At 64.0% G+C, this 112607-nt stretch carries 110 protein-coding genes and 1 tRNA gene (2 of these 111 running past the window's edge); 55 read left to right on the top strand and 56 right to left on the bottom strand.

Annotation, left to right across the window (positions count from 1 at the left end; all coding sequences use genetic code 11):
• On the top strand, positions 1-561 hold the 3' portion of the coding sequence (locus tag OE856_RS03155) for a hypothetical protein (protein ID WP_263714588.1). It extends 120 nt beyond the left edge of the window; only the last 561 of its 681 coding nucleotides appear in the window; the start codon falls outside the window, past its left edge; it ends in the stop codon at positions 559-561.
• A gap of 8 nt (positions 562-569) precedes the next feature.
• On the top strand, positions 570-1370 hold the full coding sequence (locus OE856_RS03160; RefSeq protein ID WP_263714589.1) for a sulfotransferase family protein: 801 nt from the start codon (positions 570-572) through the stop codon (positions 1368-1370).
• Here OE856_RS03160 and OE856_RS03165 read toward each other — a convergent pair.
• Entirely contained in the window at positions 1361-2155 is a 795-nt protein-coding gene (locus OE856_RS03165; protein ID WP_263714590.1) for an enoyl-CoA hydratase, read from the bottom strand. The two genes, OE856_RS03160 and OE856_RS03165, sit on opposite strands and share 10 nt — an antisense overlap.
• Positions 2156-2213: 58 nt before the next feature.
• Between OE856_RS03165 and OE856_RS03170 the strand changes: the two genes are divergently transcribed.
• From OE856_RS03170 to OE856_RS03195, 6 genes are all read left to right on the top strand, one after another.
• Complete coding sequence (locus tag OE856_RS03170; RefSeq protein WP_263714591.1) at positions 2214-2636, top strand: PaaI family thioesterase; 423 nt, start codon at positions 2214-2216, stop codon at positions 2634-2636.
• A 172-nt stretch (positions 2637-2808) separates the two neighbouring features.
• Positions 2809-3270: a 50S ribosomal protein L13 gene (gene rplM / locus OE856_RS03175; RefSeq protein WP_263714592.1), complete on the top strand. Its 462-nt coding sequence runs from the start codon at positions 2809-2811 to the stop codon at positions 3268-3270.
• A gap of 3 nt (positions 3271-3273) precedes the next feature.
• Positions 3274-3765 (top strand): 30S ribosomal protein S9, encoded by a 492-nt coding sequence (gene rpsI, locus OE856_RS03180; RefSeq protein WP_263714593.1) that lies wholly within the window; start codon positions 3274-3276, stop codon positions 3763-3765.
• 202 nt (positions 3766-3967) lie between these two features.
• On the top strand, positions 3968-4873 hold the full coding sequence (locus tag OE856_RS03185) for an ABC transporter permease (RefSeq protein ID WP_263714594.1): 906 nt from the start codon (positions 3968-3970) through the stop codon (positions 4871-4873).
• Entirely contained in the window at positions 4870-5676 is an 807-nt protein-coding gene (locus tag OE856_RS03190) for an ABC transporter permease (protein WP_263714595.1), read from the top strand. The genes OE856_RS03185 and OE856_RS03190 overlap by 4 nt, the downstream gene beginning before the upstream one ends.
• A complete protein-coding gene (locus OE856_RS03195) occupies positions 5673-6764 on the top strand; it encodes an ABC transporter ATP-binding protein (RefSeq protein ID WP_263714596.1) in 1092 nt (363 codons plus the stop codon). Before OE856_RS03190 ends, OE856_RS03195 begins: the two co-directional genes overlap by 4 nt.
• A 70-nt stretch (positions 6765-6834) precedes the next feature.
• Here OE856_RS03195 and OE856_RS03200 read toward each other — a convergent pair whose 3' ends face one another.
• From OE856_RS03200 to guaA, 7 genes are all read right to left on the bottom strand, one after another.
• The gene (locus OE856_RS03200; RefSeq protein WP_263714597.1) at positions 6835-7455 is read right to left on the bottom strand and encodes a TetR/AcrR family transcriptional regulator; all 621 of its coding nucleotides are present in this window, start codon (positions 7453-7455) and stop codon (positions 6835-6837) included.
• Positions 7448-8317 carry a polyphosphate kinase 2 gene (ppk2, locus tag OE856_RS03205; protein WP_263714598.1) on the bottom strand — a complete coding sequence of 290 codons (870 nt, stop codon included), beginning with the start codon at positions 8315-8317 and terminating at the stop codon, positions 7448-7450. The genes OE856_RS03200 and ppk2 overlap by 8 nt, the downstream gene beginning before the upstream one ends.
• 43 nt (positions 8318-8360) lie before the next feature.
• Positions 8361-9308: an alpha/beta fold hydrolase gene (locus OE856_RS03210; RefSeq protein WP_263714599.1), complete on the bottom strand. Its 948-nt coding sequence runs from the start codon at positions 9306-9308 to the stop codon at positions 8361-8363.
• Positions 9298-10221, bottom strand: coding sequence for a homoserine O-acetyltransferase MetA (metA, locus tag OE856_RS03215; RefSeq protein WP_263714600.1), 924 nt, complete (start codon positions 10219-10221; stop codon positions 9298-9300). The genes OE856_RS03210 and metA overlap by 11 nt, the downstream gene beginning before the upstream one ends.
• Before the next feature lie 45 nt (positions 10222-10266).
• Positions 10267-11130: an ATPase gene (locus OE856_RS03220; protein WP_263714601.1), complete on the bottom strand. Its 864-nt coding sequence runs from the start codon at positions 11128-11130 to the stop codon at positions 10267-10269.
• Between the two features lie 65 nt (positions 11131-11195).
• Positions 11196-12083: a DMT family transporter gene (locus OE856_RS03225; RefSeq protein ID WP_263714602.1), complete on the bottom strand. Its 888-nt coding sequence runs from the start codon at positions 12081-12083 to the stop codon at positions 11196-11198.
• A gap of 93 nt (positions 12084-12176) precedes the next feature.
• On the bottom strand, positions 12177-13742 hold the full coding sequence (guaA, locus tag OE856_RS03230; protein WP_263714603.1) for a glutamine-hydrolyzing GMP synthase: 1566 nt from the start codon (positions 13740-13742) through the stop codon (positions 12177-12179).
• Between the two features lie 172 nt (positions 13743-13914).
• Here guaA and OE856_RS03235 point away from each other — a divergent pair, with 172 nt between their 5' ends.
• Positions 13915-15471, top strand: a complete 1557-nt coding sequence (locus tag OE856_RS03235; protein ID WP_263714604.1) for a trimethylamine methyltransferase family protein — start codon at positions 13915-13917, stop codon at positions 15469-15471.
• Here OE856_RS03235 and OE856_RS03240 read toward each other — a convergent pair whose 3' ends face one another.
• Positions 15472-15768 carry a DUF6477 family protein gene (locus tag OE856_RS03240; RefSeq protein ID WP_263714605.1) on the bottom strand — a complete coding sequence of 99 codons (297 nt, stop codon included), beginning with the start codon at positions 15766-15768 and terminating at the stop codon, positions 15472-15474. It abuts the gene before it with no gap.
• A 251-nt stretch (positions 15769-16019) separates the two neighbouring features.
• Here OE856_RS03240 and OE856_RS03245 point away from each other — a divergent pair, with 251 nt between their 5' ends.
• On the top strand, positions 16020-17108 hold the full coding sequence (locus OE856_RS03245) for a DUF6456 domain-containing protein (protein ID WP_263714606.1): 1089 nt from the start codon (positions 16020-16022) through the stop codon (positions 17106-17108).
• Here the strand turns inward: OE856_RS03245 and OE856_RS03250 are convergent.
• Together OE856_RS03250 and OE856_RS03255 are read right to left on the bottom strand one after the other, a co-directional pair.
• Positions 17105-17806 (bottom strand): VIT1/CCC1 transporter family protein, encoded by a 702-nt coding sequence (locus OE856_RS03250; protein ID WP_263714607.1) that lies wholly within the window; start codon positions 17804-17806, stop codon positions 17105-17107. The genes OE856_RS03245 and OE856_RS03250 overlap by 4 nt on opposite strands.
• Before the next feature lie 103 nt (positions 17807-17909).
• On the bottom strand, positions 17910-18458 hold the full coding sequence (locus OE856_RS03255; protein WP_263714608.1) for a peroxiredoxin: 549 nt from the start codon (positions 18456-18458) through the stop codon (positions 17910-17912).
• Between the two features lie 193 nt (positions 18459-18651).
• Between OE856_RS03255 and lipA the strand changes: the two genes are divergently transcribed.
• Complete coding sequence (gene lipA, locus OE856_RS03260) at positions 18652-19602, top strand: lipoyl synthase (RefSeq protein WP_263714609.1); 951 nt, start codon at positions 18652-18654, stop codon at positions 19600-19602.
• 70 nt (positions 19603-19672) lie between these two features.
• Here lipA and OE856_RS03265 read toward each other — a convergent pair whose 3' ends face one another.
• On the bottom strand, positions 19673-20563 hold the full coding sequence (locus tag OE856_RS03265; protein ID WP_263714610.1) for a cytochrome c: 891 nt from the start codon (positions 20561-20563) through the stop codon (positions 19673-19675).
• A gap of 54 nt (positions 20564-20617) precedes the next feature.
• Positions 20618-21094: a c-type cytochrome gene (locus OE856_RS03270; protein ID WP_263714611.1), complete on the bottom strand. Its 477-nt coding sequence runs from the start codon at positions 21092-21094 to the stop codon at positions 20618-20620.
• 95 nt (positions 21095-21189) lie between these two features.
• Between OE856_RS03270 and OE856_RS03275 the strand changes: the two genes are divergently transcribed.
• Positions 21190-22047, top strand: a complete 858-nt coding sequence (locus tag OE856_RS03275) for a LysR family transcriptional regulator (RefSeq protein ID WP_263714612.1) — start codon at positions 21190-21192, stop codon at positions 22045-22047.
• Here the strand turns inward: OE856_RS03275 and OE856_RS03280 are convergent, their stop codons facing one another.
• Both OE856_RS03280 and hpt read right to left on the bottom strand, forming a co-directional pair.
• Entirely contained in the window at positions 22048-22230 is a 183-nt protein-coding gene (locus OE856_RS03280) for a hypothetical protein (protein ID WP_166499490.1), read from the bottom strand.
• Entirely contained in the window at positions 22227-22766 is a 540-nt protein-coding gene (hpt, locus tag OE856_RS03285; RefSeq protein ID WP_263714613.1) for a hypoxanthine phosphoribosyltransferase, read from the bottom strand. The genes OE856_RS03280 and hpt overlap by 4 nt, the downstream gene beginning before the upstream one ends.
• A 67-nt stretch (positions 22767-22833) precedes the next feature.
• Here hpt and OE856_RS03290 point away from each other — a divergent pair, with 67 nt between their 5' ends.
• Positions 22834-23280, top strand: coding sequence for a type II toxin-antitoxin system RatA family toxin (locus tag OE856_RS03290; protein ID WP_263714614.1), 447 nt, complete (start codon positions 22834-22836; stop codon positions 23278-23280).
• Positions 23281-23333: 53 nt separating this feature from the next.
• On the opposite strand, the gene OE856_RS03295 is transcribed toward OE856_RS03290, so the two are convergent.
• The 4 genes from OE856_RS03295 to OE856_RS03310 form a co-directional block, all read right to left on the bottom strand.
• Complete coding sequence (locus OE856_RS03295; RefSeq protein ID WP_263714615.1) at positions 23334-24512, bottom strand: ammonium transporter; 1179 nt, start codon at positions 24510-24512, stop codon at positions 23334-23336.
• A 144-nt stretch (positions 24513-24656) separates the two neighbouring features.
• Positions 24657-25148 carry a CinA family protein gene (locus OE856_RS03300; protein WP_263714616.1) on the bottom strand — a complete coding sequence of 164 codons (492 nt, stop codon included), beginning with the start codon at positions 25146-25148 and terminating at the stop codon, positions 24657-24659.
• A complete protein-coding gene (locus tag OE856_RS03305) occupies positions 25148-25636 on the bottom strand; it encodes a phosphatidylglycerophosphatase A (protein WP_263714617.1) in 489 nt (162 codons plus the stop codon). The genes OE856_RS03300 and OE856_RS03305 overlap by 1 nt, the downstream gene beginning before the upstream one ends.
• The gene (locus OE856_RS03310; protein ID WP_263714618.1) at positions 25633-26778 is read right to left on the bottom strand and encodes a bifunctional 2-C-methyl-D-erythritol 4-phosphate cytidylyltransferase/2-C-methyl-D-erythritol 2,4-cyclodiphosphate synthase; all 1146 of its coding nucleotides are present in this window, start codon (positions 26776-26778) and stop codon (positions 25633-25635) included. Before OE856_RS03310 ends, OE856_RS03305 begins: the two co-directional genes overlap by 4 nt.
• Before the next feature lie 190 nt (positions 26779-26968).
• Here OE856_RS03310 and dusB point away from each other — a divergent pair, with 190 nt between their 5' ends.
• The 9 genes from dusB to hflX all read left to right on the top strand — a co-directional run bounded on the left by dusB (position 26969) and on the right by hflX (position 38872).
• Positions 26969-27955, top strand: a complete 987-nt coding sequence (gene dusB / locus OE856_RS03315; RefSeq protein ID WP_263714619.1) for a tRNA dihydrouridine synthase DusB — start codon at positions 26969-26971, stop codon at positions 27953-27955.
• Positions 27952-29031, top strand: coding sequence for a two-component system sensor histidine kinase NtrB (locus OE856_RS03320; protein WP_263714620.1), 1080 nt, complete (start codon positions 27952-27954; stop codon positions 29029-29031). The genes dusB and OE856_RS03320 overlap by 4 nt, the downstream gene beginning before the upstream one ends.
• A gap of 38 nt (positions 29032-29069) precedes the next feature.
• A complete protein-coding gene (locus OE856_RS03325) occupies positions 29070-30452 on the top strand; it encodes a sigma-54 dependent transcriptional regulator (protein WP_263714621.1) in 1383 nt (460 codons plus the stop codon).
• 148 nt (positions 30453-30600) lie between these two features.
• Entirely contained in the window at positions 30601-32829 is a 2229-nt protein-coding gene (locus OE856_RS03330) for a PAS domain-containing sensor histidine kinase (protein WP_318527613.1), read from the top strand.
• Between the two features lie 18 nt (positions 32830-32847).
• The gene (locus tag OE856_RS03335) at positions 32848-34257 is read left to right on the top strand and encodes a sigma-54-dependent transcriptional regulator (RefSeq protein ID WP_263714623.1); all 1410 of its coding nucleotides are present in this window, start codon (positions 32848-32850) and stop codon (positions 34255-34257) included.
• A gap of 55 nt (positions 34258-34312) precedes the next feature.
• On the top strand, positions 34313-35689 hold the full coding sequence (gene trkA / locus OE856_RS03340; protein WP_263714624.1) for a Trk system potassium transporter TrkA: 1377 nt from the start codon (positions 34313-34315) through the stop codon (positions 35687-35689).
• Positions 35690-35698: 9 nt separating this feature from the next.
• Entirely contained in the window at positions 35699-37216 is a 1518-nt protein-coding gene (locus OE856_RS03345) for a TrkH family potassium uptake protein (RefSeq protein ID WP_263714625.1), read from the top strand.
• A 139-nt stretch (positions 37217-37355) separates the two neighbouring features.
• The gene (gene hfq, locus OE856_RS03350; protein WP_263714626.1) at positions 37356-37589 is read left to right on the top strand and encodes an RNA chaperone Hfq; all 234 of its coding nucleotides are present in this window, start codon (positions 37356-37358) and stop codon (positions 37587-37589) included.
• A 29-nt stretch (positions 37590-37618) separates the two neighbouring features.
• On the top strand, positions 37619-38872 hold the full coding sequence (gene hflX, locus OE856_RS03355; RefSeq protein WP_263714627.1) for a GTPase HflX: 1254 nt from the start codon (positions 37619-37621) through the stop codon (positions 38870-38872).
• Here the strand turns inward: hflX and OE856_RS03360 are convergent.
• The gene (locus OE856_RS03360; protein WP_263714628.1) at positions 38857-39498 is read right to left on the bottom strand and encodes a DUF1638 domain-containing protein; all 642 of its coding nucleotides are present in this window, start codon (positions 39496-39498) and stop codon (positions 38857-38859) included. The genes hflX and OE856_RS03360 overlap by 16 nt on opposite strands.
• A gap of 15 nt (positions 39499-39513) precedes the next feature.
• Complete coding sequence (locus tag OE856_RS03365; protein WP_263714629.1) at positions 39514-40215, bottom strand: corrinoid protein; 702 nt, start codon at positions 40213-40215, stop codon at positions 39514-39516.
• Between the two features lie 200 nt (positions 40216-40415).
• Between OE856_RS03365 and OE856_RS03370 the strand changes: the two genes are divergently transcribed.
• The gene (locus tag OE856_RS03370) at positions 40416-41498 is read left to right on the top strand and encodes a PA0069 family radical SAM protein (protein WP_263714630.1); all 1083 of its coding nucleotides are present in this window, start codon (positions 40416-40418) and stop codon (positions 41496-41498) included.
• 13 nt (positions 41499-41511) lie between these two features.
• On the opposite strand, the gene bmt is transcribed toward OE856_RS03370, so the two are convergent.
• From bmt to OE856_RS03385, 3 genes are all read right to left on the bottom strand, one after another.
• Positions 41512-42525 carry a betaine--homocysteine S-methyltransferase gene (bmt, locus tag OE856_RS03375; RefSeq protein WP_263714631.1) on the bottom strand — a complete coding sequence of 338 codons (1014 nt, stop codon included), beginning with the start codon at positions 42523-42525 and terminating at the stop codon, positions 41512-41514.
• A gap of 138 nt (positions 42526-42663) precedes the next feature.
• Positions 42664-44529: a phosphatidylglycerol lysyltransferase domain-containing protein gene (locus OE856_RS03380; RefSeq protein ID WP_263714632.1), complete on the bottom strand. Its 1866-nt coding sequence runs from the start codon at positions 44527-44529 to the stop codon at positions 42664-42666.
• A 140-nt stretch (positions 44530-44669) separates the two neighbouring features.
• Positions 44670-44981 (bottom strand): DUF1476 domain-containing protein, encoded by a 312-nt coding sequence (locus tag OE856_RS03385; RefSeq protein ID WP_263714633.1) that lies wholly within the window; start codon positions 44979-44981, stop codon positions 44670-44672.
• A gap of 203 nt (positions 44982-45184) precedes the next feature.
• Between OE856_RS03385 and purC the strand changes: the two genes are divergently transcribed.
• The 6 genes from purC (at position 45185) to OE856_RS03415 (ending at position 53136) form a co-directional block, all read left to right on the top strand.
• On the top strand, positions 45185-45943 hold the full coding sequence (purC, locus tag OE856_RS03390; RefSeq protein WP_263714634.1) for a phosphoribosylaminoimidazolesuccinocarboxamide synthase: 759 nt from the start codon (positions 45185-45187) through the stop codon (positions 45941-45943).
• Between the two features lie 13 nt (positions 45944-45956).
• Positions 45957-46196: a phosphoribosylformylglycinamidine synthase subunit PurS gene (gene purS, locus OE856_RS03395; protein WP_263714635.1), complete on the top strand. Its 240-nt coding sequence runs from the start codon at positions 45957-45959 to the stop codon at positions 46194-46196.
• Positions 46196-46870: a phosphoribosylformylglycinamidine synthase subunit PurQ gene (purQ, locus tag OE856_RS03400; RefSeq protein WP_263714636.1), complete on the top strand. Its 675-nt coding sequence runs from the start codon at positions 46196-46198 to the stop codon at positions 46868-46870. Before purS ends, purQ begins: the two co-directional genes overlap by 1 nt.
• A 43-nt stretch (positions 46871-46913) precedes the next feature.
• The gene (locus tag OE856_RS03405) at positions 46914-48680 is read left to right on the top strand and encodes a sensor histidine kinase (RefSeq protein ID WP_412174849.1); all 1767 of its coding nucleotides are present in this window, start codon (positions 46914-46916) and stop codon (positions 48678-48680) included.
• Positions 48681-48699: 19 nt separating this feature from the next.
• Positions 48700-50034, top strand: a complete 1335-nt coding sequence (locus tag OE856_RS03410) for a sigma-54-dependent transcriptional regulator (RefSeq protein ID WP_263714637.1) — start codon at positions 48700-48702, stop codon at positions 50032-50034.
• Between the two features lie 432 nt (positions 50035-50466).
• Entirely contained in the window at positions 50467-53136 is a 2670-nt protein-coding gene (locus OE856_RS03415) for an Rne/Rng family ribonuclease (RefSeq protein ID WP_263714638.1), read from the top strand.
• Positions 53137-53175: 39 nt separating this feature from the next.
• Here OE856_RS03415 and OE856_RS03420 read toward each other — a convergent pair whose 3' ends face one another.
• Positions 53176-53406: a sulfurtransferase TusA family protein gene (locus OE856_RS03420; protein ID WP_263714639.1), complete on the bottom strand. Its 231-nt coding sequence runs from the start codon at positions 53404-53406 to the stop codon at positions 53176-53178.
• Between the two features lie 119 nt (positions 53407-53525).
• On the opposite strand from OE856_RS03420, the gene OE856_RS03425 reads away from it, so the two are divergent.
• From OE856_RS03425 to OE856_RS03435, 3 genes are all read left to right on the top strand, one after another.
• Positions 53526-54272, top strand: a complete 747-nt coding sequence (locus OE856_RS03425; RefSeq protein ID WP_263714640.1) for a cytochrome c biogenesis CcdA family protein — start codon at positions 53526-53528, stop codon at positions 54270-54272.
• A gap of 65 nt (positions 54273-54337) precedes the next feature.
• On the top strand, positions 54338-55552 hold the full coding sequence (locus OE856_RS03430) for a hypothetical protein (RefSeq protein ID WP_263714641.1): 1215 nt from the start codon (positions 54338-54340) through the stop codon (positions 55550-55552).
• Positions 55549-56907 (top strand): cytochrome P450, encoded by a 1359-nt coding sequence (locus OE856_RS03435; protein WP_263714642.1) that lies wholly within the window; start codon positions 55549-55551, stop codon positions 56905-56907. The genes OE856_RS03430 and OE856_RS03435 overlap by 4 nt, the downstream gene beginning before the upstream one ends.
• Here the strand turns inward: OE856_RS03435 and OE856_RS03440 are convergent.
• Positions 56876-59344 (bottom strand): penicillin acylase family protein, encoded by a 2469-nt coding sequence (locus OE856_RS03440; protein ID WP_263714643.1) that lies wholly within the window; start codon positions 59342-59344, stop codon positions 56876-56878. The genes OE856_RS03435 and OE856_RS03440 overlap by 32 nt on opposite strands.
• A 79-nt stretch (positions 59345-59423) precedes the next feature.
• On the opposite strand from OE856_RS03440, the gene OE856_RS03445 reads away from it, so the two are divergent.
• Positions 59424-60296 carry an NAD(P)-dependent oxidoreductase gene (locus OE856_RS03445; protein ID WP_263714644.1) on the top strand — a complete coding sequence of 291 codons (873 nt, stop codon included), beginning with the start codon at positions 59424-59426 and terminating at the stop codon, positions 60294-60296.
• Between the two features lie 134 nt (positions 60297-60430).
• Here OE856_RS03445 and OE856_RS03450 read toward each other — a convergent pair whose 3' ends face one another.
• The 3 genes from OE856_RS03450 to hemB all read right to left on the bottom strand — a co-directional run bounded on the left by OE856_RS03450 (position 60431) and on the right by hemB (position 63033).
• A complete protein-coding gene (locus OE856_RS03450) occupies positions 60431-61165 on the bottom strand; it encodes a hypothetical protein (RefSeq protein WP_263714645.1) in 735 nt (244 codons plus the stop codon).
• 183 nt (positions 61166-61348) lie between these two features.
• On the bottom strand, positions 61349-61909 hold the full coding sequence (locus OE856_RS03455; protein WP_263714646.1) for a YSC84-related protein: 561 nt from the start codon (positions 61907-61909) through the stop codon (positions 61349-61351).
• Between the two features lie 122 nt (positions 61910-62031).
• Entirely contained in the window at positions 62032-63033 is a 1002-nt protein-coding gene (gene hemB / locus OE856_RS03460) for a porphobilinogen synthase (protein ID WP_263714647.1), read from the bottom strand.
• Between the two features lie 117 nt (positions 63034-63150).
• Between hemB and OE856_RS03465 the strand changes: the two genes are divergently transcribed.
• Both OE856_RS03465 and mfd read left to right on the top strand, forming a co-directional pair.
• Positions 63151-63678: a component of SufBCD complex gene (locus OE856_RS03465; RefSeq protein WP_263714648.1), complete on the top strand. Its 528-nt coding sequence runs from the start codon at positions 63151-63153 to the stop codon at positions 63676-63678.
• Between the two features lie 32 nt (positions 63679-63710).
• Positions 63711-67169: a transcription-repair coupling factor gene (gene mfd, locus OE856_RS03470; protein WP_263714649.1), complete on the top strand. Its 3459-nt coding sequence runs from the start codon at positions 63711-63713 to the stop codon at positions 67167-67169.
• A gap of 3 nt (positions 67170-67172) precedes the next feature.
• Here mfd and OE856_RS03475 read toward each other — a convergent pair whose 3' ends face one another.
• The 4 genes from OE856_RS03475 to OE856_RS03490 are packed head-to-tail and all read right to left on the bottom strand — an operon-like array spanning position 67173 to position 71289.
• Positions 67173-67826 (bottom strand): DsbA family protein, encoded by a 654-nt coding sequence (locus OE856_RS03475; protein ID WP_263714650.1) that lies wholly within the window; start codon positions 67824-67826, stop codon positions 67173-67175.
• A complete protein-coding gene (locus OE856_RS03480; RefSeq protein WP_263714651.1) occupies positions 67823-69334 on the bottom strand; it encodes a class I adenylate-forming enzyme family protein in 1512 nt (503 codons plus the stop codon). The genes OE856_RS03475 and OE856_RS03480 overlap by 4 nt, the downstream gene beginning before the upstream one ends.
• An 18-nt stretch (positions 69335-69352) precedes the next feature.
• The gene (locus OE856_RS03485; RefSeq protein ID WP_166499785.1) at positions 69353-69466 is read right to left on the bottom strand and encodes an entericidin, EcnA/B family; all 114 of its coding nucleotides are present in this window, start codon (positions 69464-69466) and stop codon (positions 69353-69355) included.
• Positions 69463-71289 (bottom strand): extracellular solute-binding protein, encoded by a 1827-nt coding sequence (locus tag OE856_RS03490; protein ID WP_412174850.1) that lies wholly within the window; start codon positions 71287-71289, stop codon positions 69463-69465. Before OE856_RS03490 ends, OE856_RS03485 begins: the two co-directional genes overlap by 4 nt.
• 336 nt (positions 71290-71625) lie before the next feature.
• On the opposite strand from OE856_RS03490, the gene OE856_RS03495 reads away from it, so the two are divergent.
• The gene (locus OE856_RS03495) at positions 71626-72399 is read left to right on the top strand and encodes a 3-hydroxybutyrate dehydrogenase (RefSeq protein WP_263714653.1); all 774 of its coding nucleotides are present in this window, start codon (positions 71626-71628) and stop codon (positions 72397-72399) included.
• Between the two features lie 9 nt (positions 72400-72408).
• Positions 72409-73446: a patatin-like phospholipase family protein gene (locus OE856_RS03500; RefSeq protein WP_263714654.1), complete on the top strand. Its 1038-nt coding sequence runs from the start codon at positions 72409-72411 to the stop codon at positions 73444-73446.
• Here the strand turns inward: OE856_RS03500 and OE856_RS03505 are convergent.
• The 4 genes from OE856_RS03505 to OE856_RS03520 all read right to left on the bottom strand — a co-directional run bounded on the left by OE856_RS03505 (position 73443) and on the right by OE856_RS03520 (position 76727).
• Entirely contained in the window at positions 73443-74048 is a 606-nt protein-coding gene (locus tag OE856_RS03505) for a LysE/ArgO family amino acid transporter (protein ID WP_263714655.1), read from the bottom strand. The genes OE856_RS03500 and OE856_RS03505 overlap by 4 nt on opposite strands.
• 6 nt (positions 74049-74054) lie before the next feature.
• On the bottom strand, positions 74055-74846 hold the full coding sequence (locus OE856_RS03510; RefSeq protein WP_263714656.1) for a DUF502 domain-containing protein: 792 nt from the start codon (positions 74844-74846) through the stop codon (positions 74055-74057).
• 85 nt (positions 74847-74931) lie between these two features.
• A complete protein-coding gene (locus OE856_RS03515; RefSeq protein WP_263714657.1) occupies positions 74932-75834 on the bottom strand; it encodes a pseudouridine-5'-phosphate glycosidase in 903 nt (300 codons plus the stop codon).
• Positions 75831-76727 (bottom strand): PfkB family carbohydrate kinase, encoded by an 897-nt coding sequence (locus OE856_RS03520; RefSeq protein WP_263714658.1) that lies wholly within the window; start codon positions 76725-76727, stop codon positions 75831-75833. The genes OE856_RS03515 and OE856_RS03520 overlap by 4 nt, the downstream gene beginning before the upstream one ends.
• Positions 76728-76946: 219 nt before the next feature.
• Between OE856_RS03520 and rpsB the strand changes: the two genes are divergently transcribed.
• Both rpsB and tsf read left to right on the top strand, forming a co-directional pair.
• On the top strand, positions 76947-77708 hold the full coding sequence (gene rpsB / locus OE856_RS03525) for a 30S ribosomal protein S2 (RefSeq protein ID WP_263714659.1): 762 nt from the start codon (positions 76947-76949) through the stop codon (positions 77706-77708).
• An 84-nt stretch (positions 77709-77792) separates the two neighbouring features.
• Positions 77793-78668, top strand: a complete 876-nt coding sequence (gene tsf / locus OE856_RS03530) for a translation elongation factor Ts (protein ID WP_263714660.1) — start codon at positions 77793-77795, stop codon at positions 78666-78668.
• A 362-nt stretch (positions 78669-79030) separates the two neighbouring features.
• On the opposite strand, the gene OE856_RS03535 is transcribed toward tsf, so the two are convergent.
• From OE856_RS03535 to OE856_RS03570, 8 genes are all read right to left on the bottom strand, one after another.
• Positions 79031-79789 carry a LuxR family transcriptional regulator gene (locus OE856_RS03535; RefSeq protein ID WP_263714661.1) on the bottom strand — a complete coding sequence of 253 codons (759 nt, stop codon included), beginning with the start codon at positions 79787-79789 and terminating at the stop codon, positions 79031-79033.
• 208 nt (positions 79790-79997) lie between these two features.
• Positions 79998-80690 carry a phosphate regulon transcriptional regulator PhoB gene (phoB, locus tag OE856_RS03540; protein WP_263714662.1) on the bottom strand — a complete coding sequence of 231 codons (693 nt, stop codon included), beginning with the start codon at positions 80688-80690 and terminating at the stop codon, positions 79998-80000.
• Positions 80687-81403, bottom strand: a complete 717-nt coding sequence (gene phoU, locus OE856_RS03545; protein WP_263714663.1) for a phosphate signaling complex protein PhoU — start codon at positions 81401-81403, stop codon at positions 80687-80689. Before phoU ends, phoB begins: the two co-directional genes overlap by 4 nt.
• A gap of 14 nt (positions 81404-81417) precedes the next feature.
• Positions 81418-82215, bottom strand: coding sequence for a phosphate ABC transporter ATP-binding protein PstB (gene pstB, locus OE856_RS03550; RefSeq protein WP_263714664.1), 798 nt, complete (start codon positions 82213-82215; stop codon positions 81418-81420).
• Positions 82216-82226: 11 nt separating this feature from the next.
• Positions 82227-83582 (bottom strand): phosphate ABC transporter permease PstA, encoded by a 1356-nt coding sequence (pstA, locus tag OE856_RS03555; RefSeq protein WP_263714665.1) that lies wholly within the window; start codon positions 83580-83582, stop codon positions 82227-82229.
• Positions 83579-85039 carry a phosphate ABC transporter permease subunit PstC gene (gene pstC, locus OE856_RS03560; protein ID WP_263714666.1) on the bottom strand — a complete coding sequence of 487 codons (1461 nt, stop codon included), beginning with the start codon at positions 85037-85039 and terminating at the stop codon, positions 83579-83581. The genes pstA and pstC overlap by 4 nt, the downstream gene beginning before the upstream one ends.
• Positions 85040-85126: 87 nt before the next feature.
• Positions 85127-86164: a substrate-binding domain-containing protein gene (locus OE856_RS03565; RefSeq protein ID WP_263714667.1), complete on the bottom strand. Its 1038-nt coding sequence runs from the start codon at positions 86162-86164 to the stop codon at positions 85127-85129.
• Between the two features lie 170 nt (positions 86165-86334).
• Positions 86335-87369 carry an ATP-binding protein gene (locus tag OE856_RS03570; RefSeq protein ID WP_263714668.1) on the bottom strand — a complete coding sequence of 345 codons (1035 nt, stop codon included), beginning with the start codon at positions 87367-87369 and terminating at the stop codon, positions 86335-86337.
• Between the two features lie 199 nt (positions 87370-87568).
• Here OE856_RS03570 and OE856_RS03575 point away from each other — a divergent pair, with 199 nt between their 5' ends.
• A complete protein-coding gene (locus OE856_RS03575) occupies positions 87569-87946 on the top strand; it encodes a hypothetical protein (protein WP_263714669.1) in 378 nt (125 codons plus the stop codon).
• Positions 87947-87954: 8 nt separating this feature from the next.
• On the opposite strand, the gene OE856_RS03580 is transcribed toward OE856_RS03575, so the two are convergent.
• The 3 genes from OE856_RS03580 to OE856_RS03590 are packed head-to-tail and all read right to left on the bottom strand — an operon-like array spanning position 87955 to position 90002.
• A complete protein-coding gene (locus OE856_RS03580) occupies positions 87955-88479 on the bottom strand; it encodes a gamma carbonic anhydrase family protein (RefSeq protein ID WP_263714670.1) in 525 nt (174 codons plus the stop codon).
• Positions 88476-89117: a guanylate kinase gene (gene gmk, locus OE856_RS03585; protein WP_263714671.1), complete on the bottom strand. Its 642-nt coding sequence runs from the start codon at positions 89115-89117 to the stop codon at positions 88476-88478. Before gmk ends, OE856_RS03580 begins: the two co-directional genes overlap by 4 nt.
• Positions 89118-89123: 6 nt before the next feature.
• On the bottom strand, positions 89124-90002 hold the full coding sequence (locus OE856_RS03590) for a YicC/YloC family endoribonuclease (protein WP_263714672.1): 879 nt from the start codon (positions 90000-90002) through the stop codon (positions 89124-89126).
• A gap of 151 nt (positions 90003-90153) precedes the next feature.
• Here OE856_RS03590 and OE856_RS03595 point away from each other — a divergent pair, with 151 nt between their 5' ends.
• The gene (locus OE856_RS03595) at positions 90154-90759 is read left to right on the top strand and encodes a PAS domain-containing protein (RefSeq protein ID WP_263714673.1); all 606 of its coding nucleotides are present in this window, start codon (positions 90154-90156) and stop codon (positions 90757-90759) included.
• A 6-nt stretch (positions 90760-90765) separates the two neighbouring features.
• Here OE856_RS03595 and OE856_RS03600 read toward each other — a convergent pair whose 3' ends face one another.
• Positions 90766-92133, bottom strand: a complete 1368-nt coding sequence (locus tag OE856_RS03600; protein ID WP_263714674.1) for a class II 3-deoxy-7-phosphoheptulonate synthase — start codon at positions 92131-92133, stop codon at positions 90766-90768.
• A 150-nt stretch (positions 92134-92283) separates the two neighbouring features.
• On the opposite strand from OE856_RS03600, the gene OE856_RS03605 reads away from it, so the two are divergent.
• The 7 genes from OE856_RS03605 (at position 92284) to OE856_RS03635 (ending at position 98974) form a co-directional block, all read left to right on the top strand.
• Positions 92284-93303: a GlxA family transcriptional regulator gene (locus OE856_RS03605; RefSeq protein ID WP_263714675.1), complete on the top strand. Its 1020-nt coding sequence runs from the start codon at positions 92284-92286 to the stop codon at positions 93301-93303.
• 107 nt (positions 93304-93410) lie between these two features.
• Positions 93411-94607, top strand: a complete 1197-nt coding sequence (locus OE856_RS03610; protein ID WP_263714676.1) for an ABC transporter substrate-binding protein — start codon at positions 93411-93413, stop codon at positions 94605-94607.
• 80 nt (positions 94608-94687) lie between these two features.
• The gene (locus OE856_RS03615) at positions 94688-95470 is read left to right on the top strand and encodes an ABC transporter ATP-binding protein (RefSeq protein ID WP_263714677.1); all 783 of its coding nucleotides are present in this window, start codon (positions 94688-94690) and stop codon (positions 95468-95470) included.
• Positions 95467-96291 (top strand): ABC transporter ATP-binding protein, encoded by an 825-nt coding sequence (locus tag OE856_RS03620; RefSeq protein WP_263714678.1) that lies wholly within the window; start codon positions 95467-95469, stop codon positions 96289-96291. The genes OE856_RS03615 and OE856_RS03620 overlap by 4 nt, the downstream gene beginning before the upstream one ends.
• A 3-nt stretch (positions 96292-96294) precedes the next feature.
• Positions 96295-96663 (top strand): hypothetical protein, encoded by a 369-nt coding sequence (locus tag OE856_RS03625; protein ID WP_263714679.1) that lies wholly within the window; start codon positions 96295-96297, stop codon positions 96661-96663.
• 5 nt (positions 96664-96668) lie between these two features.
• On the top strand, positions 96669-97679 hold the full coding sequence (locus OE856_RS03630; protein WP_263714680.1) for a branched-chain amino acid ABC transporter permease: 1011 nt from the start codon (positions 96669-96671) through the stop codon (positions 97677-97679).
• Positions 97676-98974, top strand: a complete 1299-nt coding sequence (locus OE856_RS03635) for a branched-chain amino acid ABC transporter permease (RefSeq protein ID WP_263714681.1) — start codon at positions 97676-97678, stop codon at positions 98972-98974. The genes OE856_RS03630 and OE856_RS03635 overlap by 4 nt, the downstream gene beginning before the upstream one ends.
• Before the next feature lie 102 nt (positions 98975-99076).
• On the opposite strand, the gene OE856_RS03640 is transcribed toward OE856_RS03635, so the two are convergent.
• Positions 99077-101284, bottom strand: coding sequence for a Hint domain-containing protein (locus OE856_RS03640; RefSeq protein ID WP_263714682.1), 2208 nt, complete (start codon positions 101282-101284; stop codon positions 99077-99079).
• Between the two features lie 620 nt (positions 101285-101904).
• Positions 101905-101989, bottom strand: a tRNA-Leu gene (locus OE856_RS03645).
• A gap of 110 nt (positions 101990-102099) precedes the next feature.
• On the opposite strand from OE856_RS03645, the gene OE856_RS03650 reads away from it, so the two are divergent.
• Both OE856_RS03650 and OE856_RS03655 read left to right on the top strand, forming a co-directional pair.
• The gene (locus OE856_RS03650; protein WP_263714683.1) at positions 102100-102678 is read left to right on the top strand and encodes a YqaA family protein; all 579 of its coding nucleotides are present in this window, start codon (positions 102100-102102) and stop codon (positions 102676-102678) included.
• Positions 102675-103133 carry a disulfide bond formation protein B gene (locus tag OE856_RS03655; RefSeq protein ID WP_263714684.1) on the top strand — a complete coding sequence of 153 codons (459 nt, stop codon included), beginning with the start codon at positions 102675-102677 and terminating at the stop codon, positions 103131-103133. The genes OE856_RS03650 and OE856_RS03655 overlap by 4 nt, the downstream gene beginning before the upstream one ends.
• On the opposite strand, the gene OE856_RS03660 is transcribed toward OE856_RS03655, so the two are convergent.
• Positions 103130-103393, bottom strand: a complete 264-nt coding sequence (locus OE856_RS03660) for an usg protein (protein WP_263714685.1) — start codon at positions 103391-103393, stop codon at positions 103130-103132. The genes OE856_RS03655 and OE856_RS03660 overlap by 4 nt on opposite strands.
• Positions 103394-103592: 199 nt before the next feature.
• Between OE856_RS03660 and gyrA the strand changes: the two genes are divergently transcribed.
• The 4 genes from gyrA to gluQRS all read left to right on the top strand — a co-directional run bounded on the left by gyrA (position 103593) and on the right by gluQRS (position 109092).
• Complete coding sequence (gyrA, locus tag OE856_RS03665; protein ID WP_263714686.1) at positions 103593-106319, top strand: DNA gyrase subunit A; 2727 nt, start codon at positions 103593-103595, stop codon at positions 106317-106319.
• A gap of 117 nt (positions 106320-106436) precedes the next feature.
• Complete coding sequence (locus OE856_RS03670; protein WP_263714687.1) at positions 106437-106838, top strand: DoxX family protein; 402 nt, start codon at positions 106437-106439, stop codon at positions 106836-106838.
• An 80-nt stretch (positions 106839-106918) separates the two neighbouring features.
• On the top strand, positions 106919-108256 hold the full coding sequence (gene trmFO, locus OE856_RS03675; protein WP_263714688.1) for a methylenetetrahydrofolate--tRNA-(uracil(54)-C(5))-methyltransferase (FADH(2)-oxidizing) TrmFO: 1338 nt from the start codon (positions 106919-106921) through the stop codon (positions 108254-108256).
• Positions 108253-109092: a tRNA glutamyl-Q(34) synthetase GluQRS gene (gluQRS, locus tag OE856_RS03680; protein WP_263714838.1), complete on the top strand. Its 840-nt coding sequence runs from the start codon at positions 108253-108255 to the stop codon at positions 109090-109092. The genes trmFO and gluQRS overlap by 4 nt, the downstream gene beginning before the upstream one ends.
• Positions 109093-109131: 39 nt before the next feature.
• Here gluQRS and hisI read toward each other — a convergent pair whose 3' ends face one another.
• A complete protein-coding gene (gene hisI, locus OE856_RS03685; protein ID WP_263714689.1) occupies positions 109132-109491 on the bottom strand; it encodes a phosphoribosyl-AMP cyclohydrolase in 360 nt (119 codons plus the stop codon).
• Between the two features lie 65 nt (positions 109492-109556).
• On the opposite strand from hisI, the gene OE856_RS03690 reads away from it, so the two are divergent.
• The gene (locus OE856_RS03690; protein ID WP_263714690.1) at positions 109557-110000 is read left to right on the top strand and encodes an iron-sulfur cluster assembly scaffold protein; all 444 of its coding nucleotides are present in this window, start codon (positions 109557-109559) and stop codon (positions 109998-110000) included.
• A gap of 158 nt (positions 110001-110158) precedes the next feature.
• Here OE856_RS03690 and OE856_RS03695 read toward each other — a convergent pair whose 3' ends face one another.
• The 3 genes from OE856_RS03695 to ligA form a co-directional block, all read right to left on the bottom strand.
• On the bottom strand, positions 110159-110281 hold the full coding sequence (locus OE856_RS03695; RefSeq protein WP_263714691.1) for a hypothetical protein: 123 nt from the start codon (positions 110279-110281) through the stop codon (positions 110159-110161).
• A gap of 96 nt (positions 110282-110377) precedes the next feature.
• On the bottom strand, positions 110378-112468 hold the full coding sequence (recG, locus tag OE856_RS03700; RefSeq protein WP_263714692.1) for an ATP-dependent DNA helicase RecG: 2091 nt from the start codon (positions 112466-112468) through the stop codon (positions 110378-110380).
• A protein-coding gene (gene ligA, locus OE856_RS03705; RefSeq protein ID WP_263714693.1) for an NAD-dependent DNA ligase LigA crosses the window boundary here: on the bottom strand, positions 112465-112607 show its final stretch. 1987 nt of this gene lie beyond the right edge of the window; 143 of the gene's 2130 nt are visible here — the last part of the coding sequence; its start codon lies off the right edge, out of view; the stop codon is at positions 112465-112467. Before ligA ends, recG begins: the two co-directional genes overlap by 4 nt.

Raw genomic sequence — 112607 nt, forward strand, 5'->3', positions numbered from 1 at the left:
CGCCGCCCGCTGCGGATCAGCCGCTGGGTCGGCCGCATCATGCGCGACAACATCGCCGCCGGACGCAAGGTGTTCGACGGGATTGAGGATTTTACCTTTTACTGTGACCTGATCTACAGCACCCCCAGCGAAACCTATGACGGCAACAGCGCCTTTCGCGAAATCCTGCGCGACTATCCCGGCACGGTGCTGCTGCTCAATACCCGCGACCGCGAAGCCTGGATTCGCTCGCGGCTGCGGCACGGCCATGGCAGCTTTGCGCAAAAGCACATGTCGGCGCGGGGGCTGGCCGATCTGGATGCTCTTGCGGATGCCTGGCGCGCGGAATGGGACGCCCATCATGCCGATGTGCGGGCGTTCATGGCGGACAAGCCGGAACAGCTGATCGTGTTCGACATCCAGCAGGACGATATCGCCGATCTGATCGAGCGCCTGCCGGGCTATGGGCTGCGCGCCGAGGACTGGCGCGATATCGGACGCTCGCGCGGTCGCAAGATGCATCCGCTCGTGGCCTGGACCAAACGCCAGATCGCTCATAATCGCCCCCGGAGCTATCGCTAGAGGCCCGTATGGATCTGCCGCTTTATCTCAACGATATCGATTCAGACGATCTCAAAACCCGCCTGCTGGCACCTTTTGCGCCGCGTTACCGGGTGCTGCGGCAGTTGCGGGCAGAGCCGCGCGACATGCGCATGCCGCTGCGCGACCTGGTGATGACGCCGGACCGGAAATTCCTGTTTCTACGCAATGCCAAGGCCGGGTGCACCTCGATCGCGCAGATCCTGTATTACTATGCCACCGGCGAGTTCTTTCCGCGCAGCATTCACCGCGCCCAAAAAGGGGTGTTGCTTTCGCGGTATCACTGGGCCGATATCAAACCCGTTCTGGCGTCGGGCCAGCCCTGTCTTTTCACCTTTGTCCGCGATCCCGAGGCACGGGCCTATTCGGCCTTTACCAACTTTTTCGTCGATCAAAAGAACATCGCCCGCCACAACCACATGCCCGCGATGACGGCCCTGGGTTTTGATCCAGGCAAGGGCGACAGCCGCAACTTTGACATCTATCTGGATTATCTCGAAGCCTGTCTCGAGGCCGACGCTTTGCGCACCAGCACCCATTTCAGGCCTCAGGTGATGAATATCTGTTTCGGCAAGCTGGCCTATGATTTCATCGGCAAACTGGAGAACATTGCCGAGGATCTGCCCCGCGTGTTCGAGATGGGCGGGGCGCCGGGCTTTCCGCCTTCCGAGGTCATGAACGCGCGGTTCAATCCCTCGAAGGCCAAGCGCCCGCCGCGGTTAAGCCCCCCGCAGCGTGCGCGAATCCGCAAGATATTCGAGGCGGATTATCAGGCCTTCGGTTACGACTGATCCCAGTCGGGCTGACGCTTGTCGAGAAAGGCGCTGATGCCTTCGTTGGTGTCGCGATACAGCATGTTCTGCACCATCACGTCACCGGCATAGGCATAGGCCTGATCCAGCGGCATTTGCAGCTGCTCATAGAACGCCTCTTTGCCGATCTTGACCGCCGCGCCCAGTTTCGAGGCCACGGTATCGGCCAGTTCGCGGCTGGCGTCTTGCAGCTGTTCGTGCGGCACGACGCGATTGACCAGGCCAAGGGCCTCGGCGCGTTCGGCGGGGATGAACTGGCCGGTGGTCAGCATTTCGAACGCCTGCTTGCGCGGGATGTTGCGCGACAGGGCGACCATGGGGGTGGAACAGAACAGCCCGATGTTTACGCCGTTCACGCCGAACTTGGTGCCCTGGGCCGCGACGGCCATGTCGCAGGACGCGACCAGCTGACAGCCGGCGGCGGTGGCGATGCCGTGGACCTCGGCGATGACCGGCTGGGGGATGCGTTGCAGCCCCATCATCACCGCGCCGCAGCGGTTGAAGAGATCGGCGAAATAGGCGCGGCCGCCATCCTCGGACTGGCGCCCGGCCTGCATTTCCTTGAGATCATGCCCGGCGCAGAACACCTTGCCCGCGCCACGCAGGATAACAGCGCGAATGGTCGTGTCTTCGCGCAGCTCGGCCAGCTGATCACTGAGCGCGGCCAGCATGGCATCGGACAGGGCGTTCAGCCGCTCGGGGCTGTTCAGCGTCAGTTCCGCAACGGCGCCACGGTCCTGACGCAAGAGGATGTTGTCGGTCATCTTGTCATTTCTCCTGTTTGCGGAAACTCTAGGCTGCAACACGACGAGGGGAAAGAGTATGCAGCTGAAAATGGATATCGCCGCGCTGGAAAAGTTTCTCGAGGCCGAGTTTCCGCAGGTAACGGGGCAGTTCACCATCGAGGATCTTGCGCCGATGCGGGTGCGGGTGCGGATGAACGTGCAGGATCAGCATCTGCGCCCCGGCGGCACCGTGTCGGGGCCCAGCATGTTTTCGCTGGCCGATTGCGCGATCTACCTGGCGACGCTGGCGATGATCGGGCCCAAGGGGCTGGCGGTGACGACCAATGCCTCGATCGATTTCATGCGCAAACCGGCCAGCGGGGCCGACATGGTCTGCGAGGCCAAGCTGCTGAAACTGGGGCGGGTTCTGGCCGTGGGCGACGCGCTGATCTGGTCTGTGGGTCAGGATCAGCCCGTGGCGCGCGCCAGCATGACCTATTCGATCCCGCCAGAGCGGTGAAAACGGTGTGAAATATGGGGTATATTAATACCTATTTCGCAACGTATTGAAAAAGCATGATAAATCCAGCATTGTGGCGCTTGACTGTGCGCGGGAAATGCTTAGAAACCACCCATCCCAGTTTCCGGGCGCGGTGACGTGCCCATGAACAACAGCCACAGGGCCAAACGATATGAAAACCTTTACCGCTACCCCGGCGGATATCGAGAAGAAATGGATCCTGATCGACGCCGAGGGCGTCGTTCTGGGCCGTCTCGCCTCGATCGTCGCCATGCGTCTGCGCGGCAAGCACAAGCCGTCCTTCACCCCCCACATGGACATGGGTGACAACGTCATCATCATCAACGCCGACAAGGTGCAGATGACCGGCAAGAAGCGCGACGACAAGAAATACTACTGGCACACTGGCCACCCGGGCGGCATCAAGCACCGCACCGCGCGCCAGATCCTGGAAGGCGCCCATCCCGAGCGCGTCGTCACCAAAGCCGTTCAGCGCATGCTGCCGGGCAACCGCCTGAGCCGCCAGCAGATGACCAACCTGCGCGTCTACGCCGGTGCCGAGCATCCGCATGAAGCCCAGCAGCCCGAAGTGCTCGACGTCAAGTCGATGAACTCGAAGAACACCCGGAGCTAACCCATGGCCGATCAAATCAAATCCCTCGACGAGCTGAATGCTGTCGCCGGCGGTGACGCGGCCGTACTGGCCGACATTGCCGAACCCCGTGAGCCCGTTCGCGACGAACTGGGCCGCTCTTATGCCACCGGCAAGCGTAAAGACGCCGTTGCCCGCGTGTGGATCAAGCCCGGCTCGGGCAAGGTCACCGTCAACGGCAAAGACCAGAGCGCCTATTTCGCCCGTCCGGTTCTGCAGATGATCCTGCGCCAGCCGTTCGAGATTGCTGGCGTCGAAGACCAGTTCGACGTGATGGCCACCGTCAAGGGCGGCGGTCTGTCGGGCCAGGCCGGTGCGGTCAAGCACGGCATCTCGAAGGCTCTGCAACTCTACGATCCGGCCCTGCGCTCGTCGCTCAAGGCTGCCGGCTTCCTGACCCGCGACTCGCGCGTGGTGGAACGTAAGAAATACGGCAAGCGCAAAGCCCGCCGTTCGTTCCAGTTCTCGAAGCGCTGATCTTACCCAACGTCATCGAAAAGGCCCGGTCATTGCGCCGGGCCTTTTTCTTTTGGGCATAGTGGCTTGTTGGCTGTTCTTCGACTTGTGGCCGCGCTGCATGAATCGGTGCGCCACGCGTGCTTTGCCCATTTTCCCCCCTTGAGCGGGCGCCCAATTCCCAGCATGATTACCCTCGGTTTTTGGGGGGTGGCCCTGTGAGATGAGTCGTCGACAGCGTTCTGGCCGCCTTGGGCGGAGCGAAGCCGCCAGCGGCCTGTTGCTGGTCAGCCCCACGGCGCTTTACGCGCTGCTTCTGCTTGCCGCGCCCTTGGCAACCATCTTGGCCTTCAGCTTCTGGAGCCAGGACTATCTGACCATCGACCGCAGTTTCACGCTCAAGAACTATCAAGAGGCCTTTGCCAGCCAGGCCAATGGCGACATGTCGCTGTATCTGGAGCTGATGTTCCGGTCGCTGCGGATCTCGGGGGCGGTGACGGTGGCCACGGTGCTGTTGGCCTTTCCGATGGCCTATTTCGTGTCTTTCCACGTCGCGCCCAGCCGCAAAAGCATGTGGATCTTCCTGATCACCATCCCGTTCTGGACGTCCTACCTGATCCGGGTGTTCCTGTGGAAGGTGATCCTGGGCTACAACGGTGTTTTCAATACCACGCTGCAAGGCGTTGGTATCATTGATGAACCCCTGACATTTATCCTGTATAACGCCAATGCGGTGGTGATCACGCTGGCCCATGCCTATGCGCCTTTCGCGATCCTGCCGATCTTTGTGGCGCTGGAAAAGATCGACCGGTCGCTGCTTGAGGCCAGCCGCGACCTGGGCGAGAACCACATTACCACCTTCCTGCGCGTGACGCTGCCACTGGCGATGCCCGGCGTGGTGGCGGCAGTGCTGATCGTGTTCATTCCGACAATCGGCGATTACGTCACGCCGCGGCTGGTGGGCGGACCCGGCGGTCAGATGATCGCGAACATGATTCAGACCCAGTTTCTCAAGCTGAACAACGCGCCCATGGGTGCGGCGCTGGCGGTGCTGGCGATGCTGATGGTGGGTGCGATCTCGGTGATATTCGTGATGCTCAACCGGCGGTTCCTTGGGGGGCAGAAATGAAGGGCGGCGGTCTGCGTATCTATGCGGTGCTCTATCTGGTGTTTCTCTATGCACCGATCGTTCTGCTGCCGATCTTTGCCTTCAATGACAGCACGATCATCGCCTTTCCGCTAAGCGGGTTTACGACCAAATGGTTTGGTGAACTGGCCGATATTCCGGCGCTGCACGGTGCGGTGCTGAACAGTCTGATGATCGCGATCACCACCTCACTGCTGGCGACAACGCTGGGCATCTGCGCGTCGCGCGCCTCGGCCCGTTATGCATTCCCTGGCAAAAAGCCGATCATGGGGTTCATCATGCTGCCGCTGGTGCTGCCCGAGATCATCGTCGCGGTGGCACTGTTGGTGGTGCTGTTGGCGCTGGGGCTGCCCTTGGGGGCGTGGACGGTGATCCTGGGGCATGTGCTGATCTGCACGCCGTTCTCGATCGCGATTCTGACCTCGGCCTTTGCCAATATGGATCGCTCGCTGGAAGAGGCGGCGGTGGATCTGGGCGAAACCCCGTGGAGCACGTTCCGCCTGATCACCCTGCCGCTGGTGATGCCGGGGATCATCTCGTCGCTGCTGATTTCATTCACCATCTCGCTGGATGAATTCATCATCGCGTTCTTCCTGACCGGCACCGAGCCGACGCTGCCGGTCTATCTGTGGAGCCAACTGCGCTTTCCGCAAAAGATCCCGGCCGTCATGGCGCTGGGGACGATCCTGGTGGCGCTGTCGGTGCTGCTGTTGACCATTGCTGAATACTATCGCCGACGCGGTGTGGCGCGTGCGGGCGGCAAGGATACTGGGGGCTTTCTGTGACCCGACCACCGATCATCGAACTGCGCGACGTGCAGAAATATTATGGTGAATACCACGCGCTGCGCGGGATCACCTGCGATATCCGCCAGGGCGAGTTCTTTTCGCTGCTGGGGCCGTCGGGCTGTGGCAAGACCACGCTGTTGCGCACGATCGCGGGGTTCGAGGATGTGTCCTCGGGCACGGTGGTGATCGATGGCAAGAACATGCAGGGCGTGCCCGCCAACCAGCGGCCCACCAACATGGTTTTCCAGTCCTACGCCATTTTCCCGCATCTTAGCGTCGAGCAGAACGTGGGCTTTGGCCTGCGCCGCGCCGGGCTGGATAAGGGTGAAATGGCGCGTCGCGTGGGCGAGGCGCTGGAGATGGTCGGGCTGGCCGGATACGGCAAACGCGCGGCGCATGCGCTGTCGGGCGGGCAACGTCAGCGCGTGGCGCTGGCGCGGGCGCTGATCCTCAAGCCCAAGGTGCTGTTGCTGGACGAGCCCCTTTCGGCGCTGGACAAGAAGCTGCGCGAAAACATGCAGGTCGAGCTGATCAAGCTGCAACGCCAGGTGGGCATCACCTTTATTCTGGTCACCCATGACCAGGAAGAGGCGCTGGTGATGTCCGACCGGATCGCGGTGATGTCCGAGGGCGGGATCGCGCAGATGGACGACCCCGAGACGCTGTATCGCCGGCCGAATTCGCGCTGGGTGGCCGATTTTATCGGGGTGATGAACTTTCTGCCGGCCAAGGTGGTGTCCGAGGCCGGTGACACGGTTGAGGTCGAGATCGCCGGGTTGGGCCGGGCCGAGCTGACGGCCAATCAGGCCATGGCCAGCGCCGGTGGGCATGAGGTCAGCGTGGGCCTGCGGCCCGAGACGCTGACGATTCAGTTCAATGGAAACCAGAGTGGCGAGCGCATCGCCGAGGGCGTGATCGAGGAAGTCGTCTATTATGGCGACATGACCTATTACGACGTGCGCCTCGACGGGGCCGCGGTGCCGGTGCGGATTTCGATGCGCAACCTTGTGGGGCGGCCGGTGCTGGAGATCGGCACCCGCGCCCGCGTGGCCTGGAGCGCGGGCGCGCTGGTTTTGTTCCGGTAGCCGGCGCTGGCGCGCCGGTGCGGGGCTCTGCCCCGGACCCCGGGATATTTGCCCGAAGAAGAAGGGGTGTTTAGGTGTCGGGCGGGATCAGGCCGAGGCCGCGCAGGTAGATGCCGATGCCGCTTTCCAGCAGGTCCTCTGGCGGGAAGGGCGCGCGTGTGCCAGGGGCGCCGCGGGCGTAGAGTTCAACCACGCCGTGGGACATGGCCCAGATATGGGCCGAGAACATCGAGGCGGGCGGGCGTTTTTCCGGCGGCAGGTATTGCAGCAGATCCTGGGCCGAGCGTTCGAGGATGCCGCTGGCGCGGGCGGCGACGCGGGCCAGATCGGGGTTGGCGTTGACCGAGACGCCGCTTTCGAACATCGCCATGTAGTGGCCGGGGTATTTGCGGGCGAAGGCCAGGTAGGCGCGGCCGGTGGCCTCGAAACTGGCCTTGGCCGAGGGCTGGCCTTTCTCGTAGGCGTATTCCATCACGTCAGCGAAGATTTCATAGCCCTGGCGCGCGGCTTCGGCGATAAGGTCGTCGCGGCCCTGAAAGTGGCGATAGACGGCGGCCGGGGTGACGCCTGCCTTTTTCGCGGCCTCGGAGAGGGTGAAGCCCTGGGGGCCTTTTTCCTCGATCAGAGCCAAGGCGGCATCGACCAGCGCCTGGCGCAGGTTGCCGTGGTGATAGCCGCGTTTCTTATGCATTCCAGATCTCGGGGCCGCCGGTGATCTTGGGGTCGGGGGTTTGAACGGCGTTCGGGTTCTTGTCGGGATAATCGACCTGCATCAGCACCTGCTGGATCGCGGCGATGCGGGCGCGGCGTTTGTCGTCGGAGCGGATGACCGTCCAAGGGGCGGTTTCCGAGTGCGAGCGGGTCAGCGTTTCCTGGATCGCGGCGGAATAGTCATCCCATTTCTTCAGGCCTTCAACGTCGATCCAGCTAAGTTTCCATTGCTTTAGCGGGTCTTTTTCACGTTGCAGAAAGCGGCGCAGCTGTTCGGCGCGCCCGACATTGAGCCAAAGCTTGACCAGGGTGATGCCTTCTTCGACCAGCATGTCTTCGAATTCGGGCAGTTGGCGAAAGAAATGGGCGCGTTGTTCGGGTGTGCAAAAGCCGAAGACATGTTCGACGACGCCGCGGTTATACCAGCTGCGGTCAAAGAGGGTGATTTCGCCGCCCGCGGGCAGCTGTTCGACATAACGTTGGAAATACCATTGCGTCGCCTCGCGGTCCGAGGGTTTTGGCAGGGCGACGACCCGCGCGACACGTGGATTAAGATTTTCACGGAACCGCTTGATCGTGCCGCCTTTTCCGGCGGCATCTCGGCCTTCAAACACCACGGCGACGCGCTTGCCGGTGTCCTTGACATGGGCTTGCAGTTTGACCAGCTCGACCTGCAGGGCCTGCATCATGTTGTCGTATTCGTCGCCATCCATGCGTTTGTCATAGGGGTAGCTGTCGGACAGCATATCCTTGTCCTTCCCCTCGGCGATGGCGGTACGCACGCTTTCGGGGGCCTCTTCGGCATGGAAACGGCTGATCGCGCCGTCAAAGGGAAGCGACATGTGAACCCTCCTTACATTGCGCCCAGTATGGCGATTGCGCGGCCTAGCGCAATCCGGCACGGGCAGCGGCGCGGTCGATGGCGTCGATAACGTCGGCGGGGGCAGAATGGTGGGGCATGTGGCCGATGCCGGGCAGGCGGGTCAGAACGGCGTTCGGCATATTGGCCGCCAGCTTTTCCGAATGGATCGAGAGGCCCACGGTTGTGTCGGCCGTGCCATGCACCAGCTCGGCCGGCAGGGTCAGCGAGGCATAGCGCGGCACCATATCGGTGATCTCGGCCAGCAGGGCGGCGCGTTGGCGGGCGTTGGCGCGCAGAGAGCTGCGGCGCAGCGTCATGCCGGGTCCGAAATATTCGGCATAGCCCTCAGGCGCGGCTTGCGGGGCAAAGACGCTTTCGACCTCGCGCATGACCTTTTCGCGGGGCACAAAGGCGGTCAGCAGCGGCACCACGACCTGGGCGCCCAGCGGGTGCGATGTGGTCTTGTAGAAGGTGCTGAGCCCCGATTCCCACGGGTGGGACGGTGTGGCCAACAGCACCAGCGCGGCCGTGTCATCGGGCGCCTGCAAGGCCCAGGCCAGCGCGACCGATCCGCCATAGCTTTGGCCCAGGACGATCGGGCGGGGCGCGCCAAGCTGGGCCGCAGCGGTGCGCATCAGGCGGGCCTGTTCGGCCAGGGTTTCGCTGTTGGGGGCCGGGTCGCTCCAGCCCAGGCCGGGGCGGTCGATGGCGATGACCCGGTAACGATCAGCCAGGCGCGGTATCAGGTCGAAGGTGAAATCGCGCACTGAGCCGGACGAGCCGTGGATCAGCACCAGGTCGGGGCCGCTGCCGCGCACCACCGCATGCAGGCGCACGCCATCCACCATCACGAACCGGCCTTCGGGCGGATAGGCAGCCATGGCGGCCTGTTCGCGCGCGTGGGCACGGTGATAGGTCAGGGCGGCGCCCGCTGCGGTCAGCGCGGCAAGGGTAGCGATGCTAAGTGCCAATTTCCGACAGTTCATATGGCGTGGACTGGTAAATTTCATTCAACCAGTTGCCATATAGAAGGTGCGCGTGACTTCTCCAGCGATTTTGCGGCGGCAGGGCCGGATTATCGTCGGGATAATAGTTCAGCGGCACGTTGATCGGCGTGCCATTGGCCACGTCGCGGTCGTATTCCTGCTTCAGCGTATCGCTGTCATATTCGAAATGGTTGAAGATATAGAGCGCGCGATGGGCGGCGTCTTCGACCAGGCAGGGGCCGACCTCGTCGCTGTCGAGCAGGATATCCAGCCCGGTGGCGGCGTCGATCTCGGGCTTTTTCATCTCGGTCCAGCGGCTGACGGGGATGACGCAATCGTCGGAAAACCCGCGCAGATAGGGCGAGGCCGGCGCCATGTTGCGGTGCCGGAAACAGCCAAAGGCCTTGTGATCGAGAATGTGTTTCTTGACCCCGTGGAAATAGTTGATCATCGCCATGCCACCCCAGCAGACGCCAAAGGTCGACTGCACATGGGTTTGCGTCCAGTCGAAAACCTGGGTCAGCTCTTGCCAATAGGTGACCTCTTCGAAGGGCAGGTGCTCGATCGGGGCGCCGGTGATGATCAGGCCATCCAGCTTTTCGCCGCTGTCTGCCACCTCGGCGAAGGGGCGATAAAACTCCTCCATATGCTCGGCAGCGGTGTTGCGGGTCTCGTGTTCCGACATGCGGATCAGCGTCAGCTCGATCTGCAAGGGCGTCGCGCCGATCAGCCGGGCGAACTGGGTCTCGGTCTGAATCTTTTTCGGCATCAGATTCAGCAGGCCGATATGCAGCGGGCGGATGTCCTGACGTGCGGCGCGGCCTTCTTCCATGACCATCACGCCCTCGCGCGTCAGCACGTCGAAGGCGGGAAGGGTGGAGGGCAGCTTGATGGGCATTGTCAGGGTATCCTGCGTTGGTGGAAGAACCGAGAGATAGGCGGTTTACCGCTGTTTCTCAAGGGCCTGGGCGATGAGCGCCTGGAAGTCATCGGGCGTGTGCACGCGGGCTACGTCATTGGCGCAGACCTTGATCCCCCAGTTTTTCGCCATGGCCTCATAGCGCGGCTGGCGATGGGCCAGGGCGCGGGCATAGGTCCATCGGACAAAGGCGTCGGGGTCGACCTGTTCGGGGCGACAGCCCTGTTCGGCCAGGTATTCGGCCCAGGCGGCATCCAGGAACTGGGGCTGGTAATACATCGGCTTGGGCGCGCGATCAAAACGGCGGATCAGCTCGGCGGTGTGGTCGTCCGATCCTTCGATCCAGACCATCAGCAGGTTGTCCGACAGGGCGCGCAGCACCGGGTCGTTCTCATCCGACGGGTCGACGACTTCGCAGATCGAGCCGCCGGTGTCGCAGATGAAATTGTCATAGCCGTAAAGATCGCCCGCACGGTTGATGAAATGCGGCGTGTCCAGCAGGGCCGCGATCTCGGCGGTGCGGTGCTGTTCCTGGCGCTTCATGTACTCGTCAAAGGGCAGGCCGCCCTGATCGGGGTTGCCGGGCTTGCCCAGATAGGTCGACAGCGGCGCGAGGTTCTGGAAGGTGATGTTCGACGCGATATAGACGCTGTCGCTTAGCAGCAGCTCGCGCAACAGCGGCACGCGCATGGCCTCGCGCTTGAAGTTGTCGGCGATGTGTTCGCCCATGTAGCGGGTGCCGATGCGGTAATCGACCGAATAGTGGAACCAGGTGCCGCTGGCGCGCAGCAGGTTCGACACATGGGTCTTGCCCAGCCCCGACATGCCAAACAACAGCACCCGCTTTTGCGGTGCCTCGTTCCAGTTTTTGGCCGATGAATACAGCATGTCCGATCCCCGAAATGGCTGGCGTTGTCCTATCCAGCGCGCCGCGCAGGGTCAATTGCTTTGGGTCAGGCGAGGCGCCGCGCCCGTGATTCGTGGCGGATATTCATCAGGTTGCCGCCAAAGATCAGCACGCCGCCCAGCAGCAGCGCCCATTCCAGCGGTTCATCATAGAGCGCCAGTCCGACAAGGGCGATCACCGGCAGGCGGACGAAATCCATCGGCATGACGATGCTGGCGGGGGCGACATGCAGGGCCTGGGTCAGGCAGAAATGCCCGGCCAGCCCGGCGCAGCCCACGATCACCACCCAATGCAGGATCGCGGTCGAGGGCCAAGTGAACTGCCCGTCGGCAAAGCCGCAGATCAGCCCGAACACCGCCTGCATGCCCGTCAGCCAGAACATGATGCAGGTGATGGTGGCGGTGCGGGTCAGGCGTTTGGTGAAAATCACCGACCCGGCGAACCCGATGGCACAAAGCGCGGCGGCGATGGTGCCGGGGTTGATCTGCGCGGGGTCGGGATGGGTGATGACCAGCACCCCGGCAAAGCCGATCAGCGCGGCGATCAGTTTCGTGCGGGTCAGGGTCTCGGCCAGCAGCAGCGGCGCCAGCAGCGTCACCCACAGCGGCGTGGTGAATTCCAGCGCGAACAGCTGCGCCAGAGGGATAAGCGGCAGGGCAAAGAACCACAGGTTCTGCCCGGTGAAATGGCAGATGTTGCGGGCCAGATGCAGGCCCAGCCGGTCGGTGCTGATCTGGCGCCATGTGCCGCGGCTGGCGGCCACGGTCAGTACGATCAACAGCCCCACCAGCGACCGCGTGGTCATCAGCTCGAACGTGTCCAGTTCGACCCGCACATGGCGTCCGGCCACGGCCATGGCCGAAAAGGACGCGATCGTTCCCGCCATCCAAAGGGCGGCCAAGAGGATGGCGGGCAGGGGGCGGGTGGCGCTCATGGGGATCCTTGCGGGGTTTCAGGCAGACTATGCGATGCCCGAAAAAAAGAAAGACCCGCCGGGCGGGTCTGACTTAAGGTTATTTCGGGTGGCCTATTCCAGCTCGATCGTGCCGGGCGGTTTCGAGGTGCAGTCGTAGAACACGCGGTTCACGCCCTTGACCTCGTTGATGATGCGCGTGGCGGTTTCGCCCAGGAATTCGTGGGTGAACGGGTAGTAATCGGCGGTCATCCCGTCAACGGATGTCACCGCCCGCAGCGCTACGGCATAGTCATAGGTGCGTCCGTCGCCCATGACACCCACGGTGCGCATCGGCAGGATGGCGGCGAAGGCCTGCCAGATCTCGTCGTAAAGGCCGTGTTTGCGGATCTGGTCGATATAGACGGCATCGGCCTTGCGCAGGATTTCCAGCTTGTCGCGGGTGATCTCGCCCGGGCAGCGGATGGCCAGGCCCGGCCCCGGGAAGGGGTGGCGGCCGATGAACGATGCCGGCAGGCCCAGCTCGTGACCCAGCGCGCGGACCTCGTCCTTGAACAGCTCGCGCAGCGGTTCGACCAGTTTCAGGCCCATCTTTTCAGGCAGGCCGCCGACGTTGTGGTGCGATTTGATCGTCACCGACGGGCCGCCCGAGAACGAGACAGATTCGATCACGTCGGGATAGAGCGTGCCTTGGGCGAGGAATTCGGCGCCCTCGATGCCATCGGCGTATTTCTGGAACACGTCGATGAACAGCTTGCCGATGGTCTTGCGTTTGACCTCGGGGTCGCTGACGCCTTCGAGCGCGCCCAGGAACAGGTCGCTTTCGTCGGCGTGGATCAGGTTGAGGTTATAGTTGTCGCGGAACATGGCGACGACCTGTTCGGCCTCATTGAGGCGCAGCAGGCCATGATCGACAAAGACACAGGTCAGCTGATCGCCGATCGCCTCGTGCAGCAGGATGCCGGTGACCGACGAATCGACGCCGCCCGACAGGGCGCAGATAACCTGTCTGTCGCCCACCTGTTCGCGGATCTTGGCGATCATTTCCTCGCGGTAGGCGCCCATCGTCCAGTCGCCGGTGAACCCGGCCAGACGGATGAAGTTCTCATAGAGCGTGGCGCCGTTCGGGGTGTGGTGCACCTCGGGGTGGAACTGCACCGCGAAGAAGTTGCGCTCGAGGTCCGCCGTGATGGCGTAGGGCGCGCCGGGCGAGGTGCCGTAGACCCGGAACCCGGGGGCAATCTCGGCCACGTGGTCGCCGTGGCTCATCCAGACCTGCTCGCGGCCCTCAAGGAACCAGCCGCGCAGGAAATCGGGGTGCTGGTCGGCGGCAGTGACATAGGCGCGGCCAAACTCGGCCGTGGCATGTTCGCCGGCCTCAACGCGGCCGCCCAGGTCATGCATCATCACCTGCTGGCCATAGCAGATGCCCAGAATCGGCACGCCCATCTCATAGGCCGCTTTCGGCGGTCGCGGGCTGCCCTCGCGCATCACCGAATCCGGCCCGCCGGAAAAGATGATCGCCTTGGGGGCAAACTCTTTCAGCGAGGCGTCGGTGACGTTCTGGTAGGGGTGGATTTCGCAATAGACATTCAGCTCTCGCAGACGGCGCGCAATCAGCTGCGTCACCTGGCTGCCGAAGTCGATGATCAGAAGGCGGTCGTGGGATGCGGTGCTCATGACCGCCTCGTAGTTCAGCCCTGCCGCGCTTGCAAGAGGAACAACGCCGCAAGGCCGCCTGAAATCGATGAAACGCCATGTCGCAGATGAACATCGCTGCGCCGCAAATGGCGTGCCGTCGGGGCGGGCGCTGACCGATACTTGGGGCAGAACAGGACACCAGAGGTGCGCGATGGATCAAAGCGGGATTGCAGAGCGGGGGCGGCGTGGCCGCTCGGGCGGAGGCGCGGCGGCACGTCGGGCGGCGCGGACGGGCGGTGGCGTCGAGGCCGAACGCTTTATCACCCGCAATGTGCCGAATTTCGAGATCCTGAACGCCGAGGCGATCGAGATCATCGAGGCCAATGCCGAGACCGTTCTGGAAGAGATCGGCGTGGTCTTTGCTGACAACGCCCCCGCGCTGGAGCTGTGGCGCCAGGCCGGTGCCGATGTGCGGGGCGACCGCGTGCACATTCCGCGCGGGCTGGCGCGCCAGCTCTGCGCCACCGCGCCCGCAAGTTTCACCCAGCATGCCCGCAACCCTGAGCGCAACGTCGAGATCGGCGGGCGCAACCTGGTGCTGGCCCCGGTCTATGGCCCGCCCTTCGTGCGCGACCTGGCCGGCGGGCGTCGTTATGCCACGATCGAGGATTTCCGCAATTTCGTGAAACTCGGTCACATGTCGAAATGGCTGCATCATTCGGGCGGCACGGTGTGCGAGCCGACCGATGTTGCCGTGAACAAGCGCCATCTCGACATGCTCTTTGCCCATATGACACTCACGGACAAGCCGTTTATGGGCTCGGTCACGGAGCCCTCGCGCGCCCAGGATTCGGTCGATATGTGCCGCATCCTGTTCGGCGAGGGCTTCGTGAACGACAACGCGGTGATGACTTCGCTGATCAACATCAATTCACCACTCACGTTCGACGCCACGATGATGGGGGCATTAGAGGTGTATGCGCGCTCCGGACAAGCGTGCATCATCTCTCCGTTCATCGTGGGTGGGGCGATGGCGCCTGTGTCGGTTGCTGGTACGCTGACACAGGTGCTGGCCGAGGTGCTGGCGGGCGTGGCGTATAGCCAGCTCGTCCGCCCCGGCGCGCCCGTCATTTTCGGGGCGTTCGTCACCTCGATCGACATGAATTCGGGGGCGCCCACTTTCGGCACGCCCGAGGCCAGCCTGATCCTGTATGGGGCGGGTCAGCTGGCGCGGCGGTTGGGGCTGCCGTTCCGGTCGGGCGGGGGCTTGTGCGGGTCGAAACTGCCCGATGCACAGGCCGCCTATGAAACCGCCCACACGCTGAATGCGGCGCTGTTGGGTGGCGTCAATTTCATGCTGCATGCCTGTGGCTGGCTCGAGGGCGGGCTGGTCGCCAGCTATGAGAAATACGTGCTGGATGCCGATCAACTGGGCGTGTTGCACCGCCTGGCGCAGGGCGTGCCCGTTGATGAGGGCGCGCAGGCGATGGACGCGCTGCGCGAGGTCGGGCCGGGCGGGCACTTCCTGGGCTGCGCCCATACCCAGGCGCATTTCAAGACCGCGTTCTGGCGCTCTCAGGTTCTGGATTACAAACCGTTCGAGACCTGGGACGAAGAGGGCGCGCGCGACAGCCAGGCGCTGGCCGCCGCACGGGTGACGCGGATGCTGGCCGATTATGAGGCCCCCGCGCTTGATCCGGCCATTCACGAGGCGCTGAGAGATTTCGTCGCCCGCAAGAAGGCCGAACAGCCCGACGCCTTTGTCTGATCAGTGCTGTGGGCGCGGGCCCTGCGGCAGCAGGCGCGCCTCGGCCATCATCGCAATCAGAATATCGATGTGACGCGCAATCGAATAGCTGGCGTCGCCCGCCTGGCGGGTGGCTTCCAGCTGTTCTTCTTGCGCGATCAGCTCTGAGAGAACCTGCGGCGGCGCGGGCAGGCGCGGTGCGCCCATCAGGCGCTTGAGGTCACGCTCGCGCCGGTAGTCAGACAGCCCGAACCGCGCGGCGCGGATCAGCAGGCGGGGGCGGCGCAGGGCTTTCATCAGGGCGATGGGGTCGGTCATGTGCAGTCTCCTTGACTCGAAATCTGCCAGACCATCGCGCAACTTTAGCGGGTGTTGCGTCATGCCCCGTTTCTGCGTTCGCCCGGTTACCAAGACGTTTATCTTTTATGTTCAATTGTTGGGAAACGTTGAAATGTTAACGACTTGGTAAGAAACACAACCATAGCGTGCATATCGGGATCAATGGTGAATCTGGTCACGCTAAGGGGGCACATGTGATTCAGGATATCTCAACACACTCACCTGCGGGGATGCAGGCCCTTCCGGATTGGGTGCCGGAAAAGGTGGCCTGCTATCTGGCGCATACGGTTGCGGGGCGTTCGATCCGGGCGCTGGCCCGGGAACGGGGATGTCACGCCTCGACCGTCATGCGCAGCGTGCGCCAGTTAGAGGCGCGGCGCGACGATCCGCTGGTGGACGGGGCCTTGCAGGGGCTGGGCCAATCCCTCGCAGAGAATTCAACCAGAAAGGATTACAGCCAGATGACAGCTCTCATGCGTAATGCCGCGCAGCCGGCGGACGAGGTAACGATCAACCGCGAGGCGCGCCGCATTCTGCGCCGCCTGGGCGAGACGGGCGCCTTTATGGCCATCGCCGCCGACCTCGAGCGCGCGGTGGTTCTCAAGGAAAACAAGAGCGGCGAAACCACCCGCATCGCCGTGGTGTCGCGTGGCGTGGCCGAGGCCTTTGCGCTGAAAGACTGGATCACCTGTCGCAGCACCGGCCGGGTGATGACCTATGCGATCACCCAGGCGGGGCGGATGGCGCTGAAACGCCTGTTGGCGGTAGAGCGGGGCGAGGCCGACGGGTTTGCCGAGGCTGCCAGCCCCTTTGCCGAACAGCATCGCGACTGGGGCCAGCGCGCGGTGATGGGCGAGGGCGGCGTGACCCAGCAGCGCTATAACATTGCCGAGTCGCCGCTGGCGGGCCTGGCCCGGCGCAAGGACAAGAGCGGCCAGCCCTTCCTGACCCCCGACCTGGTGGCCGCGGGTGAAAGGCTGCGCGAGGATTTCGAGTTGGCCCAGATGGGGCCTCGTGTGACGCAGAACTGGGATAAGTTCCTGACCGGCACCGATCGTGGCGGGTTTTCCGGCCATGGTCCCGCCGAGGGTCCGCGCGGTGCGCGCGAACGGGTGGCGGCGGCGCTGCGCGATCTGGGGCCGGGCCTGGGCGATGTGGCGCTGCGCTGCTGTTGTTTCCTGGAAGGGATGGAGGCGGCGGAAAAGCGCATGGGCTGGTCGGCGCGCTCTGGCAAGATCGTGCTGCGCATCGCGCTGCAACGGCTGCGCCGGCATTACGACGAACAGGCGCGCCTGCCGGGGGCAAACATGATCGGCTAGGCCCCGACCAGTAGCCCGACCACAAAGGCCACGGCGGCGCAGATGCCGCCCACCAGCACGGTTTCACCGACCGAGCGGACCAGCCTTTCGCCCGTGGCCAGCCCCCGCATCAGCCCCAACAGGATCAGCGCCGACAGGGTCGACAGGACCGACAGGCGCAGGTTCGAGGGCGCGTCGGGCGCGATCAGATAGGGTAGCAGCGGCAGCGCCCCGAAGACGACAAAGGCGCCAAAGGTGATCAGCCCGCTCAACGCGGGGTGGTCATCCGAGGCGGCGCTGCCGGGCTGGCTGTCCAGCAGGGCATGGGCGGCGGCCTGCGAGTTGGACATCAGCGCGCGGGCGGCGGTTTGGGCCTCGGGCAGGTCCAGCCCGCGCAGGCCGAAATGCTGGGTCAGTTCCTCGAATGCGACGTCGGGGTCGGCGGTGATCTGGTCCACAACGGCGCGCTTGCGCCGGGCGAACATCTTGTCCTGCGACCGCGACGACAGGAAATCGCCCAGCCCCATCGACACCGCGTCGGAAAACAGGTTCGCCAGCCCGAACAGGATGACCGCGATGCCTCCGATCTGCGCCACGCCATCGGCATTTGCCCCGGCAAAGCCCGCGACGATGGCGAATGTGGTGACGATGCCGTCATTGCCGCCATAGACGATCTGTTTGAGGTGGTCCTGAATGCGGCCCAGCGGCGATTTTGCCATGTCCTTGCCCTTTTGAGGTGACGCGATGATACGCAGCCCGGTGCGAATGCAAAAGGGGTGACCCGGCGCGCCGGATCACCCCTCTGCCTGGTTTCAGGATGGATCAGGCGACCTTGGCGGCGTTCTGTTCCTTCAGCCAGGCCAGAACGGTCTCGGGCGACGAGACGCCATAGGGGTCGGATTCGTGGTTGTCCGACAGGCCCGGCTCTTCGAACCAGCCCTCGATCACGCCGTCATTGACCACGGCGGCATAGCGCCACGAGCGCAGGCCAAAGCCCAGGTTGTCTTTGCGAACCAGCATGCCCATGCGGCGGCTGAACTCGCCCGAGCCATCGGGGATGACCTTGACGTTTTTCAGGCCCTGGTCGATCGCCCATTTGTTCATGACAAAGCTGTCATTGACCGACATGCAATAGATCTCGTCGACGCCTTCGGCCTGGAAATCGGCAAAGCCGTTCTCGAAACCGGGCAGCTGGTAGGTCGAGCAGGTGGGGGTGAACGCGCCGGGCAGCGAGAACAGAACCACACGCTTGCCGGCGAAATAGTCGGCGGTGGTCACGTCTTGCCAGCGATAGGGGTTCGGGCCCTCGATGCTGTCGTCACGAACGCGGGTGTGAAAGGTCACGTCGGGCAGGCGATAGCCAGTTTTCATGGGGACAATCCTCTTTTCGAATTCTACATACGACATCGTGTGCCGCGGAGATGGTCACGAGTTAGAATGATTCCAGATTGGTCTCAACAGCTTTTCTCGCGGGTGCGGCAATTCATGGCAGCCATGCAATTTCCGAAGTTACATTTCGTTGCAAATCCGGGTATTGATAACGCAAGGAAGAGGAACCCCCAGAATGCGCGATCTCAAGATCCCCGACCAGCGCCACCCTGAAAAGGCGCATCGCCCTGACAATGCCCAGCCCAAGAAACCCGCCTGGATTCGCGTCCGCGCGCCCGGCGGCAAGGGCTATGCCGAAACCCACAAGATCATGCGCGAGCACAATCTTTCGACCGTCTGCGAAGAGGCCGGCTGCCCCAATGTCGGCGAATGCTGGAGCCAGGGCCACGCCACCATGATGATCATGGGCGAGATCTGCACCCGCGGCTGCACCTTCTGCAACGTCGCCACCGGCCGCCCCGATGCGCTGGACGTCTTTGAGCCGGGCCGGGTTGCTGACGCCGTCAAGAAACTGGGCCTCAAACATGTGGTCATCACCAGCGTCGACCGCGACGATGTCGACGACGGCGGCGCCGAACATTTCGCCCAGACCATCCGTGCCGTGCGCCGTCAGGCCCCCGATACCACGATCGAGATCCTGACCCCCGACTTCCTCAAATGCGCCCCCGAGGCGCTCGAGGTTGTCGTCGCGGCCAAGCCCGACGTGTTCAACCACAACCTTGAAACCGTCCCCGGCCTTTACCCCGAGGTCCGCCCCGGCGCGCGCTATTTCCACAGCCTGCGCCTGTTGCAGCGGGTCAAGGAACTTGATCCGGCCATGTTCACCAAATCGGGCATCATGGTCGGCCTTGGCGAAGACCGCCAGGCCGTCACCCAGGTGATGGACGACATGCGCGCCGCCGATATCGATTTCCTGACCATCGGCCAGTATCTGCAGCCCACGCCCAAGCACCACGCCGTCGACCGGTTCGTCACCCCCGACGAGTTCAAATCCTATGAAAAAGCCGCCTATGGCAAAGGCTTCCTCATGGTCTCGGCCACGCCGCTGACGCGCTCCAGCTACCACGCCGGCGACGATTTCGCCCGCCTGCGCGAGGCGCGACTGAAAAAACTGGGCGCGCTCTGACGCGCCCTTTTCTTCTTCGTTAAAATATCCCGGGGTCCGGGGCAGCGCCCCGGGTCTCGCAACCCGTCGATCAGCTCTCGGGCAATGCCTTGAGATAGGCCGCAATGGCCGCGCGATCTTCGGCGGTCAGCTTGGCCATGTTGTCCACCACCGATGCCATATGGCCGCCGACACTGTCGAATTCAGGGGTAAACCCGGTTTCCAGGTAATAGGCGATGTCGCGGGCGCTCCAGTTCAGTTGGGCGGGCGCGATGCCGGGCACCTTGCCCTTGCCGTCGGCTGTGGGGGCGCCGCTTAGCCAGGCCTCGCGGATGATGCCGCCCAGCGCGTTGCGCGGGGTGTGGCATTCGCCGCAATGGCCCAGCGCCTCGACCAGATAGCGGCCGCGCGATACCTCGGCTGTCATGTCGCCATTCATCACCCAGCCCGGTTTCGCGAACAAAAATTTCCAACCGCCCAGGCTGCGCCGGATGTTGAACGGAAAGCCCACCTCATGCGGCTGGCTGGGCGTCGCAACGGTGGGCAGGCCGTCCATGAAGGCCTTGAGATCGGCGATATCCTGCGGCTCGGCCCGCATATACGACGTGTAGGGGAAGGCGGGGTAGTAATGTGCGCCCTCGGGCGAGATGCCGCGCATCACCGCATTGGCGAATTCCGGCATGGTCCAGCCGCCGATGCCATGGGTCGCATCGGGCGAGATATTGGGCGCGAGAAAGGTGCCAAAGGGGCTGGCAAAGCGCTGACCGCCGCCCAGCAGCAGCTTGTCGTCGCCGGTGGCCTCGGGCGCGGCGTGGCACGACGCGCAGCCAGAGGCCCAGAACACCTGCTCGCCCCGCACGGCATCACCCGGCGCCAGCGCGGCCAGCACCTGCGGGTCAAGCGGCCGCGGGCGGGTGACCATCCAGAATACGGCCAGACCGATCAGGGCCAAACCGGCGATCGAGATCACAAGGCGTTTCATGGCGCACCTTTGCATTGGGGCGGCAAGGTCGCCGCCGCCCCTTGGCTGGTCAGCTTATTCCGGTGCGCGATAAGCTTCGTGGCAGGCGGTGCAGGCCTTGCCAACCGGGCCGATTGCGGCCTGCAGAGCGGCCAGATCGGTGCCAGCGGCGGCATTCAGCGCGTCGATTGCGTCGCTGTTGGCCTTGGCTTTTTCCATAACGTCGGGGAAGTTGTCCCACAGTTTGGGCAGGGTGCGGGTGTTGTCTGCCGACATGTTGTCCGACCCCGGCACGAAATAGGAACCCGCATTCAGGCTGTTCAGCGCATCAAGATCGCGCGCGGCGGTTGCGGCGGCCTCGGCGTCATAGGCAACCTCGCCCTTGGCCATGGCGCCCAGGATGCCCAGATTGGCGGCATAAAGGGTCATCTGGGCCTTGCGTGCCTTGATGGCGTTCTGCACGACGGTGTTTTCGTGGCCGGCGGCCCAGGCGCCACCAGCGGTGATGGCGGCGGCGGTAGCGGCAAGGATCACCTTGGAAACAAGCGACATGATTACTCTCCCTGTCGGAATTGTGATGTGTGAATGAGTCTAGTTTCATGCGATCAGAATGAAAGTCGAAATTTCTGCAACCGGGCCGTGAATATATGCACAGCGACAATTGGGATGATCTTCGCTTTGTTCTGGCGGTGGCCGAAACCGGCACCGTCAGCGGTGCGGCGCGGCAGTTGGGGGTGAACCATGCCACCGTTCTGCGGCGGGTGGCGGCGTTCGAGGACCGCCACGGCGCGCCGGTGTTCGAGCGCACGGCCCAGGGCTATGTAATCCGGGCCGATCGGCTGCGGGTGATCGAGGCCGCGCGCGAGGTCAAGCTGGCGGTCGAGGCTGTTGGCCGGCGGATTCGCGGCATGTCCGAACCCTTGATGGGCGAGGTGCGGGTAACCTCGACCGATACATTCTGTCACGCGGTGCTGCCGCCGGTCATGGGCCGGGTGCTGCGGCGCGAGCAAGGGTGTCACCTGACGCTGTTGTGCACCAATGCGCAGCTTGACCTATCGCGGCTGCATGCCGATCTGACGGTGCGCCCGGCGCAGGAACTGGCCGATGGTCTAAGCGGAGATATCGTCGGGCATCTGGGCTTTGCGGTCTATGCGACACCCGGCGCGGACGATCGCTGGTTGGGGCTGACCGGCGGGCCGGGGCGCACGCGGATCGGGCAGTGGCAGCGCGATCAGCTGGGCGGAGATGACCCGGTCGCCTGCGCCGACAGCTTTCTGGTGTTGCGCGAATTGCTGGCCCAGGGGCTGGGACGCGGGGTTCTACCTTGCGTGCTGGCGGATGGTGATGCGCGGCTGGAACGGGTGGGCGAAGTCGATTCCGGCGCTGCGGTGCCGATCTGGGTGGCCTGTCACAGCGACATGATAGCGGTGCCCCGCATCGCGCGGGCGCGCGGGTTGCTGGCCGAGGAACTGGCCCGCGACAGCGCCCGCCTGCTGGGGCAGTGATCACCGGTTGATCCGCCCCTTGGGTGCACCGTCAATCGTCAGCCATTCTGGCCAGCCGATGAACAGCTCGACCCCCAACAGGATCAGGCACAGCCCAATCGCGCCCAACACCAGTTTCACCCGCCGCTCGCCCGGCGGGCGATGCGCCCATTTCGCCATGCGCAGAAACGGGCGGATGTTCATTCGGTGAAGCGCACGTTGCCGATAAAGGGCAGGTTGCGGTTTCGCTGGGCATAGTCGATGCCATAGCCCACGACGAATTCGTCGGGAATTTCAAACCCGGTCCATTTCGCCTTGATCGGCACCTCGCGCCGCGCGGGTTTGTCCAGCAGGGCGCAGACCTCCAGCCGCCGGGGCGCGCGCCCGTTCAGCATGTGCAGCACATGTTTCAGTGTGAACCCGGTGTCGACGATATCCTCGACCACCAGCACGTCACGGCCCTCGATCTCGCCGCGCAAGTCCTTGAGGATGCGCACCTCGCGCGAGCTTTCGGTCGAATTGCCATAGCTGGACGCCTCGAGGAAATCGACCTCGACCGGCAGGTCCAGCTCGCGCACCAGATCGGCGATGAACACGAACGATCCGCGCAACAGCCCGACCACGACCAGCTTGTCGGTATCGGCATAGAAATCGTGGATTTCGGTTGCCAGGGCCTCGATCCGGGCGGCGATCTGCTTGGCCGAGATCATTTCGTCGATCACATAGGGCTTGTTTGTCATAGGCTTCCCTTGATTTCCCGGCCCGCTTGGCCGAAACCTGCGCGCAGCATAACAACATCCAAGGCCGATGCCGACCCATTCCGAAACCAAGACCCTGCCTTATAGCGCCGATCAGATGTATGATCTGGTGGCCGATGTGGCGTCTTATCCAAAGTTCCTGCCCTGGACGGCGGCCGCGCGGGTGCGGTCGCGCAAGCCGGTGGCCGATGGCGAGGTGATGGAGGCCGATCTGGTCATCAGTTTCAAGGTGTTCCGCGAACGGTTCGGCAGCCGCGTCACCCTGCGCCCGGGCGAAAAGCGCATCGACACCGATTACCTGGATGGCCCGTTCAAGCACCTGCATTCCACCTGGGAATTCCGCGACCTGCCGCAGGGCGGTTGCGAGGTGAAGTTCTGGGTCGATTTCGAGTTCCGCAGCAGGGTTCTGCAAGGGGTGATCGGCGCCGTGTTCAACGAGGCCATGCACCGCATCGTGCGGGCGTTCGAGGCGCGTGCAAAAGAGCTTTATGGCTGAAACGAAAAACCCCCGCCACCGGGGCGGGGGGTCGTGTTCGGATGGCGATCGCCTTACGACGCGTGGTCGTAGGCGCGTTCGCCGTGGACGGCCAGGTCCAGGCCGTTGACCTCGGTTTCGGCATCGACGCGCAGCGGGGTGATCATTGCGGTCAGCTTGATCAGCACAAAGGTCACGACCACGGTGAATACGCCCACCACGGCCAGCCCGCCCAGTTGCGCGGCCCAGCTGCCGGCGCCGAAGACGGCGATCATGATCGTGCCAAAGATGCCGCCCACGCCGTGCACGGCGAATACGTCCAGCGTGTCGTCGATTTTCAGCTTGTTGCGGATCAGGCCCACGGCCTCTTGGCACATCACGCCGGCGATGGCGCCGATGATCAGGGCCTCGATGGGGCCGACGAAGCCGCTGGCCGGGGTGATCGAGGCCAGGCCCGCGATGGTGCCGGTCACGATGCCCACAAGCGAGGCCTTGCCGTATTTCACGCGTTCATAAAGCGCCCAGGTCAGCGAGGCGGCTGCGGCCGAAAGATGGGTCACGGTGATGGCCATGGCGGCGCCGCCATCGGCCGCAAGCTGCGAGCCGCCGTTGAAGCCGAACCAGCCGACCCACAGCATCGCTGCGCCGATCATCACGAAACCGGGCGAATGCGGCGGCGTGTGGCGGTCGCGGCGCGGGCCCAGGAAGAACGCGATCATCAGCGCGGCCAGGCCAGCGGTTTCATGCACCACGATGCCGCCGGCAAAGTCACGCACGCCGGTTTCGCCAAAGATGCCGCCATCGGACAGCATGCCGCCGCCCCAGATCCAGTGGGTCACCGGCGCGTAGCACAGCAGCATCCACAGGCCGGAAAAGATCATCACAAAGCCAAAGCCCACGCGCTCGACATAGGCGCCGACGATCAGGGCGGGGGTGATGATGGCAAAGGTCATCTGGAAGGCAAAGAACAGCACTTCGGGCAGGTTGCCCGACAGGGTGTCGGCATCGATGCCGTTCAGCATCGCCTTGCCCAGGCCGCCCCAAAGCGCGTTGCCCTCGCCAAAGGCGATCGAATAGCCGCCAAAGAACCACAGCACGCTCATCAGGCAGGCGATGGCATAGCAGTGCATGAAAACGCTCAGCACGTTGCGGGCCTTGACCAGGCCACCATAGAACAATGCCAGACCCGGCAGCGTCATGAATAGAACCAGGGCCGTGGCCACGATAATCCAGGCGGTATCTGCGCCGTTCATGTTTTCCCTTCCTTTCCCGTTTTGATCGGTTTTCAGGCAGAAACGGCGGAACTGCCCTTAAAGGAAGCCCAAAGCCGACCAAAAGCAGGGCGAATTGCAAACAGCCTGCGAATGGGGCGCAATGTCGGCGGGTGTGATGAATATTTAGGCGGTTTGGGAAGTTTCGCCCAGCGCGGCGGTCAAAAGCGCCAGAGCGTGCGCGACGGTGGCGCGGCGCACATTGGCGCGACCCAGCGCGCCGAAGTCGATGGTCTCGGTCCGGGTGGGGCGGCCAGCCTGCGCCAGCCCGAAACAGACGCGGCCCTCGGGCTTGTGATCCGATCCGCCGGGGCCGGCGATGCCAGTGACCGACACGGCCAGCGTGGCGTTTGAGCGGGTCAGCGCGCCCTCGGCCATTTCTCGGGCGATCTCTTCCGACACCGCGCCATGGGCGGTCAGGGTGTCGGGGCGGATGCCCAGCATTTCGATCTTGGCGGCGTTGGAATAGGTGACAAAGCCGCGGTCGAACACGTCGGACGACCCCGCGATATCGGTGATCGCGCCCGCGATCAGCCCGCCGGTGCAGCTTTCGGCGGTGGCGATGGTGGCGCCGGCCGCGCGGGCAAGGGTCAGCAGGGTCTCGGCGAGCGCGGCCATTACATCAGCCACAGATGCGCGACAGCGGCCAACAGGATGACCAGCAGCGCCGCCATGACGCCCGCGAAGACGTCATCCAGCATCACGCCCCAGGGGGTGTGCTTGGCGTCGGCCCAGCTGACCGGGAAGGGTTTCCAGATGTCGAACAGGCGAAAGCCCAGAAAGGCCGCGATCCAGCCGGGGTAAAGCGCCATGAGGTCGGCCCCCATCATCGCTGCGCCATAGGCCACCGGCATCAAGGCGATCCATTGGCCCGCGACCTCGTCGATGACGATCTCGGACGGGTCATGGTCATCCTTGCCGGCGGTTTCGCGCGCGGTGGCCCACCAGCCGATGAAAAACACGGCGATCGTGGCCAGCGCCAGCAGTTGCCATCCGCCCAGCACCAGCACCCCATATGCCGCCGGCAGCGCGGCCAGCGAGCCCCAGGTGCCGGGGGCGGGTTTCAAAAGGCCTGCGCCAAAGAATGTCGCGATGATCCGGGTCATGATTTCACCAGTGTTGCGGTGGCCAGCGCGGCGATGCCTTCCTCGCGGCCGGTAAAGCCCAGACGCTCGGACGTGGTGGCCTTGACGCTGATGCGGGTGGCGTCGATGCCGATGATCTCGGCCAGGGCGGCGCGCATGGCGGCGGCGTGTGGCCCGATCTTGGGGCGCTCGCAGATCAGCGTGACGTCGCAATGGGTGATGGCAAAGCCGTGCTCGGCCGCAAGCAGCGCGGCGTGGCGCAGGAAGATATGGCTTTCAGCACCTTTCCACTGCATGTCCGAGGGCGGAAAGTGCTGGCCGATATCGCCCATGGCCAGCGCGCCATAGATGGCGTCGGTCAGGGCGTGCATGCCGACATCGGCGTCGGAATGACCCATCAGCGCATGGTCATGCGGCACGTGCACCCCGCACAGCATCACATGGTCGCCCTCGCCAAAGCGGTGCACGTCGAACCCGTTGCCGGTGCGAATGTCCATGGGCTGATCCTTTAGTATGCGCGCGGCCCGGGCAAAGTCGCCGGGATGGGTGATTTTCAGGTTGGTCTCATCGCCTTCGACGATGGCGACGTCAAGCCCGGCGGCCAGGGCCACCTCGACATCATCGGCGGCACCGCCCGGGTGGGCGGCATGGGCGGCGCGGATGGCGCCCAGGTGAAAACCCTGCGGGGTTTGGGCGCGAAACAGGCCCTCGCGCGGTTGCGACGCGGTGACGGCGCCGTCTTGCCCGCGCCACAGCGCGTCGGTGACGGGCAGGGCAGGGGCTGCACCCGGATGGGTGGCCAGCGCGTCCAGCACCCGGTCGATCAGATCGGGGGCGACCAGCGGGCGCGCGCCATCATGGATCAGCACCGCCTCGGTGCCCGGCGCCACGGCCGCCAGCCCGGCGCGCACCGACCCGTCGCGGCTGTCGGCGCCGCTCACGCGGGTGACGCGCGGCGCCAGCTGGCCCAGCGCCTTGAGATAAAGCGCCGCGTCGCCCGTGTTTGCCACCACCACAACCTCGTCGATCCGCGGATGATCGAGAAAGGCGCCGACCGTGCGGGCCAGCACGGCCTGACCGCGAAGATCCTGGTATTGCTTGGGAATATCGCCTCCGGCCCGGATACCACGACCGGCGGCAACGATGATGGCGGCAATGCGCATGAGGGCTCCTTGATTGGGTGAGTCCTGTGTAGGCCGTGCCGCGAAAGGGGGCAATGGCCGTGATTGTCGCAAAAAAATGCACAAAAAATAGGCAAAAGATGTTTTTGGCCGCGCCCAAAGCGGCCCGCGCGATTGCCTTTTGAGGGGGGCAGGCTTACCTCGGAGAGGAAATCGCACAAGGAATAGGCAGTTGACCATTCGGGTGGCAAATCTGACGCTTGATCCGCCGGTGTTTCTTGCACCGCTTGCGGGGATCACCGATCTGCCGTTCCGCAACCTGGTGTCGTCGTTCGGCGCAGGGCTGGTGGTCAGCGAGATGGTTGCCAGCCAGGAAATGGTGCAGGCCAAGCCCGGCGTGCGCGAACGTGCAGAGCTGGGGTTCGACAGTGCCAACACCGCCGTGCAACTGGCCGGGCGCGAGGCCCATTGGATGGCCGAAGCCGCGCGGATGGTTCAGGACAACGGTGCGCGGATCATCGACATCAATATGGGCTGTCCTGCCAAGAAGGTGGTGAACGGCTATTCGGGTTCGGCCTTGCTGCGTGATCTCGATCATGCTCTGACGCTGATCGAGGCGGTGGTGGGTGCCGTCTCGGTGCCGGTGACGCTGAAAACCCGGTTGGGTTGGGATGACGACCTGCTGAACGCGCCCGATCTGGCCCGCCGCGCGCAGGATGCGGGGATTCGCATGATCACCATTCACGGGCGCACGCGCTGTCAGTTCTACAAGGGCCGCGCCGACTGGGCCGCGATCCGCGCCGTGCGTGAGGCGGTCGATATTCCGGTCGTGGCCAATGGCGACATCACCGACAGCGCCGCCGCGGCTCAGGCGCTGCGGGCCTCGGGCGCAGATGGGGTGATGGTGGGGCGTGGTGCGCAGGGGCGGCCCTGGTTGCTGGCGCAGATCGCGCATGATCTGTTCGACACCGCGGCCCCAAAGATACCGCAAGGGGCCGATCTGGTGGCCATGGTTGCCGCCCATTATGAGGCGATGCTGTCGTTTTACGGGGCCGATCTTGGTCTGCGCGTCGCGCGCAAGCATCTGGGCTGGTACATGGATCAGGCCGGCGCGCCCGCCGATCTGCGCCGCCGGGTGCTGACCGCGCGCGACCCGGCCGAGGTGCTGCGGCTGTTGCCTGACGCGCTGGCGGCCCGACGCGAAAGCCGCGCTGCATGAGCGCGCCCGAGAGCGATATGATCTGGTCGGCCCTGCCGGTGGCCGGGTTCATCCTTGACCGCAACAACTGTGTCGAACGCATGAACCCCGCGGCCGAGCAGTTTCTTAGCGCCTCGCTGCGCTCGGTCCAGGGCGCGCCGGTATGGGAGAGCATCTCGATTGCCGCCCTGCTGGACGAGGCCTTTGCGCGCGTGCGCGAAAGCCAGAGCGAGGTGGTGATCAACGATGTCGAGGTCTCGGCCGCCAACCGGCCGCCGATTCAGTGCAACATCCAGATCGCGCCCCTGGGCGAGGCCGAGGGCACGGCGCTGATGCTGATCTCGCCGCGCGATATCGCCGAGCGGCTGGGCCGGGCGCAAAGTTCGAAGACGGCGGCGAAATCGGCGATCGGCATGGCCGAGATGCTGGCCCATGAGATCAAGAACCCGCTGGCGGGGATCACCGGCGCGGCGCAGCTTCTGTCGATGAACCTGACGCCCGAGGATCAGGAACTGACCGATCTGATCGTGGCCGAAAGCCGCCGGATCGTGAAGCTGCTGGAGCAGGTCGAGCAATTCGGCAATCTGCGACCGCCCCAGGCGCGTGCGTTGAACATTCACGATGTTCTGGACCGGGCGCGCAAATCGGCGGCGGTCAGCTTTGCCTCGGGTATTCGGGTGGTGTCTGAATATGACCCGTCGCTGCCGCAGACGCTGGCCGATGGCGACCAGTTGTTGCAGGTGTTTTTGAACCTGCTCAAGAACGCCGCCGAGGCGATCCATCGCGCCGACAAGCCCGGCACGATCCGCATCCGCACCTTTTACGATCAGGCGCTGCGCCGCCGCCTTGCCGATGGCACCGGCGTGCCCGTGCCCTTGCAGGTCGAGGTGGTCGATGACGGCCCCGGCCTGCCCGAGGAAATCGCCAGCGACATCTTCGACCCGTTCGTGTCGGGGCGCGAGAACGGCACCGGGCTGGGGCTGGCGCTGGTGTCCAAGATCGTGTCCGACCATGACGGGCTGATCGCGGTGGAATCCGTGCCGGGGCGCACGGTGTTCCGGATCTCGCTGCCGGTGGCGCCCAGGGGGGACGGATAGGCCATGCCCATGAATGCTAACAGACCGGAGATTTTCTGATGGATGGAACGGTACTGGTTGCAGATGACGACCGCACGATCCGCACGGTTCTGACACAGGCCCTGACGCGGGCCGGGTGCAAGGTGCATGCCACCTCGTCGCTGACCACGCTGATGCGCTGGGTCGAAGAGGGCAAGGGCGATCTGGTGATCTCGGACGTGGTCATGCCCGACGGCAACGGGTTGGAGATGCTGCCCAAGATCAGCAAGGAACGCCCCGGCCTGCCGGTGATCGTGATCTCGGCGCAGAACACGATCATGACCGCCATTCAGGCGGCCGAGGCCGATGCCTATGATTACCTGCCCAAACCCTTTGACCTGCCCGACCTGATGAAACGCGCCGCGCGGGCGCTCGAGACCAAGCGCCGCGCCACCACCACCGCGCCCAAACCCAGCGTCGAACCTATCGGCGCCGACCCCAGCGACGACCTGCCGCTGGTGGGGCGCACGCCGCAGATGCAGGCGCTGTACCGGTTGGTTGCGCGGGTGATGAATACCGATCTGGCGGTTCTGATCACCGGCGAAAGCGGCACGGGCAAGTCGCTGATCGCGCGGGCGATCCATGACTTTTCCGACCGGCGCACCCTGCCGTTCGTTACCGCGCTGGCGGCTGATCTGACCGGGATGGACGGCCCGGACGAGCTGGTCGCGCGGGCGCGGGGCGGGTCGATCCTGTTTGACGAGGTGTCCGACCTGGATGCCGCCGCGCAGGCGCGGATCGTGCGTCTGCTGGACGGGCTGGGGCCCAACGCGCCGCGCATCATGGCCACCTCGCAGACCGATCTGATGACGCGGATGGAGGCGGGCGAATTCCGGCAGGATCTGTTCTATCGCCTGGGTGGCGTGCAGATCGGCGTGCCGTCGCTGCGCGAGCGGGTCGATGACATTCCGCTGCTGGCCGATCATTTCCTGGCCCGCGCCGAGCGTGACGGCATGGCGCTGCGCCGTTTTGCCCCCGAGGCGCTGGACCTGATCCGCGGCTATAGCTGGCCGGGCAATGTGCGCCAGCTGGAAAACACCATTCGCCGTCTGGTCGTGACCTCGCCCGAAGAGGTGATCGCCCGCGCCGAGGTCGAGGCCGTGCTGGGCAATCAGCCCGCGATCGAACCGATGGCGGGCAGCGGCGAGGCGGACAAGCTGTCGGCCTCGGTCGGCCGGCACCTGCGCCGCTACTTCGACCTGCATGGCGGAGTTCTGCCGCCGCCGGGGCTTTATGGGCGGATTCTCAAAGAGGTCGAACTGCCCCTGATCGAGATCGCGCTGGACGCTACGGGCGGCAATCAGGCGAAATGCGCCGATCTTTTGGGGATCAATCGCAATACGCTGCGTAAGAAAATCACCGATCTGGATATTCACGTGACACGCCGCCGCAAGTTGATGTAAAACCGCAACAGATAAGTGGCCCGAATGTCGCAAGGCATGGGCCGAAAACAGGGCGGTTGCCGCATATGCGGTGTGTCAAATGGTGAGGCTGGCGGTGCGAAGCCCCGCGTCTAGCGCTACTTGGGAACGGCTGTCGCGGATGCGGCGGATGCGTCGTGTGCAGAACGCGGCCACGCTGGGGCTGGTGTTTCTGGGGCCGCTCTTGGCCTTTGTGACCTTCCTGATGCTGGGGCCGCTGGACCAGGGCGCAAGCTCGACCTGGCTGCGCTCGGTGCTGCTGGCCGACACGATCTATATCCTCGTGGTGGCGGCGCTGGTCATGTATCGCATCGCGCGCATGGTGGCGGCGCGGCGGCGGCATTCGGCGGGGTCGCGACTGCACCTGCGGCTGACGGGCGTGTTTGCCTTCGTGGCGCTGATTCCAACCATCCTGGTGGCCGTTTTCGCCGTTTTAACCGTGAATAACGGGCTTGAGGGCTGGTTTTCGGACCGAGTTCGCCAGGTCGTCGGCGCCTCGCTTAGCGCGGCCGAGACCTATGAGCGCGAACATCGCGACGACTTGGTGGCCGATGCCGAGGCCGTGGCCGGCTATCTTGACCGGGCGCGCGATGCGACGTTCTTTATGACCGATGGCGAGTTGCGCCAGCATCTGACGGCGGTGCAGGGTCAGGTTCAGCGCGGGTTGAAAGAGGCCTATATCATCGACGCCGGCACCGAGATCCGCGCCCGTGGCGAACGGTCGTACTTGTTCGACTATGAACCCCCCAGCGCCGATGATGTGATGCGCGCCAATGACGGCGAACTGGTGCTGATCGAGGATTGGGACAACAACGAATACCGCGCTCTGATCAAGCTGAACGCCTATGTCGACCGGTTCCTGTTCATCTCGCGCGAGGTGGATGGCAACATTCTGAACCTGCTGGATGACACGCAGGAAACCGCGCAGTTCTACCAACAGCTCGAATCCGATCGCGGGCGGCTGCTGTTCGAGTTCGGCATTCTCTATATCGGCTTTGCGCTGATCCTGATCCTGGCCGCGATCTGGCTGGGCATGTGGTTCGCTGAACGCCTGTCGCGCCCGGTGGGCCGTCTGGCCGGCGCGGCCCAGCGTGTTGGCGCGGGCGATCTGGATGTGCGCGTGGTCGAGGAAAAGGGCGACGACGAGATTGCAATGCTGGGGCGGCTCTTTAACCAGATGACCCGGCAGCTCAAGGGGCAGCGCGACGCGCTGGTCGAGAACACGCGCCAGATCGAGCGCCGCCGCCGGCTGTTCGATTCCGTGCTGTCCTCGGTGACGGCGGGGGTGATCGGGCTGGATGCGCAGGGGCATGTGGAATTCCTGAACCGCTCGGCCATCCGCCTGTTGGATGTGGACGAGGAAACCGGCCATGACCTGCCGCTGTGCGCTGTGGTGCCTGAATATGCGGGGCTGTTCGACAAGCTGCGCGAAAAGGGATCGGAATCCGCGCAGGACGAGGTCAAGCTGCTGCGGCGGGGCAAGCTGGAAAACCTGCTGGTGCGCATGGCCGTGCGCCGCCGCACAGATGGTCAGCTCGAGGGCTATGTGGTGGCCTTTGACGATGTGACCGATCTGGTGACCGCACAGCGCATGGCGGCCTGGGGCGACGTGGCGCGGCGCATCGCGCATGAGATCAAGAACCCGCTGACGCCGATCCAGTTGTCGGCCGAGCGGATCAAGCGCAAGTTCCGCAATGATCTTGAGGCCGAGAAAGCCGCCGACCTGGAGCAGCTGACCGAGGTTATCGTGCGGCAAACCAATGACTTGCGGCGCATTGTTGATGAGTTCTCGAAATTCGCCCGTATGCCCGAGCCCGACCGCCGGCAGGTCGACCTGGCGGCGCTGGTGCGCGATGCGGTGCTGTTGCAGGAAAGCGGCCAGCCCGATGTGCGCTTTGTACGCGATCTGCCCGAGGGCTCGGTGCTGGCGGAGCTGGACGCGACCATGATCAGCCAGGCCCTGACGAACCTGATCAAGAATGCTGGCGAAGCTATTGAAACACTGTCTGAAAACGGGCTTCCGGATGGGTTTGTTCCCGAGATCCGCATCGCCATGAGCCACGAGGACGGGCGCGCGCTAATCTCCATTGCCGATAATGGCATCGGCTTGCCCGAAGACCGCGCCCGCCTGTTCGAGCCCTATGTCACGACGCGTGAAAAGGGCACCGGGCTGGGCCTGCCTATCGTCAAGAAGATCATCGAGGAACATGGCGGCACGCTGGCCCTGCTGGACGCGCCCCTGTTCGACGGCAACGCGCATCATGGCGCGATGGCCGAAATTCATTTGCCGGTTTTCCACGCCTTGGACGAAGGCGCGGGGAACGGTGTTCAAGATGCTGCCGAAAAGGCAGCCGAGTAGAGCATAAGAGGTACTGGTATGGGCGATATCCTGATCACCGATGACGAGCGCGACATCCGCGAACTGATTTCGGACATCCTTAAGGACGAGGGTTATTCCACGCGTCTGGCGGCCAATTCCGACGAGTGTATGAAGGCCATCAACGAGGAACCCCCGGCGCTGATGATCCTGGATATCTGGCTGAAAGACAGCCGAATGGACGGCATCGACATCCTGTCGACGGTCAAGCGCGACAATCCCGATATTCCGATCGTCATCATCTCGGGGCATGGCAATATCGAGATCGCGGTCGCGGCGATCAAGCAGGGCGCCTATGACTTTATCGAAAAGCCGTTCAACATCGACCAGCTGCTGGTGGTGATCCGCCGCGCGATGGAAACCTCGCGCCTGCGCCGCGAAAACCAGGAGCTCAAGCGCCGCGATGTGACCTCGTCCGACATGGTCGGGTCGAGCGCCGCGTTCAAGGCGCTGAAATCGCAGCTGGACAAGGTGACAAAATCGAACGGCCGGGTGATGCTGACCGGCCCAGCGGGCAGCGGCAAAGAGGTCGCCGCGCGTTACATCCACGCCCATTCCAACCGGTCGGCCGCGCCGTTTGTCACGGTCAATTCGGCCTCGATCGAGCCCGAGCGCATGGAAGAGGTGCTGTTCGGCCGCGAAACCGCCGAACGCGGGGTCGAGCCGGGCCTGCTGGAACAGGCCCATGGCGGGGTTCTGTATTTCGACGAGGTGGCCGACATGCCGCTGGGCACGCAGTCAAAGATCTTGCGCGTGCTGGTCGATCAGCAGTTCCAGCGCGTCGGCGGCACATCGAATGTGCGGGTCGACCTGCGGGTGATATCTTCGACCAACCGCGATTTGCAGACCGAGATCGAAGTCGGCAATTTCCGCCAGGAACTGTATCACCGGCTGAACGTGGTGCCGATCGGGGTGCCGGCGCTGGACGAGCGGCGCGAGGATATCCCCGAGCTGGCGCTGCATTTCATCGCCGAGTTCAACCGCGGGCAGGGGCTGCCGCAGCGCGATCTCAGCGACGAGGCGCAGGCCCTGCTGCAAACCATGCAATGGCCGGGCAATGTGCGGCAGCTTAAGAACGTGATCGAACGGGTGCTGATCCTGGGCGACGGCACCGGCCCGATCGAGGCACGCGAGCTGCCCGGCCCGGTCGATGCGCCGGTGGAAGACGGGCGGCTGGTGCTGTCGGGGGCGCTGGCGACGCTGCCCCTGCGCGAGGCGCGCGAGCTGTTCGAGCGCGAATATCTGCTGACCCAGATCAACCGGTTTGGCGGCAATATCAGCCGCACCGCGAATTTCGTCGGCATGGAGCGTTCGGCCCTGCACCGCAAGCTGAAATCGCTGGGTGTGGTGACCAGCACCAAGGCCGGCGCGCGCGTCGCCCATGTGGAAAGCGAGGCCGAGGCTGATTGACCGCCCCGGCGGCATCTGCCAAGGATGAGGCAATTTTTGCAGCCGGGGACCGGGAATGAAGGTCATCATCTGTGGCGCGGGTCAGGTCGGTTGGCAGATTGCGCGCCATCTTGCCAATGAAAAGAACGACGTGACCATCGTCGACAGCAATGCCGACCTGGTGCGCCGGGCGACGGATACGCTGGATGTGCAGGGGGTGGCGGGGTTCGCGTCCTATCCCGATATTCTTGAACGCGCCGGGGCGCGTGACGCCGACATGGTGATTGCCGCAACCTATTCGGACGAGGTCAACATGGTGACCTGCCAGGTGGCGCATTCGATCTTTGCGGTGCCGCGCAAGATCGCGCGGCTGAGGGCGCAAAGCTATCTGACGGCGATCTATTCCGACCTCTACCGCCGCGATCACATGCCGATCGACGTGGTGATCAGCCCCGAACTGGAGGTGGCCGAGGCCGCGTTACAGCGGCTGGACGTGCCGGCGGCCTTTGACACCGAAAGCTTTCTGGAAGGCCAGGCACAGCTATTGGGTATCCTGCTTGATCCCGACTGCCCGGTTACCAACACGCCACTGCGGCAGCTGACCGATCTGTTCTCGACCCTGCGCGCCACAGTGGTGGGGGTGCGCCGTGAGGGCACGCTGTTTGCGCCCGAGCCGCGCGATCAGTTGTTTGCCGGCGATCAGGTCTATGTCATCTCGCATATCGACGACGTGAACCGCACGTTGGAAATCTTTGGCAAGCCCACGCGCAAGCAGGAACGGGTGGTCATCATCGGGGGCGGCAATGTCGGCCTGGTGGTGGCGCAGGCGCTGGAAAAGCGCGCCGACCGGGTGCGTGCCAAGGTGATTGAAAAGAACCGCGCCAATGCCGAGCGCGCCGCCGACGCGCTGGAACGCACGATCGTGCTGCATGGCGATGGCATGGACATGGCGCTGCTGGCCGAGGCCTCGATCGACCGGGCCGATGCGGTTCTGGCGGTGACCGATGACGACAAGACCAACCTGCTGGCGGCTGTGCGGGCAAAGGCCGCGGGTTGTCACATGGCGATCAGCCTGGTGAACGATCCGTCGCTGGTGCCGATGATGGGGCCCTTGGATATCGACGCGCATATCAACCCCCGCGCCACCACGGTCAGCTCGATCCTGCGGCATATCCGGCATGGCCGGGTGCGCGGCGTCTATTCGGTGGGCGATGCCGAGGGCGAGGTGATCGAGGCGCAGGTTCTGTCGACCTCGCCGATCGCCGGCCGGCTGATCCGCGATATCGAGTTTCCGCAAGGGGTGCTGGTGGGGGCCGTGCAGAAAAGCGGCAAGATCCTGCGGCCCACGGGCGGCACCCGTATCGACGAGGGCGATGTGGTGGTGATGTTCTGCCTGTCGGCCGATGTTCCCGAAGTCGAGCGCCTGTTGCAGGTCTCGATCGATTTCTTCTGATCCCGGCTGATGCGCGCCCTGCTCAATGTTCCACTGATGGTCATCCTTACGGGGGTGGGGGCGCTGGCGATGCTGTTGCCGGCGGTGCATGCGCTGCTGATCAACGATCACTCGACGGGGCGGGCGTTCTTTTACTCGTTCATCCTGTTCAGCCTGCTGAACGCGATGATCGCGATTGCCACCTATCACGGCCGGTCGCGCAACCTGGCGCGCAGCCATCTGACGGCGCTGCCGGCGACCTTTGCCGGGCTGCCGCTGCTCTTGGCGGTGCCGGTGGTGCTGGCGGTGCCCGATACCAGCTTTCTCAACGCCTATTTCGAGATGGTCTCCAGCCTGACCACCACCGGGGCCACCGTGTTCGAACTGCCCGAGCGGCTGCCGCCCTCGGTGCATCTGTGGCGCGCGCTGGTGGGCTGGATGGGCGGTTTCTTTGTCTGGGTGACGGCGATCGCGATTCTGGCGCCGCTGAACCTGGGCGGGTTCGAGGTGCTGTCGACCGACACGATCGGGCGCGGCGCGCGCAGTGATGAACATAACGTGCGCACGGTCGATCCGCGCGAGCGCCTGATGCGTTACGCGCTGGAGCTGCTGCCGGTCTATACCGGGCTGACCGCGCTGTTGTGGCTGTTGCTGATCATCGCCGGCGATCCGGGGCTGGTGGCTATCACACATGCGATGTCGACCCTGGCCACCAGCGGCATTTCCGCCGTCGGCGGGATGGAGGGCGCGGCCTCGGGCGTGGTGGGCGAGATGTGCATCTTTGTCTTCTTTATCTTCGCCCTGTCGCGCCAGACATTTGCCCGCGACACCCTGGCACGCCGCGTGGGCAAGATCCGCCGCGACCCCGAATTCCTGGCCGGGATGATCTGCGTGGTGAGCGTGCCGGCATTCTTGTTCCTGCGGCACTGGATCGGCGCGATCGAGGTGGGCGACGAACAAGAGGTCGTCAGCGCGCTGGGGGCGCTGTGGGGGGCGGTGTTCTCGGTGTTGTCCTTCCTGACGACCACGGGCTTTGCCTCGCTTGACTGGGATCAGGCGCATGCCTGGTCGGGCCTGCCGACGCCGGGGCTGATCCTGCTGGGGCTGGCGCTGATCGGCGGCGGGGTGGCGACCACGGCGGGAGGGGTCAAGCTGTTGCGGGTTTACGCGCTTTATAAACATGGCCTGCGCGAGATGGACAAGCTGGTGCACCCGTCTTCGGTCGGTGGCTCGGGCGCCATCGCGCGCCATATCCGCCGGCAGGGCGCGCATGTGGCCTGGGTATTCTTCATGCTGTTCGCGCTGTCGATCGCCCTGGTCATGAGCGCGCTGGCGCTGACCGGGCTGAGTTTCGAGGATTGCACCATCCTGACCGTTGCCGCGCTGTCTACGACCGGGCCTTTGGCCGATGTCGCGGGCGAGGCCCCGGTGCAATATGCCACGCTGTCCGAGGCGGCAAAGATGATCCTGGCAGGGGCGATGGTGTTGGGACGGTTGGAAACTTTGGCCATCATCGCGCTGATGAACCCGGAATTCTGGCGCCAGTGATGGCACCGAAACATCACATCGGGAACATGCCTGATATTTGGGCTGGAAACTCGCGCGGCGGCGCTCCATACTCCGGCCATCAACGCGTATGATTGCCCCTCCTTTTTGGGGCCAAACATGAAAAAAGGCAAGAAAAACAATGGCTGCCGACAAACAGAACCTTCAGGACGCCTTTCTTAACCACGTCCGTAAAACCAAGGTTCCGGTCACGATTTTCCTGATCAACGGGGTGAAACTCCAGGGTGTCATCACCTGGTTCGACAATTTTTGCGTGCTGCTGCGCCGGGATGGCCAGTCGCAGCTTGTCTACAAGCATGCGATTTCGACCATCATGCCGGCCCAGCCCGTCAATCTTTATGATGGCGAGGACTGATCACGTCTGACGTAGATCTTGCCCCCGGCGTGACCCGCGCCTGGGTGCTGCATCCCGATATTACCTCTGACCGCGCGCGCCGACCGGCGAAACCCGCGCTGGCCGAGGCCGTCGCGCTGGCCGCGGCGCTGCCCGCGATCGAGGTCGTGGGTTCTCAAATTGTGCCCCTGCCCAAGCTGCGGGCGGGCTGGCTGTTTGGCTCTGGCAAGATCGAAGAGCTGAAAGAGCGGTTCAAGGCCGCCGAGGTCGAACTGGTGCTGATCGACGGGTCGGTCACGCCGGTGCAACAGCGCAACCTGGAAAAGGCTTGGGGCGTCAAGCTGCTGGACCGGACCGGGCTGATCCTTGAGATCTTTGCCGACCGCGCCCGCACCCGCGAGGGTGTGTTGCAGGTTGATCTTGCGGCGCTCAGCTATCAGCGCACCCGCCTGGTGCGGGCCTGGACCCACCTGGAACGTCAGCGCGGCGGGCTGGGTTTTGTGGGTGGCCCCGGTGAGACCCAGATCGAGGCCGACCGTCGCGCCATCGACGAACAGATCACCCGGCTGCGGCGGCAGTTGGCCAAGGTGGTCAAGACCCGCGAACTGCACCGCGCCTCGCGCGACAAGGTGCCGTTTCCGGTCGTGGCGCTGGTGGGCTATACCAACGCGGGCAAGTCGACGCTGTTCAACCGGCTGACCGGGGCGGATGTGTTCGCCAAGGACATGCTGTTCGCCACGCTCGACCCGACGATGCGCGCGGTCGAACTGCCTTCGGGGCGCAAGGTGATCCTGTCGGATACGGTGGGGTTCATCTCCAGCCTGCCGACCCAGCTGGTGGCCGCGTTCCGCGCCACGCTGGAAGAGGTGCTGTCGGCCGACCTGATCCTGCATGTGCGCGACGTGGCCCATCCGGATACTGACGCGCAGGCCCGCGATGTCGAGACCATCCTGCGCGAGCTGGGTGTGGGCCGCGATACAAGGCAGTTCGAGGTCTGGAACAAGATCGACCTGCTGGATGCCGATCACCGCGAGGCGATGCAGGCCAAGGCGGGCCGAGAGGACGAGATCTTTGCCATCTCGGCGATCACCGGCGAGGGCCTGGACGAGCTGTTGGCGGCGGTGTCAGGGACGCTGGACGAGGAAAGGTTCACGCGTGAGCTGATCCTGTCTTATGCCGATGGGCGCAAACGCGCCTGGCTGTATGAACAGGGTGTCGTCACCGATGAGCGCCAGGACGAGGACGGCTATCACCTGAATGTCACGATGACCGCACGGCAGGAAAAGCGTTACCGCGAGCTGTGATCAGTAAGGGCGCTGCCCAGGTCGCCATAGCCGGTCAGACGGCGTTCATACTCTAACCCCAGCCGCGCGGCGCAGTCGCGGGCGCGGCTGTCCAGGTCGGGGTCATCGGTCTGGGCCAGGTAAACCAGCCGGTCGTAATAGCGGAAATAGCTGGGCAGCAGCTCGGGATACCGATCAAGGCCCAGCGGTTTCCAGACAAAGCTGTCGAATTGCTTGACCAGGAAATCGGTCAGGTAGAACGCCGTGCCCTCGCCATGCTCGGCAAAGCTGTCGACGCCCTCGAAAAACGCATAGCAATGCGGGCCCGGCATCATCTCGACGCCCAGCCGTTCGCAGGCCGCCTGCAACAGGCCGCCGGTGCCGCAATCGGCATAGACGACAAAGATCTGGTCAAAGTCGTCGCGGTGCCGCAGCACGGCCTGTTCGACGGCGGGGGTGATCTTTTCGGGTGTGTTGTGCAGGATCGCGGGCAGGCAGGTCAGGCTGAGGTGATCCCAGCCATTGGCCCGGATCAGCGCCAGAATCTCATGCGCCAGCGCCCCGCAGGCCAAAAGCAGCACCCGCGCCTTTTGCGGCGCGGGCAGCTTCAGCCCCTCGTGGGTCAGCTTGGTGTCATCGAGATCCATGGCGCGGCGCGGGCCTTAGCCCGCGACCTGGTTGTGCTTGCGCGCCATGAATTCCTTGGCGGTTTCCACGGCAACGGCGGCGTCACGGCAATAGGCATCGGCGCCGATGGCGCGGCCGAATTCCTCGTTCAAGGGGGCGCCGCCGACCAGAACGACATAATCGTCGCGCAGGCCGTCTGCCTTCAGCTGGTCGATCACCACTTTCATATAGGGCATGGTCGTGGTCAGAAGGGCGGACATGCCAAGGATATCGGCGTCGAATTCCTTGATCGCGGCGATGTAGTCATCGACCGACCTGTTGATGCCGATGTTCAGCACCTCGAACCCGGCGCCTTCCATCATCATCGTCACCAAGTTCTGGCCGATGTCGTGGATGTCGCCCTTGACGGTGCCGATGACCATCTTGCCCATGCGGGGCGCGCCGGTTTCGGCCAAGAGTGGCTTGAGAATGGCCATGCCGCCCTTCATCGCGCCGGCGGCCAGCAGAACCTCGGGCACGAACAGGATGCCGTCGCGGAAATCGCGGCCGACCACGGTCATGCCGCCGACCAGCGCCGTGGTCAGGACGTCGTAGGGCGCCCAGCCGCGTTCAAGCAGAATGTTGACGCCTTCTTCGACCTCTTCCTTCATGCCGTCATAGAGGTCGTCCTGCATCTGCTGCACCAGCTCGTCATCGTCGAGCTCGGAGAGGATGATATCGTCGTCTTCATCAGCCATGGTCATGCGCTCCTGCTGTGGCCGTCGTCATTTACTTGGTGCGGCCAAAATCTGTCGTCTGATAGCCCGATTGCGACACGGGCCGCGCCGCTTCCGACCAAGCGCCGCATTTTGGCGGGTCTGGCGATTTGCGACTGGTGTTCTCGGGATGAATGTTCTATTAATGTTCTTCTTTCCCGCACGTTCCTCCGAGGCCGATCATGGAGACCGATCCCCGCATTCCGACCGAGCGCCGCAAGGGCAGGGCGGCCGCCACCAACCTGACTGGCCGGTTCGAACCCTATGCCCGCGTCGCGGTCGACGATGGCTGGGCGCCCGATGACGATCTGCCACCCCTGCGCACCGACGTGCGGATCGAGAGGCCGCGCAGCGTCATCACCCGTAACACCTCGCCCGACATTCCGTTCGACCGTTCCATCAACCCGTATCGCGGCTGCGAACACGGCTGTATCTACTGTTTCGCGCGTCCGACCCACGCCTATCTGGGTCTGTCGCCGGGGCTGGATTTCGAAACCCGCCTGATCGCGCGGCCCGAGGCGCCCGTGGTTCTGGCGCGCGAGCTGTCGCGCCCCGGATACCGGCCCTCGGTGCTGGCGATCGGCACCAATACCGACCCCTATCAGCCGATCGAGCGCGACCACCGCATCATGCGCGGCATTCTCGAGGTGCTGCGCGATTTTCGCCACCCGGTCGCGATTGTCACCAAGGGCACGCTGATTGAGCGCGACCTGGATATCCTGTCCGAGATGGCCGCAGCCAACCTGGTGCGCGTCGGCATATCTGTCACCACGCTTGACCCGGTTCTGGCGCGCAAGATGGAGCCACGCGTGCCCGCGCCCGAGCGGCGTCTGCGCACGATACAGCTCTTGTCTGGCGCGGGGGTGGCGGTGCGGGTGATGGTGGCCCCGATTATCCCGGCCCTGACCGATCACGAGCTGGAAACCATCCTGCGCGGCGCCCGACATGCCGGCGCCAGCGCCGCCAGCTGGGTCATGCTGCGCCTGCCGCTTGAGGTGGCGCCGCTGTTTCGCGACTGGTTGGCCGAGAATTTCCCCGATCGCGCGGCCCGCGTCATGGGCCATGTGCGCGATATGCATGGCGGGCGCGATTACCAGTCTGACTGGGGCCGCCGGATGCGTGGTGACGGGGCTTATGCACGGCTGATCGACGCGCGCTTTCGCAACGCGGCGGCGCGGCTGGGGCTGGATCGCGACCTTGGCCCGCTGGATTGCGGGCAGTTCGGCGTTCCGCCGCGCCCGGGGGATCAGCTGAGCCTGTTCTGACATTGGGTTCGCCTTATCCCCGGCGGCGGCGGCGTGCGCGTGCCGGCGCGCCGGCATCGTCGCCGGTGCCATCCGAGGCCGAGGAATAGCCGCCAAGCCGCGCGGCGATCTGTTCCAGCGTCGGGCGCGGGCCGGGGTCGCGGGTTTCCAGCGCGGCACGCATGGCGCGCAGGTGCTCGGGCGTGGTGCCGCAGCAGCCGCCGATGATCGTCGCCCCGCAGGCGCGGGCCAGCACGGCGTAATCGGCCATCAGCTCGGGCGTGCCGTTATAGTGGATATGGCCGTCGACATATTGCGGGATGCCGGCGTTGCCCTTGGCGATCAGCGGGAATTCGCTGCCGGTTGCGGCAAAGCCCAGCACCGTGCGCAGCAGGTCGGATGCGCCGACGCCGCAATTGGCGCCGAAGGCCAGCGGCGGGTAGGGCAGTTTCTCGACCATTTCGGCCATGGCGGCCGAGGTCACGCCCATCATGGTGCGCCCGGCGGTGTCAAAGCTCATGGTGCCGCACCAGGGCATATCGGCCAGTTTGAACGCCTCGGCGGCGGCCTTGAATTCCTCGGGGGCGCTGATGGTTTCGACCCACAGCACATCGGCGCCGCCGGCCTTGAGGCCTTCGGCCTGTTCATGGAACATCTCGACCGCACCGGCATAAGACAGGGTGCCCATCGGCTGCATGATCTCGCCGGTCGGCCCGACAGAGCCCGCGACCACAACCGGGCGATCGGCCTTGTCGGCCACTTCGCGGCCCAGCTCGGCGGCGACGCGGTTCAGCTCAGTCACGCGGTCCTGGGCGTTGTGCAGTTTCAGGCGCGAGGCATTGCCGCCGAACGAGTTCGTCAGGAACAGATCAGACCCCGCCTCGACTGCGCCGCGGTAGAGCGCGCGGATATTGTCGGGTTGGTCCACGTTCCACAGTTCCGGCGCATCGCCCGAGCTGAGACCCATGTTGAACAGGGTCGTGCCGGTCGCACCATCGGCAAGCAGCCAGTCGCGGGTTTCCAAAAGGCGGGACAGGGCGTTGCTCATGCGGTGCATCCTCTTTGCGCAAAGGGCGACAGCGGCCCGGGACGGCCGCGATTTGGGCGCACAGGTGCCATGTCAGGGCGCCAAGTGCAAATTCTTAATCGTCATAATGATCTTGAGTGCCGCACATGTGAGCGCGGCTCAGGCCGCGGGGCGCAGGATCTCGCGGCCGATCTCGGCGCCGGCGACAGACAGCGACAGCGGCGACGGCCCGGCGATGTAGAGCGTTTCCCAGTTCGGGGCAAAGGCGGCCTTGAACCGGCGCAGTCCGGCCGAGTGGGCGGGCGTGATGCGGGCGCGCAGCCGCTCAAGTCGCGGATCGGGCAGCGGGCCGTCAAAGGGCACGGCGGCTAGCGACAGGCGTGCAACGCCCTGCGCGGCGGCATCGGTCAGGGCCTGGATGATCAGCGCATACATGGTACCGTCAGGCGCGTCAGAGCTTTGGCGCATCAGGTCCAGCGTCCATTCCCGCGTGCCGGTGTGAAAGCTGGCAAATGCGACCATCCGGCCCTGGTCGCGGGCGATGATCACATGCTGGCGGCTCAGGTGGTCGGGGCAGAAGAGCCCCATGGAAAAGCCGCGCTCGCCGCCGTTCGAACCGGCCCATTCCCGATTGATCCGGGCCATCTCCTCTAGCGGCAGCGCCCCGCCCGAGCGAATGTCCAGCTCTTGCGCCTTGCGCAGCTTGCGCCGCAGCTGGCGATGTGCGGGGGTGTTCAGGTCAAAGGTTGTCGGGGTCAGCCAGGCCTCTTGCGCGATGGGCAGCACGGTCATGCCGGCGCGGCGGGCATGGGCGGCGGTGCGGGCGCCGCATTTGTAGATGCAGGCCGACAGGCGTGCGGCGCGGGCGCGTTCGCGCAGCCGCGCGATGGCATCGGAGGGGCAGCCCGCAACCGGATCGCCCAGTGAGACCAGGCTTTGGCCCAGCCGGGCGGTCACCAGGTGCGGGGCACCCTCGGGGCAGGTCAACAGGCGCTTGTTGCCTTGGAACAGCAGCTGCGCCTCGGCGCGCGGGGCGGACTGAACGGCCTTGCGCTGCGAGGGGGCCAGATCGTCGGGGGCCAGGAACTGCGGTCGGGCGGGCTGATCGGTGATCGGGCCGCGCAGCCAGATCAGGGCGGCGATACAGGCGGGCAGGGCGTAATAGACCACCCGCCAGGCCAGCACGGCGGCCAGGATGATCGCGCCGTCGGAGTGGGGCATCAGCGCCAGCAGGGTCATCTCGAACGGGCCGACGCCACCGGGCGTGCCGCTGAGCAGCCCCGCCCCCAGCGCCAGCAGAAAGGCGGGCAGGAAGGCCATCAGGGTTACCGCATGGGCGTCGGGCAGCAGCACATATAGTGCCAGCGCCGCGGCCAGCGTGTCGATCGCGGTCAGCACCAGGATCACCCCCATGGCGCGCAGGCTGGGCAGATGGATGGCCCGGCCCATGACGCGCAGGCGCGGCGCCCAGAGCGAAACGGCAATGGCCGCAGCCGACAGCGCCAACGCGCCGAGGGCCAGAGGTTTCATCCAGGGCGAGGGTGCGGGCAGGGCGATCAGAACCAGCCCGGTAAAGACGGCCCACCCGCCCAGGAATGACGCGGTGACCAGCCCGGTCAGCCGCGCGGCCCCGCCGGCGCCAAGGCCGGGCAGCAGCCGCCAGCGTACCAATGTGCCGGTCACGACACCAAAGCCCAGGGTCTGGCTGATGGCGATGGCCGAGGCGCCGCTGATCCGCGCCGCGGGGTCGGGCAGGCCGGTGCCCATCAGCCCGTGCAGCAGCCCGTCATAGCGCCCGACCGCCAAGAAGCTGAGCGCGGTGGCGGCGATGGCGGCCAGCCATTGCGGCAGGGTCACCTCGGCCGCAGCGGCCAGGATGGCCGAGAATTCGATACCTTCCAGCCGGTCGCGCAGCAGCACGACGATCAGCGCCGCCAGGGCAAATGGCAGCAACTGGCGCAGCCAGGGCACGCGCCGCTGGGGCGACGTGCCGGCATGCACGCAACTGGGGGTGTCTTTTTTCATCCGTCCTCCGCAACAGGGTGTCAGGCTAACCCGATGCTCAGACCAATTTCTTAACGGATAAAATTATCCGCTTTTTTCCGGTCTTCAGATAAGAAAAACGCGCCCCGTCAGAGGCGCGTTCGGGTCGAATGATCCTGGGATCACTCTTCCATCATCTGGGCCTTGGCCACGCGCAGCAGCTCGGCCATCTGGGTGCGGATGGTGGCCTCGTCGGCCTTGTCACCCAGGTCGCCCGAAACCTTGCGGAACACGTCCTCGTGGCCGGCTTCTTCGAAATCGGCGTGGATCACTTCCTTGGCATAGGCTTCGGCCTCTTCGCCGGTCTTGCCCATCAGCTCGGCAGCCCACAGGCCCAGAAGCTTGTTGGCGCGTGCCTGTGCCTTGAAGTTCATCTCTTCGTCATGCGCGAATTTGTTCTCAAACGCGTGTTCACGTTCGTCGAAGGTGGTCATCGGCCTTGGTCCTCCAGAATCTAATCGGTTCGGTTTTACGGGATGATCCGCGCCCTGCCTAGGGGTCGTGGGCGCTATCATTACGCGAAAGCGATGTTTTTCCCCCATGACGCGCCCCGCCTTGCCCTGATCGGTGCCATAGCATAAGAGAGGCGCAAACAAGGCCGGGGCAACCCCCGACAGCCCAAGGATTCGGAGTTTCCATGGCACGGCGCAAGAAAATCTACGAAGGCAAGGCCAAGATTCTGTATGAAGGCCCGCAGCCGGGCACCCTGGTACAGTACTTCAAGGACGACGCCACCGCGTTCAACGCCGAGAAAAAGGCCACGATCGAGGGCAAGGGTGTGCTGAACAACCGCCTGAGCGAGTTCTTCATGACCGGCCTCAACCAGATCGGCGTGCCGACCCATTTCATCGAGCGTATCAACATGCGCGAGCAGCTGATCCGCGCGGTTGAGATCATTCCGCTTGAGGTGATCGTGCGCAACTATGCGGCCGGGTCGATGGCGAAACGGCTGGGCATGGAAGAGGGCCAGCAGCTGCCGCGCCCGATCATCGAGTTTTCCTACAAGGACGATGCCCTGGGCGACCCGCTGGTGCCCGAGGAATACATCATCGCCTTCGGCTGGGCCTCGCAGCAGGATCTGGACGACATCGTGGCGCTGGCGCTGCGGGTCAATGATTTCATGGCGGGCGTCATGTATGGCGTCGGCATCAAGCTGATCGACTTCAAGATCGAGATCGGCCGCATCTATGACGGCGATTTCATGCGCCTTGTGGTCGCCGATGAGATCAGCCCCGACAGCTGCCGCCTGTGGGACATCAAGACCGGGCAAAAGCTGGACAAGGACGTGTTCCGCCGCGACCTGGGCAACCTGACCGACGCCTATACCGAGGTGGCCCGCCGCCTGGGCGTGATGCCGGCCAATGTCACCAACACCAAACCGACCCTGATCAACTAAGAGGACCGCCCCGATGAAAGCCCGCGTTCATGTCATGCTGAAAAACGGTGTTCTGGATCCGCAGGGCGAGGCCGTGCGCCACGCGCTTGGCACGCTTGGCTTTGACGGGGTCGAGGGCGTACGCCAGGGCAAGGTGATCGAGCTGGACCTGGCCGAGACCGACGCCGCCCGTGCTGAGGCCACCGTCAAGGACATGTGCGAAAAGCTGCTCGCGAACACGGTGATCGAAAGCTACTCGGTGGAGATCGCCTGATGCGCGCGGCCGTCATCCAGTTTCCCGGCTCGAACTGCGACCGCGACATGGTGGTCGCGCTGAACGCGGTGGCCGGCAACGAGAAAACCCAGCTGGTCTGGCACAAGGAAACCAGCCTGCCCGAGGGGCTGGACCTGGTTGCGATCCCCGGCGGGTTCTCGTTCGGCGATTACCTGCGCTGCGGCGCCATCGCGGCGCGCTCGCCGATTGCCCGCGCGCTGGTCCAGTTCGCCGAGCGCGGCGGCTATGTGCTGGGCGTGTGCAACGGGTTCCAGGTGCTGACCGAAACCGGCCTGCTGCCCGGCGCTCTGATGCGCAATGCCAACCTGAAATACATCTGCAAGCCGGTGCCGCTGGTGGTGCAGACCACCGACAGCGATTTTACCCGCGCCTATGAGGCCGGGCAGACCGTCACCGTGCCGATTGCCCACCATGATGGCAATTACAACGCCGATGCCGGCACGCTGGCCCGTCTGAACGGTGACGATCGCGTGGCCTTCCGCTATGGCGACAATCCCAATGGGTCGGCCGAGGATATCGCCGGTGTTCTCAGCGCAAACCGCCGGGTTCTGGGCATGATGCCGCACCCCGAGCGCGCGTCCGAGCCCGCCCATGGCGGCACCGATGGTGCGGCGCTGTTCAAGTCGCTGGCCGGGGCGATGGCGCTGGCCTGATCACGTGCTTGCCGGTCGCCGCAGGCGGGCATAGATTTGAGCCATGACCGGTGAAACCCCGCCCGAACGCGACTCGTTGCCCCTGCAGGCCAGGACTGGCTGGCGCATGCGCGCCACGCTGTTCATGTTCCTGGCCGTGGCGGCGGGCGTCACCTGGATCACCAACGACTGGCTGACCACCCGCTTTACCGAGGCCACGCGCAACCGCGCCGAGGTGCGGCTGGCGCTTTATACCGGCAACGTGGTCAGCGAATTGCAGCGCGCCTCGGTCGTGCCGCACCTGCTGTCGCGCGACCCGACGCTGATCGGGGCGCTGAACTCGAATGATTTCTCGCAAAGCTCGCAGCGGCTGATTTCCTATGTGGATGAGATCGGCGCGGCCTCGCTGATCCTGCTGGATGAATCGGGACGCGTGGTGGCGGCCAGCGACCGGTCACGCATCGGGGCCAGCATGCGGGGCAGCCAGGCCTTTCTGAACGCGCTGCGTGCCAATGACACGGTTTTCACCAGTGAAACGAACGAGCAGGGCACGTTCGAGTTCGCCTATTCGCGCAAGATCACCAGCGAGCGCCAATCGGTCGGCGTAATCATCGTCGGCGTCGATCTGGCCAAGCTGGAACGCAGCTGGGCAGGCATTTCCGATGCGGTTGTCGTCACCAACAGCGAGGGCGTGATCATCCTGGCGACCGAGCCGCGCTGGCGTGGCCTGCCGCTGGAACAGGCGCTGGCGGTGCAATCGGCGCCCTCGGCCATTCAGCGCGCGCTGAAGGCCACCACCGACTGGGCCGCGCTGCCGCCCGACGCCTATGTCTCGGGCGAGGCGGTGATGCGGAATGAGGCGCGGATTCCGTTCCGGGGATGGAAGCTGATCAGCTTTACCACCTATGCCTCGATCCGCGAGCGCGTGAACGGGGTGCTGGCGCTGGAAATCATGGGCTTTGCCATCCTGCTGGCGCTGGGGTTCTATTTCACCTCACGGCGCGCCCAGCTGCAAAGCGTTCTGTTCCAGCGAGAGTCGGCAGAACTTCGCGCACTCAACGTGCAGCTACAGCGGGAAATCGCCGAACGCGAAAAGGCCGAAAAGAACCTGGAAGTGGCCGAACAGACGCTGGCGCAAAGCTCGAAACTGGCGGCGTTGGGCGAGATGTCTGCGGCCGTCAGCCACGAGCTGAACCAGCCGCTGGCGGCGATGAAAACCTACCTGGCGGGGGCGCGGCTGTTGCTGCAACGCAAGCGCGGTGAAGAGGCGCTGGCCTCGTTCCAGCGGATCGACGATCTGATCGAGCGGATGGGCGCGATCACGCGGCAGCTGAAATCCTATGCGCGCAAATCCGACGGTGGCTTTGAACCCGTTGATTTCAAAGCATGTTTGTCGGCATCCCTAGCCATGATGGAGCCGCAGTTGAAGCAGCGCAAGGTCACGATCACCCGCACGCTGCCCACCGGGCCGGTGCATGTGATGGGCGACCGGGTGCGGCTGGAACAGGTGATCATCAACCTGTTGCGCAACGCGCTGGATGCCACCAAGCAGACGAGCGAAGGGCAGATCGACCTGATCTTGTCGGCGGGCGAAACCGCCACGCTGACGGTGCGCGACAACGGGCACGGCATTGACGACCTGGATGCCTTGTTCGAGCCCTTCTACACCACCAAGTCCCCCGGTGACGGGGTTGGACTGGGGCTTGCCATTTCCTCGGGGATCGTGAACGACCTTGGGGGACGGCTGACCGCCCGCAACGCGCGCGGCGGCGGTGCGGTGTTTGAGGTTCAGTTGCCGATCCTCGAAGAAGGCGCCGAGGCGGCCCAGTAACAAGACAAGGACAATGCCGATGACCCGTGGCATCAAGATCGCGATCATTGACGACGAACAGGACATGCGCCACTCGATCAGCCAGTGGCTGGCGCTGTCGGGGTTCGACACCGAGGCCTTTGCTTCGGCCGAAGAGGCGTTGAAAAAGATCGGCCCCGATTATCCGGGGATCGTGATTTCCGACATTCGCATGCCCGGCATGGACGGCATGGCCTTTCTGAAAAAGCTGATGAGCCAGGACAGCAGCCTGCCGGTGATCATGATCACCGGTCATGGTGATGTGCCGATGGCGGTCGAGGCGATGCGCGTGGGCGCCTATGATTTCCTTGAAAAGCCCTTCAACCCCGACCGGATGACCGATCTGGCCAAGCGCGCGGCTCAGGCGCGGCGCATGACGCTGGACAACCGCGCCCTGCGGCGCGAGCTGTCGGATGGCACGGTCATCATGAAGAAACTGATCGGCACCTCGCCGGTGATGGAGCGGCTGCGCGAAGATATTCTCGATCTGGGGCAGGCCGATGGCCATGTGCTGATCGACGGCGAAACCGGCACCGGCAAGACACTGGTGGCCCATGCGCTGCATGCGGTGGGGCCGCGGGCAGGGCGCAAGTTCGTGCAGGTGTCCTGCGCCGCTTATACCGAGGAAAACCTGGCCGCGCGGCTGTTCGGTCCGGTCTCTGAGGGCGGGCGTCTGCCGCTGGTCGAAGAGGCGCGGGGCGGCACGCTGTGCCTTGAGGATATCGAGGCGCTGCCGCAGCCGTTGCAGGCGCGGCTGCTGACCTTCATCAACGATCAGGGCAGCCCGGCCGAAACCCGCATCATTGCGGTCAGCAACCTGCAAGAGCAGGGCAAGACCTGCGAGGACATGCTGCGCCCCGACCTTTATTACCGCCTGGCGGCGATGAAGATCACCCTGCCGCCGCTGCGCGCGCGGGGCGAGGATATCCTGACGCTGTTCACCCGCCTGTCGGAGCAATATGCCGATGAATACGGCTGTGACACGCCGCAGGTCAGCGCGCAGGAGGCCGCGCAGCTGTTGCAGGCGCCCTGGCCGGGCAACGTGCGCCAGCTGATCAACGTGGCCGAACGCGCGGTTCTGCAATCGCGCCGGGGCTCTGGCACTATCGCCAGCCTGCTGATGTCGGATGACGACGAGAACATGCAGCCGGTGATGACCACCGAGGGCAAGCCGCTGAAGGAATATGTCGAGGCGTTCGAGCGGATGCTGATCGACAACACGATGCGGCGCCACAAGGGCTCGATCGTCGCGGTGATGGACGAATTGTGCCTGCCGCGCCGGACCCTGAACGAGAAAATGGCCAAATACGGGTTAACCCGTTCGGATTACCTGTAAGTTCCGCCCGATCGGCAAGATCTGAACGGCGCTCGAAGTTTCGGGGGCCATGAAAAAGCCCATTGTGTTTGCCCGTGATCTGCCGCTATGGTCTGAGAACGTCAGCGCGCCCACCTATTGTGGCCCTGATGTTCAGAGTTTCGCTGATCCTCGCACCGCCCCGGCGATTGCCGGCCCGGGTAAGGATCAGACCGATCGGCCCCACGGGGCAACAGTTTGACCCGGCTCTGCCCGGGTTTTGAAAATGGGTGCCGCCAAGCGGCATCGGAGACAAACCGCGATGGAACGCGTGAACACGAACAGGCATCTGACGGGCAGGCATCTCGCCGCTCCGGTTGCGCTTGACGCGTCCTTGCTCGCCCAAACAAGACACCACCCGCAACGACCGCGCCCGCCTGGGCGACGGCACTTGCCGCGGTGCAATGAGATTCAATGGCTAAGAAAATGCTTATCGACGCCACCCACGCGGAAGAAACCCGCGTGGTCGTGGTGGACGGAAACAAGGTTGATGAATTCGACTTTGAGACGGTCAACAAACGCCAGCTAGCTGGCAATATCTATCTCGCAAAAGTAACCCGGGTCGAACCGTCGCTTCAGGCGGCCTTTGTCGATTACGGCGGTAACCGCCACGGATTCCTGGCTTTTTCCGAGATTCACCCCGATTACTACCAGATCCCGGTCGCTGACCGCGAGGCGCTGCTGGCCGAAGAGCTGGCCTATGCCAAGTCGCTGGACGAGGATGACGAAAAGCCCTCGAAACCCAGCCGCTCGCGTTCGCGCCGCCGCAGCAGCAGCAAGGCCGCCGCGGTCAAATCCAGTGATGCCGTCGAAACCCGCGAGGTCGTCGACGGCCCGTCGGGCATGGATGTCGTCGATCTGGGCGAGGACGAGGCCGACACCCTGGCTGTGGACAGCCCCGAAGCCGCCGATGCGCCGGTCGCAGAGGTAGAGGCCGAGGCTCAGCCCGAGGCGCAGGCAGACGCGCCCGCGCAGGGTGAGGCCGAAGAAGCTGTTGCCGAAGGTGACGCCGCCGATACCGATGACGAGGGCGACGTTGACGACAACAGCGACGAGCCCTTTGCCGCCTCGGATCGTGACCCCGAGATCGAATCGGTCGCCGAAGAGGACATGGCCGAGGAAATCCGCCAGCCGCGCAAGCCGCGTGCCAAGCGCTATAAGATTCAAGAAGTCATCAAGGTGCGGCAGATCCTGCTGGTGCAGGTCGTCAAGGAAGAGCGTGGCAACAAGGGCGCCGCGCTGACCACCTATCTGTCGCTGGCCGGCCGCTATTGCGTGCTGATGCCCAACACCGCCCGTGGCGGTGGCATCTCGCGCAAGATCACCAATGCCGCCGACCGCAAGAAGCTGAAGGAAATCGCTGCCGAGATGTCGGTGCCCGTGGGCGCCGGCCTGATCATCCGCACCGCAGGCGCCAAGCGCACCAAGTCGGAAATCAAGCGCGATTACGAATACCTGCAACGGCTGTGGGAACAGATCCGCGAGCTGACCCTGAAATCGGTCGCGCCCGCGCCGATCTATGAGGAAGGCAATCTGATCAAACGCACGATCCGCGATTTGTATAATCGCGAGATCGACGAGGTTCTGGTCGAGGGCGAGGGCGGCTATCGCGTGGCCAAGGACTTCATGAAAATGATCATGCCGTCCCATGCCAAGAACGTGAAACAGTATACCGATCCGCTGCCGCTGTTCGCGCGCTACCAGGTCGAAAGCTATCTGTCGGGCATGTTCAACCCGACTGTGCAGCTGAAATCGGGCGGTTATATCGTGATCGGCGTCACCGAGGCGCTGGTGGCGATCGACGTCAACTCGGGTCGGGCCACCAAGGAAGGCTCGATCGAGGATACCGCGCTGAAAACCAATCTCGAGGCCGCCGATGAGGTGGCCCGCCAGCTGCGCCTGCGCGACCTGGCCGGTCTGATCGTGATCGATTTCATCGACATGGAAGAGCGCAAGAACAACGCCGCCGTCGAAAAGCGGATGAAGGACAAGCTGAAGACCGACCGGGCCCGCATCCAGGTGGGCCGGATCTCGGGCTTTGGCCTGATGGAAATGTCGCGCCAGCGTTTGCGCCCCGGCATGCTCGAGGCCACGACCCAGCCGTGCCCGTCGTGCCATGGCACGGGCCTGTTGCGCTCGGACGACAACCTTGCGCTGTCGATCCTGCGCCAGCTCGAAGAAGAGGGCGTGCGCGGCCGCAGCAAAGAGGTTCTGCTCAAGGCGCCGGTTGGTATCGTCAACTTCCTGATGAACCAGAAGCGCGAGCATATCGCCCAGATCGAGGCGCGCTATGGCATCTCGGTCCGGATCGAGGCCGACCCGCATCTGATCAGCCCCGAATATGTGATCGAACGGTTCAAGACCGCCTCGCGCAATGTGCCCGAGGTGACCGCCCCGGTGATCTCGATCGATACGTCCGACATGCCCGATCTGGTTGAAGAGGACGAGGTCGAGGCCGAGGTCGCAACGCCCGAGAGCGACGAAGAGCAGCCCGCGCCCAAGAAGCGCCGTCGTCGTCGTCGTCGTCGCCGGTCGTCGTCGAATGGCGAGGGCAATGGCTCGGACGAAAACGGTGTGAATTACGAAAACGGGGACGAGGCCGACGAGGCTGACGCCGCCGCAGAGGACGCACCGGCCGAGGCCGAAGGCGCCGACCAGACCGAAGCGGCCGAGGCCGAAGAGGTCAAGGAAGAGGCGCCCAAGAAGTCGCGCTCTCGCTCGCGTTCGCGCAGCCGCTCGCGGTCGAAGAAGACCGAAGAGGAAACCACCGAGGCGCAGGACGCCGTGGCCGAGGAAACGCAGACCGAAGAGGTGGCCGAGGCCGAAGCGGAAGCGCCTGCCGAAGAGGCCCCGGCTGAGGAACCTGTCGTGGCCGAGGCGCCCGCCGAGGAACCGGTCGAACCCGAAGCCGAAGCCGAAGCCGAGCCCGCCGTGGCCGAGGCCGTGGTTGCCGATCAGGACGACGTGGTAACGCAAGAGCCGGTGGCCGAAGAGCCTCAGCCCGAGCCCGAACCGGAACTGGTGGCCGAGCCCGCCTCGAACGAGCCGCCCAAGCCCAAGCGCACCGGATGGTGGTCGCGCTAAGCACTGACCTTGAAACGCCGGGCCCTCAGCCCGGCGTTTTCATATGCCGCGCCGGATCAGAAAGGCGGGCACGGGGCCGGTTTCATCCATCGACAGAAAATCATGCCCGGCCTCGGCGCAGAAATGCGGCAGATCGATCACCGCGACCGGGTCGCTGGCCAGGATACGCAAGACCTGGCCCGGCGCCATCGCGCGCAGCGCCTTTTGGGCGCGCAGCACGGGCAGGGGGCATTTCAGGCCGGTCGCGTCGATTTCCAGGTCGGGTGTCATGCCCGACCCATAGGTCAAAACCGGCGCTGCGAAAAGCCCACACCCGCACGCGGATGTGACAAAAGGTGGCGTGACCTCGGGCCGGGCATTCGCTATGTGAGGTCAAAAGAGGATAGGGCATGTTCGGAATAGAGCTGATCGACGCAGGGCTGTTGCCGGCCATGATGATTGCGCTGGTTGCGGGGCTGCTGAGCTTTCTCAGCCCCTGCGTTCTGCCGATCGTGCCGCCCTATCTGGCCTATATGAGCGGGATCACCGTCACCGACCTGAACGAGGGCCGCACCGCGCGTGCCATCCTGCCGGCGCTGTTCTTTGTGTTGGGCCTGTCCACGGTGTTCCTGTTCCTGGGCTTCACCGCGTCGGTCTTTGGTGCGTTCTTTCTGAAAAACCAGCAATATTTCAATATCTTCGCCGGGGTCGTCGTGATGGTTTTCGGCGCCCATTTCGTAGGCGCGATCCGCATCCCCTTTCTCAATCGCGAGGCCCGGATTGATGCGGGCGACAAGGGCGGGTCGGCCTTTGGCGCCTATGTATTGGGGCTGGCCTTCGCCTTTGGCTGGACACCCTGCATCGGGCCGCAGCTAGGGGCGATCATCTCAATGGCGGCGTCCGAGGCGAATGTTGCGCGCGGCACGCTGCTCTTGGGCGTTTACGCGGCGGGGCTGGGCATTCCGTTCCTGCTGGTGGCCGCGTTCTTCCCGCGCCTTAGCGGTGTCATGGCGTGGATGAAGCGTCACATGGAGCAGATCGAGCGCATCATGGGCCTGCTGCTGTGGACCATTGGCCTGCTGATGCTGACCGGCGGGTTTTCCAGCTTTTCCTATTGGCTGCTCGAAACCTTTCCGGCGCTGGCCAATCTGGGATAGGGCGGCTTACTTTTGCCGAAATCCCGCGCTAGTCTTGGCCGCAGAAACGGCCAGAGAAGGCGGCAATGCAATCGCAAGGGCAACAACAGGTGCGCCGGCGCCGGGTGTTCTACATCCCCGGTTATGACCCGATTCACCCCCGCCGCTATCGCGAGCTTTACCGCAAGGAATCGGCCGAGCAGGCCCGGATTTCCGGCTATCAGATCGCCCTTAGCCCCGGCAGCGACCCGCGCCGGTTCGGCTGGCAGGTCGCCGCGCGGATCGACGGGGCCGATGTCGATGCCAATGTCGAGGTCATGGTCTGGTCTGATATCGTGCGCGGCTCGATGAGCAACAGCATCCTGGCGACCTATCTGCAACTGCTGTGGACGGTGACGATCTATATCGGCAGCGGCGCGTTCTACCGGCTGATGCTGCTGCGCAAGGGGCCGATCATCGCGGCGCTTTACCCGATTGGAATGCTGCTGGCGCAGCTGGGCGTGGCGCTGTTGGCGGCGCGGCTGGTGGGGGGCGTGCTGGCGCTGACGGGGCTGCCCTATGTGGGCTGGCTGGGGCTGGGCGTCGTGTGGCCGATCCTGCATTGGTTTCGCAAGCAGGACGGCCGGCTTTACGCCTATTACCTGATGCATGACTATGCCTATTCGGCGCGGCGCATTGGCGCCAACCCGCCCGAGCTCGAGGCGCGGATGGACGAGTTCCGTGCCGAGATTGCCCGCGCCCTGAGCGATCCGACGCTCGACGAGGTTCTGGTGGTCGGCCATTCCTCGGGCGCGCATCTGGCGGTGTCGATCCTGGCCGATCTGATCCGCAACCGCGAGATGCCCGAGCACGGGCCCGCGCTGTCGTTCCTGTCGTTGGGGCAGGTGGTGCCGATGGTCAGTTTCCTGCCCCGCGCCCAAAGGCTGCGCAGCGACTTGCATTTCCTGGCCGCCCGGTCTGAACTGACATGGGTTGACGTGACCGCGCCGGGCGACGGCTGTTCCTTTGCGCTGTGCGATCCGGTCAGTGTCAGCGGGGTCGAGCCGCCGGGCAAGCGCTGGCCGCTGGTCATCTCGGCCGCCTTTACCCAAAGCCTTAGCCCCAAGCGATGGAAGGACCTGCGCTGGAGGTTCTTCCGGCTGCATTTCCAGTATCTCTGCGCGTTCGATCGGCCGCGTGATTACGACTATTTCCAGATCACCGCCGGGCCGCAGACGCTGGGCAGCCGCTATGCCGGGCGCGCGCCCTCCAAAAGCCGGATCGACGTGGCGGTGTCGCGCTATCGCTCGATGGCGGCATGAGCACACCGCCCAAGCCCGCCGCGCGCCCCGATCGCGTGTCGTTGCTGCGCTATATGCGGCTGTTTCGCGACGATATCCTGTCGGCCCAGCCCGCGCGGCTGTATCGCGCCTGGATGGCCGAGTTTCGCACGCCATTCTTTCGGTCATACCTGATCAACCAGCCGGAACTGCTGGATCTGGTGCTGAAACAGCGGCCGATGGATTTTCCAAAATCCAACCGCGTGGCCGAGGGGCTGCGGCCTTTGCTGGGCAATTCGGTGTTTGTCACCAATGGCGCCACCTGGGCGCGACAGCGGCGTATCATTGACCCGGCGTTCGAGGGCGGGCGGCTGCGCGACACGTTTCCGGCGATGCTGGCAGCGGGGCAGGCGGCCAGCGCGCGTCTGCCCGAGGGCGAGGTCGAGATCGAGCCAGAGACCAGCCATGCCGCCGCCGACGTGATCTTTCGCACGCTGTTTTCGATCCCGATCGACCACCACATTGCCGCTCAGGTGTTCGACCAATTCCGCGCCTATCAGCGCAGCCAGCCGATCTTGAACCTTGGCGCGTTCGTGCCGCTGCCACGTTGGATGCCGCGCCTGCATCGCGGGGATACACGCAAAACGGCGGCGCAGATCCGGGCGCTGATCGGGGAATTGACGCAAAACCGGATGCAGGACATCGCCGCAGGCACCGCGCCCGACGATCTGGCCACCAAGATCATGACCACGCCCGACCCAGAAACCGGTGCCTGTTTCGACACCGCCGAGATGGTCGATCAGGTGGCGATCTTTTTCCTTGCGGGGCATGAAACATCGGCCTCGGCGCTGGCCTGGGCGCTGTATCTGCTTGCCATGCACCCGCAGGCGCAGGATCGCGTTGCCGCCGAGGCGCGCGCGTTTGCCGCCGATCCGACATTCGCCAACCTGTCAAAGCTGCGCTTCACCCGCGATGTGTTTCGCGAGGCGCTGCGGCTATACCCGCCCGTGCCGATGATGGTGCGCGAAGCCACGCAGCCCGAGAGGTTCCGCGACCGTGACGTGCCCAAAGGCAGCCAGATCGTGCTGTCGCCCTGGCATCTGCACCGGCATGAACGGCTGTGGGACAATCCCGATGGGTTCGACCCCGACCGCTATGCGGCCGAGAACGGCAAGGCCTGCCTGCGCACCGCCTATATGCCGTTTTCCGCGGGGCCGCGGGTCTGCACCGGCGCGGGGTTTGCCATGGTCGAGGGGCCGCTGATGCTGGCGCTGATCCTGGCCGACTGGCAGCTTGCGCCGGTCAACACGCCCGTGCCGGTCGCGCATCTGACGGTGCGAGCGCGCGACGGCATTCGGCTGCGGCTTAGTCGTCGAGTTTCGGCACCAGTGTCGTAATGCCGACATTGGCGGCGCGCGCCAGCTGGGGGTCAAGCGACATGGGGATGTATTCGCCACGCCGCCACAGCTCGCCCAGATCGTCGTAATGGCGTGATAGCGGGTGGCCCGATTGCCCGGTCGAAATCACGAACACCGAACTGTCGGGATCGGCAAAATCATAGACCCCGCGATAGCCCGCGCCATGGACATTGGCAAAGGGCTGAGACCCTGTGCCGGCGCTGACACCGCGCATCAGGGTGAAATCGCCGCCCGAGGTCGATTGCCGGATGTTCACGAACCAGCGCAGGATCGGCACGTCGCCCAGCACCGGGTGATCGTGGCGCGCCTGGTGGGCATCGCCCCAGCGCAGGCTTTCCAGGTTGCCGCCATAGGTCTCATTGATCCACAGCAGCGCCTCGTCCAGCGCGATGCGGGCGATTTCCGCGCAGGTTTCCTTGGCGGTGGACTGGTGGATATCGCACCATGTGGCGGCGCCGTTGATGTCGCGGTAGACGCGTTCGATGAACAGCGGCTCGACATGCGTGAACTCGTCGGCCAGCGGGCCCAGGTCGTCGCGGATCAGGCGATCTTGCAGATGGCGCAGCCAGGCCGCGTAGATCAGCGGCTCGGGCATGTGCTCGTTCATCTCGCCGTTCCAGTTGGCCAGCATTTCCAGCGCCTGCTGGCGGCGGTGTTCGGTGGTGCCGCGCGGGGCGGCCTCGCCGGTATACCACAGGTCGCGCGCGATCAGCGGCAGCAGGGCGCGGGCGGTAAAGCTGACCGTATCAAGCTGCGCCTCGATAAAGCTTTCGCGGGTATGGACCTCGCGGTTTTGCATCAGGTTGCGCCAGCGTTGAATGCGCTGGCTGTCGCCCCAGTCAAAGGTCAGATGGCGCGGAAAGGCGCGGTCTATGATCTTGTTGTTGGTATTGCCCAGGATGCCGCCCTCGGGGTCGGTAAAGCGCGGGTTGTCGGCATAGGGCAGCGCGCCGGCCCAGCGGTTCTCAGACAGCCAGCCGGGGGCGGGAATGCGCCCTTGGGTCTGGTGCAGCGCGCTGCGCGAGGGCAGCGCGCCCACGACCTGCATGGCGATGTGGTCGGCGTCGATCAGGGTCAGTGTCTGGACGGGCGCGCGCCACAGCTCGACCGCCTGCAAGGCCTCGTCGACCGATTGCGCCTGCATCAGGCGCATCGCGGCGGTGGCGGTTGTGTCGTTTTCCCAAAGGTTGGTCCATGCAACCGAGGCGACATGGCCGGGCGGGGTGATGGTGGCCAGGTCATAATGGCTGCCGGGCAGAACGGGGCCGTTCTCGGTCCAGCGCAGGGTGATGGTCTGGGGGGCGGAGCCCTTGATGTTGAGGATGGTGCGGCGGGTCTCGAACGGCTTGTAGCCCTCGGGCGTCAGGTATTCCTCGGGGTTATCCGGGTTCAGCTTTTCGATCAGCACGTCCTGATCGTCGGCATAGGTGGTGGTCAAGCCCCAGGCCAGGTGTTCGGACCGGCCAACCAGCACGATCGGCGCGCCGGGGATGGTGCCGCCGATCACCGCGCCGGTGGTCAGTTTCAGCCCGGCCAGATACCAGATCGCGGGCGCGGTCAGGCCCAGATGCGGGTCATTGGCCAGCAACGTGCCGCCAGCGGCCGAGCGCACGGACGAGGCTGCCCAGGCGTTGGACGCTCCGCCCAGCCCGCGCGGCGGCAGCGGCGACAGCGGATCGCGGGGCGCCGGGGCCGAGGCAAGCTGCGTCGGCGCGGCGGGGAACAGTGCCGAGTAGCGCGGCAGCTCGGCCACGCCGGTGCCGGGCGCCACCGGCATCAGGTCGTTCAGCCTTGCATCGGTCAGCGCCAGCGAGGCCCGCGCGCGCAGCACTTCGTTGCTGATATGGCCCGACATCTGCAGGGCCATCAGCTTGCCGATGGCGATGGAATCGGCGGGCTGCCAAAAGGCGATCTCGGGCGAGAAGATAAAGAATTCGGGCGCGCCGCGGCCCAGCGCCTCGTCATTGACCTGCTTGATGCGGGCGTTGACGCCGCGGGCATAGGCCTCGAGCGCGGCAAGGGTGCGGGCGTCTTGCGCCGGAACAGACCGCTGGGCATTTCCATACAGGTCAAAGCGGCGGATCAGCTCGTCGATACGGGCGGTGCGGGGGCCAAAGATTTCGCTCAGCTTGCCCTGCGCGGTGCGGCGCAGCATGGTCATCTGCCACAGCCGGTCCTGGGCATGGACATAGCCCAAGCCGAAATAGACATCCTCGTCCAGCCCGGCCTCGATATGGGGCACGTTGGCATTGTCGCGCACGATCTCGACCGCGCCGCCCAGGCCCTCGACCTCGGTCAGGCGGTCATATTCGGGCAGCGAGCGCGAGGCCAGGTAATAGCCCCCCAACACCACGGCCAGCACCAGCAGCACCAGGCCCCCGGTCAGGCGGATCATCCAGCGAAACAGTATCGGCATCCCATCCCCGTTATTGACGGCACGGCCCCAGCGGTTAGTTCTGTGTGCAGGTTAGAACAAGGGAAAAACGGGGAAAAGCATGGCCAAGGTAACTTTTCTGGGTCTGGGTGTCATGGGATACCCGATGGCGGGGCATCTGGCGGCGGCCGGGCATGAGGTGACGGTGTATAACCGCAGCACCGAAAAGGCCGCGCGCTGGGTTGAACAGCACAAGGGCCGCATGGCCAAAACGCCGGCAGATGCGGCGGCGGGGGCCGAAATGGTTATGGCCTGTGTCGGCAATGACGACGACCTGCGCGCGATCTGCGTGGGCCCGGACGGCGCGTTCGGGGCGATGGCGGAGGGCACGCTTTTTGTCGATCACACCACCGTTTCGGCCAAGGTCACGCGCGAACTGGCCGAGCAGGCCCGCGCGGCGGGGATCGGCTTTGTCGATGCGCCGGTCTCTGGCGGGCAGGCGGGGGCCGAGAATGGCCAGCTGGTGATCATGTGCGGCGGCACGCAGGCCGACTATGACCGGGCTGAGCCGGTGATGGACGCCTATGCCAAGCTGGCCAAGCGCATGGGCGACAGCGGCGCCGGGCAACTGGCCAAGATGGTCAACCAGATCTGCATTGCCGGGCTGGTTCAGGGCCTGTCCGAAGGCCTGCATTTCGCCGAAAAGGCCGGGCTGGATGGGCGCGCGGTGGTCGAGGTGATCGGCGGTGGCGCGGCGGGCAGCTGGCAGATGGTCAACCGGCATGAAACCATGCTGGACGATCATTTCGATCACGGCTTTGCGGTGGACTGGATGCGCAAGGATCTGGCGATCTGCCTGGCCACGGCCGAGGAAACCGGCGCCAGCCTGCCGGTCACGGCGCTGATTGATCAGTTCTACAAGGATGTCCAGAATATGGGCGGCGGGCGTTGGGATACGTCCAGCCTGATCAAACGCCTGAGGGCACTGGATTAATAGCGGCCGCGATTTGGTCAGCCCTGCACAGGGATCGTTTCAGATTTCGCGTGCAGGGTGGCATCATGTTGCTATGGTAATAATGTCAGTTTGGAGCCCATTTCGACCGATGCTGCGCGGCGCACGAATGGCCGCTACTTGTCTGTCTTGTTTGGGTTCGGGCAACGTGATCCGTCAAAGGGAGTGTCTGGAAAGGGTCTCCAGTACCATGGCAAAGACATAGGGGCTCGCGCAAACGTGTCGTTGCCCAGTGTCACGAGAATAGCCAAGGCTCGATACGGTTTGGACCCACCTGCTCCACCCAAAAAATTCATTTCATCAAGATACGTTTCCAAACATTCGCTTCTAAGGTCTGGGATACAGTTTGCGACATTTCGAAATGATGTAATTTCGTCGTAGTGGATATCAGAGCAAAGTTCTTGGTTTTCTGCCCAACTGCGGTCGATAGGAATCATGTAGAACTCATCAAACAAGAGTGTCTCGCCAGCAGAAACAGCGTGGGCTGTGTTTCCACCCAGAGGCTGATATTGCGCCATAAATGGTGCTGTTTTGAATGGGGCGTCGAACTCAATATTTTCATTGCGAAAGCCTTCAAAGCTGGCACTTGCCGAAGCTCTCTTAACTGAAATGGTCTGATTGTCTAAGTTGCTAAAGTCACAGCGCGTGTGAACTGCAACGAAATCCGTGTGCACACCACCATCGATTAAAAGACTCCCACTTTCAGGGCCGATCTCTGAGCACTGAAAGGAGAATGTGTAGTTGCTATCGGAAAGCAAAGTCCAGTAGGCAGGCAACAGAGCAAGAATTGCGACCGCTAATCCTAAAAGCCCAATTGGTTCGCTCGTGATTTTCTTCGCTAGTCTGTTCATGATTCACACAGGCCGTTCAGTGCATTGTCTATCAGCTGTTGACTGGAAATGCACGAAGCGGACGTTCATCTTTCTGCATGCAGAGTCCGCTCTGTCCCGCATTGCGGAAGTTGGCTTTGAACATCATTAAAAAACGCCCGAAGATGCCTTCGGGCGTTTTTGTTTGATCAGTTGTCCCTCTGATCAGGGGATGATGCGGGTGTATTTGGTGCCTTCGAGCGAGGCGCCGACGATCAGCCCGGCCTGGCCATAGACCACGGCAATCACCGGATCCAGCGCGGTCACGGTCTTGGCCGACAGGTTGCCGCCCTGATCTTTCAGCGCATATTCCAGATCGCCGCCGGCCGACCAGCCGGGAGAGTGACGGAAGGTGCTCAGCGCGTCTTCGGTCATGAAGAACAGCGCATGCGCATATTGCTGCGCGCCGATCTGCAGGCCGAAACTGGCCTGTGCGGCCGAATAGTAATCGACCGAGACATTGTTGATGCGCAGCGCGCCCTGGCCGTAGGCGCCGCCGAACATGAAGCCGGCCTTGGTGACCAGCGGCATCCACAGGGTGCCCAGCGCCTTGTTGTCCAGGTCCATCGTGGCCGGGTAGCGGTTGAAAAGATAATCGCGGGCCGCGTCGATGCGTGCGTCTAGTGTGGCCGCGTTGTTCGAGCCGACACCGTTGCCACAGGCGGCAGTCATGGCGGTGGTTGCACCGGCCGCCACCAGGAATTTCCGGCGGGTAAAGTTGCTCATGGTTTTGCCCTCAATATGCCTCTGCTTGTGGCCTTTGGCGGCCATTGCGCAAACTATAGTAGTTTGCGCCGGGGCTGTCATCACATCTTGTCCAGTAAAGGCGAAAAGCCGCGAGCGGGCGATCACGCCCCGCGCAGCTTGCGCGCCACCGCGGGGGCGAAATAGGTCAGGATGCCGTCGCAGCCCGCGCGCTTGAAGGCCAGCAGGCTTTCCATCATCACCTTGTCGCCGTCCAGCCAGCCGTTTTGGGCCGCAGCCTGCAGCATCGCGTATTCGCCCGACACCTGGTAGGCATAGGTCGGCACGCCGAAGGTGTCTTTCACCCGGCGGCAGATATCCAGATAGGGCATGCCGGGCTTGACCATGACCATATCGGCGCCTTCCTGCAGGTCGCGCTCGATATGGCGCAGGGCCTCGTCGCTATTGGCGGGGTCCATCTGATAGGTGTTCTTGTCGCCGGTCAGCGCGCCCGAGGCGCCCACCGCATCGCGGAACGGGCCATAGAAGGCGCTGGAGTATTTGGCCGAATAGCTGAGGATCGCGACATTGGGGTAACCCGCGCGCTCCAACGCGGCGCGCATGGCGCCGATGCGGCCATCCATCATGTCAGAGGGCCCCAGGATGTCGGCGCCTGCCTTCGCCTGGGCCAGCGCCATCTTCACCAGCGCCTCGACGGTTTCGTCATTCACGATCTCGCCGTTGCGAACGATGCCGTCGTGGCCGTTGATATTGTAGGGATCAAGCGCGATGTCGGTCATGATCGCGATATCGGGCACCGTCGCCTTGATGGCGCGGATCGCACGGTTCGACAGGTTGTCGGGGTTCCAGGCCTCTTCGCAGAGCAGGGTCTTTTTCGCCGGGTCCGTGTAGGGAAAGATGCAGATCGCGGGAATGCCCAGCTCGGCCGCCTCTTGCGCGGCGGCGACGGCGCGGTCAATCGACAGGCGGTTGACGCCCGGCATCGAGGGCACGGGCTCGACCACATCGGTGCCCTCACGCACAAAGATCGGCCAGATCAGGTCATCGACGCTTAGCGTGTTCTCGCGCACCAGTCCGCGGATGGCGGGCGATTTGCGGGTGCGGCGCAGGCGCGCGGCGGGAAAGGGGGCGACGATGGGGCGCATTGGGCGATCCTTGCAGATATTTCCCTTTTGGGTCGCATGGATTTGGCCATATCTCAAGGGGTAGGAATCGCGCAATGTCGCGGCTAATGTGCGCGGGCATAAGAATGAGGCCAGGCAGTGGACTTGCATAACACCGTTTTCGAAGTGATCGACATGCGGTCCTTCTCGAACCTGTGGTACTGGATCGGCCTCGCGGTGTTGTGGTCTTCGGCGTCGCACTGGATCTTGGGCGTGCCGTTCGACCTGATCCAGCGCGCCTCGCGCAAGGGCGGGGCCGCGATGGAGGACCTTGAGGGCCTCGTGCGGATCAACGTCAACCGCATCCACTATATCTTTACCGCTACGGGCCTGTGGCTGATCGGGATCGCCAGTTTCACCCTGACCATGCTGGCACTGCTTGGGTTCTACTACCTGATCGAGTTCTGCCAGGCGGTTTTCCTGATGGCCTTCCCGATGAGCCTGGTCACGGTGCTCAGCGCCTTTACCGCGCGCCGTATCCGCCGCCAGCGGCCCAAGGGTGACGCGCTGGTGCGGGCGCTGCGTATTCACCGGCTGGGCACGCAGGTGATCGGGGTGATCGCCATTCTGGTGACGGCGCTGTGGGGGATGTATCAGAACCTGTCGATCGGGGCCTTGGGTGGTTGACAGCCCGCCCCCCGCACGCCATGTCGCGGCCCATGTCCTTGCCTGATCATATCACCGTCAGTGGCGCGCCCGAGGGGTTTGACGCGCGCCTGATCGCCGCCGAGATCGCGAAATCCGGCCGGTCGGTTCTGCATGTCGCACGCGACGACAAGCGGCTGGCCGCGATGCAGGCGGCGCTGGAGATGTTCGCGCCGGAACTTCCCGTTCTGACTTTTCCGGCCTGGGATTGTCTGCCCTATGACCGTGTGTCGCCCAATGCCGATGTGTCGGCGGCGCGTATGGCAACGCTGGCGGCGCTGGCGCATGGGGTGCCGGGGCCGTTCGTGGTGCTGACCACGCTGGGTGCCGCAACACAACGCGTGCCCGCGCGCGCGGTTCTGAAAGAGGCGGCGTTCTCGGCGCGCGTGGGCCAGCAGATCGACGAGGAGGCCCTGCGCGGTTTCCTGGTGCGCATGGGGTTCAGTCAGACGCCGACAGTGATGGAGCCGGGCGACTATGCCATTCGTGGCGGCATCATTGACATCTTTCCGCCCGGTCAGTCGGGGCCGGTGCGGCTGGATCTGTTCGGCGACGTGCTGGACGGCGCGCGCCGGTTCGATCCCGCCACCCAGCGCACAACCGAACAGCTGAAACTGATCGAGCTGGCGCCGGTGTCCGAGGTCATCCTGGACGAGGCCGCCGTCACCCGGTTTCGCCAGAACTATCGCATCGAGTTTGGCGCCGCCGGCACGGACGATCCGCTCTATGAGGCCGTCAGCGCCGGGCGCAAGCATCAGGGTGTCGAGCACTGGCTGCCGTTCTTTCACGAGCGTCTTGAAACACTGTTCAATTATCTGCCCGACGTGTCGGTCTTTCTTGATGATCAGGTCACGCCCGCGCGCCTGTCGCGCTGGGACGGCATCCGCGATCAGTATGACACCCGGCGCGAGGCGATGGGCGCCAAGGGGCGGCTTGATACGGTCTACAAACCCTGTCCGCCGGACCTGCTGTATCTGGATGATGCCGCTTGGGCGCAGGCCATCGCCGGGCACCGTGTGCTGCAGCTGAACCCGCTGCCGCAGGCGACCGGGCCGGGCGTGATCGACGCAGGCGGGCGGATCGGGCGCAATTTCTCGCCCGAGCGCCAATTGGAACAAGTCAGCTTGTTCAACGCACTGGCTGATCATATTAAAGCAAAGCTTGAAGATGGGCCGGTGGTCGTCTCGTCCTATTCGGGTGGCGCGCGTGAACGTCTGCAAGGCCTGCTGGAAGACGAAGGCGTCAGCGGCACCCAGCTGATCAATGACATGCGCGCGGTGCGGCCGGGGCGGAACCTCTATCTGATCGTTTGGTCGCTGGATCACGGGTTCGAGGCGCCCGATCTGACGGTGATATCGGAACAAGATGTTCTGGGTGACCGCCTGATCCGCGCGCCGAAAAAGCGCAAGCGGGCCGATAACTTCCTGACCGAAGCTCAGTCGCTTTCGCCCGGCGATCTGGTGGTGCATGTCGAACATGGGGTGGGCCGCTATAACGGCCTGGAAACCATCACCGCCATGGGCGCGCCGCACGATTGCATCGCGCTGGAATATGCGGGCGGTGACCGTCTGTTCCTGCCTGTCGAGAATATCGAGCTGCTCAGCCGCTTTGGCCACGAAGAGGGCCTGCTGGACAAGCTGGGCGGCGGGGCGTGGCAGGCGAAAAAGGCCAAGCTGAAAGAACGCATCCGCCAGATCGCCGACAAGCTGATCCGCGTGGCGGCCGAGCGCGCCCTGCGTAGCGCCCCGGTGATGGAGCCGAACCATCACATGTGGGAGGCGTTCAGCGCGCGCTTTCCCTATGAGGAAACCGAGGACCAGCTGCGTGCCATCGAGGATGTTCTGGCCGATCTGGCGCATGGCTCGCCGATGGATCGGCTGATCTGTGGCGACGTGGGGTTCGGCAAGACTGAGGTCGCCATGCGCGCGGCCTTTGTGGCGGCGCTATCGGGGATGCAGGTTGCGGTGATCGCGCCGACCACGCTGCTGGCGCGCCAGCACGCGAAATCCTTCAAGGACCGGTTCCGGGGGTTCCCGGTCGAGGTGCGGCAGCTGTCGCGGTTCATCAGCGCGAAAGAGGCCGCGAAGACCCGCGAGGGGCTGGCCGAGGGCACGGTCGATATCTGCATCGGCACACATGCGCTCTTGGCCAAGAACGTGCGGATCAAGAACCTGGGCCTGCTGATCATCGACGAGGAACAGCATTTCGGCGTGTCTCACAAGGAACGGCTGAAACAGATGCGCAGCGATGTCCATGTGCTGACGCTGACGGCCACGCCCATTCCGCGCACCTTGCAGATGAGCCTGACCGGCGTGCGCGATCTGTCGATCATCGGCACGCCGCCCGTCGATCGCCTGTCGATCCGCACCTATGTGTCCGAGTTCGACGCGGTCACCGTGCGCGAGGCCCTGCTGCGCGAACATTATCGCGGCGGGCAATCTTTCTACGTGGTGCCACGCATCAACGATCTGCCCGAGATCGAGGCCTTCCTGCGCGATCACGTGCCCGAGGTGACGTTCATCACCGCCCATGGCCAATTGGCGGCGGGCGAGCTGGATGACCGCATGAACGCGTTCTATGACGGCAAGTATGACGTGCTGCTGGCCACGACGATCGTGGAATCGGGGCTGGATATTCCCACAGCCAACACCATGATCGTGCACCGGGCCGACATGTTCGGGCTGGCGCAGCTTTACCAGATCCGTGGCCGGGTGGGGCGCAGCAAGACCCGCGCCTATGCCTATCTGACCACCAAGCCGCGCAGCCCCCTGACGCCCGCCGCGTCGAAACGCCTGCGGGTGCTGGGCAGCCTTGATACGCTGGGTGCGGGGTTCACTCTGGCCAGCCAGGATCTGGATATTCGCGGCGCCGGCAACCTGGTGGGCGAGGAACAGTCGGGCCATGTGCGCGAGGTGGGGTTCGAGCTGTATCAGTCGATGCTGGAAGAGGCGATCGCCAAGATCAAATCGGGCCAGATGGAGGGCCTGTCCGAGGCCGACGACCAATGGGCGCCGCAGATCAACTTGGGCGTGCCGGTGCTGATCCCCGACGATTACGTCACCGATCTGGACGTGCGACTGGGCCTCTATCGCCGTCTGTCGAACCTGACCACCAAGGTCGAGCTGGAAGGCTTTGCCGCCGAGCTGATCGACCGGTTCGGCAAGCTGCCCAAAGAGGTGAACACGCTGCTGTTGATCGTGCGGATCAAGGCGATGTGCAAACGCGCGGGCATTTCACGGCTGGATGGCGGGCCCAAGGGGGCGACGGTGCAGTTCCACAACGATAAATTCGCTGCCCCCGCCGGGTTGGTCGAATTCGTGCACGCCCAGAACGGGCTGGCCAAGGTCAAGGACAACAAGATCATCGTGCGCCGTGACTGGAAGAAAGACAGCGACAAGATCAAGGGCGCCTTTGCCATTGCGCGCGATCTGGCCGAAAAGGTCATCGCGGTGGAAAAGGCGAAAAAGGGCTAGGCGCTATTGCAGCGGCGCGTCGTCGGGGCGCGGGGCGGTCAGTTCGTTGATCACGCGGTCCCACAGCTCGGGCGGCTGGGCGCCGACAACCACATGGGCATTGGCCACGACGAATGTCGGCACGCCGGTGACACCGCGCTGGCGGGCATGGGCATCGCGGTCGCGGGTCAGCTGGGCATCGGCGTCGCCGGCCAGCAGGCGGCGGATGGCGGCGCCGTTCATCTCGGCCCGTTCGGCGACCTGCACCAGCACATCGGTATCGCCGATATCCTGCCCGTCCTGGAAATAGGCCTGGAACAGGAACGACACGACCGGGGTCTGGCGGCCCTCGATGCCCGCCCAGTGGATCAGGCGGTGGGCGTTCAGCGTGTTCGGCGTGCGCGCAACGGCGGGCAGGTTCAGCGGCAGGCCCATGGCCTCGGCTCGTTCGACCACCGGCGCATAGGCGCGCATCGCGCCCTCGCGGCCGCCGAATTTATGCTCCAGGTATTCCACCCGGTCCATTCCGCCTGCGGGCATGTCCGGGTTCAGCTGGAACGGGTGCCATTCGATGGCAAAGGGATGGTCGGGGTGATTGGCCAACGCGGCGTCCAGCGCGGCCTTGCCGATATAGCACCACGGGCAGATCGGGTCGGACAGGATATCGAGCTTGATCATTTCCGGGCCTCCCAGCCCAGCCGCAATGCGCGGCGGTTCAGCTTGCCGTTACCGCCCTTGGGCAGGGCCTCCATATGCACATAGAGGCGCGGCTGTTTGTAGCGCGCCAGACGTTCGGCGGCAAATGCGGTCAGGTCGGTTTCGGTGCCGGTGTAAAAGGCGGCGATGACGGTGACGCCGGGCTTGATCTCGACCTCGGTCGCGGCGGCCTCGGTGACGGCGGGGTGTTCGGCCAGGGCGCGCTCGACCTCCAGCGGCGAGACGCGGAACCCGCCCGCGTTCATCATGTCGTCATCGCGACCCAGATAGGTGATCGCGCCGTCCTCGGCCATCTCGACCGTGTCGCCGGTCAGGAACCATTCGCCTGCAAAGCGGGCGGCGGTGTCTTGCGGCGCTTTCCAGTAATGCAACATCAGCCCCGGATCGCGGTTCGACACCGCCATCTGGCCGGGCGTGCCGCGCGGCACAGGTTCATGATCAGCGTTCAGAACAGCGATCCGCCGGCCCGGCTGCGGGTATCCTGTGGCGGGCAGGGGCGCGGGATGACCGGGCGCGCCCGACACGTAGGTCGAGACCTCGGACATGCCCAGCGCCTCGTAGACAAGCGTGCCGGTGGCGGTGTTCCAGGCGGCGCGGGTGGTGTCGGGCAGTTTCTCGCCCGCCGACAGACCGTGGCGCAGCTTGGGCAGCGACAGCGGCGCGCCGGTTTTCAGCATCTGGCGGTAAACTCCGGGGGCGGCGGCAAAGATCGTGGCGTCATAGCGTTTAAGCAGCAGCGGCAGCGCCTCGGGCGTGACGCCAGCCGCCGGGATCAGCGCCGTGGCGCCGACGGCCCAGGGATCCATCAGGCCGGTGCCTAGCGTATAGGTCCAGTTGAACGCGCCCGCATGCAGCACACGGTCGGTTTGGTGCAGGTCATACCAGCCTGCCCACATCATCCGCCGCGCCCAGATCGCGCGATGGGCATGCACCACGCCGCGCGGCTGGCCCGAGGTGCCAGAGGTATAGATCATATAGGCCGGGCGGTTCGGGTCGCCCATGACATAGTCGCCCGGCGCGTGGGTGAACATGGCCTCTAGCGCCGTCTTTTGCAGAACTGGCGCGGGGTGGTCGGGCAGGGGCACGTCGGGGCCGGAGATGATCAGGGCGGGGTTGATCTCGGCGGCCAGCTTGGTGATCTCGGGCGTGGTTAGCGCCGCGGCGGTGGGCACGGGCATCAGCCCGGCGGCAATCGCACCCAGATATGCGATGGGAAAGTCGACCGTATTGCCCAGCCGCATCAGCACCGGCGCGCCTTGCGCCAGGCCCATGGCCGCCAGCCCGCCGGCGACACCCAGAACGGCGGCCTCAAGGCGTGCATAGCTCCAGCGTTCGGCGCCGCGCGGGCCGACCACGGCCAGTGCGATCTTGTCGGGCAGATCGCGCGCGTGGCCCAGCACATAGGCCGCCATGTTGAATGGCGCGGGGCAGGGAGGGGGTGGCCCCTGATCAAAGATCGATACGGTCATCAGAAGGGGCCGGGCGCCTCAGAAGGCGTTGCGCACCATGCGCGAGCCGCTCGAGATGTCTTCGCCGATGCCCTCGACCGTGCCGCAGGCGGCCAGCGCCAAAAGCGCGGAAATCATCAGAATACGTTTCATTCCTGGTCCTCCGAATGCCACCAGATATCGGGTTGAAAGCCCATCCAATCCCCGTAGATCGGGATGGTTTGGGGGTAATGCAGGCTGCGTTTATAGGCAAGGCGCGAATTGGGGGTGTACCAGATTGGGATCACATAGCGCCCGGTCGTCAGCACACGATCAAGCGCGCGGGCTGCGGCGGTGAAATCCTCGGCCGTGGTGGCGTTGACCAGCGCGTCGATCATCGCCGGAATGGCCGGGTTGTCGGCGCCCATCCAGTTGCGGGTGGCGGGCTGGGTCACGCCCTCGGGGCCCCAGTAAAGATACTGCTCGTTGCCGGGGCTCAGCGACAGGGCGCGGGTGTAATAGGTCAGGTCGAAATCATAGGCGTTGGTGCGTTCGGTATATTGCGCGCTGTCGATGGTGGTGACGCGCGGGAAGATGCCCAGCCGGGCCAAGGCCTGCACATAGATGTCGATGATCTGCTGTGGCTCGGTCGCGCCCTGGTTCAACAGCACCTCGAAGGTAAACGCCTGGCCGTGGGCGTTGCGCAGAACGCCCGCGTCATCGACCTGCCAGCCGGCCTCTTGCATCAAAGCCGTGGCGCGGCGCAGGGCGCGGCGGTTCGAGGGTTTGCCGTCGGACACGGGTAGGGCATAGCCCTCCAGCGCGCCGGGCAGCAGGTCGGCGGAAAAGGGTTGCAACAACTCGCGCACGCGGCCTTGGGCCGGGCCAGGCTGCATCGCCAGGGTCGAGTTCGAGAAATACGAGGTGATGCGCGGCGCGGTGCCGTTGTTGAGCGTCTGGTTGATGAATTCGAAATTGAACGCCTCGATCAGCGCCTGCCGCACGCGCCAGTCGGCAAAGATATCGCGGCGGGTGTTCATCACGAAACCGGTAATGCCCGAGGGGCGCTGATGCGGGATCTCGGCCTTGATCACCTCGCCCGAGGCGATGGCGGGGAAGTCATAGGCGCTGGCCCATTTGGCGGCGTTGAGCTCGCGGAAACTGTCGATGGCGCCGGCGCGGAAGGCCTCGAACAGCACATCGCCGTCGCCGTAATAATCATAGCGGATCTCGTCGAAATTCATCTGTCCGCGCATCAGAGGCAGATCGGCGCCCCAGTAATCGGGGTTGCGTTTCAGCACGACATAGCGCCCGGCCTCGAACCGGTCGATCATGTAGGGCGCGCTGCCGATGGGGGTGAGGGCGGTGCCGCTGGCGGTGAAATCATGGCCCTGCCACTGATCCTTTTTCAGGATCGGGCGCATGCCCAAGAGTAACGGCAATTCGCGGTCGGGGGTGTTGAAGGTGAACCGCACGCTGTGCGGGCCGGTGGCCTCGGCGCGGGCGACCTTGGCCCAGGCGGTGTGATAGGCCGGGTGGCCCTGGGTGCCGAGGGTCTCATAGGACCACAGCACATCCTCGACCGTGACCGGGGTGCCGTCGGAAAACCGGGCCTCGGGGCGCAGGGTGAATTCGACCCAAGCCCGGTCGGGCGGGGTTTCGATTGTTTCCGCCAGCAGGCCATAGAGGGTGAAAGGCTCGTCATACGAGCGGCCCATGAGCGACTCGAATACGTATTGGCGCACACCGTAAGGGGCGCGGCCCTTGGTGATGAAGGGGTTGAGGCTGTCAAAGCTGCCGGCCTCGCCCAGAACGATGCGTCCGCCCTTGGGGGCGTCGGGGTTCACATAGGGCAGGGCGGTGAAATCGGCGGGCAGGGCGGGGGCGCCATACATGGCGATTCCATGGGTGGGGTCGGCACTGGTGATTCCCGGCCCCAGAATCAGCCCAAGCCCGAGGACGATTCCAAGATGCGCCCTGAAAAACATTGATCTCATTTGCTGAACAATCCCTGCCGCCCTTTTTTATTTGACCCTGAACTTACGGCCCAGTCTGTGGATTTTCAAACTTTTAGCTTGGATGCGAGCAAGAGTTTGCGTATAAAGGTGGCACTGCTCGATAGGTTTCTTGCCTGTATGAAACCTGCCTCAATAACTTAACGCCGGCTTCGTGCCGGCGTTTTTTTTCGGCATGATTTTCGACAGTTCCCCCCGCTTGCGTTGTTTTTTTCCGCAGGCCGGGATTGGGCCTCGCCAAAGACCTTTGCATAGACCATAGTCCGGCCCGCGCGGGCGTGCCGCCCCGCAGACAGAGGGATTTAAGGAGGCTCGTTCATGTCGCTGAAAGGAAAAACCGCAGTCATCACCGGATCGAACTCGGGCATTGGCCTGGGGGTCGCGCGCGAACTGGCGCGGGCGGGGGCCGATGTGGTGCTGAACTCGTTCACCGACCGTGACGAAGACCACGCGCTGGCGGCCGATCTGGGCCGCGAATTCGGCGTGAACGCGCGCTATATCAAGGCTGACATGTCGAGCGGGGCGGAATGCCGCGCGCTGATCGAACAGGCGGGTGCCTGTGATATTCTGGTGAACAATGCCGGTATCCAGCACGTGTCGCCGATCGACGAGTTTCCGGTCGACAAATGGGACGCGATCATCGCGATCAACATGAACTCGACCTATCACACCATCGCCGCCGCGCTGCCGATGATGCGCAAGGCCGGCTGGGGCCGGGTGGTCAACGTGGCCTCGGCCCATGGCCTGACCGCCTCGCCCTACAAATCGGCCTATGTCGCCGCCAAACACGGCGTGGTCGGCATGACCAAGGTCGTGGCGCTGGAAACCGCCGAAGAGCCGATCACCTGCAACGCGATCTGCCCGGGCTATGTGCTGACCCCGCTGGTCGAGGCGCAGATCCCCGACACGATGGAAAAATACAACATGTCGCGCGACGAAGTTGTGCGCAACGTGATGCTGTCGCGCCAGCCGTCCAAGGATTTCGCCACCGTCGAACAGATCGGCGGCACGGCGGTGTTCCTGTGCTCGGACGCCGCGGCGCAGATCACCGGCACCACCATCAGCGTCGATGGCGGCTGGACGGCGCTTTGATCCGTCATCATGGCTGAGAAAATCCGCATCAACCTGGCCCTTCAGGGTGGGGGCGCCCATGGCGCCTTTACCTGGGGGGTTCTGGATCGTCTGCTCGAAGACGAGGACATCGAGATCGCCGCGATCACCGGTACCTCGGCGGGCGCGGTCAACGGCGCCGCGTTCAAGGCCGGCATCGCCCATGGCGGGCGCGACGGCGCGCGCGAGAACCTGGACTGGCTGTGGCGCCAGATCAGCGGCGAGATCGGGGATACTCTGCTGGATAACTGGCTGAGCCTGCTTAGTCCGTCGCCCTCGATCTGGAGCCATGCGCTGGAATATTCCATGCCGCTGATGGGCACGGCGGCGCAGTTCGTCAGCCCCTATTACTATGGCCCGTTCTACCAGAACCCGTTGCAGCGCGTGGTCGAGAAGTTTGATTTCGACAATGTCTGCGCGCCCGGCGGGCCGTGCCTGTTTGTCTGTGCCACCAATGTGCGCACCGGCAAGGTGCGGGTCTTTACCGGCGCCGAGGTCACGACCGACGCGATCCTGGCCTCGGCCTGTCTGCCGACGCTGTTCCAGGCGGTCGAGATCGACGACCCCGAAACCGGGCGGCGCGATCCGTTCTGGGATGGCGGCTATACCGGCAACCCGGCGCTGTTCCCGCTGTTCCGGCCCGATCTGCCCGGCGATATCGTGGTGGTGAACATCAACCCGCTGGAACGCGACGAGCTGCCCCGCACCCCGCAGGAAATCGAGAACCGCATCAACGAGATCAGTTTCAATGCCTCGCTGCTGCGCGAGCTGCGCGCCATCGGCATGGTCAAGGACATGTTCGACAGCGGCGCGTTGCAGCGCGGCTCGATGAAAGAGCTGTTCGTGCATATGATCGCCGATGATGCGCTGATGCGGCAGCTGAACGCCCAGACCAAGGCGCTGACCAACCCGGCGCTGCTGGGAGATCTGAAAAAGGCCGGGCGGGCGGCGGCAGAGGCGTTTCTGCTGGATCACAAGGATGCCCTGGGCCAGCGCGGCACGGTCGATATTCAGCGCTGGTGCAGCTAGGCCCGCAGCAGGCTGATCGCGATCGCCCACATCAACAGGCCGATACCCAGGTCCAGGATCTGCCAGGCCCGGCGGCTTTGCATGACCGGGGCCAGCAGGCGCGCGCCATAGCCCAGCGTAAAGAAAAAGCTAAAGCTGGCGGCGACCGCGGCCAGCGTATAGGCCAGCTTTTGCGGCGCGGGTTCAAACCGGGTCGAGACCGCGCCGATCAGCCCCAGCGTATCGAGATAGACATGCGGGTTCAGCCAGGTGATCGCCGCCATGGCCAGCATCGTGCGGCCCAGCGGGGCCGAGCGGCCCTCGCCCTGCAGGCGGTGGGTGCCCTTCCAGGCGGCGTGGAACCGCAGCGCGCCATAGCCAAACAGAAAGGCCGCCCCGGCCAGCGCCATGATCTTGGGCAGGGCCGGGTAGATCGCGGTGACGCTGCCAAACCCGGCGACGCCAGCTGCGATCAGGATCGTGTCAGAGATGGCGCAAAACAGCACCAGCGGAAGCACATGTTCGCGCATCAGCCCGTGGCGCAGCACGAACGCGTTCTGCGCGCCGATCGCCATGATCAGCGAAAACGCGGTTACGTAACCGGTCAGGGCCGCGCTCAGCATCGGGGATCAGCCGGCCGAAGCGGGCGGGTTCTGGATGGTGACGGGTTTGGATTTGCCGTTGCGCAGCTTCTTGTTCTCATCGGGGTAGACCAGCCCGGCCGAGATCACCAGCTTGGCCGCGTCCTCGACACCCATATCCAGAATGATCACGTCCTCGCGCGGGACGAACAGCAAAAAGCCCGAAGTCGGGTTGGGCGTGGTGGGCAGAAAGACACTGATCAGCGGTTCTTCGCGCGGGATGCGGCGGTCGATCTCGCCCTTGGTGGTGGTCGAAATGAAGGCCACGGCCCAGATGCCCTTGCGCGGGTATTCCACCAGACAGGCCTGATCGAACGAGGTTTCGGTCTGGGCCAGCACGGTTTCGGCGATCTGTTTGAGGCCGTTATAGACGGAACGCACGACCGGCATCCGCTCGACCTGGCGTTCGCCCCAGCCCAGCAACGAGCGCCCGATCACGCCCTTGCCGATCCAGCCGATGACCAGGGTGAAGATCAGGAAGAACACCACGCCCACGCCGCGGATGTTGATCGGGATCATCTCGGCCGGGTCGTCATAGCCGAGCCAGCGGTTGATCACCACGTCGGGGTGGTAATGGTTGGGCACGAAGGGCAGAACGAAACTGTCGACCCAGCCGATCAGCGTCCAGAACAGCCAGACGGTGACGCCGATGGGCGCGATGATGACCAGGCCGGTCAGGAACGACCCGCGCAGCCAGCCCAGGAAACGCCGGATCTGCCGGGCCACAAGGCTGCCCTTGTGCCGGGTTGCGTCGTCGTCGTGGTGATCTTGCTCGAACATGGTCCCGCCCAATGACTTGCGCCTTTATCTAGGCGCTCTGGCGTTGCACTACAACAGCCGTGCTGAAAGCCCAAGCGACCATGTGTCAGCGGGCCATTTCTTTTGCGATTTCGGCGGCAAGGCGCGCGTTATTCAGCACCAGTGCGATATTGGCCTGCAACGACGCCCCACCGGTCAGATCATGGATGCGCGACAGCAGGAAGGGCGTGACCTCTTTTGCGCTGATGCCGGTTGCGTCGCGCAGGGCGGCCTCGATGATCGGGGTGATGGTTTCGGCGGGGATTTCGGCGCTGGCTGGGATCGGGTTCGCGACCAGCTGTCCTCCGGGCAGGCCCAGTTGCGCGCGCATGCGATGGGCGTCGGCGATCTGGACCGCGCTGTCCATGCGCAGCGGCGCGGGCAGGCCGGATTTTCGTGACCAGAAGGCGGGCAATTCGTCGCTTTGATACCCGATCACCGGCACGCCCAGGGTTTCCAGCACTTCCAGCGTCTTGGGCAGGTCGAGAATGGCCTTGGCGCCGGCGGCCACCACGGTGACGGGGGTTTGCGCCAGCTCGTAGAGGTCGGCCGAGATATCGAATGTCAGCTCGGCGCCGCGATGCACGCCGCCGATGCCGCCGGTGGCAAAGGTGCCGATCCCGGCCAGATGGGCGCAGATCATGGTGGCGGCCACGGTGGTGGCACCGGTCCAGCCCTCGGACAGGCAAACGGCCAGGTCGGCGCGGCTGATCTTGCGGGCGTTTTGGGTCTGGGCCAGCGTGGCCAGATAGTCGGGTTCCAGCCCGGCATGGATGTGCCCGTCAAGGCAGGCGATGGTCGCGGGCACCGCGCCCGCGTCGCGCACCGCCTGCTCGACGGCCTGCGCGGTCTCCAGGTTCTGCGGCCAGGGCATGCCATGGGTGATGATCGTGCTTTCCAGCGCCACGATGGGCTGGTTGCGGGCGCGTGCAGCGGCGACCTCAGAGGAAAATGTCAGGGGCAGTGTCATGCGGGGGCCTCGCCGGATACATATTGCGCGGCCGAGGCCAACGCGGCCTCGAGCGCGGGTTCAGCGGTTTCGCCGCGCAGCTCGGCGGCGATATGGGCGGCCATGAACGTGTCGCCCGCGCCGGTGACACGGGTGACCATGACCTTGGGCGGCGTGCGGCGGATCAGGCCGGCGGCGCTGCCCAGCACGGCATCATTGCCGCCATCGGTGATCAGCACCCTATGCGCGCCACGATCCAGAAAGGCCTGCGCCGCGGCGGCGGCATCGGCGAATTCGGTCAGGCAGATCAGCCCGGCCTCGATCTTGTTGAGGTAAAGCGTCGCGCGCGGATGGGCCAGCAGCGCGGTCAGCCGCTCGGCCTTGCCGGGGCTGGCCGGGGCGACCCGCAAATCGGCGGCGGCGAACAGGGGGCTGGCCGCGATCTGGCGCAGCAGCTCGGCCGTCAGGTTGCCATCCAGCGCCACCAGCCCGGCGAACGGGGTGTCGGCGCTGCCCAGGCGGCCGTCTTGCAGCGGGGTCAGGATGCGCGCGCCCGCGGCCTCTAGCGAATGGGCATCGGCAATGGCGGCGATCAGCCCGTTCGCGGCCTCGACCGCCATATAGATGTCGGTGGGCAGATCGGGCGAGCGATAGATATAGTCGGTCAGCAGCCCGTGGCCCTTGCAGGCGGCGATCAGCTCGTCGCCCTGCGGGTCGGTGCCGACGGCGCTGAGCAGCGCGGGGTGCAGCCCGAACCGGGCCAGCGTCATCGCGATGTTCAGCGCGACGCCGCCGGGCAGGCGCTCGATCCGGCCGGGCATGTCCCAGCCGCGCTGCATCGGGCGGGTGGCGCGGCCGATCACGTCCCACAGGACGGAACCGATGCACAGGATGGTCGGGGTCTGGTCGCTCATGGCTCAGTAGTGGCGCGCCCGCGCCGGGCAGGCAAGCCCCGCGATTTGGCGCTGACGCAAAGGCAATTGAGGGCAGGGGGGTTGCCAATCCCCGCGGCATGACGTAAACGCGCGCTACTTCACAGGCGGGGTTCGGGCCTGACGGGGAGACATCCCGTTACGGTCCACCGGTTGGGCGAATGCCCTTGATGCCCCGCCAAGGCGCAAACCGGAAAGGAAATGGACATGGCGCTCCCTGATTTCAATCTGCGTCAGCTGCTCGAAGCTGGCGTTCACTATGGTCACCAAACCCAACGCTGGAACCCGCGCATGGGGCCGTATATTCACGGCGACCGTAACGGTATCCACATCATCGACCTGACCCAGACCGTCCCGATGCTGGACCAGGCTCTGCAGGTCGTGCGCGACACCGTGGCCAAGAACGGCCGCATCCTGTTCGTCGGCACCAAGCGTCAGGCCCAAAAGCCGATCGCCGAAGCCGCCGAGAAATGCGCGCAGTATTACATGAACCACCGCTGGCTGGGCGGCACGCTGACCAACTGGAAAACCGTTTCCCAGTCGATCCAGCGCCTGAAAGCCATTGATGAGAAACTGGCCGGTGGTGCCGAAGGCCTGACCAAGAAAGAGCGTCTGGGCATGGAGCGTGACCAGACCAAACTGCAGGCCTCGCTGGGCGGTATCCGCGAGATGGGCGGCCTGCCCGACCTGCTGTTCGTCATCGACGTCAACAAAGAAGACCTGGCCATCGCCGAAGCCCGCAAGCTGGGCATTCCGGTCATCGCCGTGGTCGATACCAACTGCTCGCCCGAGGGCGTTGACTACATGATCCCGGGCAACGATGACGCCGCTCGCGCCATCGGCCTGTATTGCGATCTGGTGTCGCGCGCTGCCCTGGACGGTATGACCGCCCAGATGGACGCCGCCGGTGTCGACCTGGGTGCCCTGGAAGAGGCCATGGTCGAAGAGGTTGCCGAGGCCTGATCGGCCCGACGCACGTCACGGAACTGATACCGGGCGGGGATATCACCCGCCCGGACCCATTCAAGACCTACGAGGAGAGCCGACATGGCAATCACCGCAGCATTGGTGAAAGAACTGCGCGACAGCACCGGCGCAGGCATGATGGATGCGAAAAAAGCGCTGACCGAAACCAATGGCGACATGGAAGCCGCCGTTGACTGGCTGCGCACCAAGGGCCTGGCGAAAGCCGCCAAGAAATCGGGCCGCACCGCCGCCGAGGGCCTGGTGGCCGTCGCCGTTGCCGGTGGCAAGGGTGTCGCAATCGAAGTGAACTCGGAAACCGACTTTGTCGCCAAGAACGCCGAATTCCAGGCGATGGTCGGCAAGATCGCAACCGCCGCTCTGGGCGTGTCCGATCTCGAAGGTCTGGCCGCGGCCGATCTGGGTGGCAAAAGCGTTGCCGATACCCTGACCGACAAGATCGCCACCATCGGCGAGAACATGACCCTGCGCCGCATGGCCTCGATCGAGGGCGACTCGGTTGTGGCCTATATCCACAACGCCGCCACCGACGGCATGGGCAAGATCGGCGTTCTGGTCGCCCTGAAAGGCGACAACGAAGCCTTTGGCAAGCAGGTCGCCATGCACGTGGCCGCTGCCAACCCGGCCTCGCTGTCCGAAGCCGACCTGGACCCGGCCGTGGTCGAGAAGGAAAAGCAGGTGCAGATCGACATCGCGCGTGAATCGGGCAAGCCCGACGCCGTGATCGAAAAGATGATCGTCGGCCGCATGAAGAAATTCATGGCCGAAGTGACCCTGCTGAACCAGCAGTTCGTGATCAACCCCGACGTGACCGTCGCCGCCGCCGCCGCCGAAGCCGGTGTCGAGGTCGTTGGCTTTGTCCGCATCGAAGTGGGCGAAGGCATCGAGAAGGTTCAGGAAGACTTTGCCGCCGAAGTGGCCAAGGCTGCCCAAGGCTAAGTCGTCATCACGACGCGAAATTCACCCGCTCCGGCATGTCCGGGGCGGGTTTTTTCATGCCTGGAACAGGGCAGGGGCCAAAAGGAAAACGGTGCAGCGGGACAGCTGCACCGTTCCCTTATAACGCGCTGCATCGTTGGGGATGAAAGCCACGCGCCGTCACGTGCCACCTTGCCGGCGACAATACGCCGACAGGATGACATGCCGGAATACCGGCTGGAGACGATGCCGTGCGCAATCCAAACACGTTGCATCGTCCCCAAGGTTCCATGGCTCAATTGCCACCACTCACGGAACGCGGACAATGTGCCCCGACGTCACTTTGCATGCCAGTCTGGGATTCCTTACCTTGTCCGGCCCGATTACCCGGGGCGCGACTCGAGCAGGAAAATCTGGTTTTGATATGAGGCCTTTAGCACCGCCTGGGCGGTTGTTTCGACATTCAGCGCCTCGCGCGCCAGGCGCAGGTGTTTCTCGACCGTGGCCGGTGTCAGCCCCATGATCGTCGCGATATCCTGCGCGGTCTTGCCGTCACCGACCCATTCCAGAACCTCGCGCTGGCGTTGAGTCAGGGGGCGGCGGCTGCCGTGATAGGGCAGGCTGATCAGCTTGAGATGCGCGACGTTGGTGAAGACGCAGATCTCGTGCCCGTGCTGCTGCCAATAGGCGTCGACCTCGCTTTGGGTCATGCCGTTGCTGGTGCCGATGCCCAGGGCGCCCTTGGCGCGCGCCGAGGCCGATTTGAAGCTGACCGTGTAACCCGAGACCAGGCCATAGCGCTGATTGAATTCCAGAACCTTGATCTCGTCAGCGGTCAGCTCGCCGCGCTTGGCGCGCTCAACAACCCAGCTCCACGAGCAGCTGCCGGTATTCGACGCCAGCCAGCGCATCATCGGCGCGTGCTGGTAAAGCCCGGTTTCAAGAAAGACGCTCAGATAGTCGGGGGGCATGTTCGACAGCACAAGTGAATCCTGAAGGTCACCCCAGGACTGCGCGGTCCGAAACCGGGTAAAGCCGTAGATCAGCCGATCAAAGCCATGCCCGGACATGTAACAGACCAGGCTTTGCCAAACTTCCTCAATGGTTTCGGCTTCGAAAAGTTCCTCAAGCCGAGCCAGCATGTGAAATCATTACCGTCTTATCCCCAACAAAATACGGTCACGCAGACCAGGCCCCGATGTGAAGGGCGAGATCTATTTCCCAGATATTCGAATGTGTTGGGGCTGTCCAAGAGTTATTTGTCGCATTCACGCAGTTGTGGGGTGCTTTGCATGGTGAATTATCAACATAATACCAATTATAGGAATCATGCCATATGGCCCAGCTGGATCACCCCAACGCGTATCCGGCCCCCCTGACCGTGCGCACCGGGTCCGAGCCGCCGTGTTCACACAGGGCTTTGCGCAGCCGTCCGATATGCACGTCCACCGTGCGCGTATCGACATAGATGTCGCGGCCCCAGACCCGGTCAAGCAGTTGCTCACGGCTCCAGACACGGCCGGGTTTTTCCATGAAGGTGCTCAGCAGACGAAACTCGGTCGGCCCCAGTTTCAGCGGCTTGCTGTCACGCGTCACGCGATGGGTTTCGGCATCCAGGATGATGTCTTCGTATTCCAGCCGCTCGCCCACCGAGGCCGGACGCGTCCGGCGCAGCTGGTTGCGGATGCGGGCCATCAGCTCGACCACAGAATACGGCTTCACCATATAATCGTCGGCGCCGGTTTCCAGGCCGCGCACGCGGTCAACCTCTTCGGCGCGGGCCGACAGCATGATGATCGGAATGCTGCGGGTCTTGGAAGACGATTTCAGCCGCCGGCAGATCTCGATTCCCGACACGCCGGGCAGCATCCAGTCCAGCACGATCAGGTCGGGCTGCGCCTCGTCGACAAGGATCAGCGCCTCGTCGCCGTTCTCGGCACTGGTGACGACAAAGCCTTCGGCCTCGAGGTTGTAATTCAGAACCTCGCGCTGCGCAGGTTCATCTTCTACAATTAAAACAGAGGGTTGTTCGACGCGGCTCATCCGTCAATCTCTACGTTGTCCATCGAGGTGCGATCGCCTTTGGGCCGCATGTCGTCAGGCATGACACCGGTCGACAGATAGATGACCTGCTCGGCGATCGAGGTCACGTGATCGCCCATGCGCTCGATGTTTTTCGAGATGAAATGCAGGTGCATACAGGCGGTGATGTTGCGCGGGTCTTCCATCATGAAGGTCAGGAATTCGCGGAACAGCGCGTTATACATCTGGTCGACCTCAAGGTCGCGATGGCGCACGTCTTCGGCCAGTTCGGCGTCACGCTGGATATAGGCATCAAGTGAATCCTTGAGCATGCCCTCGACGGTCACCGACATGCGGCGGATGGCGCCGGCAGCGCCTTCGATCGGGGTCATGTGCACCAGAACGCCGGTGCGCTTGGCCAGGTTCTTGGCGTAATCCCCTACCCGCTCGAGGTTGCCCGAGATCTTCATCACGGTCAGCACGGTGCGCAGGTCGCGGGCAATCGGCTGGCGCGTGGCCAGCAGCAGCGCGCAGCGTTCGTTCACCTGCTCTTCCAGCGCGTCGATGGCGGCGTCGCGTTTGCGCACCTGTTCGGCCAGTTCCTCGTCGCGGGTTTCCAGCGAGGTTGCCGCATCCAGGATGGCCGACTCGACCAGCCCGCCCATCTTCATGATCAGGGCCTGAATCGATTCCAGATCGCGGTCATAAGAGGAAACAATATGTGCATCATTCATTTACGGGAAACTCCTCAACCGATCCGGCCGGTGATATAGGCCTCGGTCCGCTTGTCATGCGGATTGGTGAAAATCTGGCCGGTATCGCCGTATTCAACCAGGTTGCCCAGGTGGAAGAACGCGGTTTTCTGGCTGACGCGGGCGGCCTGCTGCATCGAGTGCGTGACGATCACCACCGAGTAATCCTGGCGCAGCTCGTCGATCAGCTCTTCGACCTGCGCGGTGGCGATCGGGTCAAGCGCGGAACAGGGTTCATCCATCAGCAGAACCTCGGGTTCGGTCGCAATCGCGCGGGCGATGCAGAGGCGCTGTTGCTGGCCGCCAGACAGGCCGGTGCCGGGGGCATCGAGGCGGTCTTTGACCTCGTCCCAGATGGCGCCGCGACGCAGGGATTTCTCGACGATTTCATCCAGTTCGGCCTTGTTGCGGGCCAGCCCGTGAATGCGCGGCCCATAGGCGATGTTGTCATAGATCGACTTGGGGAACGGGTTCGGTTTCTGGAACACCATGCCCACCTTGGCCCGCAGCTGCACCGGGTCGACCTTGGCGTCATAGATGTCTTCGCCGTCGAGGCGGATATCGCCTTCGACCCGGCAGACGTCGATCGTGTCGTTCATCCGGTTCAGGCAGCGCAGGAAGGTGGACTTGCCACAACCCGACGGCCCGATAAAGGCGGTCACGGTCTTGTCGCGGATATCGACATCGACATCCTTGATGGCGTGGGTGTCGCCGTAATAGACCTGACAGTTCCGGGCGGCAATCTTGATGGCGTTGGCGTCCACGTTTCGCTCCGTAATTCGCATGTCGTTCATGTGGTTTTCTCCTACCAGCGACGCTCAAACCGGCGGCGCAGCATAATTGCGACCGCGTTCATGAACACCAGGAAGATAAGCAATACGATGATAGCGCCCGATGCCCGTTCGACAAAGGCCGGGTCGGCGCGCTGGGTCCAGTTGTAGATCTGCACGGGCAGCGCCGAGGCGGGGTCAAAGAAGCCTTCGGGCGGGCCGGCGGGGTATTCGCGGACAAAGGCAACCATGCCGATCAGCAGCAGCGGCGCGGTTTCGCCCAGGGCCTGGGCCAGGCCGATGATGGTGCCGGTCAGGATGCCGGGCGCGGCCAGCGGCAGCACGTGATGGAACACGGACTGCATTTTTGAGGCCCCTACCCCCAGCGCCGCGTCGCGGATGCTGGGCGGCACCGATTTCAGCGAGGCGCGCGTGGCGATGATGATGGTTGGCAGGGTCATCAGCGTCAGCACCAGCCCGCCCACGATCGGCGCCGATTGCGGCAAGCCGGCAAAGTTGATGAAGATCGCAAGGCCCAGAATACCGAACACGATCGACGGCACGGCGGCCAGGTTCGAGATGTTCACCTCGATCAGGTCGGTCCAGCGGTTCTTGGGCGCGAATTCTTCGAGATAGATACTGGCGGCCACACCGATCGGCAGCGCCAGAACCAGCACCACGATCATCATGTAAAGCGAGCCCAGGATCGCGACACCAAGGCCGGCGGCCTCGGGCCGGTTTTCAGACGCGTCGGGCGCGGTCAGAAAGCCGGTGTTGAACCGTTTTTCCAGCAGGTCCGCATCGCGTAGCGCGTCGGCCAGTTGCAGCTGCTGGGGCGAGATGTTGCTGTCCAGCTCGGCGCTTTCCATGCTGACGCGGCCCTTGAAATAGCCGTCGATACGACCGTTCGCCAGGAAGGTGAATTCCAGCGTTTCGCCGATCAGTTCCGGGTTGGCCAGCACGAAGTCGCGCAGCTGGGCGGCGGCGTCTTTCGACACCAGCGCGGCGGCGTCCTTGTCCGACAGACCCTCGATCTTGATGCCCTTCTCGGCCATTGCGGCCACCATCGCGGTCTTGATCAGCGGGGTGTAGCCAAAGGTCGAGACCTTTTTCATGTCGTCGAGGTTGCGGTTGCCGTTCTTGTCCAGCTTGGCCTCGGTCAGCTCGACGTTCAGCGTGATAAAGGTCTGCTGAAAGGCGCCCAGGCCGTTGCCCAGGATCGAGCCCAGCAGCAGCAGCAGTGCCAGGATGCCGGCACCGATCGCCATCAGGCCATAGGCGCGAAAGCGGGCCTCGGCGGCGTTGCGGCGGCGGGTGCGGCTGGTCTGTTCCAGCAGCGAGGCGCCGTGCGGCTTGTAGTCGGGGGCGTTGGATGCGGTGGCGTCGGTCATTCGTACTGCTCCCGGTATTTGCGCACGATATAAAGGGCCAGCACGTTCAGACACAGCGTGATGACAAAGAGGGTCAGGCCCAGTGCAAAGGCCACCAGCGTTTCAGGGCTGGCGAAATCGGTGTCGCCGGTCAGCTGGCTGACGATTTTCACGGTGACGGTGGTCATGGCCTCGAACGGGTTGAGGCTCATCTTGGCGGCGGCCCCTGCCCCCAGCACCACGATCATGGTTTCCCCGATGGCGCGGCTTGCGGCCAGCAGGATGGCGCCGACGATGCCGGGCAGCGCTGCCGGAATGACCACCTGCTTGATGGTTTCCGATTTCGTGGCGCCCAGGCCCAGGCTGCCGTCGCGCATGGCCTGCGGCACGGCGTTGATGATGTCATCCGACAGCGAGCTGACAAACGGGATCAGCATGATGCCCATCACCAGGCCCGCCGTGGCGACCGAGGCCGAGCTTTCGCCCAGGCCTAGGGGTTGCGCGAAATAGTCGCGCAGCGCGGGGCCGACGGTGATCAGGGCGAAGAGGCCGTAAACGATGGTGGGGATCCCGGCCAGGATCTCGATCGCGGGTTTGGCGGTGGCACGCAGCTTGGGGCCGGCATATTCCGACATGTAGATCGCCGCGAACAGCCCCACCGGCACCGCCACGACCAGCGCGATGAGCGAGATGTAAAGTGTGCCCCACAAGAGCGGCAGGATGCCCAGCTCGGAGCCGCCGCGGAAGTTGGGCGACCAGGTGGGGCCAAAGAAGAACTCGGTCCAGGAATACTGGCCAAAGAAGTTGCGGGTCTCGAGCAGCATCGACATCACGATGCCCACCGTGGTGAGAATGGCGATGGTCGAGGCCAGGATCAACAGCGCCTTGACCGCGCGCTCGACCACATTGCGGGCGCGGAAATCGGCGGTGGTGCGGTACATGCCGAACACAAATCCGATCAGCGCAAGGCCCAGCACGGCGGCGGTCATCGCGGTGTTCGAGATGCTCTTGGCGCCGCGATAGGCCTGCGCGGCCTTGAGAACTTCGGGCTGCACATCCGACCCAAGGGCAACGCCGACCTCGCCCAGTCGGGCGCGCACATCGGTCAGATCGCTGCGCATGTTGCGGGCGTCATCTGCGCTGATGCTGCCTTTCGAGACCGCCAGGTCCAAGCCCTCGGCCACGCGGCGGACATCGGCCATGACCAGGCCGATGCTCGAGCCTTCGGCGACGATGCGTTCGGGGATCAGGTCGGCCACGCGGGTCTCGATGATGCGCGGCTGGATCAACAACCAGGCCGCCATCAGCAACAGCGCCGGCACCACTGCGGCAATCAGAACGTGATAGCCGTAATAGCCGGGCAGCGAATGCAGGTGACGGGCATCTCCGCCGGCCGATCGCAGCGCGCGCGCACGCCCCATCACCATTCCCGCAAGGCCCAGGCCAAGCACACAGAGCAGGATCCACAAGACAGGCATAACCGCCCCTTTGGTTTATTGAAAATGACCTAAAAGCAGAAAACGGGCGGCGCGAAATATGCGCCGCCCGGGTGACGCCGGGGCGTCTTAGTTGGTGACCATGGTGGCTTCGTCAGCGACAACAGCCTGGGTGTCAGCCAGTTCGGGGTCCGAAACCAGGCCGTATTCGGCCAGAGGGCCATCGGGGCCGGCGATCTCGTCCGAGACGAAGAATTCAGCGTATTCTTTCAGGCCGGGGATCACGCCGATATGGGCTTTCTTGATGTAGAAATACAGCGGGCGCGAGACCGGGTATTCGCCGGTGGCGATGCTTTCGGTCGAGGGAACGACGCCCGACATGGTCGCAACCTGCAGCTTGTCGGTGTTGTTCTCGTAAAAGGCCAGGCCGAAGACGCCGATGCCGTCCTTGTTGGCTTCGATGCGGGCCAGGGTCTCGGTGTAGTCGCCGTCGATGTCGACCGACATACCGTCGGTGCGCAGGGCGATACAGGCTTTCTCGGCGGCTTTCTTGTCGTCGCCGTTGGCGACCTTCAGAACCTCAAAATCACCGGTTTCTTCGCAACCAGCCAGGATCACTTTTTCTTCGAACACTTCACGGGTGCCGTGCTTGGTGCCGGGGATGAAGGCCTGGATCGGCTGCGCCGGGAAGGCGGGGTTCACGTCGGCCCAGGTTTTGTTCGGGTTGTCGACCAGCTGGCCGTCGACGACGATCTGTGCCGACAGGGCCTTGTACCAGTCAACCGGGGTGAACTCGAAGCCATTGCCTTTGATGTCGCTGGCAAAGACGATGCCGTCATAGCCGATGCGGACTTCGATGATGTCGGTCACGCCGGCTTCGGCACAGGCCTTGATCTCTTTGTCCTTGATCTTGCGCGAGGCGTTGGCCACGTCGATGGTGTTTTCGCCCACGCCTTCGCAGAAGCGCTTCAGGCCGGCCGACGAGCCGCCCGATTCAACGACGGGGGTCGGGAAGTCGAAGTTTTCGCCAAAGGCTTCGGCGACGATCGAGGCATAGGGCAGCACGGTCGACGAACCGGCAACCTGCACGTTGTCGCGGGCGGTGGCGGCGGTGGCCGACACGGCAGCGATGGCCAGGGCCGAAGCGGTCAGTTTCACATAGGACATGAAGAGCTCCTGAGTTTCTCGGTTATGGCCCGCAACAGCGTGGCCGATGAAGGCGTCCTAGGCCGCGTTGGCTATGGTTTTGTGACAGTTGTGTAACAGGAATATGACAACCGCCGCAGTGCAGAAAATTAACGTGAGGTTAAAATCGGGCCGTGTCCCGGGGGCGGGTGCTAAGTCATTGGCAGGATGACGGTAAACCGGCTGCCCTGCCCCGGCGTGCTTTCGATGCGAAAACGTCCGCGATGGCGGTTGATGATGTGTTTGACGATGGCAAGCCCAAGGCCCGTGCCGCCCATTTCGCGCGATCTGTGACTGTCGACGCGGTAAAACCGTTCGGTCAGGCGCGGGATGTGAATCGGATCGAATCCCTCGCCCTTGTCGATCACGTCGATTCGCACGCCGGGGCCGCGAAAGGCGACTTCGCGTTCGGTATGTGACAGCTTGACCAGCACCTCGCCGCCCGAGCCGCCGTATTTCACCGCGTTCTCGATCAGGTTCATGAACACCTGCAACAGTTGATCGGCGTCGCCGGGCACGCAAAGCGGCGCATCGCCCCCGGTAAGCGTGACGCTGACGCCCGAATCTTCGGCGACCGGGCGCAGGGTCTGGATGGCCGAGCGCACCAGTCCCGTCACATCCGCCTGGCCGCCCGGGCGCAGGCGTTCTTCGCTTTCGACGCGCGACAGCGACAGCAGATCGCGCACCAGGCGGTTCATCCGCTCGGCCTCGCGCTCCATGATGCCCAGAAAGCGTTCGCGCGCTGCGGCGTCGTCGCGGGCGGCGCCGCGCAGGGTTTCGATAAAGCCCAACAGCGCAGTCAGCGGGGTTTTCAGTTCGTGGCTGACATTGGCCACGAAATCGCGGCGCATCTGGCCTGCCTTTTCGCGGTCGGTCACATCCTCAAAGGACAGCAGCACGCCTAGCCCGTCGACCGGCGCCGCGACCACGTCATAGGTGGCATCGCGGCCGTGACCGCTGGTCAGAAAGCGCACCCGGCGGGTCTGACCCAGGCGCAGCGCCTCTTCGATCCCGTCAAGAATCGAGGGCTGGCGCAGGGCCGTCACATAATGGCGCCCGATCAATGCCGGGCCGAACATCACCTGGGCCGAGGGGTTGATCGCCAGAACCCGCTCATCCGCCCCGATCAGCACCACCGGCAGGGGAATCGCATCAAGCGCTTTAGAGATCTGTTCGGTGGTCTGCATGGTGTCGTTATCCGTGGCTTGGCTGGGCGGAACAGTTGCTGACTGTGGCATAATTGTAAACGCCTGCGGTGTCCTGTCGCAGGGCGGGAAAACTCAGGCCTTTATTTCAACCACAATGTGTATATCTTTGGCCAAACCGGAACAACGTTGGTTAATACGCCGCGTGGAAATGCGTGATTGCAAAGAAAGGCAATGCAAAGTGACGATGCGGCTTGGCCAGATTCTGACGCTGCCCGATGCAGCCCTGACCGAGCCGTTGGCTCTTGCCGTGGGGCTGACGGGCGATGACCTGTTTCACTTCTCGGGCCAGCTGTCCGAAACCCGGGTGGAATATCTGCCGCTGATGCTGATTCATGCCGCTCTGGCGCGCGCGCCCTGGGCCGAGACCGTGATCACCCCGCTGGTGGCAGAGCATTTCGATGCGATGGATATGGCGGCCGAACTGGCGCTGGCCGACTACCGCGGCACCTATGCCGTCCTGGTGCCGCCCCTGCCCCGCCCGGCGATCATCCGGCGTGAACTGGCGGCGATCTGTCCGGGTGTGCATATCGAGCTGTGGACCCGCGCCCAGCACTAGGCCGGGGATCAGTCCAGCTTGACCAGCCCGTTGCGGAAGCGGCGGCCGTTTTCCTGATATCCCCGCGCCGAGGCGCGCAGGCCCTCGATCTCTTCGTCGCTGAGCTGCCGCACGATCTTGCCGGGCGCGCCGATCACCATGCTGCCATCGGGAATTTCCTTGCCCTGCGGGATCAAGGCGCCGGCGCCGATCAGGCAGTTCTTGCCGATCTTGGCGCCGTTCAGCACTGTCGCGCCCATGCCGATCAGGCTTTCATCGCCAATGGTGCAGCCGTGCAGCATCACCTTGTGGCCGATCGTGCAATCGCGCCCGATGGTCAGAGGAAAGCCCCAGTCGGTGTGCAGCACGCAGTTTTCCTGCACGTTGCTGCCCTGGCCCACGGTGATCGGCTCGTTATCGCCGCGCAGGGTGCAGCCGAACCAGACCGTGGCATCGGCCTTGACCACGATCTTGCCAATCAGGTTGGCGTCGGGCGCAACCCAGCAGTCGTCGTCCAGCTCGGGTTTATGTCCATCCAGCGCGTAAAGGGTCATGTGCGGTCCTCGAATTCGGTGTTCAGGCTGCGCACAAAGGCATTCAGCCCGGTTTGACGGTCTCGTTTCAGGCGTTCGGCGATGATGATCGCCTGTAGCTGGTCGAAAGCGACATCGAGGTCGTTGTTGACCAGAACATAGTCATATTCGGCCCAATGGCTGATTTCGTCACGGCTTTTTTCCATCCGTCCGGCGATCACCTCGTCGCTGTCTTGTGCGCGGGTGCGCAGGCGGTTTTCCAGCTCGGCAATCGAGGGCGGCAAGATAAAGATCGACACCACGTCATGTTTGAGCGGCGAGTTGCGCACCTGCTGCCCGCCCTGCCAGTCGATGTCGAACAGCACGTCATGGCCATCGGTAATGGCCTGTTCGACCGGGGCGCGCGGGCTGCCGTAGAAATTGCCGAACACCTGCGCATGTTCCAGCATGCCGTCATTGGCGACCAGATCCTGAAATTCGTCGCGCGACAGGAACAGGTATTCGCGGCCGTGCTCTTCGCCCGGGCGCGGGGCGCGGGTGGTGGCCGAGACCGAAAAGCGGAAATCTGCATCCCATTCCAGCAATCTGCGTGTGAGGGTCGATTTGCCCGCACCCGAGGGCGACGACAGGATGATCAACAATCCGCGGCGGTCGGCCATGGTCACTTACTCCACGTTCTGAACCTGTTCGCGCATCTGATCGATCACCGCCTTGAGGTCAAGGCCGATCCGGGTCAGGTCGGTGGACTGCGATTTCGAGCACAGCGTATTGGCCTCGCGGTTGAATTCCTGCATCAGGAAATCCAGCTTGCGTCCCACCGGGCCATCCGTGGTCAGCAGCTCGCGCGCGGCGTCGACATGGGCGCGCAGGCGGTCCAGCTCTTCGCGGATGTCGGCCTTGACGGCGATCAGGGCCAGTTCCTGCGCCACACGATCGGGGTCAGCTCCATCGGTATTTTCCATGACACGGGATAGATTTGCGCGCAAAGCTTCAGCCATTGCATCAAGACGGCGATCCGCCAGCCCGGCGGCGTCACTGGTCAGGCGCGCGATCTCGGCAATCTGGTCGTTCAGCACCGCTGTCAGCGCCGCGCCTTCGCGGGCGCGCATGGTGTTGAAGGCGTCGATCAGCGCCGGCAGATCGGCCATCAGCGCCTTGAGCAGCGGCGCGGTGTCGTCATCGGCCTGCCCTGCCTGTTGCACGCCCCGCATGGCCAGCACCTCGGCGGCGCTGGTTTGTCGCAGGGTCAGCCCGTGCGACTGCGCCGCGCGTTCGACAGTGGCGATGCCGATCAGAGCGGCCTCCAGCGCGGTTGGGTCGATCGGCAGGGCCTCGGCGCCCGCCTCGCGGTTGACGCGCAGGTTCAGCGAGATATTGCCGCGCTTGATGCGCGCCGACAGCTCGGCACGGATCGCCTGTTCCAGACCGCCGACCCAGTCGGGCAGTCGCAGCCGCAGGTCCAGCCCCTTGGCGTTGACGCTGCGCATGTCCCATGTCCAGCGATAGCCCTCATTGCCGCCCTGGGCCGAGGCGAAGCCCGTCATCGAGTTAACCATCTGTTAGGAAATGCCTCCAGCACTGCGTTGATTTCTGTCAGATTAACACTTGGGTAACCTTTATTGCCCCAGCGTTACCACAGCCGTGGCTGTGGCGACAACGGGCTGAGGGTCAGGGCGCGGGAATGACGGGTGCGCGATGTGGAAAGATCGGGATAACACGGCCGATGTGGTGCAGCTGACGCGGTTTCGGGGCAACTCGAAGCACCGGCTGCTGAACGAGGTCGAGGCCTATTGGGACGGGCTGCGCCAGGGGCGCCCCCTGCCCGACCGGCAACAGCTTGATCCGCGCGGCTTGGCGCGGGCCTTGCCCTGCTGCTTTGTGCTGGAACGCGTCGCGCCGCAGGTGATGCGGTTTCGGCTGGCGGGTCAGCACCTGAATGAGCTGGCTGGGATGGAAATGCGCGGCATGCCGTTCAGTGCGCTGTTCCTGCCCGAGGCCCGCGCGCAGATCGCCCCCGGCCTGGAGCGTCTGTGTGATGGGCCGCAGGCGCTGACCCTGTCGCTGCGAGGGGATGGCGGTTTTGGCCGGCCCGGGCTGGATGGCGAGATGGTGCTGTTGCCGATGCGTGGCGAGGATGGTGCCGTGAACCGCGTTCTGGGCTGTCTGACCACCGAGGGCCGGATCGGTCGCCAGCCCCGGCGGTTCGAGATCACCGCGCTGACCGCGCGCGATCTGGCCGCGCCCGTCCCGCAAAAAAGGCCGGACGCTGAACGCCCGGCCCTCTATCTGGTGAAATCCTGACGCCGTTTACATCACGGCGCGCTGGGACTCTTGCCGCATGTTCGACAGCTCTTCGGCGACCAAGAAGGCCAGTTCCAGCGACTGGCTGGCATTCAGGCGCGGATCGCAGGCGGTGTGATAGCGGTCAGACAGATCTTCGTCGGTGACGGCGCGCACGCCGCCGGTGCATTCGGTCACGTCCTTGCCGGTCATCTCGAAATGCACGCCGCCGGGGATGGTGCCCTCGGCCTTGTGGATGGCAAAGAACTCCTGCACCTCGCCCAGCACGTTTTCAAACGGCCGGGTCTTGTAGCCCGAGGCCGATTTGATCGTGTTGCCGTGCATCGGGTCGCAGGTCCAGACCACGTTGGCGCCCTCTTCGCGCACGGCCTTGATCAGGCGCGGCAGGTGATCGCCCACCTTGCCCGCGCCAAAGCGCGCGATCAGGGTCAGGCGGCCGGCCTCGTTCTCGGGGTTCAGTTTTTCCATCAGCACCTTGAGGTCTTCGGCCGTGGTGCTGGGGCCGCATTTCAGGCCGATCGGGTTGATCACGCCGCGGGCGAATTCGACATGCGCGCCGTCGGGCTGACGGGTGCGGTCGCCGATCCAGATCATGTGGCCCGAGCCGGCAATCGGCTGGCCGGTGGTGGAATCGATCCGGCAGAGCGCCTCTTCGTATTCCAGCAGCAGCGCTTCGTGCGAGGTGTAGAAATCGACCTGGCTCATCTTGGCGGTGGTGTCGGCGGTGACGCCGGCGGCCGACATGAAATCCAGCGTGTCCGAGATGCGCTCGGCCATCTCGCGGTATTTCTCGGCCTCGTCACGGTCGGTAAAGCCCAGCGTCCAGCTGTGCACGCGGTGAATGTCGGCAAAACCGCCCTTGGAGAAGGCGCGCAGCAGGTTCAGCGAGGCCGCAGCCTGGGTATAGGCCTGCAACATGCGCTGCGGATCGGGCACGCGGGCCTCGGCGGTGAAATCAAAGCCGTTGACGATGTCGCCACGATAGCTGGGCAGCTCGACCCCGCCGATGGTTTCGGTGGCGGCCGAGCGCGGTTTGGCGAACTGGCCGGCCATGCGGCCCACCTTGATCACCGGCACCTTGGCGCCAAAGGTCAGCACGACCGCCATCTGCAACAGCACCTTGAAGGTGTCGCGGATGGTGTCGGCGCCGAATTCGGCAAAGCTTTCGGCGCAGTCGCCGCCTTGCAGCAGGAAGGCCTCGCCGCGCGAGGCGGCAGCCAGTTTCGCCTTGAGCGCGCGCGCCTCGCCCGCAAAGACCAGAGGCGGATATTTTGCCAGCTGGGCCTCAACCGCGTTCAGTGCGTCCTGATCTAGATAATCAGGCATCTGCACCCGGGGCTTGGTGCGCCAGTCGGATTTTTGCCATTTGGTCATTGTCTCGCTCCGAAACGTCGTTGTCAGGGCTGTGCTTATACGCAAAGCGTATCGCCCTTGCCAGCCTGAAATCCCCGTGACGGGGCGTGTGCTCTTGATCCCGGCGGGCAAACCTGATTTCGCTAGAATGAGATAGGGAGAGAGCCACACGTGGACAAGTCGCCAAGCCAGGATCTGGAGCTGACACCTGTAAGCGGGGCCAAGCGTCCGCGCCGGTTTGTCTTTGTGCTGCTTGACCGGTTCACGCTGCTCAGCTTTGCCTGCGCGATCGAGCCGCTGCGCCTGGCCAACCGGATGTCGGGGCAGAGGCTGTACACCTGGGTTCTGGCGGGCGAAGGCGGCGGCACGGTGAGCTGTTCGAACGGGGTCGAGTTCGGTCTGGACATGGATCTGGATGAGCTGTCGCGCGATGACGTGGTGCTGGTTTGCGGCGGCGAGGATGTGCAGGCGGCGACCTCGAAACGGCTGATTTCATGGTTGCGGCGCGAGGCGCGGCGCGGGCTGGCGATGGGCGGGCTGTGCACGGCGTCTTACGTTCTGGCGCGCGCCGGGCTGCTGGATGGCAAGCGCGCCACGATCCACTGGGAAAACCAGGACGGGTTCGAAGAGGATTTCGACGAGATCAGCCTGACGCGCTCTGTCTTCGTGGTGGATGGCAACCGCATGTCGACCGCCGGCGGCACCTCGTCGATTGACCTGATGCTGAAGCTGATCGCCGACGACTATGGCGAAGAGCTGGCCAATGTCGTGGCCGACCAGCTGATCTATTCCTCGATTCGCACCGACCGCGACAGCCAGCGCCTGTCGATCCCGACCCGGATCGGCGTGCGTCATTCGAAACTGGCGCAGGTCATCAAGATGATGGAAGCCAATATCGAGGAACCGATCAGCCCGGCCCTGCTGGCGCAGGAGGTCGGCATGAGCACCCGTCAGCTGGAGCGCCTGTTCCGCCGCTATCTGAACCGCAGCCCCAAGCGCTATTACATGGAATTGCGTCTGTCCAAGGCGCGCAATCTGCTGATGCAAACCGATATGAGCGTGATCAATGTGGCGCTGGCCTGCGGCTTTGCCTCGCCCTCGCATTTCTCGAAATGCTACCGGGCGCAGTATGACACCACACCCTACCGCGAACGCGGCAGCCATGCTGGCGGCGCGCCCGGCGGCGAATGACGCTACGAAACATGCGCATAACTGGGTATTTTGCTAGGCTTTTCTTTTAGGCCGACGCGCTTTAGGCTCTTGCATCGAACGTAAGTTCCAACATGGGAGTCACAACAATGAAAAAACTGCTTCTGGCCACAGCGTTGACCGCCGTCGCCGCCTCTGGGGCCTATGCGGGATCGCATGGCAATGAGGTGAAGATCGGCATCGCGCTCGGCTTTACCGGCCCGCTGGAATCGCTGGCCCCGCCGATGGCGGGTGGCGCTGAACTGGCGATGAAAGAGGCGTCGGACGCCGGCAATTTCCTGGGCGGCACGATGGTCACCCCGGTGCGCGGCGACTCGACCTGCGTTGACGCCTCGGTCGCGACCGCCGTTGTCGAACGTCTGATCACCTCGGACGGCGTCAAGGGCATCATGGGCGCGATGTGCTCGGGTGCGACCGGTGCCGCGCTGGCCAACGTGGCCGTGCCGAACGGCATGGTCATGATCTCGCCCTCGGCCACCTCGCCGGGCCTGTCGACCGTGGAAGATAACGGCCTGTTCTTCCGCACCGCCCCGTCGGATGCCCGTCAGGGCGAAGTGATGACCAGCGTCATCATGGATCGCGGCATCAAGACCGTGGCCGTCACCTATACCAACAACGACTATGGCAAAGGCCTGGCCGACAGCTTTGTCGCCGCCTTTACCGCCGCGGGTGGCACTGTCACCGCCAACGTGCCGCATGAAGACGGCAAGGCCGACTATTCGGCCGAAGTCGCGACCCTGGCTTCGGCCGGTGGCGAGGCGCTGGTGGTTGCCGGTTACGTCGACCAGGGCGGTTCGGGCGTCATGCAGGGCGCGCTGGATACCGGTGCGTTTGATCTCTTCGTTCTGCCCGACGGCATGGTCGCCGATGTGCTGGAAGAGAAATTCGGCTCGGCCATCGACGGCTCGTTCGGCCAGTATCCGGCCTCGGTCGGCGAAGGCCGCACCCGCTATGTGGACCTTGCCACGGCCGCCGGCGTGAATGCCGGTTCGGTCTATTCGGGCGAGGCCTATGACGCCGCCGCGCTGATCCTGCTGGCCATGCAGGCCGCTGGCAGCGCCGAGCCGGGCGACTATGTCGGCAAGATCTTCGACGTGGCCAACGCGCCGGGTGAAAAGATCCTGCCCGGCGAACTGGGCAAAGCCTTCGAGATCCTCGCGGCCGGTGGCGACATCGACTATGAGGGCGCCTCGTCGGTCGAGCTGATCGGCCCCGGTGAAAGCGGTGGCTCGTTCCGCGAGATCATCATGGAAGGCGGCAAGGTGACCGAGGTCGGTTACCGCTGATTTTCAGGGCTGGCCCGGCGCGTTCGGGCCAGCCCAACACATAATGATAAGGGCCAAAGGCCCAGGGCAAGGGGGTGCGCATGATCGTCGTAGAGGACGTTCACAAGCATTTTGGCGGCTTTCATGCCGTCGATGGCGCCAATATTCGGATCGAACCGGGGTCTATCACCGGTTTGATTGGTCCGAACGGCGCTGGAAAAACCACTCTTTTCAACGTGATTGCCGGGGTTCTTAAACCCACGTCGGGCAAGGTGACGATGGATGGTGAAGACATCACCGGCCTGCCCCCGCATGAGCTGTTTCACAAGGGCCTGCTGCGCACCTTTCAGATTGCGCATGAATTCGGCTCGATGACCTGCCGCGAGAACCTGATGATGGTGCCGGGCGGGCAATCGGGCGAGACCCTGTGGAACACCTGGTTCGGGCGCAAGCGCATCGCCGATGAGGAGCGCGCCCTGCGTGCCAAGGCGGACGAGGTGCTGGAGTTTCTGACCATCAGCCACATCGCCGATCTGCGCGCGGGCGAGATCTCGGGCGGGCAGAAAAAGCTGCTGGAACTGGGGCGCACCATGATGGTGGACGCCAAGATCGTCTTTCTCGACGAGGTCGGCGCCGGGGTGAACCGCACCCTGCTTTACACCATCGCCGACGCGATCAAGCAGCTGAACCAGGAACGCGGCTATACCTTTGTCGTCATCGAACACGACATGGATTTCATCGAAAAGATCTGCAACCCGGTCATCTGCATGGCCGAGGGCAAGGTTCTGGCCGAGGGCACGCTGGCCGAGATCAAGGCCAACGAGCACGTGATCGAGGCCTATCTGGGCACCGGGCTCAAGAACAAGGACAAGGTGGGCGCATGACCGGCAATCCCTATGGCGATCACGGCAACAAGGATGCCTCGATCACGAAACCCGGCGGCAGTGCCTCCCTGGTTTCCTCGCCCGGCACCGGCCATGCCGAGCACACAAGCGATGCCTTCCTGATTGGCGACAACATGACCGGCGGTTATGGCAAATCTGGCCCCGATATCTTGCATGACTGCACCATCGCCGTGAACAAGGGCGAGATCGCGGTGATCGTCGGCCCCAACGGGGCGGGCAAGTCGACCGCGATGAAGGCGACCTTTGGCATGCTGAACCTGCGCAAGGGCTCGGTTCGGCTGGATGGCGAAGACATCACCGACCTGTCGCCGCAGGACCGGGTGGTCAAGGGCATGGGGTTCGTGCCGCAGACCCACAATATTTTCACCTCGATGACGGTCGAGGAGAACCTCGAAATGGGCGCGTTCATCCGCACCGATGATTTCAAGGGCACCATGGCGCAGGTCTATGACCTGTTCCCGATCCTCAAGGAAAAGCGCAACCAGCCCGCCGGTGAACTCTCGGGCGGGCAGCGTCAGCAGGTGGCCGTGGGCCGCGCTCTGATGACCAAGCCCAAGGTTCTGTTGCTGGACGAGCCCACCGCCGGCGTGTCGCCGATCGTGATGGACGAGCTTTTTGACCGCATCATCGAGGTCGCCCGCACCGGTATTTCCATCCTGATGGTCGAACAGAACGCCCGCCAGGCGTTGGAGATCGCCGACAAGGGCTATGTTCTGGTGCAGGGCGCCAATGCCCATACCGGCACCGGCAAGGGCCTTTTGGCCGACCCCGACGTCCGCAAATCGTTCCTGGGGGGCTAAGGCATGCGTATTTCTCTAAGCCTGACCGCCCCGATTGCCTTGGCCGCCATGATGGCCGCGGCCCACGCGGTGCCCCTGCCCGATTGTCGGTTCGAATTGCAGTTCTCGCAGGCCGGTGCCTTTGACGTCGACCTGGGCGCCCGACTGCTGGGGCCGGATCACAACGCCCGGTTCGCGGTCGAGGGCAGCGGCACCTACCCCGCGCGCATCACCAATTACGACTCCGGCGCGTTCGAGATCAGTTTCTCGACGGATGTGTCGAAAGAAGTGGTCACCGTCGGCCCCACGGGCGAGGCCCTGTGGCAGATCGACTTCACCAACGGTCAGATGATGGCCTATGCGGGTTACTGCGGCCCGAAAAAAGGAGGCTAGGCGAGATGGATTTCCTGAACGCAATCGTCGCGCTGACCAATTTCGTCATCGTTCCCGCAACCGCCTATGGCGCGCAGCTGGCGCTGGGGGCGCTGGGGGTGACGCTGATCTATGGCATCTTGCGGTTTTCCAACTTTGCCCATGGCGACACGATGGCATTCGGCACCATGGCCACCATCCTGGTGACCTGGGCGCTGCAATCGGCCGGGGTGTCGCTGGGGCCGCTTCCCACGGCACTGCTGGCGCTGCCGATCGGTATCGCTCTGACGGCGCTGTTGGTGATCGGCACCGATCGCGCGGTCTATCGGTTCTATCGACGGCAAAAGGCGGCGCCGGTGATCCTGGTGATCGTGTCGATCGGGGTGATGTTCATCATGAACGGCGTCGTGCGCCTGATCATCGGCCCGGATGAGCAACGGTTTCTCGATGGTGAACGCTTCATCATCTCGGCGCGCACCTTCAAGCAGATGACCGGCCTGGAAGAGGGCCTGGCCATTCGCACCACGCAGGGCCTGACGGTTGTGACGGCGGTGATCGTGGTGGCGGCGCTGTTCTGGTTCCTCAACCGCACGCGCACCGGCAAATCCATGCGCGCCTTTTCCGATAACGAGGATCTGGCCCTGCTGTCGGGCATCAACCCCGAGCGTGTTGTGGTGATCACCTGGATCATCGTGGCCGCGCTGGCCACTGTTGCGGGTGTTCTCTATGGGTTGGACAAGTCGTTCAAACCCTTCACCTACTTCCAGCTGCTGCTGCCGATCTTTGCCTCGGCCATCGTCGGCGGTTTGGGTAATCCGCTGGGCGCGATCGCGGGCGGGTTCGTCATCGCCTTTTCCGAGGTGACGGTGACCTATGCCTGGAAAAAGGTGCTGGTCTATCTGTTGCCTGAAAACCTGGAACCCTCGGGCCTGGTGCAGCTGTTGAGCACCGATTACAAATTCGCGGTCTCCTTTGCCATTCTGGTGATCGTGCTGCTGTTCCGCCCGACGGGCCTGTTCAAGGGGAAATCGGTATGACCCGGCGTGACATGATGCTGTTTGCCGTGATGGCGGCGCTGATCCTGGGGGTCGGTTTCATCGACGGTTGGAACGCGGCGCTGACGATCCTGAACTTTGGCCTGATCTGGGCGGTGATGTCTTTGGGCGTCAACATCCAGTGGGGCTATGCGGGGCTCTTTAACGTCGGCATCGTGGGCTTTACCGCGCTTGGCGGTCTGGCGGTGGTGCTGACCTCGATGTCACCCGTGCCTGAGGCCTGGTCGGCGGGCGGGCCGCGGGTGATGCTGGGGCTGATCATGGGGGCGCTGGCGCTGCTGGGCGCGGTGCTGATCTGGACGCGGCTCAAGCGGTCAAAGATGCGCGGGCTGATCATGACCATCTGGCTGGTGGGCAGTTTCTTTGTCTACCGTGCGGTGTTCGACCCGGCCGTTCAGGCGATCGAGGCGATCAACCCGGCCTCGACCGGCTATCTTGGCGGGCTGGGCCTGCCGGTGCTGTTCGCCTGGGTCGTGGGCGGTATTCTTGCCGCGATTGCGGCCTGGATGATCGGCAAGACGGCTTTGGGCCTGCGATCCGATTACCTGGCCATCGCCACGCTGGGCATCGGCGAGATCATCGTTGCGGTGATGAAGAACGAAGAGTGGATGACCCGCGGCGTCAAGAACGTCAACGGCCTGCCCCGCCCGGTGCCCTACGAGGTCGACCTGCAGCAATCAGAGGGCTTTGTCGGCATGGCCAATTCGGTCGGGCTTGATCCGGTGACGGCCTCGACGCTGGCGATCAAGCTGGCCTACAGCGGTCTCTTCCTAGTGGTGTTGCTGGGCATCGTCTTGCTGTGCGAACTGGCGCTGAAGTCGCCCTGGGGCCGCCTGATGCGCGCCATTCGCGACAACGAGATCGCGGCCGAGGCCATGGGCAAGGATGTCACCCGGCGGCATTTGCAGATCTTCATTCTGGGCTCGGCCGTCTGCGGTATCGCGGGTGCGATGCTGACCACGCTGCACGGGCAGCTGACGCCGTCGTCCTACAACCCGCTGCACTATACGTTCCTGATCTGGGTGATGGTGATCGTCGGCGGGTCGGGCAACAACTGGGGCGCGGTTCTGGGCGGCCTTCTGATCGGGTTCCTGTGGCTTGAGTCCGAGCAGATCGGCGGCGCGGTCATGAGCGTGATCACCGCCGGCATGGCCGATGGATCGGCGATCAAGGTGCATCTGCTGGACAGCGTTGCGCATATGCGCCTGCTGATGCTGGGCGTGGTGCTGTTGCTGGTGCTGCGGTTCAGCCCGCGCGGGTTGATCCCCGAAAGATAGGCGCCACAGCCATAAGAAAAGCGAACGCCGAGGCAGCCCCCTGCCCCGGCGTTCCTGTTTTGGGGGCCCGCGTCCGGGCCGCCCTTAGCATTCTTGAAGGGATCAGAAGAAGCGCAGCAGCCGTGCCTCGTGCTTTTTCAGCGTCTTGCGGGCGGCGACGTAATCGTCCAGCCCGTCTTGCGATTTCAGCTCGGGGAAGAGCTCAAAAATCTCGTTGCGCTGCGAATTGCCCATGCCCTTGAGCGTGTAATCACCGGGCTGGAAGCTTTCGGTCCAGGCGCCATCGGCCAGAACGACCTCGTGCTGGTCGAACATGAAATGGATATAGGTCGCGCTGATCGGGGTGACCGTCTGTATACCCTTGTTGTTGATCAGGTGCTTGGCGGCGACCAGAACCTCGTGCTCTTCGAAATAAAGGGCGGTGCGGTCATTGGCGACCAGCATGCGGTGGTTCGCGCTGACATACATGTCGCGGATCGGCAGGCCGTTGCCCAGCGCGCCGGCCTTGATCATGATCGGCTTGAGGTGCTCGGCCTTGGCCAGTTCGCGGCCGGTCAGCATGCGATTGCCGGCCCAGCGAATTTCCTGGATGCCGTTGTCGCGGGTGATGACCTTGTCACCGGGTTTCAGATCCTCGACCAGACGGGCGCCGGTCGGGGTGGCGATGCGGGTGCCGGGGGTAAAACAGGGAATGACGTCCTCGATATTTTCAAAAGTTAATGTGCCGGTGGCCGTGCCGCCGTTGTCAAAAAATGTGACGTAGCCGTCGTATCCGTTCCCGTCGCTGTCGGGCCCGGTATAGGTGACGCTGAGGCTGCCGCCCGCGGGGGCGGAACCGGTCAGGTCAAGCGTGTCCCAGTCGTCGCCGGTCGAGCCGCCGAACACCTGGTCGCCGGCATTGCCACCCAGAAAGAGGTCGCGGTCGGCATCGCCGTAAAGCGTATCCTGGCCGTGGCCGCCGGTGATGATGTCATTGCCGTCACCGCCGTGGATCTCATCATTGTCGAGCCCGCCATCCAGGACATCAGCGCCCGCGCCGCCATAGATGATGTCGTTGTCATCCTGGCCATAGATCGTGTCATTGCCCTCGCCGCCATGGATGACGTCGCGGTTGTTGTCGGGGCGCAGGTCGATATCGTCGGGCAGGTTGACCGGGTTGGGCTGGCTGGGGTCGTGATCGCCATAGATGGTGTCATCGCCCGCGTCGCCGGTGATCTCGTCCTGGCCCTCGCCGCCGATGATGAAATCATGGCCGTCGCCGCCCTCGATCACGTCATCGTCGAACCCGGCGTCGATCGTGTCGTTGCCGTCACCGCCTTCGATGTGATCTTCGTCGTCACCGGTAATGATCGTGTCATTGCCCGCGCCGCCATAAACCGCATCGCGGTCGTTATAGGGGTCGGCATCGGCGGGATAGAGGCCCGGATAGCCGCGATCGGGCAGCGGGCAAGCCGATGCAGGGGCCGAGGTGTCGATATAGTCATCGCCGCCTTCGCCATAGACCAGATCGTTGCCAACGCCGGTCAGGATCGTGTCGTTGCCGTCACCGGTTCCATCGCTGGCCGCGGCATAGGTGCTGTCGCCATAGACGATGTCGTCGCCGACACCGGTTTCAACATGATCCGCGCCCGAGCCGGCATAGACCTCGTCGTCACCTGCGCCGGCCAGAATGGTGTCATCGCCACCCAGGGCGTCGACGATGTCGTCGTCACCCGCCTCGCCCGGCAAGATCGCGTCGCCATTGTCGATCATGTCGCCTTCGGGGTCGCCGACATAGGCGATGTCGATCAGATCGTCGCCTTCGGTGCCGTCGACGATGCCGTCCAGCGCCGGAGCGGGCGTGGTGAATGCGATGTTGTCGATGGCGCCACTGCCGCAAAGGGTGACCTCCATCCGGGCGACGCCGGCGGTGTTGATGCAGACCGGCGCCTGGCCGTTGTTGCAGGTGGCGGGCAGCCAGATCTTGGAAATCAGCTGGTTGTTTTCATCGTAAAGTTTGACATAGCCGCCCTCTTCGGTGTCGAGCACGGTAAAGCCGCTGACATAAGAGGGCTCGTCAAAGGTAAAGACCAGCGTGCCGCCCCAGGCGTTGTCGTCGGGGTCATTGCTGTCATTGTCTTCGGACAGGATCAGCACGTTGCCCAGGTTGCAGGTCGCCAGATCCCAGTCGCCGCCGGTGGGGTTGTTGGTGTCAAAGATCATCGGGAAATGGCACGAGGTCGAGCTGATCGTCACGCCCGACGACGCATACTGGCCGCCGACAATGTCGCCGCTGCTCAGATCCTCGAAGTTCAGCAGAACGTCTGCCATGTCCGTCTCCCAACTCTGACCGGCAAACACCCGGCCACGGTTTACCCCTGAGTTGCGAAACAATTGACCCGACAGCAGCTTGGGTGCCCGAGATGGTGGAGAGGATGCCTTGGGGCAGGACCGGAAAACCGGTCACGTCATAAGGGGGTTCGCACAAAACACGTGCCAACCACTTACCCCAACACATCCGCAACACGAACCGTTGCGATGCACGCAGCCACCCCCATGGCCTATGTCACGCCCCCCAGATGGGCATCTCTGTTATACGGCGGCGGGCAGATCCGCGAAAAGGGAAAAATGGCAGAAACATGTCACAATTGCGGTGGCCGAGGCGCGTGTATCGGGCGCGCCGGAATGCCGCTTTGCGTTGAGGTTGTTTTGCCATTGGCGACAATCTGGCGGGCGATGCCATGCCGAGGGTGCCGGATGGGCGTTAATGTTCGGCAAATGGAAACATCGAGAATGAGCGCCGGGGCCGCGTTGTCATCTTGGTGCCCCATTGTGGGCCACATTCGCGGGCCGGTTTATTGTTGTCGAAATCGAACCAGTCGGATCAGCGACGGGCGATTGTTCGCACCAGAGTTGGCTCGAATCGAACATATGCGGTTTTTGAGGAAAGCTGGTGCCCGAGGCGAGACTCGAACTCGCACGACCAAAGGCCGGGGGATTTTGAATCCCCTGCGTCTACCATTCCGCCACTCGGGCCAGCGCGATGGGTGTAGCCTGAGGCCGCGGCGTGGTCAACGGGGCAACAGCATGGTTGACCCCGGCGGCGCGACATGCTGCATGGGCGTGACCCAAGACCCGGAGTCCGCATGCTCAGACGCCTTTACGACTGGACGATTTCGCTGGCCGACAGCCCGCGCGCGCTATGGGCGCTGGCGGTGGTGTCGTTCATCGAAAGTTCGGTCTTTCCGATCCCGCCCGATGTGTTGATGATCCCGCTGATCCTGGCGCGGCCGTCACGGGCCTGGCTGGTAGCGACCGTGGCGCTAGTGTCGTCGGTGCTCGGGGGCTTGCTGGGCTATTACATCGGCTGGGGCCTGTTTGAGAGCGTCGGCAAGCCGGTGCTGGAATTCTACGGCAAGCTGGGCGCGATGGACGAGTTCTCGGCCCGGTTCAACGACTATGGCGCCTGGGCGGTTCTGATCGCCGGCATCACGCCCTTCCCGTTCAAGGTCATCACGATCACCTCGGGGGTGACGGGCCTGTCGCTGCCAGTCTTCATCATCGCGGCGATCATCGCGCGCGGGCTGCGGTTCTTTGTGGTGGCGTGGCTGCTGTGGAAATACGGCGCACCCATTCGTGATTTCATCGAGCGCCGGCTGGGCTTGATGTTCACGCTGTTCGTGGTGATCCTGCTGGGCGGTTTCTATCTGGTGAAATATCTATGACACGACAATTTCTTGTTCTGATCGCGGCGGGCGGGTCCTTTGCCATGTTGGCGGGCGCTTTTGCCTTTCAGTATCTCGGCGGTCTGGCCCCGTGCGAGCTGTGCCTCTGGCAGCGCTGGCCGCATGGCGCGGCGATCGTGATCGGGGGGCTGGCGATGCTGGCGCCGCTGGCGGTGCTGTGCTGGCTGGGCGCGCTGGCGGCGGCTGCGACCGGGGCGATTGGCGTCTATCACACCGGGGTTGAACGCGGCTGGTGGGCGGGGCCGGACAGCTGCACCGGTGGCGGCGGCCTGGGCGGACCCGGCAACCTTTTGGATTTCGCCAACGCGCCCAAGGTCGTGATGTGCGACCAGGTGGCCTGGGAAATGTTCGGCCTGTCCATGGCCAGCTGGAACGCGCTTGCGGCGTTCATGTTCGCGGCGCTTTGGATCCTGGCGGCGCGCACCCGGCCCTAGTGCAGGGTGAATTCGCCCACGACATTGCGCCACTCGCCCGGCGAGATCAGCTTGCGATGGGTAAAGCGCACCGAATGCAGCGGGCCTTCGATCTCGTCCTGCCAGAATTCGATGAACTTGAACAGGCGCGGATGGTCGGGCGCCAGGTCGTAATCCTGCCAGATGAAAGTGTTCAGCACATGCGCGTAATCGGGCATGTGATAATAGAATTCGGCGGTGGTCAGGCCGTATCCTTTCAGCATCATTTCCGTCTCGGTCATGGTCTTGATCCGTCTGTTATGTCTGCCCCATAAGAGAATCATGCCAGACTTGATTTACTTTACAATGAAAACAATGTGTTAGCACTGTGGCGGGGGTGCTGCTGAATATCGGGGCATATGGACGTTGCGCCCAATATCAGGGATACGATATAGTCTGGCCAACAAGATATAGAGCGCGCAGACAGGACCGGGAGATAACGTGAGCGACACGCCGGAAACCCCCGACAACACCGAAGAAAACGGTCAAAACCCCGTGAAATACGACGGTCCCCGCATCACCATCGAGCAGGAGATGCGGACCTCTTTCATGGATTACGCCATGAGCGTGATCGTCAGCCGCGCGATTCCCGATCTGCGCGACGGGCTGAAACCGGTGCACCGCCGCATCCTTTATGCCATGTACGAGGGTAATTATACGCCCGACCGCCCCTATCGTAAGGCCGCCAAGCCGGTGGGCGAGGTGATGGGTAACTATCACCCCCATGGCGACAGTGCGATTTATGACGCGCTGGTGCGGATGGCGCAGGATTTCTCGATGTCGCTGCCGCTGATCGACGGTCAGGGCAACTTTGGCTCGATGGATGGCGACAGCCCCGCGGCCATGCGCTACACCGAGGCCCGTCTGGCCAAGGCCGCGATGCCGCTGTTGCTGGATATCGACAAGGATACCGTCGATTTCCAGGACAACTATGACGGCAAGGAACGCGAGCCCACCGCCCTGCCCGCCCGTTTCCCAAACCTGCTGGTCAACGGCTCCGAGGGCATCGCCGTCGGCATGGCCACCCGCATTCCGCCGCACAACCTGGGCGAGGTGATCGACGCGACCCTGGCCCTGATCGATGACCCCGACATGGGCAGCGAAGACCTGATGCAATACATCCCGGCGCCCGATTTCCCCACCGGGGGTATCATCTTGGGCCGCTCGGGTGCGCGCAAGGCTTACCTTGAGGGGCGCGGCAGTGTGATCATCCGCGCCAAGACCCGCGTCGAAGAGCTGCGCAAGGATCGCTTTGCCATCGTTCTGGACGAGATCCCCTATCAGGTGAACAAGGCCAGCATGATCGAAAAGATCGCCGAGCTGGTGCGCGAGAAAAAGCTGGAAGGCATCAGCAGTATTCAGGACGAATCCGACCGTGTCGGCGTGCGCGTTGTGATCGAGCTGAAGCGCGATGCCACGCCCGAGGTGGTGCTGAACCAGCTGTTCCGTTTCACCCCGATGCAGACCTCGTTCGGGGCCAACCTGCTGGCGCTGAATGGCGGCCGGCCCGAGCAGCTGAACCTGCGCAAGTTCCTGACCGCCTTCATTGATTTCCGCGAAGAGGTCGTGGCCCGGCGCACCGCGTTCGAATTGCGCAAGGCACGCGAGCGCAGCCATATCCTGTGTGGTCTGGCCGTGGCCGTGTCGAATGTGGACGAGGTCGTCGCCACGATCCGCAGCTCGGCCGACCCCGCCGAGGCGCGCGAGCGCCTGATGACCCGCCGCTGGCCCGCGCATGAGATTGCCGAATACATCCGTCTGATCGATGATCCGACCCATACGATGAATGATGACGGCACCTATAACCTGTCGGAAACCCAGGCCCGCGCCATTCTGGATCTGCGCCTGCAGCGTCTGACCGCGATGGGTGTGAAAGAGGTCACCGACGAGCTGCAGGATCTTGCCGCCAAGATCCGCGACTATCTCGACATCCTGGGCTCGCGCGAGCGTATCCTGTCGATCATTTCGGACGAGCTGCGCGAGGTCAAAGACCAGTTCGCCGTGCCGCGCCGCACCGAGATCGTCGACTGGGCCGGGGACATGGATGACGAAGACCTGATCGAGCGCGAAGACATGGTCGTGACCGTGACCAGCGCCGGTTACATCAAGCGCACGCCCCTGGCCGATTTCCGTGCCCAGCGGCGCGGCGGCAAGGGCCTGTCGGGCATGGCCACCAAGGAAGAGGACGTGGTTACCACCCTCTTTGTCGCCAACACCCATACGCAGCTGCTGTTCTTTACCACTGACGGGATGGTCTACAAGCTCAAGACCTGGCGCCTGCCCCAATCGGGGCGTACCGGCAAGGGCAAGGCCATCGTTAATATCCTGCCCATTCCCACGGGTGTGTCCGTCGCGGCGATCATGCCGGTCGACCGCCCCGAAGAGGAATGGTCGGACCTGCAAATCGTGTTCGCCACCACGGCGGGCGATGTGCGGCGCAACCAGCTGTCGGATTTCACCAATGTCAAATCCAACGGCAAGATCGCGATGAAACTGCCCGAGGATGTCGCGCTGGTGAATGCGCGCATCTGCACCGAGGAAGACGACGTGATGCTGGTCACCGCGTCGGGCCGGGCGATCCGCTTCCCCACCACCGATGTGCGTGTGTTCAAGGGCCGCGATTCGACCGGGGTGCGCGGTGTGCGCCTGTCGGGCGATGACGTCGTGGTGTCGATGGCGGTGATCCGCCATTTCGAAGCCACCCCCGAGGAACGCGCCGCCTATCTGAAACAGCGCCGCCTGATGGAAGGCGCCACGGATGAGGCCGAGGTCGAGGACGAAGAGGCCGTCGAGGCCGGCCAGCTGTCGCCCGAACGCTATGCCGAAATGTCGGCCGCCGAGGATCTGATCCTGACGATTTCGGCCGGTGGGTCGGGCAAGCTCAGCTCGTCGCATGATTACCCGGTGCGTGGCCGTGGCGGTCAGGGCGTGGCCGCGATGGACAAGGCCATGCGCGGCGGGTTGCTGGTTGCCAGCTTCCCGGTGGAAATCGACGATCAGATCATGCTGGCCACCTCGACCGGCCAGTCGATCCGCTGCCCCGTCGATGGCATTTCGTTCCGGTCGCGTTCGGCCGGAGGCGTCAAGGTGTTCAGCACCGGCCCGGGCGAAGAGGTCGTCTCGGTCGCGCGGATCGCCGATCAGGGCGACGAAGAGGCCGAAGAATAAGTTTCCCCTGTGCGCAAAAGCGCAGACTCTGTGTGGATATACCGGGTTCTGTTATTTTTGCGCACAGGTATTTTCCCCCTGACCGCCACTACCGGCGGAACAACCAGGGGAAACCAAATGGAAAACTTCAAACCTTATGTCTCGCTGGCGGCACGTGTTCTGCTGGCTGTTATCTTTGTCATCGCCGGTTACGGCAAACTGGGCAGCATCGAAGGCACGCAGGGCTACATGGCCATGGTCGGCCTGCCGGGCTTTCTGGTCTGGCCGACGATCGCGTTGGAACTCTTGGGCGGTCTGGCCCTGATCGCGGGCTTTCAGACCCGACTGATCGCGCTGGCGCTGGCGGGCTTTACGCTGGTGGCGGCTGTGCTCTTTCACTTTCAGCCCGCCGATCAGATGCAGATGATCATGTTCTGGAAAAACATCGCGATCACCGGTGGCCTGCTGCTGCTGGCGGTTCAGGGCGCAGGTGCGCTGTCGGTCGATGCCCGCCTGGGCGCGAAACCGGCGCTGGCCTGACCCATAGCTACATCGTGAAAAAGGGGCGGTCCGCGCGGCTGCCCCTTTCTCTTTTCGCGCAAAGGGCCTAAATGCGGGCCATGACGCAGGAACTTCATATCATCGGCGGCGGCATGGCCGGGTCCGAGGCCGCATGGCAGGCCGCAAGCGCGGGCGTGCCCGTTGTCATTCACGAAATGCGCCCCAAGGTCGGCACATTCGCCCATCAGACCGGCAACCTGGCCGAGATGGTGTGCTCGAACTCGTTCCGATCAGATGATGACGAACAGAATGCCGTGGGCTTGCTGCATTGGGAAATGCGCCAGGCGGGCGGGTTGCTGATGGAAATGGCCGATCTGCATCAAGTGCCCGCCGGCGGTGCGCTGGCTGTCGACCGTGATGCGTTCAGCCAGGGCGTGACCGAGCGCCTGCGCGCCCACCCCTTGGTGCGTGTCGAAGAGGGCGAAATCACCGCCCTGCCCCAGGACGGCCACTGGATCATCGCCACCGGCCCGCTGACCTCGACCGCGCTGGGACAGGCCATCCAGGCCGAAACCGGGGCCGAGCGTCTGGCCTTTTTCGATGCCATCGCGCCCATCGTCTATGCCGACAGCATCGACCTGTCCAAGGCGTGGTTCCAGTCGCGCTATGACAAGGGCGAGACCGAGGAAGAGCGCACCGCCTATCTCAACTGCCCGATGGATCGCGATCAATACGAGGCCTTCATCGACGCGCTGATGGCCGCCGACAAGACCGAGTTTCACGAGGGCGAAACCGCCGGCTATTTCGACGGCTGCCTGCCGATCGAGGTTATGGCCGAGCGTGGCCGCGAAACCCTGCGCCACGGGCCGATGAAGCCCGTCGGCCTGACCAACCCGCATCAACCCGACGTCAAGGCCCATGCGGTGGTGCAGCTGCGCCGCGACAACAAGCTGGGCACGCTGTTCAACATCGTCGGCTTCCAGACCAAGATGAAATACGGCGCCCAGACTGAGGTGTTCAAGACGATCCCGGGGCTGGAAAACGCCAGTTTCGCGCGTCTGGGCGGCATCCACCGCAACACGTTCATCAATTCGCCCAGCTTGCTGGATGACCAGATGCGCCTGCGCTCGCGCCCCAATATCCGGTTCGCGGGCCAAGTCACGGGCGTCGAGGGCTACGTCGAAAGCGCCGCGATGGGTCTGTTGGCCGCGCGCCTGGCTGTGGCCGAAATGCAGGGCCGCACCCTGCCGCCCGTGCCCGACACCACCGCCACCGGCGCGCTGATGACCCACATCACCGGCGGCGCGGATGCGAAAACCTTTCAACCGATGAACGTCAATTTCGGCCTTTTCCCGCCCGTCGAGGGCCTGCGCGGCGGCCGCCGCGGCCGCAAGGATCGCTACAAGGCCTATACCGACCGCGCCAAGGTCGACTGGCTGGCATGGCTGGCGGCGTGACATTCCGCACCCGGTTCGCGCCCTCTCCTACGGGGCCGCTGCATCTGGGCCATGCCTATTCCGCAATTCTGGCGCATGACATGGCCCGTGCGGCGGGCGGAGCGTTCCTGTTGCGGATCGACGATATCGACCAGTCCCGCGCCCGCCCCGAATGGGAAGATCAGATCTATGACGATCTCACCTGGCTGGGCCTCACCTGGGACGCCCGCCCGCGCCGGCAATCCGATTGCACGCCCGACTACGCCGCCGCCGCGCAACGGCTGACCGATATGGGGCTGACCTATGCCTGCTCCTGCACCCGCCGCGATATCGAGGCCGCCGCCAGCGCCCCGCAAGAAGGCGTGCCCGAATTCGGCCCCGATGGCCGTATCTATCCGGGTACCTGCCGCGACCTGAACCTGCCGATGACGGAAAGCACCGCGCTGCGGCTCGACATGGCCAGGGCCACCACGCGCACCCTGCCCGCCTTTGCCGAGACCGGCCCGGCCCATACCGGCCAACACCAGCTCAACGCCCAGGATCTGACCGCCACCATCGGCGATCCGATCCTGATCCGCCGCCAGATGGCCGCCGCCTATCACCTGGCAGTGGTGATTGATGACATGGCCCAAGGCATCACCCATGTCATCCGCGGCGCAGACCTGTTCGAGGCCACCCGCATCCACGTCCTGCTGCAATCTCTTCTCGGCCTGCCGACACCAATCTACCACCACCACCGCCTGATCCGCGACGAGACCGGCAAACGCCTGGCCAAACGCGACGACGCCCGCGCAATTGCCAAATACCGCGCCGACGGCGCCAGCCCCGCCGACATCCGCCGCATGGTTGGTTTGTGATTTCATCTTGGCGGAAATACCTCCGCCGGAGGCCAGAATCTATGACGCCATCGGCGTCATCAACTCCACCTCAACGCCATCGCGCACGGCCGAGTAGAAACAGCTGCGGCGGTTGGTGTGACAGGCCGGGCCCTCTTGCCGGACAATAACCAGCAGACAATCGCGGTCGCAATCCACACGGAAATCGACCAGATGCTGTACATGGCCCGAGGTTTCGCCCTTGATCCAGAACGCCTGGCGCGAGCGCGACCAATAGGTCACGCGGCCCGTGTCCAGCGTGCGCGCCACGGCCTCGGCATTCATCCAGGCCATCATCAGCACCTCGCCGTCCTCGGCCTGGGCAATCGCCGGGATCAGACCCTTGTCATCATATTTCAGTGTCGCGGGGTCAAAGGCCATGCCCGCCTCCTTTGCAAACGCAGCGTCCCCGGTTATGTAATGATTTGACGCCGAAAGGGAAAGCCATGAGCGACTCTGATCTCATCAAGCTCTATTCACAGCGCATCCTTGCCCTTGCGGCGGATATCCCCCATCTGGGCCACCTGCCCGCCCCATCGGGCCGGTCGAAAAAGCGCGCGCCCTTGTGCGGCTCGACGATTTCAGTCGATCTGGTCGTGACCGACGGGCGGGTCAGCGATTTCGCACAAGAGGTCAAGGCCTGTGCGCTGGGTCAGGCGGCGGCCTCGGTCGTGGGGGCCAATGTGATCGGCGCCACGCGTGAACAGATCGAAACCGCGCGCGACCAGCTCAAGGCGATGCTCAAGGACAATGGCCCCGCCCCCGATGCGCCTTTTGGAGGGCTCGAGGTGCTGATGGCCGCGCGCGAGTATCCCAACCGGCACGGGTCGATCCTTCTGTCGCTTGAGGCCACGCTCGAAGCCTTCGACGCCGCCCAGGCCGCGGCCTAAAAAAAACCGCCGCACTTTGCACGGGCAAAGGCGGCGGCAGGTATAGGTCAGACCCCGGTCACAGCAGGGCGAGGCAGCCCTGAATGCTAGGGGACAGGCAGTTGCGCATCGGCATGGGGATGGGACGCGCGCCGGGATCGAACCTCAGGCAGGCAGAATTACAGGAAACCGGGCAGATGCAGCCCGACGAACAGCATCACCATCAGGGCGGTCACGCCGACCAGATCCTGCATGAACAGCGCAGACGACCGGGTCATCAGGGTTTTTAGATCGCTCAGCATGTCGGGCCTCCGTATCGGTGTGCTTTGTTGCCTATTTGTTCTCATAATGGTTAATGCCCGTCAAGAACTTTAAGAGAACATTAGCGAACAAAAATGCTAACCCACTGTAATATATGAAAACGCCTTGTCCTGTTCCTGTAGCCACAGCAGAACACGCGCGGCCTTGCCGCGGTCCGATTCAAGCGCCGGGTCATCATGCAGCAGCTTGCGCGCGTCTGATTGTGCCACGGCCATCAGCGCGGCCTGGCGTTCCAGATCGGCAATGCGAAAGCGCGGCAGGCCGGATTGCGCCGTGCCGATCACGTCGCCCGCGCCGCGCATCGCCAGGTCTTCCTCGGCGATGCGAAACCCGTCTTCGGTCGCGCGCAGAATTTCCAGCCGACGCCGCGCGGTTTCCGACAGGGGCGGCTGATACATCAGCAGGCAGGTCGAGGCCCCGGCCCCGCGCCCGACGCGCCCGCGCAGCTGGTGCAGCTGGGCCAGCCCGAAATACTCGGCCCGCTCGATCACCATGATCGTGGCATTGGGTACGTCGACGCCGACCTCGATCACCGTCGTGGCCACCAGAACGCTGGTCTCGCCCGCATTGAACCGCGCCATGGCGGCGTCTTTCTCGGCGGGCGGCATCTGACCATGCACCAGCCCGACGCGCCCCTCGCCCAGGGCCGCGCGCAGGCGCTTGAACCGCTCTTCGGCGGCAGTCAGGTCCAGTTTTTCGCTTTCCTCGACCAGCGGACAGACCCAATAGGCCTGCCGGCCCTCGGCAATGGCGCGGCGCAGGTGGTCGATCACCTCATCCATCCGCCCCTCAGAGACCAGCGCGGTTTTCACCGGCTGGCGGCCCGGCGGCTTTTCATCCAGCACCGATATATCCATGTCGCCATATTGCGCCAGCGACAGTGAGCGCGGGATCGGCGTGGCGGTCATCACCAGCACATGCGCGCCCTGCCCCTTGGCCGACAGCTCCATCCTCTGGGCGACGCCAAAGCGGTGCTGTTCGTCAATGATCGCAAGACGAAGGTCATGAAAATGCACGTCTTTCTGAAACACCGCATGGGTGCCAACCAGGATCTGAATGTCGCCACGCGCCAGTGCCGCCAGCTTGGCCTCGCGCTCACGGCCCTTGTCGCGGCCGGTCAGCAATTCCAGCACAACGCCCGCGCTTTCGGCCAACGGGCGCAGGGCCTGAAGGTGCTGCCGCGCCAGGATCTCGGTCGGGGCCATCATCACGCCCTGCCCGCCGGCCTCGGCCGCGACCAACAGCGCCATGAAGGCGACCAGCGTCTTGCCCGCGCCGACATCGCCTTGCAACAGCCGGTTCATCCGCTGGGGGCGGGCCATGTCTTGCGTGATTTCGGTCATGGCGCGGCTCTGCGCGCCGGTCGGCCGATAGGGCAACGCCGCCAGCACCCGGTCGCGCAGATGCCCGTCGCCAGTTGTGGGATGCGCGGCCGACTTGCGTTGCCGCGCGCGCGCCAGGGCAAGTGTCAGCTGATGGGCGAAAAATTCGTCATAGGCCAAACGCTGACGCCCGGGCGCGGTGGCGGCCAGATCATGGCTGTCAGCGGGGCTATGAGCCGCACGCAGGGCCGCGGCCCAGTCGGGCCAGTTTTCGCGGGCTTTCAGCGCCGGGTCGATCCATTCGGGCAGATCCGGCAGGCGATCCAACGCCGATTGCGTCGCGCGGGCGATCAGCTTTTGCGTGATCCCGGCGGTCAGCGGATAGACCGGCTCGTAGGGTGGGATGGTCTCAGACTCGTCCGGCGCGACGATATGATCGGGATGGGGCATCTGTACGATGCCATCGAACATCTCGACCTTGCCGGATAGCACGCGCCGCGAACCAACTGGAAGAATACGCTGTAAGTAATCTGATTTGCCGTGAAAAAATACGATCTGAAAGCTGGTCAGCGCGTCTTGTGCCTGTACCCGGTAGGGTCGCCCGCGGCTGCGTGGCGGATGATGGGCGGTGATCTCGACTTCGACGGTGACGACCTCGCCCGGGCTGGCGCCCTGCACGCTGTCGTGCGGGGTGCGGCTGATGCCGGAATGCGGCAGGGTAAAGATCAGGTCGCGAGGTTTTTCCACGCCCATCTGCGCGAAATGCTGGGCGCTTTTGGGTCCGACCCCGGCTAGGCCTTCAAGCTGTGCAAACAGCGGAAAGAGGATCTCGGGCCGTCCTCTCATGCGTCGCCGATCAGCGCCAGCCAGGCGTCCTCATCAATGGTCTCTATGCCCAGATCGGCGGCTTTCTTGGCTTTCGAGCCTGCGCCCGGCCCGGCGATCAAGAGGTCGGTCTTGGCTGAGACAGACCCGGCGACCTTGG

The organism is Actibacterium sp. XHP0104 (assembly GCF_025751515.1).
Taxonomy (GTDB): Bacteria; Pseudomonadota; Alphaproteobacteria; order Rhodobacterales; family Rhodobacteraceae; genus Actibacterium_D.

Bases quoted from the DNA above. Each gene is read 5' to 3' on its own strand.
- OE856_RS03160 (WP_263714589.1), top strand. From the start codon at position 570: ATGGATCTGCCGCTTTATCTCAACGATATCGATTCAGACGATCTCAAA.
- OE856_RS03165 (WP_263714590.1), bottom strand. From the start codon at position 2,155: ATGACCGACAACATCCTCTTGCGTCAGGACCGTGGCGCCGTTGCGGAA.
- OE856_RS03170 (WP_263714591.1), top strand. From the start codon at position 2,214: ATGCAGCTGAAAATGGATATCGCCGCGCTGGAAAAGTTTCTCGAGGCC.
- rplM (WP_263714592.1), top strand. From the start codon at position 2,809: ATGAAAACCTTTACCGCTACCCCGGCGGATATCGAGAAGAAATGGATC.
- rpsI (WP_263714593.1), top strand. From the start codon at position 3,274: ATGGCCGATCAAATCAAATCCCTCGACGAGCTGAATGCTGTCGCCGGC.
- OE856_RS03185 (WP_263714594.1), top strand. From the start codon at position 3,968: ATGAGTCGTCGACAGCGTTCTGGCCGCCTTGGGCGGAGCGAAGCCGCC.
- OE856_RS03190 (WP_263714595.1), top strand. From the start codon at position 4,870: ATGAAGGGCGGCGGTCTGCGTATCTATGCGGTGCTCTATCTGGTGTTT.
- OE856_RS03200 (WP_263714597.1), bottom strand. From the start codon at position 7,455: ATGCATAAGAAACGCGGCTATCACCACGGCAACCTGCGCCAGGCGCTG.
- ppk2 (WP_263714598.1), bottom strand. From the start codon at position 8,317: ATGTCGCTTCCCTTTGACGGCGCGATCAGCCGTTTCCATGCCGAAGAG.
- metA (WP_263714600.1), bottom strand. From the start codon at position 10,221: ATGCCCATCAAGCTGCCCTCCACCCTTCCCGCCTTCGACGTGCTGACG.
- OE856_RS03220 (WP_263714601.1), bottom strand. From the start codon at position 11,130: ATGCTGTATTCATCGGCCAAAAACTGGAACGAGGCACCGCAAAAGCGG.
- OE856_RS03225 (WP_263714602.1), bottom strand. From the start codon at position 12,083: ATGAGCGCCACCCGCCCCCTGCCCGCCATCCTCTTGGCCGCCCTTTGG.
- guaA (WP_263714603.1), bottom strand. From the start codon at position 13,742: ATGAGCACCGCATCCCACGACCGCCTTCTGATCATCGACTTCGGCAGC.
- OE856_RS03235 (WP_263714604.1), top strand. From the start codon at position 13,915: ATGGATCAAAGCGGGATTGCAGAGCGGGGGCGGCGTGGCCGCTCGGGC.
- OE856_RS03240 (WP_263714605.1), bottom strand. From the start codon at position 15,768: ATGACCGACCCCATCGCCCTGATGAAAGCCCTGCGCCGCCCCCGCCTG.
- OE856_RS03245 (WP_263714606.1), top strand. From the start codon at position 16,020: ATGCAGGCCCTTCCGGATTGGGTGCCGGAAAAGGTGGCCTGCTATCTG.
- OE856_RS03250 (WP_263714607.1), bottom strand. From the start codon at position 17,806: ATGGCAAAATCGCCGCTGGGCCGCATTCAGGACCACCTCAAACAGATC.
- OE856_RS03255 (WP_263714608.1), bottom strand. From the start codon at position 18,458: ATGAAAACTGGCTATCGCCTGCCCGACGTGACCTTTCACACCCGCGTT.
- lipA (WP_263714609.1), top strand. From the start codon at position 18,652: ATGCGCGATCTCAAGATCCCCGACCAGCGCCACCCTGAAAAGGCGCAT.
- OE856_RS03265 (WP_263714610.1), bottom strand. From the start codon at position 20,563: ATGAAACGCCTTGTGATCTCGATCGCCGGTTTGGCCCTGATCGGTCTG.
- OE856_RS03270 (WP_263714611.1), bottom strand. From the start codon at position 21,094: ATGTCGCTTGTTTCCAAGGTGATCCTTGCCGCTACCGCCGCCGCCATC.
- OE856_RS03275 (WP_263714612.1), top strand. From the start codon at position 21,190: ATGCACAGCGACAATTGGGATGATCTTCGCTTTGTTCTGGCGGTGGCC.
- OE856_RS03280 (WP_166499490.1), bottom strand. From the start codon at position 22,230: ATGAACATCCGCCCGTTTCTGCGCATGGCGAAATGGGCGCATCGCCCG.
- hpt (WP_263714613.1), bottom strand. From the start codon at position 22,766: ATGACAAACAAGCCCTATGTGATCGACGAAATGATCTCGGCCAAGCAG.
- OE856_RS03290 (WP_263714614.1), top strand. From the start codon at position 22,834: ATGCCGACCCATTCCGAAACCAAGACCCTGCCTTATAGCGCCGATCAG.
- OE856_RS03295 (WP_263714615.1), bottom strand. From the start codon at position 24,512: ATGAACGGCGCAGATACCGCCTGGATTATCGTGGCCACGGCCCTGGTT.
- OE856_RS03300 (WP_263714616.1), bottom strand. From the start codon at position 25,148: ATGGCCGCGCTCGCCGAGACCCTGCTGACCCTTGCCCGCGCGGCCGGC.
- OE856_RS03305 (WP_263714617.1), bottom strand. From the start codon at position 25,636: ATGACCCGGATCATCGCGACATTCTTTGGCGCAGGCCTTTTGAAACCC.
- OE856_RS03310 (WP_263714618.1), bottom strand. From the start codon at position 26,778: ATGCGCATTGCCGCCATCATCGTTGCCGCCGGTCGTGGTATCCGGGCC.
- OE856_RS03320 (WP_263714620.1), top strand. From the start codon at position 27,952: ATGAGCGCGCCCGAGAGCGATATGATCTGGTCGGCCCTGCCGGTGGCC.
- OE856_RS03325 (WP_263714621.1), top strand. From the start codon at position 29,070: ATGGATGGAACGGTACTGGTTGCAGATGACGACCGCACGATCCGCACG.
- OE856_RS03330 (WP_318527613.1), top strand. From the start codon at position 30,601: ATGCGTCGTGTGCAGAACGCGGCCACGCTGGGGCTGGTGTTTCTGGGG.
- OE856_RS03335 (WP_263714623.1), top strand. From the start codon at position 32,848: ATGGGCGATATCCTGATCACCGATGACGAGCGCGACATCCGCGAACTG.
- trkA (WP_263714624.1), top strand. From the start codon at position 34,313: ATGAAGGTCATCATCTGTGGCGCGGGTCAGGTCGGTTGGCAGATTGCG.
- OE856_RS03345 (WP_263714625.1), top strand. From the start codon at position 35,699: ATGCGCGCCCTGCTCAATGTTCCACTGATGGTCATCCTTACGGGGGTG.
- hfq (WP_263714626.1), top strand. From the start codon at position 37,356: ATGGCTGCCGACAAACAGAACCTTCAGGACGCCTTTCTTAACCACGTC.
- OE856_RS03360 (WP_263714628.1), bottom strand. From the start codon at position 39,498: ATGGATCTCGATGACACCAAGCTGACCCACGAGGGGCTGAAGCTGCCC.
- OE856_RS03365 (WP_263714629.1), bottom strand. From the start codon at position 40,215: ATGGCTGATGAAGACGACGATATCATCCTCTCCGAGCTCGACGATGAC.
- OE856_RS03370 (WP_263714630.1), top strand. From the start codon at position 40,416: ATGGAGACCGATCCCCGCATTCCGACCGAGCGCCGCAAGGGCAGGGCG.
- bmt (WP_263714631.1), bottom strand. From the start codon at position 42,525: ATGAGCAACGCCCTGTCCCGCCTTTTGGAAACCCGCGACTGGCTGCTT.
- OE856_RS03380 (WP_263714632.1), bottom strand. From the start codon at position 44,529: ATGAAAAAAGACACCCCCAGTTGCGTGCATGCCGGCACGTCGCCCCAG.
- OE856_RS03385 (WP_263714633.1), bottom strand. From the start codon at position 44,981: ATGACCACCTTCGACGAACGTGAACACGCGTTTGAGAACAAATTCGCG.
- purC (WP_263714634.1), top strand. From the start codon at position 45,185: ATGGCACGGCGCAAGAAAATCTACGAAGGCAAGGCCAAGATTCTGTAT.
- purS (WP_263714635.1), top strand. From the start codon at position 45,957: ATGAAAGCCCGCGTTCATGTCATGCTGAAAAACGGTGTTCTGGATCCG.
- purQ (WP_263714636.1), top strand. From the start codon at position 46,196: ATGCGCGCGGCCGTCATCCAGTTTCCCGGCTCGAACTGCGACCGCGAC.
- OE856_RS03405 (WP_412174849.1), top strand. From the start codon at position 46,914: ATGACCGGTGAAACCCCGCCCGAACGCGACTCGTTGCCCCTGCAGGCC.
- OE856_RS03410 (WP_263714637.1), top strand. From the start codon at position 48,700: ATGACCCGTGGCATCAAGATCGCGATCATTGACGACGAACAGGACATG.
- OE856_RS03415 (WP_263714638.1), top strand. From the start codon at position 50,467: ATGGCTAAGAAAATGCTTATCGACGCCACCCACGCGGAAGAAACCCGC.
- OE856_RS03420 (WP_263714639.1), bottom strand. From the start codon at position 53,406: ATGACACCCGACCTGGAAATCGACGCGACCGGCCTGAAATGCCCCCTG.
- OE856_RS03425 (WP_263714640.1), top strand. From the start codon at position 53,526: ATGTTCGGAATAGAGCTGATCGACGCAGGGCTGTTGCCGGCCATGATG.
- OE856_RS03430 (WP_263714641.1), top strand. From the start codon at position 54,338: ATGCAATCGCAAGGGCAACAACAGGTGCGCCGGCGCCGGGTGTTCTAC.
- OE856_RS03435 (WP_263714642.1), top strand. From the start codon at position 55,549: ATGAGCACACCGCCCAAGCCCGCCGCGCGCCCCGATCGCGTGTCGTTG.
- OE856_RS03440 (WP_263714643.1), bottom strand. From the start codon at position 59,344: ATGCCGATACTGTTTCGCTGGATGATCCGCCTGACCGGGGGCCTGGTG.
- OE856_RS03445 (WP_263714644.1), top strand. From the start codon at position 59,424: ATGGCCAAGGTAACTTTTCTGGGTCTGGGTGTCATGGGATACCCGATG.
- OE856_RS03450 (WP_263714645.1), bottom strand. From the start codon at position 61,165: ATGAACAGACTAGCGAAGAAAATCACGAGCGAACCAATTGGGCTTTTA.
- OE856_RS03455 (WP_263714646.1), bottom strand. From the start codon at position 61,909: ATGAGCAACTTTACCCGCCGGAAATTCCTGGTGGCGGCCGGTGCAACC.
- hemB (WP_263714647.1), bottom strand. From the start codon at position 63,033: ATGCGCCCCATCGTCGCCCCCTTTCCCGCCGCGCGCCTGCGCCGCACC.
- mfd (WP_263714649.1), top strand. From the start codon at position 63,711: ATGTCCTTGCCTGATCATATCACCGTCAGTGGCGCGCCCGAGGGGTTT.
- OE856_RS03475 (WP_263714650.1), bottom strand. From the start codon at position 67,826: ATGATCAAGCTCGATATCCTGTCCGACCCGATCTGCCCGTGGTGCTAT.
- OE856_RS03480 (WP_263714651.1), bottom strand. From the start codon at position 69,334: ATGACCGTATCGATCTTTGATCAGGGGCCACCCCCTCCCTGCCCCGCG.
- OE856_RS03485 (WP_166499785.1), bottom strand. From the start codon at position 69,466: ATGAAACGTATTCTGATGATTTCCGCGCTTTTGGCGCTGGCCGCCTGC.
- OE856_RS03490 (WP_412174850.1), bottom strand. From the start codon at position 71,289: ATGAGATCAATGTTTTTCAGGGCGCATCTTGGAATCGTCCTCGGGCTT.
- OE856_RS03495 (WP_263714653.1), top strand. From the start codon at position 71,626: ATGTCGCTGAAAGGAAAAACCGCAGTCATCACCGGATCGAACTCGGGC.
- OE856_RS03500 (WP_263714654.1), top strand. From the start codon at position 72,409: ATGGCTGAGAAAATCCGCATCAACCTGGCCCTTCAGGGTGGGGGCGCC.
- OE856_RS03505 (WP_263714655.1), bottom strand. From the start codon at position 74,048: ATGCTGAGCGCGGCCCTGACCGGTTACGTAACCGCGTTTTCGCTGATC.
- OE856_RS03510 (WP_263714656.1), bottom strand. From the start codon at position 74,846: ATGTTCGAGCAAGATCACCACGACGACGACGCAACCCGGCACAAGGGC.
- OE856_RS03515 (WP_263714657.1), bottom strand. From the start codon at position 75,834: ATGACACTGCCCCTGACATTTTCCTCTGAGGTCGCCGCTGCACGCGCC.
- OE856_RS03520 (WP_263714658.1), bottom strand. From the start codon at position 76,727: ATGAGCGACCAGACCCCGACCATCCTGTGCATCGGTTCCGTCCTGTGG.
- rpsB (WP_263714659.1), top strand. From the start codon at position 76,947: ATGGACATGGCGCTCCCTGATTTCAATCTGCGTCAGCTGCTCGAAGCT.
- tsf (WP_263714660.1), top strand. From the start codon at position 77,793: ATGGCAATCACCGCAGCATTGGTGAAAGAACTGCGCGACAGCACCGGC.
- OE856_RS03535 (WP_263714661.1), bottom strand. From the start codon at position 79,789: ATGCTGGCTCGGCTTGAGGAACTTTTCGAAGCCGAAACCATTGAGGAA.
- phoB (WP_263714662.1), bottom strand. From the start codon at position 80,690: ATGAGCCGCGTCGAACAACCCTCTGTTTTAATTGTAGAAGATGAACCT.
- phoU (WP_263714663.1), bottom strand. From the start codon at position 81,403: ATGAATGATGCACATATTGTTTCCTCTTATGACCGCGATCTGGAATCG.
- pstB (WP_263714664.1), bottom strand. From the start codon at position 82,215: ATGAACGACATGCGAATTACGGAGCGAAACGTGGACGCCAACGCCATC.
- pstA (WP_263714665.1), bottom strand. From the start codon at position 83,582: ATGACCGACGCCACCGCATCCAACGCCCCCGACTACAAGCCGCACGGC.
- pstC (WP_263714666.1), bottom strand. From the start codon at position 85,039: ATGCCTGTCTTGTGGATCCTGCTCTGTGTGCTTGGCCTGGGCCTTGCG.
- OE856_RS03565 (WP_263714667.1), bottom strand. From the start codon at position 86,164: ATGTCCTATGTGAAACTGACCGCTTCGGCCCTGGCCATCGCTGCCGTG.
- OE856_RS03570 (WP_263714668.1), bottom strand. From the start codon at position 87,369: ATGCAGACCACCGAACAGATCTCTAAAGCGCTTGATGCGATTCCCCTG.
- OE856_RS03580 (WP_263714670.1), bottom strand. From the start codon at position 88,479: ATGACCCTTTACGCGCTGGATGGACATAAACCCGAGCTGGACGACGAC.
- gmk (WP_263714671.1), bottom strand. From the start codon at position 89,117: ATGGCCGACCGCCGCGGATTGTTGATCATCCTGTCGTCGCCCTCGGGT.
- OE856_RS03590 (WP_263714672.1), bottom strand. From the start codon at position 90,002: ATGACGGGCTTCGCCTCGGCCCAGGGCGGCAATGAGGGCTATCGCTGG.
- OE856_RS03595 (WP_263714673.1), top strand. From the start codon at position 90,154: ATGTGGAAAGATCGGGATAACACGGCCGATGTGGTGCAGCTGACGCGG.
- OE856_RS03600 (WP_263714674.1), bottom strand. From the start codon at position 92,133: ATGACCAAATGGCAAAAATCCGACTGGCGCACCAAGCCCCGGGTGCAG.
- OE856_RS03610 (WP_263714676.1), top strand. From the start codon at position 93,411: ATGAAAAAACTGCTTCTGGCCACAGCGTTGACCGCCGTCGCCGCCTCT.
- OE856_RS03615 (WP_263714677.1), top strand. From the start codon at position 94,688: ATGATCGTCGTAGAGGACGTTCACAAGCATTTTGGCGGCTTTCATGCC.
- OE856_RS03620 (WP_263714678.1), top strand. From the start codon at position 95,467: ATGACCGGCAATCCCTATGGCGATCACGGCAACAAGGATGCCTCGATC.
- OE856_RS03625 (WP_263714679.1), top strand. From the start codon at position 96,295: ATGCGTATTTCTCTAAGCCTGACCGCCCCGATTGCCTTGGCCGCCATG.
- OE856_RS03630 (WP_263714680.1), top strand. From the start codon at position 96,669: ATGGATTTCCTGAACGCAATCGTCGCGCTGACCAATTTCGTCATCGTT.
- OE856_RS03635 (WP_263714681.1), top strand. From the start codon at position 97,676: ATGACCCGGCGTGACATGATGCTGTTTGCCGTGATGGCGGCGCTGATC.
- OE856_RS03640 (WP_263714682.1), bottom strand. From the start codon at position 101,284: ATGGCAGACGTTCTGCTGAACTTCGAGGATCTGAGCAGCGGCGACATT.
- OE856_RS03650 (WP_263714683.1), top strand. From the start codon at position 102,100: ATGCTCAGACGCCTTTACGACTGGACGATTTCGCTGGCCGACAGCCCG.
- OE856_RS03655 (WP_263714684.1), top strand. From the start codon at position 102,675: ATGACACGACAATTTCTTGTTCTGATCGCGGCGGGCGGGTCCTTTGCC.
- OE856_RS03660 (WP_263714685.1), bottom strand. From the start codon at position 103,393: ATGACCGAGACGGAAATGATGCTGAAAGGATACGGCCTGACCACCGCC.
- OE856_RS03670 (WP_263714687.1), top strand. From the start codon at position 106,437: ATGGAAAACTTCAAACCTTATGTCTCGCTGGCGGCACGTGTTCTGCTG.
- trmFO (WP_263714688.1), top strand. From the start codon at position 106,919: ATGACGCAGGAACTTCATATCATCGGCGGCGGCATGGCCGGGTCCGAG.
- hisI (WP_263714689.1), bottom strand. From the start codon at position 109,491: ATGGCCTTTGACCCCGCGACACTGAAATATGATGACAAGGGTCTGATC.
- OE856_RS03690 (WP_263714690.1), top strand. From the start codon at position 109,557: ATGAGCGACTCTGATCTCATCAAGCTCTATTCACAGCGCATCCTTGCC.
- OE856_RS03695 (WP_263714691.1), bottom strand. From the start codon at position 110,281: ATGCTGAGCGATCTAAAAACCCTGATGACCCGGTCGTCTGCGCTGTTC.
- recG (WP_263714692.1), bottom strand. From the start codon at position 112,468: ATGAGAGGACGGCCCGAGATCCTCTTTCCGCTGTTTGCACAGCTTGAA.